The organism is Lactobacillus sp. CBA3605 (genome assembly GCF_002970915.1).
GTDB lineage: Bacteria > Bacillota > Bacilli > Lactobacillales > Lactobacillaceae > Lactiplantibacillus.
Genome location: NZ_CP027190.1, coordinates 634,388 through 749,730, shown reverse-complemented (window position 1 = coordinate 749,730; position 115,343 = coordinate 634,388). Strand labels below are relative to the sequence as shown.

The 115,343-nt window shown below is 43.8% G+C and carries 110 protein-coding genes, 2 tRNA genes, 1 other RNA gene and 1 other annotated feature (1 of these 114 cut by a window edge); of the genes, 78 read left to right on the top strand and 35 right to left on the bottom strand.

The annotated features are described in order from the left end of the window. A protein-coding gene (locus tag C5Z25_RS03755) for a helix-turn-helix domain-containing protein (protein WP_105451400.1) crosses the window boundary here: on the bottom strand, positions 1-339 show its 5' portion. The gene continues 78 nt to the left of window position 1, outside the view; only the first 339 of its 417 coding nucleotides appear in the window; it begins with the start codon at positions 337-339; the stop codon falls past the left edge of the window. An 18-nt stretch (positions 340-357) separates the two neighbouring features. Then, the gene (locus C5Z25_RS03750) at positions 358-2,160 is read right to left on the bottom strand and encodes a M3 family oligoendopeptidase (protein WP_105451399.1); all 1,803 of its coding nucleotides are present in this window, start codon (positions 2,158-2,160) and stop codon (positions 358-360) included. 102 nt (positions 2,161-2,262) lie between these two features. On the opposite strand from C5Z25_RS03750, the gene C5Z25_RS03745 reads away from it, so the two are divergent. From C5Z25_RS03745 to C5Z25_RS03720, 6 genes are all read left to right on the top strand, one after another. Continuing rightward, the gene (locus tag C5Z25_RS03745) at positions 2,263-3,186 is read left to right on the top strand and encodes an alpha/beta hydrolase (RefSeq protein ID WP_105451398.1); all 924 of its coding nucleotides are present in this window, start codon (positions 2,263-2,265) and stop codon (positions 3,184-3,186) included. A gap of 255 nt (positions 3,187-3,441) precedes the next feature. Next, positions 3,442-4,296, top strand: coding sequence for a GRP family sugar transporter (locus tag C5Z25_RS03740; RefSeq protein ID WP_105451397.1), 855 nt, complete (start codon positions 3,442-3,444; stop codon positions 4,294-4,296). 16 nt (positions 4,297-4,312) lie between these two features. Then, positions 4,313-5,098, top strand: a complete 786-nt coding sequence (locus C5Z25_RS03735; protein ID WP_105451396.1) for a glucose-1-dehydrogenase — start codon at positions 4,313-4,315, stop codon at positions 5,096-5,098. Between the two features lie 142 nt (positions 5,099-5,240). Next, positions 5,241-5,615 (top strand): GntR family transcriptional regulator, encoded by a 375-nt coding sequence (locus tag C5Z25_RS03730; protein WP_105448906.1) that lies wholly within the window; start codon positions 5,241-5,243, stop codon positions 5,613-5,615. Then, on the top strand, positions 5,608-6,318 hold the full coding sequence (locus C5Z25_RS03725) for an ATP-binding cassette domain-containing protein (protein ID WP_105451395.1): 711 nt from the start codon (positions 5,608-5,610) through the stop codon (positions 6,316-6,318). The genes C5Z25_RS03730 and C5Z25_RS03725 overlap by 8 nt, the downstream gene beginning before the upstream one ends. Beyond that, positions 6,311-7,075: an ABC transporter permease gene (locus tag C5Z25_RS03720; RefSeq protein WP_105448904.1), complete on the top strand. Its 765-nt coding sequence runs from the start codon at positions 6,311-6,313 to the stop codon at positions 7,073-7,075. The genes C5Z25_RS03725 and C5Z25_RS03720 overlap by 8 nt, the downstream gene beginning before the upstream one ends. A 136-nt stretch (positions 7,076-7,211) precedes the next feature. Here the strand turns inward: C5Z25_RS03720 and C5Z25_RS03715 are convergent, their stop codons facing one another. Together C5Z25_RS03715 and C5Z25_RS03710 are read right to left on the bottom strand one after the other, a co-directional pair. Continuing rightward, complete coding sequence (locus C5Z25_RS03715; RefSeq protein WP_105451394.1) at positions 7,212-7,766, bottom strand: cysteine hydrolase family protein; 555 nt, start codon at positions 7,764-7,766, stop codon at positions 7,212-7,214. A gap of 70 nt (positions 7,767-7,836) precedes the next feature. Continuing rightward, entirely contained in the window at positions 7,837-9,840 is a 2,004-nt protein-coding gene (locus C5Z25_RS03710) for a cation:proton antiporter (protein ID WP_105451393.1), read from the bottom strand. Positions 9,841-10,054: 214 nt separating this feature from the next. Between C5Z25_RS03710 and C5Z25_RS03705 the strand changes: the two genes are divergently transcribed. The 3 genes from C5Z25_RS03705 to C5Z25_RS03695 all read left to right on the top strand — a co-directional run bounded on the left by C5Z25_RS03705 (position 10,055) and on the right by C5Z25_RS03695 (position 12,912). Continuing rightward, entirely contained in the window at positions 10,055-11,077 is a 1,023-nt protein-coding gene (locus C5Z25_RS03705; protein ID WP_105451392.1) for a Gfo/Idh/MocA family oxidoreductase, read from the top strand. 11 nt (positions 11,078-11,088) lie between these two features. Then, positions 11,089-12,066, top strand: a complete 978-nt coding sequence (locus tag C5Z25_RS03700; RefSeq protein ID WP_105451391.1) for a Gfo/Idh/MocA family protein — start codon at positions 11,089-11,091, stop codon at positions 12,064-12,066. Positions 12,067-12,264: 198 nt separating this feature from the next. Then, positions 12,265-12,912 carry a FusB/FusC family EF-G-binding protein gene (locus C5Z25_RS03695; RefSeq protein ID WP_105451390.1) on the top strand — a complete coding sequence of 216 codons (648 nt, stop codon included), beginning with the start codon at positions 12,265-12,267 and terminating at the stop codon, positions 12,910-12,912. 73 nt (positions 12,913-12,985) lie between these two features. Here the strand turns inward: C5Z25_RS03695 and C5Z25_RS03690 are convergent, their stop codons facing one another. Then, on the bottom strand, positions 12,986-13,843 hold the full coding sequence (locus C5Z25_RS03690) for a MurR/RpiR family transcriptional regulator (protein ID WP_105451389.1): 858 nt from the start codon (positions 13,841-13,843) through the stop codon (positions 12,986-12,988). A 195-nt stretch (positions 13,844-14,038) separates the two neighbouring features. Between C5Z25_RS03690 and C5Z25_RS03685 the strand changes: the two genes are divergently transcribed. Both C5Z25_RS03685 and C5Z25_RS03680 read left to right on the top strand, forming a co-directional pair. After that, positions 14,039-14,977 (top strand): LacI family DNA-binding transcriptional regulator, encoded by a 939-nt coding sequence (locus C5Z25_RS03685; RefSeq protein WP_105451388.1) that lies wholly within the window; start codon positions 14,039-14,041, stop codon positions 14,975-14,977. A 17-nt stretch (positions 14,978-14,994) separates the two neighbouring features. Beyond that, positions 14,995-15,765: an HAD family hydrolase gene (locus C5Z25_RS03680; protein WP_105451387.1), complete on the top strand. Its 771-nt coding sequence runs from the start codon at positions 14,995-14,997 to the stop codon at positions 15,763-15,765. 125 nt (positions 15,766-15,890) lie between these two features. On the opposite strand, the gene C5Z25_RS03675 is transcribed toward C5Z25_RS03680, so the two are convergent. The 5 genes from C5Z25_RS03675 to C5Z25_RS03655 are packed head-to-tail and all read right to left on the bottom strand — an operon-like array spanning position 15,891 to position 19,162. After that, complete coding sequence (locus C5Z25_RS03675; RefSeq protein ID WP_105451386.1) at positions 15,891-16,355, bottom strand: hypothetical protein; 465 nt, start codon at positions 16,353-16,355, stop codon at positions 15,891-15,893. Further along, complete coding sequence (locus C5Z25_RS03670) at positions 16,352-17,002, bottom strand: ATP-binding cassette domain-containing protein (protein ID WP_105451385.1); 651 nt, start codon at positions 17,000-17,002, stop codon at positions 16,352-16,354. Before C5Z25_RS03670 ends, C5Z25_RS03675 begins: the two co-directional genes overlap by 4 nt. 24 nt (positions 17,003-17,026) lie before the next feature. Continuing rightward, a complete protein-coding gene (locus C5Z25_RS03665) occupies positions 17,027-17,668 on the bottom strand; it encodes a hypothetical protein (RefSeq protein ID WP_105451384.1) in 642 nt (213 codons plus the stop codon). Beyond that, complete coding sequence (locus C5Z25_RS03660; protein WP_105451383.1) at positions 17,665-18,378, bottom strand: hypothetical protein; 714 nt, start codon at positions 18,376-18,378, stop codon at positions 17,665-17,667. The genes C5Z25_RS03665 and C5Z25_RS03660 overlap by 4 nt, the downstream gene beginning before the upstream one ends. After that, on the bottom strand, positions 18,365-19,162 hold the full coding sequence (locus C5Z25_RS03655) for a hypothetical protein (RefSeq protein ID WP_105451382.1): 798 nt from the start codon (positions 19,160-19,162) through the stop codon (positions 18,365-18,367). The genes C5Z25_RS03660 and C5Z25_RS03655 overlap by 14 nt, the downstream gene beginning before the upstream one ends. 421 nt (positions 19,163-19,583) lie before the next feature. On the opposite strand from C5Z25_RS03655, the gene C5Z25_RS03650 reads away from it, so the two are divergent. Then, entirely contained in the window at positions 19,584-20,825 is a 1,242-nt protein-coding gene (locus C5Z25_RS03650; RefSeq protein ID WP_105451381.1) for an MFS transporter, read from the top strand. Positions 20,826-21,040: 215 nt separating this feature from the next. On the opposite strand, the gene C5Z25_RS03645 is transcribed toward C5Z25_RS03650, so the two are convergent. Beyond that, positions 21,041-22,000: a nucleoside hydrolase gene (locus C5Z25_RS03645; protein ID WP_105451380.1), complete on the bottom strand. Its 960-nt coding sequence runs from the start codon at positions 21,998-22,000 to the stop codon at positions 21,041-21,043. A gap of 261 nt (positions 22,001-22,261) precedes the next feature. On the opposite strand from C5Z25_RS03645, the gene C5Z25_RS03640 reads away from it, so the two are divergent. Next, positions 22,262-23,146, top strand: coding sequence for a polyphosphate kinase 2 family protein (locus C5Z25_RS03640; protein WP_105451379.1), 885 nt, complete (start codon positions 22,262-22,264; stop codon positions 23,144-23,146). 132 nt (positions 23,147-23,278) lie between these two features. On the opposite strand, the gene C5Z25_RS12755 is transcribed toward C5Z25_RS03640, so the two are convergent. Beyond that, positions 23,279-24,637, bottom strand: a complete 1,359-nt coding sequence (locus C5Z25_RS12755) for an Ig-like domain-containing protein (RefSeq protein WP_105451378.1) — start codon at positions 24,635-24,637, stop codon at positions 23,279-23,281. Positions 24,638-24,854: 217 nt separating this feature from the next. On the opposite strand from C5Z25_RS12755, the gene C5Z25_RS03630 reads away from it, so the two are divergent. Both C5Z25_RS03630 and C5Z25_RS03625 read left to right on the top strand, forming a co-directional pair. Beyond that, positions 24,855-25,607: a hypothetical protein gene (locus C5Z25_RS03630; protein ID WP_105451377.1), complete on the top strand. Its 753-nt coding sequence runs from the start codon at positions 24,855-24,857 to the stop codon at positions 25,605-25,607. Then, a complete protein-coding gene (locus tag C5Z25_RS03625) occupies positions 25,608-26,285 on the top strand; it encodes an ATP-binding cassette domain-containing protein (protein WP_105451376.1) in 678 nt (225 codons plus the stop codon). It abuts the gene before it with no gap. A 22-nt stretch (positions 26,286-26,307) separates the two neighbouring features. On the opposite strand, the gene C5Z25_RS03620 is transcribed toward C5Z25_RS03625, so the two are convergent. Next, complete coding sequence (locus C5Z25_RS03620; RefSeq protein ID WP_105451375.1) at positions 26,308-27,066, bottom strand: alpha/beta hydrolase; 759 nt, start codon at positions 27,064-27,066, stop codon at positions 26,308-26,310. A gap of 130 nt (positions 27,067-27,196) precedes the next feature. On the opposite strand from C5Z25_RS03620, the gene C5Z25_RS03615 reads away from it, so the two are divergent. Continuing rightward, a complete protein-coding gene (locus C5Z25_RS03615) occupies positions 27,197-28,198 on the top strand; it encodes an NAD(P)/FAD-dependent oxidoreductase (RefSeq protein ID WP_105451374.1) in 1,002 nt (333 codons plus the stop codon). A 36-nt stretch (positions 28,199-28,234) separates the two neighbouring features. After that, on the top strand, positions 28,235-29,176 hold the full coding sequence (locus C5Z25_RS03610; RefSeq protein WP_105451373.1) for an FAD:protein FMN transferase: 942 nt from the start codon (positions 28,235-28,237) through the stop codon (positions 29,174-29,176). Positions 29,177-29,203: 27 nt separating this feature from the next. Here C5Z25_RS03610 and C5Z25_RS03605 read toward each other — a convergent pair whose 3' ends face one another. After that, positions 29,204-30,142 carry a LysR family transcriptional regulator gene (locus C5Z25_RS03605; RefSeq protein ID WP_105451372.1) on the bottom strand — a complete coding sequence of 313 codons (939 nt, stop codon included), beginning with the start codon at positions 30,140-30,142 and terminating at the stop codon, positions 29,204-29,206. A 289-nt stretch (positions 30,143-30,431) separates the two neighbouring features. On the opposite strand from C5Z25_RS03605, the gene C5Z25_RS03600 reads away from it, so the two are divergent. Genes C5Z25_RS03600 through C5Z25_RS03590 form a run of 3 tightly spaced genes read left to right on the top strand, consistent with a single transcriptional unit; the run spans position 30,432 to position 34,727 of the window. Then, on the top strand, positions 30,432-31,052 hold the full coding sequence (locus C5Z25_RS03600; protein ID WP_105451371.1) for an NADPH-dependent FMN reductase: 621 nt from the start codon (positions 30,432-30,434) through the stop codon (positions 31,050-31,052). Continuing rightward, the gene (locus tag C5Z25_RS03595; RefSeq protein ID WP_105451370.1) at positions 31,052-33,469 is read left to right on the top strand and encodes a flavocytochrome c; all 2,418 of its coding nucleotides are present in this window, start codon (positions 31,052-31,054) and stop codon (positions 33,467-33,469) included. The genes C5Z25_RS03600 and C5Z25_RS03595 overlap by 1 nt, the downstream gene beginning before the upstream one ends. 28 nt (positions 33,470-33,497) lie before the next feature. Then, complete coding sequence (locus tag C5Z25_RS03590) at positions 33,498-34,727, top strand: L-lactate MFS transporter (protein ID WP_105451369.1); 1,230 nt, start codon at positions 33,498-33,500, stop codon at positions 34,725-34,727. Positions 34,728-34,891: 164 nt separating this feature from the next. Here C5Z25_RS03590 and C5Z25_RS03585 read toward each other — a convergent pair whose 3' ends face one another. Then, on the bottom strand, positions 34,892-37,048 hold the full coding sequence (locus C5Z25_RS03585) for an LTA synthase family protein (protein ID WP_105451368.1): 2,157 nt from the start codon (positions 37,046-37,048) through the stop codon (positions 34,892-34,894). A gap of 191 nt (positions 37,049-37,239) precedes the next feature. On the opposite strand from C5Z25_RS03585, the gene C5Z25_RS03580 reads away from it, so the two are divergent. Together C5Z25_RS03580 and C5Z25_RS03575 are read left to right on the top strand one after the other, a co-directional pair. Continuing rightward, positions 37,240-37,674, top strand: a complete 435-nt coding sequence (locus C5Z25_RS03580) for a GNAT family N-acetyltransferase (protein ID WP_105451367.1) — start codon at positions 37,240-37,242, stop codon at positions 37,672-37,674. 278 nt (positions 37,675-37,952) lie between these two features. Further along, positions 37,953-39,878, top strand: a complete 1,926-nt coding sequence (locus tag C5Z25_RS03575) for a SpaA isopeptide-forming pilin-related protein (protein ID WP_105451366.1) — start codon at positions 37,953-37,955, stop codon at positions 39,876-39,878. A 71-nt stretch (positions 39,879-39,949) separates the two neighbouring features. Here C5Z25_RS03575 and C5Z25_RS03570 read toward each other — a convergent pair whose 3' ends face one another. After that, the gene (locus C5Z25_RS03570) at positions 39,950-42,580 is read right to left on the bottom strand and encodes an MMPL family transporter (RefSeq protein WP_105451365.1); all 2,631 of its coding nucleotides are present in this window, start codon (positions 42,578-42,580) and stop codon (positions 39,950-39,952) included. A 203-nt stretch (positions 42,581-42,783) separates the two neighbouring features. Here C5Z25_RS03570 and C5Z25_RS03565 point away from each other — a divergent pair, with 203 nt between their 5' ends. Next, the gene (locus tag C5Z25_RS03565) at positions 42,784-43,005 is read left to right on the top strand and encodes a hypothetical protein (RefSeq protein ID WP_105451364.1); all 222 of its coding nucleotides are present in this window, start codon (positions 42,784-42,786) and stop codon (positions 43,003-43,005) included. A gap of 59 nt (positions 43,006-43,064) precedes the next feature. Here the strand turns inward: C5Z25_RS03565 and C5Z25_RS03560 are convergent, their stop codons facing one another. Beyond that, positions 43,065-44,018, bottom strand: coding sequence for a linear amide C-N hydrolase (locus tag C5Z25_RS03560; RefSeq protein ID WP_105451363.1), 954 nt, complete (start codon positions 44,016-44,018; stop codon positions 43,065-43,067). 153 nt (positions 44,019-44,171) lie between these two features. Between C5Z25_RS03560 and C5Z25_RS03555 the strand changes: the two genes are divergently transcribed. Continuing rightward, positions 44,172-45,233, top strand: coding sequence for an aspartate-semialdehyde dehydrogenase (locus C5Z25_RS03555; protein ID WP_105451362.1), 1,062 nt, complete (start codon positions 44,172-44,174; stop codon positions 45,231-45,233). A 181-nt stretch (positions 45,234-45,414) separates the two neighbouring features. After that, complete coding sequence (locus C5Z25_RS03550; RefSeq protein WP_105451361.1) at positions 45,415-46,410, top strand: linear amide C-N hydrolase; 996 nt, start codon at positions 45,415-45,417, stop codon at positions 46,408-46,410. A 41-nt stretch (positions 46,411-46,451) separates the two neighbouring features. Here the strand turns inward: C5Z25_RS03550 and C5Z25_RS03545 are convergent, their stop codons facing one another. From C5Z25_RS03545 to C5Z25_RS03535, 3 genes are all read right to left on the bottom strand, one after another. Continuing rightward, positions 46,452-46,799, bottom strand: coding sequence for a DUF1801 domain-containing protein (locus C5Z25_RS03545; RefSeq protein WP_105451360.1), 348 nt, complete (start codon positions 46,797-46,799; stop codon positions 46,452-46,454). Between the two features lie 29 nt (positions 46,800-46,828). Then, positions 46,829-47,737 carry a magnesium transporter CorA family protein gene (locus C5Z25_RS03540; RefSeq protein WP_105451359.1) on the bottom strand — a complete coding sequence of 303 codons (909 nt, stop codon included), beginning with the start codon at positions 47,735-47,737 and terminating at the stop codon, positions 46,829-46,831. A 68-nt stretch (positions 47,738-47,805) separates the two neighbouring features. Next, positions 47,806-48,969 carry a VanZ family protein gene (locus C5Z25_RS03535; protein WP_105451358.1) on the bottom strand — a complete coding sequence of 388 codons (1,164 nt, stop codon included), beginning with the start codon at positions 48,967-48,969 and terminating at the stop codon, positions 47,806-47,808. Between the two features lie 240 nt (positions 48,970-49,209). On the opposite strand from C5Z25_RS03535, the gene hisJ reads away from it, so the two are divergent. From hisJ to C5Z25_RS03470, 13 genes are all read left to right on the top strand, one after another. Beyond that, complete coding sequence (gene hisJ / locus C5Z25_RS03530; RefSeq protein ID WP_105451357.1) at positions 49,210-50,046, top strand: histidinol-phosphatase HisJ; 837 nt, start codon at positions 49,210-49,212, stop codon at positions 50,044-50,046. Positions 50,047-50,103: 57 nt separating this feature from the next. After that, positions 50,104-50,337, top strand: a binding site (T-box leader). Between the two features lie 71 nt (positions 50,338-50,408). After that, on the top strand, positions 50,409-51,551 hold the full coding sequence (locus C5Z25_RS03525; protein WP_105451356.1) for an ATP phosphoribosyltransferase regulatory subunit: 1,143 nt from the start codon (positions 50,409-50,411) through the stop codon (positions 51,549-51,551). 2 nt (positions 51,552-51,553) lie between these two features. Next, positions 51,554-52,207, top strand: a complete 654-nt coding sequence (hisG, locus tag C5Z25_RS03520; protein WP_105451355.1) for an ATP phosphoribosyltransferase — start codon at positions 51,554-51,556, stop codon at positions 52,205-52,207. After that, on the top strand, positions 52,204-53,490 hold the full coding sequence (gene hisD / locus C5Z25_RS03515; RefSeq protein WP_105451354.1) for a histidinol dehydrogenase: 1,287 nt from the start codon (positions 52,204-52,206) through the stop codon (positions 53,488-53,490). Before hisG ends, hisD begins: the two co-directional genes overlap by 4 nt. 12 nt (positions 53,491-53,502) lie before the next feature. Next, positions 53,503-54,087: an imidazoleglycerol-phosphate dehydratase HisB gene (gene hisB / locus C5Z25_RS03510; RefSeq protein WP_105451353.1), complete on the top strand. Its 585-nt coding sequence runs from the start codon at positions 53,503-53,505 to the stop codon at positions 54,085-54,087. Beyond that, positions 54,088-54,714 carry an imidazole glycerol phosphate synthase subunit HisH gene (gene hisH / locus C5Z25_RS03505; protein ID WP_105451352.1) on the top strand — a complete coding sequence of 209 codons (627 nt, stop codon included), beginning with the start codon at positions 54,088-54,090 and terminating at the stop codon, positions 54,712-54,714. Beyond that, positions 54,695-55,426 (top strand): 1-(5-phosphoribosyl)-5-[(5-phosphoribosylamino)methylideneamino]imidazole-4-carboxamide isomerase, encoded by a 732-nt coding sequence (gene hisA, locus C5Z25_RS03500; RefSeq protein WP_105451351.1) that lies wholly within the window; start codon positions 54,695-54,697, stop codon positions 55,424-55,426. Before hisH ends, hisA begins: the two co-directional genes overlap by 20 nt. Further along, positions 55,408-56,166 (top strand): imidazole glycerol phosphate synthase subunit HisF, encoded by a 759-nt coding sequence (gene hisF / locus C5Z25_RS03495; RefSeq protein ID WP_105451350.1) that lies wholly within the window; start codon positions 55,408-55,410, stop codon positions 56,164-56,166. Before hisA ends, hisF begins: the two co-directional genes overlap by 19 nt. Then, the gene (gene hisI / locus C5Z25_RS03490; protein WP_105451349.1) at positions 56,163-56,492 is read left to right on the top strand and encodes a phosphoribosyl-AMP cyclohydrolase; all 330 of its coding nucleotides are present in this window, start codon (positions 56,163-56,165) and stop codon (positions 56,490-56,492) included. Before hisF ends, hisI begins: the two co-directional genes overlap by 4 nt. Before the next feature lie 5 nt (positions 56,493-56,497). Further along, entirely contained in the window at positions 56,498-56,818 is a 321-nt protein-coding gene (gene hisE / locus C5Z25_RS03485; RefSeq protein ID WP_105452838.1) for a phosphoribosyl-ATP diphosphatase, read from the top strand. A 14-nt stretch (positions 56,819-56,832) separates the two neighbouring features. Then, positions 56,833-57,906 (top strand): histidinol-phosphate transaminase, encoded by a 1,074-nt coding sequence (gene hisC / locus C5Z25_RS03480; protein WP_105451348.1) that lies wholly within the window; start codon positions 56,833-56,835, stop codon positions 57,904-57,906. A 158-nt stretch (positions 57,907-58,064) separates the two neighbouring features. Next, the gene (locus C5Z25_RS03475; RefSeq protein ID WP_105451347.1) at positions 58,065-58,808 is read left to right on the top strand and encodes a TerC family protein; all 744 of its coding nucleotides are present in this window, start codon (positions 58,065-58,067) and stop codon (positions 58,806-58,808) included. Positions 58,809-58,825: 17 nt separating this feature from the next. Then, complete coding sequence (locus tag C5Z25_RS03470) at positions 58,826-59,686, top strand: NAD(P)-dependent oxidoreductase (protein WP_105451346.1); 861 nt, start codon at positions 58,826-58,828, stop codon at positions 59,684-59,686. Between the two features lie 119 nt (positions 59,687-59,805). Here C5Z25_RS03470 and C5Z25_RS03465 read toward each other — a convergent pair whose 3' ends face one another. From C5Z25_RS03465 to trpX, 4 genes are all read right to left on the bottom strand, one after another. After that, positions 59,806-61,161 carry an FAD-dependent oxidoreductase gene (locus tag C5Z25_RS03465; RefSeq protein ID WP_105451345.1) on the bottom strand — a complete coding sequence of 452 codons (1,356 nt, stop codon included), beginning with the start codon at positions 61,159-61,161 and terminating at the stop codon, positions 59,806-59,808. Between the two features lie 192 nt (positions 61,162-61,353). Beyond that, positions 61,354-62,133 (bottom strand): ABC transporter ATP-binding protein, encoded by a 780-nt coding sequence (locus tag C5Z25_RS03460; protein ID WP_105451344.1) that lies wholly within the window; start codon positions 62,131-62,133, stop codon positions 61,354-61,356. Further along, entirely contained in the window at positions 62,120-63,025 is a 906-nt protein-coding gene (locus tag C5Z25_RS03455; protein WP_105451343.1) for an ABC transporter permease, read from the bottom strand. The genes C5Z25_RS03460 and C5Z25_RS03455 overlap by 14 nt, the downstream gene beginning before the upstream one ends. Beyond that, entirely contained in the window at positions 63,022-64,017 is a 996-nt protein-coding gene (trpX, locus tag C5Z25_RS03450) for a tryptophan ABC transporter substrate-binding protein (RefSeq protein WP_105452837.1), read from the bottom strand. The genes C5Z25_RS03455 and trpX overlap by 4 nt, the downstream gene beginning before the upstream one ends. Before the next feature lie 836 nt (positions 64,018-64,853). On the opposite strand from trpX, the gene C5Z25_RS03440 reads away from it, so the two are divergent. The 7 genes from C5Z25_RS03440 to C5Z25_RS03410 all read left to right on the top strand — a co-directional run bounded on the left by C5Z25_RS03440 (position 64,854) and on the right by C5Z25_RS03410 (position 73,484). Beyond that, positions 64,854-65,720, top strand: coding sequence for a homoserine O-acetyltransferase/O-succinyltransferase family protein (locus tag C5Z25_RS03440; protein WP_234002794.1), 867 nt, complete (start codon positions 64,854-64,856; stop codon positions 65,718-65,720). Beyond that, positions 65,717-66,997, top strand: coding sequence for an O-acetylhomoserine aminocarboxypropyltransferase/cysteine synthase family protein (locus tag C5Z25_RS03435; protein ID WP_105451341.1), 1,281 nt, complete (start codon positions 65,717-65,719; stop codon positions 66,995-66,997). Before C5Z25_RS03440 ends, C5Z25_RS03435 begins: the two co-directional genes overlap by 4 nt. A gap of 19 nt (positions 66,998-67,016) precedes the next feature. Continuing rightward, on the top strand, positions 67,017-68,294 hold the full coding sequence (locus C5Z25_RS03430; RefSeq protein ID WP_105451340.1) for a homoserine dehydrogenase: 1,278 nt from the start codon (positions 67,017-67,019) through the stop codon (positions 68,292-68,294). Between the two features lie 166 nt (positions 68,295-68,460). Further along, positions 68,461-69,384 carry a DegV family protein gene (locus C5Z25_RS03425; RefSeq protein WP_105451339.1) on the top strand — a complete coding sequence of 308 codons (924 nt, stop codon included), beginning with the start codon at positions 68,461-68,463 and terminating at the stop codon, positions 69,382-69,384. Between the two features lie 435 nt (positions 69,385-69,819). Next, a complete protein-coding gene (locus tag C5Z25_RS03420; protein ID WP_105451338.1) occupies positions 69,820-70,773 on the top strand; it encodes a ketopantoate reductase family protein in 954 nt (317 codons plus the stop codon). Between the two features lie 273 nt (positions 70,774-71,046). Beyond that, entirely contained in the window at positions 71,047-73,032 is a 1,986-nt protein-coding gene (gene nagE, locus C5Z25_RS03415; protein ID WP_105451337.1) for an N-acetylglucosamine-specific PTS transporter subunit IIBC, read from the top strand. Positions 73,033-73,205: 173 nt separating this feature from the next. Then, a complete protein-coding gene (locus C5Z25_RS03410) occupies positions 73,206-73,484 on the top strand; it encodes a hypothetical protein (RefSeq protein ID WP_105451336.1) in 279 nt (92 codons plus the stop codon). A 154-nt stretch (positions 73,485-73,638) separates the two neighbouring features. Here C5Z25_RS03410 and C5Z25_RS03405 read toward each other — a convergent pair whose 3' ends face one another. After that, entirely contained in the window at positions 73,639-74,076 is a 438-nt protein-coding gene (locus C5Z25_RS03405; RefSeq protein WP_105448848.1) for a VOC family protein, read from the bottom strand. A 58-nt stretch (positions 74,077-74,134) separates the two neighbouring features. Between C5Z25_RS03405 and C5Z25_RS03400 the strand changes: the two genes are divergently transcribed. The 3 genes from C5Z25_RS03400 (at position 74,135) to C5Z25_RS03390 (ending at position 76,778) form a co-directional block, all read left to right on the top strand. Then, a complete protein-coding gene (locus C5Z25_RS03400) occupies positions 74,135-74,722 on the top strand; it encodes a GNAT family N-acetyltransferase (RefSeq protein WP_105451335.1) in 588 nt (195 codons plus the stop codon). 87 nt (positions 74,723-74,809) lie between these two features. Then, complete coding sequence (locus tag C5Z25_RS03395; protein ID WP_105451334.1) at positions 74,810-76,363, top strand: ABC-F family ATP-binding cassette domain-containing protein; 1,554 nt, start codon at positions 74,810-74,812, stop codon at positions 76,361-76,363. 172 nt (positions 76,364-76,535) lie between these two features. Then, positions 76,536-76,778 carry a hypothetical protein gene (locus C5Z25_RS03390; protein ID WP_105451333.1) on the top strand — a complete coding sequence of 81 codons (243 nt, stop codon included), beginning with the start codon at positions 76,536-76,538 and terminating at the stop codon, positions 76,776-76,778. Between the two features lie 85 nt (positions 76,779-76,863). On the opposite strand, the gene C5Z25_RS03385 is transcribed toward C5Z25_RS03390, so the two are convergent. Continuing rightward, entirely contained in the window at positions 76,864-77,328 is a 465-nt protein-coding gene (locus C5Z25_RS03385; protein ID WP_105451332.1) for an Lrp/AsnC family transcriptional regulator, read from the bottom strand. A 164-nt stretch (positions 77,329-77,492) separates the two neighbouring features. On the opposite strand from C5Z25_RS03385, the gene C5Z25_RS03380 reads away from it, so the two are divergent. From C5Z25_RS03380 to C5Z25_RS03335, 10 genes are all read left to right on the top strand, one after another. Then, positions 77,493-78,395: a C40 family peptidase gene (locus C5Z25_RS03380; protein ID WP_105451331.1), complete on the top strand. Its 903-nt coding sequence runs from the start codon at positions 77,493-77,495 to the stop codon at positions 78,393-78,395. An 8-nt stretch (positions 78,396-78,403) separates the two neighbouring features. Then, positions 78,404-79,279, top strand: coding sequence for an alpha/beta hydrolase (locus C5Z25_RS03375; RefSeq protein WP_105451330.1), 876 nt, complete (start codon positions 78,404-78,406; stop codon positions 79,277-79,279). A gap of 480 nt (positions 79,280-79,759) precedes the next feature. Then, positions 79,760-79,924 (top strand): hypothetical protein, encoded by a 165-nt coding sequence (locus tag C5Z25_RS03370; RefSeq protein WP_105448841.1) that lies wholly within the window; start codon positions 79,760-79,762, stop codon positions 79,922-79,924. Between the two features lie 60 nt (positions 79,925-79,984). Beyond that, positions 79,985-80,758 (top strand): NrtR DNA-binding winged helix domain-containing protein, encoded by a 774-nt coding sequence (locus C5Z25_RS03365; protein WP_105451329.1) that lies wholly within the window; start codon positions 79,985-79,987, stop codon positions 80,756-80,758. A gap of 94 nt (positions 80,759-80,852) precedes the next feature. Then, a complete protein-coding gene (locus C5Z25_RS03360; protein WP_105451328.1) occupies positions 80,853-82,022 on the top strand; it encodes an MFS transporter in 1,170 nt (389 codons plus the stop codon). A 176-nt stretch (positions 82,023-82,198) separates the two neighbouring features. Then, a complete protein-coding gene (locus C5Z25_RS03355) occupies positions 82,199-83,380 on the top strand; it encodes a hypothetical protein (protein WP_105451327.1) in 1,182 nt (393 codons plus the stop codon). A 232-nt stretch (positions 83,381-83,612) separates the two neighbouring features. Next, complete coding sequence (locus C5Z25_RS03350; protein WP_105451326.1) at positions 83,613-83,903, top strand: hypothetical protein; 291 nt, start codon at positions 83,613-83,615, stop codon at positions 83,901-83,903. 49 nt (positions 83,904-83,952) lie between these two features. Continuing rightward, entirely contained in the window at positions 83,953-84,507 is a 555-nt protein-coding gene (locus C5Z25_RS03345) for an ECF transporter S component (RefSeq protein WP_105451325.1), read from the top strand. A gap of 176 nt (positions 84,508-84,683) precedes the next feature. Continuing rightward, positions 84,684-86,159, top strand: coding sequence for a WxL domain-containing protein (locus C5Z25_RS03340; RefSeq protein WP_105451324.1), 1,476 nt, complete (start codon positions 84,684-84,686; stop codon positions 86,157-86,159). Positions 86,160-86,286: 127 nt separating this feature from the next. Beyond that, on the top strand, positions 86,287-87,450 hold the full coding sequence (locus C5Z25_RS03335; protein WP_105451323.1) for a DUF998 domain-containing protein: 1,164 nt from the start codon (positions 86,287-86,289) through the stop codon (positions 87,448-87,450). 315 nt (positions 87,451-87,765) lie between these two features. Here the strand turns inward: C5Z25_RS03335 and ssrA are convergent. Further along, positions 87,766-88,137: a transfer-messenger RNA gene (gene ssrA, locus C5Z25_RS03330) on the bottom strand. Between the two features lie 55 nt (positions 88,138-88,192). Further along, on the bottom strand, positions 88,193-89,119 hold the full coding sequence (locus C5Z25_RS03325) for a DMT family transporter (RefSeq protein WP_105451322.1): 927 nt from the start codon (positions 89,117-89,119) through the stop codon (positions 88,193-88,195). Positions 89,120-89,543: 424 nt separating this feature from the next. On the opposite strand from C5Z25_RS03325, the gene C5Z25_RS03320 reads away from it, so the two are divergent. The 6 genes from C5Z25_RS03320 to C5Z25_RS03295 all read left to right on the top strand — a co-directional run bounded on the left by C5Z25_RS03320 (position 89,544) and on the right by C5Z25_RS03295 (position 96,115). Beyond that, positions 89,544-90,272 (top strand): response regulator transcription factor, encoded by a 729-nt coding sequence (locus C5Z25_RS03320; protein ID WP_105451321.1) that lies wholly within the window; start codon positions 89,544-89,546, stop codon positions 90,270-90,272. Next, a complete protein-coding gene (locus C5Z25_RS03315; protein WP_105451320.1) occupies positions 90,269-91,786 on the top strand; it encodes a sensor histidine kinase in 1,518 nt (505 codons plus the stop codon). Before C5Z25_RS03320 ends, C5Z25_RS03315 begins: the two co-directional genes overlap by 4 nt. 168 nt (positions 91,787-91,954) lie before the next feature. After that, the gene (locus tag C5Z25_RS03310; protein WP_105451319.1) at positions 91,955-93,136 is read left to right on the top strand and encodes a class I SAM-dependent methyltransferase; all 1,182 of its coding nucleotides are present in this window, start codon (positions 91,955-91,957) and stop codon (positions 93,134-93,136) included. A gap of 225 nt (positions 93,137-93,361) precedes the next feature. Further along, a complete protein-coding gene (locus C5Z25_RS03305; RefSeq protein WP_105451318.1) occupies positions 93,362-94,219 on the top strand; it encodes a GRP family sugar transporter in 858 nt (285 codons plus the stop codon). 209 nt (positions 94,220-94,428) lie between these two features. After that, on the top strand, positions 94,429-95,778 hold the full coding sequence (locus C5Z25_RS03300; RefSeq protein WP_105448828.1) for a glucose-6-phosphate isomerase: 1,350 nt from the start codon (positions 94,429-94,431) through the stop codon (positions 95,776-95,778). A gap of 145 nt (positions 95,779-95,923) precedes the next feature. Further along, positions 95,924-96,115 carry a hypothetical protein gene (locus C5Z25_RS03295; RefSeq protein WP_105451317.1) on the top strand — a complete coding sequence of 64 codons (192 nt, stop codon included), beginning with the start codon at positions 95,924-95,926 and terminating at the stop codon, positions 96,113-96,115. Between the two features lie 140 nt (positions 96,116-96,255). Here the strand turns inward: C5Z25_RS03295 and C5Z25_RS03290 are convergent, their stop codons facing one another. The 4 genes from C5Z25_RS03290 to C5Z25_RS03275 all read right to left on the bottom strand — a co-directional run bounded on the left by C5Z25_RS03290 (position 96,256) and on the right by C5Z25_RS03275 (position 97,435). Then, positions 96,256-96,522: a hypothetical protein gene (locus tag C5Z25_RS03290; RefSeq protein ID WP_105451316.1), complete on the bottom strand. Its 267-nt coding sequence runs from the start codon at positions 96,520-96,522 to the stop codon at positions 96,256-96,258. A gap of 23 nt (positions 96,523-96,545) precedes the next feature. After that, the gene (locus C5Z25_RS03285; RefSeq protein WP_105448825.1) at positions 96,546-96,773 is read right to left on the bottom strand and encodes a hypothetical protein; all 228 of its coding nucleotides are present in this window, start codon (positions 96,771-96,773) and stop codon (positions 96,546-96,548) included. Between the two features lie 337 nt (positions 96,774-97,110). After that, positions 97,111-97,183 (bottom strand) — tRNA-Glu (locus C5Z25_RS03280). Positions 97,184-97,228: 45 nt separating this feature from the next. Continuing rightward, positions 97,229-97,435: a hypothetical protein gene (locus C5Z25_RS03275; RefSeq protein WP_105451315.1), complete on the bottom strand. Its 207-nt coding sequence runs from the start codon at positions 97,433-97,435 to the stop codon at positions 97,229-97,231. A 161-nt stretch (positions 97,436-97,596) separates the two neighbouring features. Between C5Z25_RS03275 and C5Z25_RS03270 the strand changes: the two genes are divergently transcribed. The 5 genes from C5Z25_RS03270 to C5Z25_RS03250 all read left to right on the top strand — a co-directional run bounded on the left by C5Z25_RS03270 (position 97,597) and on the right by C5Z25_RS03250 (position 103,241). After that, a tRNA-Gln gene (locus C5Z25_RS03270) sits at positions 97,597-97,668 on the top strand. 208 nt (positions 97,669-97,876) lie between these two features. After that, a complete protein-coding gene (locus C5Z25_RS03265; protein ID WP_105451314.1) occupies positions 97,877-98,269 on the top strand; it encodes a YxeA family protein in 393 nt (130 codons plus the stop codon). A gap of 369 nt (positions 98,270-98,638) precedes the next feature. After that, on the top strand, positions 98,639-100,369 hold the full coding sequence (locus C5Z25_RS03260) for an ABC transporter ATP-binding protein (protein WP_105451313.1): 1,731 nt from the start codon (positions 98,639-98,641) through the stop codon (positions 100,367-100,369). After that, positions 100,369-102,258, top strand: a complete 1,890-nt coding sequence (locus C5Z25_RS03255) for an ABC transporter ATP-binding protein (protein ID WP_105451312.1) — start codon at positions 100,369-100,371, stop codon at positions 102,256-102,258. Before C5Z25_RS03260 ends, C5Z25_RS03255 begins: the two co-directional genes overlap by 1 nt. A 56-nt stretch (positions 102,259-102,314) precedes the next feature. Then, on the top strand, positions 102,315-103,241 hold the full coding sequence (locus C5Z25_RS03250) for a hypothetical protein (protein ID WP_370447220.1): 927 nt from the start codon (positions 102,315-102,317) through the stop codon (positions 103,239-103,241). A gap of 60 nt (positions 103,242-103,301) precedes the next feature. Here the strand turns inward: C5Z25_RS03250 and C5Z25_RS03245 are convergent, their stop codons facing one another. After that, a complete protein-coding gene (locus C5Z25_RS03245; RefSeq protein WP_105451310.1) occupies positions 103,302-103,631 on the bottom strand; it encodes a hypothetical protein in 330 nt (109 codons plus the stop codon). Between the two features lie 167 nt (positions 103,632-103,798). On the opposite strand from C5Z25_RS03245, the gene C5Z25_RS03240 reads away from it, so the two are divergent. From C5Z25_RS03240 to manA, 3 genes are all read left to right on the top strand, one after another. Beyond that, complete coding sequence (locus tag C5Z25_RS03240; protein ID WP_105451309.1) at positions 103,799-104,827, top strand: branched-chain amino acid aminotransferase; 1,029 nt, start codon at positions 103,799-103,801, stop codon at positions 104,825-104,827. A gap of 128 nt (positions 104,828-104,955) precedes the next feature. Beyond that, positions 104,956-105,972, top strand: coding sequence for a serine hydrolase domain-containing protein (locus tag C5Z25_RS03235; protein WP_105451308.1), 1,017 nt, complete (start codon positions 104,956-104,958; stop codon positions 105,970-105,972). 76 nt (positions 105,973-106,048) lie between these two features. Continuing rightward, the gene (gene manA / locus C5Z25_RS03230; protein ID WP_105451307.1) at positions 106,049-107,014 is read left to right on the top strand and encodes a mannose-6-phosphate isomerase, class I; all 966 of its coding nucleotides are present in this window, start codon (positions 106,049-106,051) and stop codon (positions 107,012-107,014) included. Positions 107,015-107,230: 216 nt separating this feature from the next. Here the strand turns inward: manA and C5Z25_RS03225 are convergent, their stop codons facing one another. Together C5Z25_RS03225 and C5Z25_RS03220 are read right to left on the bottom strand one after the other, a co-directional pair. Then, complete coding sequence (locus C5Z25_RS03225; RefSeq protein WP_105451306.1) at positions 107,231-107,953, bottom strand: type 1 glutamine amidotransferase; 723 nt, start codon at positions 107,951-107,953, stop codon at positions 107,231-107,233. Between the two features lie 2 nt (positions 107,954-107,955). Beyond that, on the bottom strand, positions 107,956-109,302 hold the full coding sequence (locus C5Z25_RS03220; RefSeq protein WP_105451305.1) for a Mur ligase family protein: 1,347 nt from the start codon (positions 109,300-109,302) through the stop codon (positions 107,956-107,958). Positions 109,303-109,516: 214 nt separating this feature from the next. Here C5Z25_RS03220 and C5Z25_RS03215 point away from each other — a divergent pair, with 214 nt between their 5' ends. The 6 genes from C5Z25_RS03215 to upp all read left to right on the top strand — a co-directional run bounded on the left by C5Z25_RS03215 (position 109,517) and on the right by upp (position 115,092). Further along, positions 109,517-110,095, top strand: coding sequence for a thymidine kinase (locus tag C5Z25_RS03215; RefSeq protein WP_105451304.1), 579 nt, complete (start codon positions 109,517-109,519; stop codon positions 110,093-110,095). 14 nt (positions 110,096-110,109) lie between these two features. Continuing rightward, the gene (prfA, locus tag C5Z25_RS03210) at positions 110,110-111,192 is read left to right on the top strand and encodes a peptide chain release factor 1 (RefSeq protein WP_105451303.1); all 1,083 of its coding nucleotides are present in this window, start codon (positions 110,110-110,112) and stop codon (positions 111,190-111,192) included. After that, the gene (gene prmC / locus C5Z25_RS03205) at positions 111,185-112,045 is read left to right on the top strand and encodes a peptide chain release factor N(5)-glutamine methyltransferase (RefSeq protein ID WP_105451302.1); all 861 of its coding nucleotides are present in this window, start codon (positions 111,185-111,187) and stop codon (positions 112,043-112,045) included. The genes prfA and prmC overlap by 8 nt, the downstream gene beginning before the upstream one ends. Positions 112,046-112,069: 24 nt before the next feature. After that, the gene (locus tag C5Z25_RS03200; protein ID WP_105451301.1) at positions 112,070-113,089 is read left to right on the top strand and encodes an L-threonylcarbamoyladenylate synthase; all 1,020 of its coding nucleotides are present in this window, start codon (positions 112,070-112,072) and stop codon (positions 113,087-113,089) included. A gap of 55 nt (positions 113,090-113,144) precedes the next feature. Beyond that, positions 113,145-114,383: a serine hydroxymethyltransferase gene (gene glyA / locus C5Z25_RS03195; RefSeq protein WP_105451300.1), complete on the top strand. Its 1,239-nt coding sequence runs from the start codon at positions 113,145-113,147 to the stop codon at positions 114,381-114,383. Between the two features lie 79 nt (positions 114,384-114,462). Continuing rightward, complete coding sequence (gene upp / locus C5Z25_RS03190) at positions 114,463-115,092, top strand: uracil phosphoribosyltransferase (RefSeq protein WP_105448809.1); 630 nt, start codon at positions 114,463-114,465, stop codon at positions 115,090-115,092. Positions 115,093-115,343 lie beyond the last annotated feature (251 nt).

Here is a 115,343-nt window from a genome sequence, read left to right as displayed (position 1 = left end):
GCCATTCATCAATTGAAATAATTCGTAGCGATCTTCGCTGGAAAGATGTTCTTGATTAAAGGTGAGCGGCTTGCCAGATAAGAAAATCCGGCCCAAATCATATTCTTCTTGGTCAGCCCGTCCCGATAAATAATCGGTTGTGACGTTGAAAAATTCAGCTAGTTTACGGACTTCTAAATAAGAAGGGGTCCGTAAGTTGCGTTCCCAATTTCCAATTTGGGCCGCGGTGTTTTGGCGATTAGTTAAATCAGCATCAGCTAAGTTATTTAAGGCTGTGGCAAGTTCACCGAGGGTCATTTTTTGACCACGACGTAAAGCTCTTAAGCGTTCTGGAAACATGTTGTCACTTCCATTTCGTTATAGTAGGGGTTCCGAAAGCGTCATAAATTCATCAATATCTTGTTTGATTAAAGCGACGCCGGCTTGCCAGAAATCTGGCTTAGTGAGATCAACATCGAGGTGTTTTTTGGCTAAAGCTTCCGTCGACATGGCCGCAGTATCGCGCAAAAGTGCGATATAGCGGTCTTCGAAGTGGTCACTCGTTTGGGCTTGCGCATAAATCCCCAGACTGAATAGATAGCCAAAAGTATACGGAAAATTATAAAAGGGCACATCTGCAATGTAGAAATGCAATTTACTAGCCCAAAAAGTAGGATGGTAAGTTGTTAAGGCCTGACCGTAAGCTTCTTTTTGAGCGGCTAGCATTAAGCTGGATAGTTCATCAGGCGTCACAATATGCTGTTGCCGGGCCTGATAGAAGCTGGTCTCGAATAAATAACGAGCCCGAATATCTAAGAACATGGCTAACGGATTTTGCATTTTGGCATCCAATAGATTCAGCTTGGTTTTGGGATCCGTGGCTGCTTTGACACTGGCATCCGCAACAATTAGTTCCGCAAAAGTTGAAGCAGTCTCGGCCACATTCATGGCATAGTCTTGCCGCCAAAGGGGTAAGTCCTTGATGACGTCAGCATGAAAGGCATGGCCCAGTTCGTGGGCTAAGGTGGCGGTATCATTGGGTGACCCAGTGAAAGTCATAAAAATTCGCGATTCTTGGGTTTCAGGCAGGTTATCCATGTAACCACCGGGCCGTTTATTCGGGCGATTTTCGGCTTCAATCCAGCGATTTTCAAAGGCATGCTGGGCTAATTTAGCCATTTTAGGACTGAACTTTTGAAAGTTGGCGGTGACAAAAGCTGCCGCCTGATCGTAAGTTTGACTGTTGGTAGCGTGCCCCAGCGTTAAGGGTGCTTCGACGTCTTGCCAATCAAGTTGGGTTTTACCCATGAGGGCAATTTTGCGATTTAAATAATTTAGTAATAATGATTGGTTGTCAGCGACCACCTGATACATGGTGTCCAAGGTTGCACGACTCATCCGATTAAGCGCTAATGGTTTACGCAAAAAATCGGTAGTCCCATGCGCTTGGTAGTTCTGTAAGCGAAAGCCGGCCAGATGATTGAGTGTATCTGCAAAGGGCGCTGCTTGTGATTGCCAAGCTTGTTCCCAGCTAGCCATTAATGCCGTGCGTTGCGCATTTGGCATGGCGGCGGCTAATTTGTTTTGAGCTTGACCGGCTGATAACGTCTGCTGCTGACCGTGTTCGTCGGTATACTTGATTTTAAGCTGGCTCACTAAGGTGTCGTAATGATCACTCCAACCCTGAAAGCCGTCAATGGCAAGATTATTAATCAAAGCCTCAGTTCGGTCGTCCAGTAAAGCCAAGCCTTGTTGGCGAAATTCTGTTAAATTAAAGGCTAATGGTTGTAATTCTGGCTGGGCCAATAGTTGATTAAAGGTCGTCGTCGATAGTTGTACTAACCGCTTTTTGAATTGCGTCATTAAATTTTCGAATTGATTATCTAATTGATACAGTTGGTTAAGCCGCGTGCCCGCCTTAGTATCACTAGCATCCGCCGACTGGATTGCCACAACGAAGACTTGGCTTTGCGCGATGCCAGCTTGAATGGTTTGCAAGTCACTGACTAATTGTTGAAACCAATCATAAGCGGGGGTATCAGCGTCGATTCGCCAGTTCGTTAAAGCCGTTTGTGTCGTTGGGAGTTGCTGTTTAATGGTGGCTAACTTAGTGGTTAAAGCTGGTGAATCAATGCCACCGGGAAAAATCCGATCGAGGTCCCAAGTTTTTGAATAGTGCATCACATACCCTCCAAATATAGTCTAGTTATCTTTAATTATAAACGTTATGATGGTGGTAGTGGCGAAAATTCACCCAATATTTAAGTAAGGTTGGCGGAATGGATGAAAAAGTGGTTAATTACAGTCGGGGTCATCGTTGTTTTGTTAGCGGGGGCTTTGATTGGAGCGGGAACGTACTTCTATCAAGTCGCGATTGCGCGGGGCGATAAAGCGTTTGTGACCCAGAGTACGAAACTATCAAAAAAGAGTGCGGTGTATCGTGAAAAAAAGTGGTATTTAACTGCTAAGAAGCAAACTTGGACGATGACGTCTAAGGATCACTTAAAATTGGTTGCTTGGTATTTACCGAAGAATCAGTCAAAGAAAACGGTTGTGTTAGCCCATGGTTTTGCCGGTAATAAAGCTTTGATGGGCGCTTGGGCTGGCATGTATCATGAACTTGGGTATAACGTGTTGATCCCGGACTCTCGGGCAGCCGGTGCTAGCCAAGGGCAAGCGGTCGGTTATGGCTGGCTGGAACGTAAAGACGATTTGCAGTGGGCGCAGGCTGTGGTTAAGCGAACTGCAACCACCCAAATTGTAATGAGTGGGATTAGTATGGGTGCTGCAGGGATGACCATGGCGAGTGGCGAAGCTCAGATTCCTGAAATTAAGGCCTATGTGGTGGACAGCCCATTTACAAGTGCCAAAGCAATTATTAGTTATCAAGCCGGGCAGTTGTATCATTTACCTGCCTTTCCGTTAGTCGATGTGACGAGTGCGATTACAAAACTACGTGCGGGGTATACATTTGGTGAGGCGGATGCGGTTAAACAAATCAAAAAAAATCGGTTACCCATCATGATTATTAGTGGCACTAAAGATGATTTTGTCCCGACTAAAATGGGAAAAACGTTGTATCAACAAGCTCACCACCCTAAAAAGTTATGGTTGGTCAAAGGGGCCGGTCATACGACGGCGATTACGCAAGATTATGCGGCGTATAAGCAGCAAGTTGCTACCTTTTTAGCACAATATGTGCAGTAAAGGTGATTGTGGCACTGTCGTTGAGGGTGAAAAGTAAGCCTAGTTTGTTTACTGGTATCAGTTAAAATTAATTGGTAGTTATTTACGGCCTAGTCCACGTTTATTAGGGACTAGGCATTTTTTGTGTGGAGATTCAACTAATTACGGTTGTAAAAATGTAAGTGGTTTTAGCTGTTGTTTGAGTAGTCGCATCGGTTATATTTAACTTGTGCAAAAGGTATTGCATGAAAAAAAGATGGAAGGAAGCCAAGTTAAATGAAATTAATCCTAACTTTGGTTCCCGCAATCGCCTGGGGAGCCTTACCATTGGCAGTTTCACGGATTAAAAGTAATCCGCGTAATCAAATCTTTGGGACTGCGGTGGGAGCCTTGTTAGTTGGCCTATTGACTGTGCTGGTGATTCGGCCGGCAGTCACCACGACTGATTTTATGTTAGGAATGGTTGCTGGTGCTTTCTGGGTCCTAGGCCAAGTTGGTCAATATAATGCCTATCAAGCAATCGGGGTCGCCCGGACAATGCCACTTTCAACGGGGCTGCAATTAATTGGGACGACTTTGATTGGCGTTATTATTTTTGGTGAATGGCATAGTGCAGCTGCTAAGTTACTGGGATTCATTGGTATTTTGTTACTCGTGCTCGGAATTGTATTAACGTCGGTGCATCAGCCGACGCAAACAACGGGGCGTAGCCATCAAGCTTTGGTGACCTTGGTGTTCACGACAATTGGGTATTGGGTGTACAGTGCCATTCCCAAGGTTGCCAGCACATCTGGGATTGCGTTATTTTTACCAGAAGCCGTGGGCATGGTCTTGGCTGTGCTGATTTATTTGCTAGTGACACATGATTTTAGAGTGATTAAGGAACCAGCTAGTTGGCAAACGATGATTGCTGGGGTGTTTTTCTCAATTGGGGCGATTGCTTATATCTATTCAGTTAGCCTAAATGGGGTAAATATTGCCTTTGTTGTTTCACAATTGTCTGTGGTTATTTCGACACTCGGTGGGTTATTGTTTTTACATGAGGCTCGCCATGGTCGGGCCTTAGTGCTAACGTTGTTAGGTTTAGGCTTGATTGTGGTTGGTGCGGTACTAACGACCGTAATCAAATAAATGGAGGGATGCTAAGATGTATCAAGATTTAAAAGGTAAGGTTGCCGTCGTTACAGGTGGTTCCAAAGGAATCGGGAATGCGATTGCAGAACGGTTTGGTGCTGAAAAGATGAATGTGGTCATTAATTATCATCGTGATCGGGCTGGCGCCGAAACTGCCGCTGCCGCTGTGGTTAAAAGTGGCGGTCAAGCTGAAATTGTCCAAGCCGATATCAGTACGGAAGCCGGCGCTGAAAAGTTGTGTCAAACGGCACTGGATCATTTTGGCAAACTCGATATTTGGGTGAATAATGCCGGGATGGAAATTAAGGCGGCAACCCATGAATTATCCTTAGCGGATTGGAATAAAGTGACCGCAGTTGACCAAACGGGGGTCTTTTTGGGCGCACGAATGGCGTTGAAGTATTTCAAAGCTAATCATGTTAAGGGGACTATTATTAATATGTCTTCGGTTCATGAACAGATTCCGTGGCCGACCTTTGCTAGTTACGCAGCGGCTAAGGGCAGCGTTAAGCTATTTACGAAAACAATTGCGATGGAATATGCGAAAGATGGGATTCGCGTGAACGCCATTGGTCCGGGCGCCATTAATACACCGATTAATGCGAAAAAGTTTGCGGATCAAGCGCAATATGACCAAACAGTTTCGATGGTGCCAATGAATCGGATTGGCACTCCCGCCGAAGTCGCCGCTGGGGCAGCTTGGTTAGCATCATCGGAGTCGAGCTATGTGACTGGAACAACGCTATTTATTGATGGTGGGATGACGCTATATCCTGCTTTCAAGGATGGTCAAGGTTAGATTTAGATTAAAGGACACCTTAAAATGATCCGCTTGTAATGGTTTAACCCTACAAGCGGATCATTTTAGTGTCAACTTGTGGTTTAAAAATAGTTGTGTTATAGTGTTCTAGACAAATAGAACACTAGGGAGGCGTTACAAAGTGCAATTTGACGACAAGATCCCAATTTATAAACAGATTAAAACGCATATTTACCATGAAATAATGATGAATCAACTAAAACCAGGTGACCAGTTACCGGCAGTACGGCAGTTAGCTGTGGATTTGACGGTTAATGTGAACACGGTGCAACGGGCTTTGAGTGAGATGATTGCGGAGGGTACCTTGACGTCGCAACGGGGAAAAGGTAACTTTGTTACGACGGATACCGCACGAATTGCTCAATTAAAAGAGCAGTTAGTCATGGCCCAGTTGGCGACTGTTTATGAACAACTCCATGCGCTAAATTTAGATGATTCAGAAATTATGGCTAGTTTACAACGGTATATTGAGCAGAGAGGGGCACAACATGAGTAATGTATTAGCAGTTAAAGATTTAAATTATCGTCATAATCGTAAAACAATTCTATCAACGGTTAACTTAACGATTCAGGCCGGCAAAATCGTCGGTTTATTAGGTGAGAACGGTGCCGGCAAAACGACATTGATGCGGTTAATCACGGGTAGCGCTAAAGGCAGTGGCACGATTACCGTCAGTGATGAAACCGATGAGTCGAAGCGGAAGAGTCATTTGAGTTTTTCTGAACAACTCCATGGTTTTTCCAGTGCTGTTAAAGTTGATCGGGTCGTTAGTTATTACGAGACGGTTTATCCAGATTTTGACCAAGCTCGTTACCAAGAAATTGCCGGGTTCCTTGAAATTGACGGCACTAAGAAATTAAGTGCCTTGTCAAAAGGGATGAAAGAAAAAGTCGTGATTGCCTTAACGCTGGCCCGACAAGTTGACTTGTATTTACTTGATGAACCTTTCAGCGGGATTGATAGTATGAGTCGTAAACGCATCATTAGCAGTATTCTAAAGTGGAAACCTGCCACGGCGACGATTCTAATTAGTGATCATTATGTCGCAGAGATTGCCGCTATTTTAGATGAAGTTGTGATTGTGAAGGATCAAGGGATTGCGGTGCATAAGCGTGCGGACGAAATTCGTAACGATGCGGGCATGGATATTGAGACTTACTATGAAAGCTTATATGAAGGAGGCGTCAGTGATGACTAGTTTTTGGGCGATTTTTAAAGAAATGAGTCGGACTAAATTCCGAGGCATGAATCAATTACTGTTACTAGAACTGGCCGCCACTGCGGTCTCAGCAATTTGGATTGCGATTAAAGGTAACTTTACGAGTGCGACTTTATTTTATTCGGTTGCCGGTTGGTCGGTATTACCTTATTTCATTGCATTCGTGATGTTGTCAGTTAGTAATGAACGGGCGTTTCGACAAGATACGTTCCGCTTAGTGCCAATCAGTAATCTTAAGTTTTACGCGGTTAATATTTTATCGACGCTAGCTAATTTTATCTACCTTTTACTAGCGCAAGTCGTTTTAAGCGTTGTAACGGCGTTAATTGGCTGGTCACATTTATCAACGTATTATGATACGCTCTTAGTTTATCAAAGTGCAGCTAATCTACTTTGGTATGGCTTGGGGACGCTGGTCACGGTGCTGGTATTGTACTTGTTAGCTTGGAGTACGATTAGTTTAGTTCATCTGATTACGAGTGCTGCTAGCAACTTCTTGCCAAGTGCACGGCAACGGTTAGTGAATGTGATTGTGTACATCGTGGTCATCTTCCTAACATTCCGCATTGTCAGTTTCGTGATGCATCAAGTTGCGACCGTGTCACAGACGTTGTTAGGCTCAAGTGGTAGTAGTCAGTGGTTGGTGGGACTATTAGTGATGGTCATTATTATCGCACTAGAAACGGCCGCTAACATTTTCTTATTACACAAATGGGTTGAAACGGCCGCTAATTAAGCAATGATAGTGTTCAACCGGATAATTAAATGACGTAGTAGCAACTTGATTGATGAGTTGCTACTACGTCATTTTTTTGGTATCAAAATAGGTATTTTTTTGAAGCTATTTAATTTGATTGAGCTAACTTGTGAGTTTAAACAAGCGTCGCACCTAAGCTATTTTTAAAATGGTCCAAGGCCCAAGCGTGACCGGTGGGATTAAAGCTAGCAACGCCAGCCTGATGAATCACTAATTGGTACCCGAGGTTATAGGCATCAATCGCAGTATGCAAGATACAAATGTCGGTACAGACGCCCACTAAATGAAGGGTATCTACATGACGTTCTCGTAACCGTAAATCAAGGTCGGTACCCGCAAAAGCGCTGTAGCGAGTTTTGTCGAACAACCAAACTTGGTCTTCTTGTTGATGCTTGGCATACCAAGTCTTCAAAGGCCCATATAACTCGCGCCCCCAAGTTCCACGGACATTATGGGGTGGAAATAGCTTACTTTCTGGATGATAAGGGTCATTCGGCGTATGCACATCGGTAGGTAACAGAATCCAATCGCCCTGCGCAGCCATCTGATCAGCTAGGGCAACAATCGTTGGCGCTAAGGCCTGTCCCGGTTGTCCACAGGTTAAGGCACCATTGTCTGCGACAAAGTCATTCGTATAATCAATGATTAGTAATGCTTGTTTCGTTGCCATAAAAAGCCTCCTTAAACTAACTTGGTTCCAGTATGTCGAGTGGGGCGATGACTGGCAACTGATTGCAAAGTTAATCGGTATTGACGGATTGAAGATAGACTAATTGATCGGTCGAAATTTGTTCATATAATTCATTACTTAACGCCTTAGAATATTTTTTAGCGGCCGTTTGTGCTTGAATAAAGTTATATTCTTGTTGAAAGGCTTCAATTAATAACTCATTTTGGACTGCACGGAAATCACGTTGACCAGAAAAACGGCGATGGCGTTCATCATAAGCCCGCCGGACTAGTTCGGTTTCTTGGCGATTGTCAGCGGTGAGTTGGTCATCGAGATAAGCGATAATGGCGGTATAAGGTTGCTTTTCCACCGCCCGCATTTGTGCCCAAAATTCTTGTCCTTGAGCGATGACTTGTTCACGGGTCAGGTGGGCTCTTTTGATCTGACGGAAGTATTGCCGGCGCCGACGAGCCCCTTTACCAAAGGATAGCTTTTTTATGAACAAGAATTTGATAAAGATTAGCACTCGCCGACCGGCACTTTGCTGATATTGTAAGCGGGTCTGCGCCGCTACCCGAATGTAGCGTTCGGCAGTCTCAACGTCCGTATCGCCATTAGCAACCATCGTTTCAATTGTTTGGCGTTCAAGCATAAAGACTTTATCGAAGAGGGCAGCTAGCTTTGCACGATTCGGACGACCATCAACGGCCCGTTGGCCTTCTAAAGTCATGGTGACTTGACTGGCATTCGGTGTATCACCGTAGCGAGATTGAATCATGTGAATTGCATCCGCCACCATTTCTGACTTGGCATTTGCAAGTTCGGCGGCCGTAATCTTGGTTTTCTTTTGCGGCAAGATTAAGGGCAATAAGAGCGTCGGCACTAGTAAACTGGTTAGAATGACCACGGCTGCAATAAAGATAATATCGTTACGATAGGTGAAAGCGTGATTGCCTAAGGTTAATGGCAACGAGAAAGCCATGGCTAATGTAATCGTCCCATGCACGCCACTCAGGGCTAAGACGAGACTATTGATGTTTTTGCCATGGGTATCCCACGCCCGAATCTTAGCGAAGTCGAGCCGGGTCCATAAGAAGCGAATCAGAGTCATGACAACATAGAGGACGAGACCAATACCGACCAGAATCGTGACCGAGCGGGTATCACGTTGTTGCAGATGGACGATTACTTCAGGCAGTGAGACCCCTAATAAGACAAAGACAATCCCGTTTAAAATACTGGCGACAATCGACCAAGTCGTGGACATGACAATTTGTAATCGCGAGGTGGTGAGGCGCAAGTGTTCTTGCTGGACCCCGTGCATTAAGCCGGTGGTAACGACAGCTAGAATCCCTGAAACCCCAACCGCTTCGGCTAATAAATAAACGATGAATGGAGTGAGTAAGGTATAAGGGACAATGACCGACGGGGTATCAACATGAATACGGATGAGCATTAGGCGGCCAGCCACAATGATGTAGCCTAGGACTAACCCGACGATAATTCCGCCGACAAAGACGTAGAGAAAGTTACCGATACCGTGCCAGATTGAAAATTCTCCGGTGACTAAGGCTGCAATGGCTAAGTTGAAGGCCACAATTCCGGAGGCATCATTGAATAAGGATTCATTTTCCAGGGTATCCATAACTTCACCGGGGACGGAAACCTTCGTCGTGATTGACGAAACGGCGACCGCATCGGTTGGCGTGATAATGGCCCCTAGCGCAAAAGCCAAAGCTAATGAAAATGCTGGGACGAGTAAGTGGGTCACGACCCCCACGACTAAGATGGTGATGATGGCTAAGACGACCGCTAATGAGAGTGTCGTCCCTAGTCGATGGGTCAACTTGCGAATACTTGTATTCTGACCGTCATTGAACATGAGAACGGAAATGATGACCAATAAGAAGAGTTCTGGTTCCAATTCAAAATGTCGATATAATGGAATAAACGACAAAATGAGCCCGGCAGCAATTTGTAAAAAAGCTACGGGAATATGATTAAAGCGTGCATAGACCGCGTTGGCTGCGACGACAGCCGCGACTAATAAGAGCACTAAGAAGACAGTTTGCACCTGGTGTTCCCCCTTAAGTTAGTTAATTGGCTTAATTTTAACGCAAGTTAACTCATGATTGAAAGTAAGTCCCAATGGATTGAACCTAACGTTTAAACTGGCGCAGTTAAAGGCATGAACTTTGAACATGGTGACCAGTTTAAGTGAAAACGCTTGGATACCCGGCATAACCCGGTATAATGAAAGCATCAAATCAACTTGGAGGTACTTAGTCATGTTAACAATTGCGTATATCGGTAATGGGAAGAGTACGAATCGCTATCACTTACCCTTTGCTTTGAAACTCGATCAGCAAATTAAAGTAAAAACAATCTATTCACGGTCTGGTCATTCAGACTGGGCCCCAATTGCCGGCATTCATTATACCACGGACCTCAACGATATTTACGGTGACCCTGAAATTCAATTAGTTGTGGTCGCCACGCCGAGTCAGTCGCATTATTCGATGGCGAAAGATGTCTTAATGCACGGTAAAAATGCGTTAGTTGAAAAGCCTTTTACAGAAACGTCGGCAGAAGCACGAGCGTTGTTTGCACTAGCAAAACAAAAGAACTTACTGATTCAATGTTATCAAAATCGTCGCTATGATTCCGATTTTTTGACCGTCCAAAAGGTGATTGAAAGTGGTCGTTTAGGGGACTTGCTAGAAGTTGAAATGCATTTTGATTATTTTCGACCAGAAGTACCGGCTAGTGTTACGCACTTTTCCATTGGGACGAGCTATTTATACGGGCATGCTTGTCATACCTTAGATCAAGTCATTTCCTATTTTGGTCGTCCGGATAAAGTTCATTATGATGTACGGCAATTGCTTGGAACCGACCGGATGAATGATTATTTTGATTTAGATCTGTATTATGGCACTTTAAAAGTTTCCGTTAAATCCAGTTATTTCCGGATTAAGCCGCGGCCAAGTTTCGTGGTGTATGGGAAGCAAGGCATGTTCTTAAAAGCAGGTAAAGACCGGCAAGAAACGGATTTAAAACATTTTTATTTACCAGATCATCCGGACTTTGGGTTGGACCAACCAGCTGATTATGGCACGTTAACGTATATGGACGATGCGGCTCAGTATCATGAAGAAAAAGTAGTCTCAGCGGTGGGCGATTATAGTCGGGTCTATGCTGGCCTGTACGAGGCCATTATTGATGGGCAACCTAAGACGGTTAAAGATGAAGAAACTATTTTACAGATTGAATTATTAGAAGGTGGCATTCAAGCCATGCAAAACGCATAGGAGGTGGCAACATGCACTTAGGATTAATTGGAACCGGTATGATTGTTCAAGATATGTTAACCATGGTCGGCGACTTGCCAGCGATTAAGTTGGAAGGTATCTTGAGTACGCCACACAGTGTAGACCGAGCGCAAAAGTTACAAGGCACTTATGGCATTAAACACGTGTATACGGATTATGATGAGTTATTAGCCAATCCGGCAATTGATACCGTCTATGTGGCCTTACCCAACGTATTGCATTATCAATTCACGAAACAGGCATTGCAACAAGGAAAAAATGTCATCTGTGAGAAGCCGTTTACTTTGGCCGCTAGTCAATTAGATGAGTTAGTAGCGTTAGCGCAATCACGGGATTTAGTGTTAGTTGAGGCCATTACGAATCAGTATTTAGCCAACTATCAAGGCATTAAGGCTAACTTAGCTAAGCTTGGTGATTTAAAAGTGATCGAATGTAATTATTCTCAGTATTCATCACGATATGATCGGTTTAAAGCGGGCATCGTTTTACCAGCATTTGATCCTAAAATGGGTGGTGGGGCGTTGATGGATTTGAATATTTACAATATTCACTTTGTCGTCGGCTTATTAGGAGCGCCTACTGCGGTTAAGTATCTGGCTAATCTCGACCGCGGCATTGATACTTCGGGCATGCTAATCTTAACTTATCCAACGACCAAGGTTGTTTGCATCGGTGCTAAGGATTGTACGGCGCCAATCCAGTCAACAATTCAGGGGACTGATGGTTCTATTGTCGTGGCTGGTCCCACTAATACGGTGGCGAGTTACACGACGACGTTACGTGAGACCGCTGCGACGACCGTCAATCAAAATCAACACGCCCATCGGATGTTCGCTGAGTTTGCTGAGTTTGATCGGATGATTACGACCCATGATATGCCGCGCGTGCGACAACAGTTGGCGCATTCGCAACAAGTCATGGCGGTGGTAGACCAGGCTTTGGCTTCTGCGCAATTAACTTTAGGGTAAGCCAGTGGTTCAGTGAATTGCCAAGTCGTGGAAATTTTTATATACTATTACTTATCGCCACCAAGCAGGTGAGTGATAAGGAGATGATCAACGATGATGGCATCGTTATTGGTACGGAAAAGTGCTGCTAGTTAGCGACATTTTTCTGCAAAACCTTTCAGAGAAGTGTCTGGTTTGAATCTGAAAGGAAACCAACTTATGAGACCGACAATCACCACTTACGAGTATAGTTATATTACCCAGCAAATCAATCACTTAGTGAGCACCTATCTGGCCGTTAATGATTGGCAAATTAGAGCCACTGTCCGAGCGATGACGGTGGAACGAGTTGCCGCCATTCTGCCTAGTGGGGATCCTATCACGCAAGCTTTTTTGACACAATTGGCACCCGATCGGCTTTCACGAGCCACGGCGACGCAGATGTTAACCCAATTGATTCCGTTAGTCGTCCCGTTTCCGCAGCTGTCAGCGAAACAATTAACAAAGCTATTTCGCAAAGTGAAGAAGCTCAAACAGCCTACTTGGGCCGACTTGAATTTGCATGAGTTGACCTATCTAGGCTGGAACGATGGTGGCAATCAAAAGAAATATTTGGTAATGCCAGATAGTGACCGCTTAATTGGAATTCAGGGGTCATTAGCGCCGACGACTGTTAAAGGCGTTTGTGCGATTTGTCAGACGATTGGCAACGTGGCTGTATTCATGGCAACGACTAAGCGTTCTGGTTTGGGAACTTATACGCGTAAGGGTAACTATATCTGTCGGGATAGTGCTCAGTGTAATCGGCAATTAACCGATCCACAAGCACTGACCGCCTTTTTAGCGGTGGTACGACCACAACGTTAACTGATAACTTAAATTAAAACGACCACTGGTAACGTCATTACGACGATTACTAGTGGTCATTTTTGGGTTGGTCTTATTTGGTGGTTAAAGGGCCGGCTTGCATGAGTCCTTGAGCCTGCTGCAACCGGGTTAGATGTTGATGGAAATTTTGCGCATACATCTTTGCAAATAAGGTATCCAATAGATACTCAAAGGCCGCTTGGGAGGCAAAAGTCCCTACTTTAGCAAAATCAGTTTCATTTTGGGCGGTAATTAAATGATGGGTTGTTAATGGAATCAGGGGGGAATGCTGATTACCAGTTAAGACAACACTTGGAATCTGTTGGGCCTGGAAGTAACGGGCAAATTGGCACTGTGTTTTAATGGTGCCCGCATAAGAAATGAAAAAGGCCCAATCATGAGTCGTCAGGTTGGCGGCATTCCAGGCTTCATCGTGGTATTCATCGGCGATGATGGCAAATTTATTAATTTTCACTAGCTTATTTTGAAAACTACGGGCGCGTAATTGGGAATCACCCTCGGCAAATAGAAAGATTCGCTCCGCCGTATTTAATTGTTGTGCAAGGGTTGTTAGGGTCGTCACATCAATCTGCGCTAAAGTAGATTGGATAGCGGTAATCGTCAAGGTCGCCATCTTTTGGGCAATTGCTTTGGTGGAATCGGTAGCATCAAACGGGAAGTTCGCGTCGACCGGGGCGTGAGTTTGGGCCGCTGCTGCTGTGGTTAAGGCGCGTTGAAAGTCCCGAAAACCACGGTATCCCAGCTTTTGTGCTAGGCGAATAATAGCTGAATGTGATGTATAGGTGGCGGTGGCTAGGTCTTTAATGAACCCAGTCGTCACCGTCGTTAAATTTTGAAGAATATAATCGGCAATGCGTTTTTCGGTTGTGGTAAAGTCGGCCTGCTTAGTGAGTGCCGTTAGAATTAACATAGAAGCCACCTCTTAAATCCTAGTTTACCATGAGTTCAGGCCGGTGACGACCAACTTACGCCTTGACCTGGGACCGGTTTCATAAATTAGGCTAGACCTACTGACTAATTTTAAGGTCAGTGAGCGCCGTTAAGAATTAATCGTGCATTGAAAGCGGTTAAACGGTAAAATGGAACTGATAGGAGTTGAAGACCGATGACAAATATTCATGATATTGCGCGCCTTTCCGGATATTCCGTTTCAACGGTCTCACGTGTTATTAATCATCAAAAATATGTTGCCGATGACAAACGTGCCAAGGTTGAAGCCATTATGCAACAACTGGATTACGCGCCGAATCGAGTAGCTCGAGATTTAAGTAGTGGCCGAACGAAGACGATTGGGGTGGTGTTGCCTTATGCGAACCATCCATATTTTGCGCGGATTATTGATGGCATTGTCAGGGCGGCTTTTGCGGCTGGTTATAAGATTACGTTACTGCCGACAAATTATGATCGGACGGTTGAACAAGCTTACTTAGATCAGTTACGCAGTAAAGCGTATGATGCGTTAATTTTTACATCACGAAGTAGCTCACTGGCAGTATTGACGCAGTATCGCAAGTACGGTCAGATTGTCTGTTGCGAAGACCCCGGTGATGAAGAACCACTGGCAGCGGCTTATACGGACCGCATGGCTTCTTATGTGCGCGCCTTGACTTGGGCCCAAACGACTGGTTATCAGAAAATGGGTGTTGTGCTTAGTCGTAGTAGTGAAATTAGTGCGAGTACCCGGGTGACCCGGCGTGCCTATGAACAAGTTTATGGGCCTTTGTTAGCCCGTAATTTATTTGTCGGGGCCGTGACTTATGACGATGGTTACCGTGCCGGGGCATACTTTGCAAAGCTGACGCCAACGGTCGATGCCATTTTCGCTAACGGGGATGATATTGGGGCGGGAGTCCATCAGTATTTTGTCGACCAGGGGTTACCACCGATACCGGTGATTGGACAAGAAAACCTGTTATCAAGTCGATTATTAAAATTTTCAACAATTGATCATCATTTAGAAGCCTTGGGACAAGCGGCGTTCCAATTGGCGATTAGTACCACTACGCAACATGAGTTAATAAAATCAGAATTTATTAGACGGTAGGCTGGAGGCCTGGAGAAATGGTAGCGAGATTAGCAGTTTTTGATATTGATGATACGTTGTTGGCTCGGAATAAAAAATTATTACCTAGTACCATTAAGAGTATTGAAAAATTAAAGCAACAAAACATTAACGTGGCAATTGCTACGGGTCGGAACTTAGCGATGGCTAAAAAGGTGATTTCAGCGCTAGATTTAAGAGATTTCGTCTTGTGCAATGGGTCCGCAGCATTTGCGAACCATCAACAAGTCCATCAGCAGACTCTATCAACAGCGAATATGGCAACTTTAGTAAAAGCGGCGGATGAACAGCATGTGGACATTGTCTTCGAATCTTTGGATGGCTTGCATGCCCATACGCATCCGTCAGCGGCGACGCAAGCGGTCTTATCAACGTTTCATGCGCCTGAAATGACTTATGATCCGGATTATTATTTAACGCATGATACTTATCAAGCCATGATGTTTTATGACCATGCGATGCATCAACGGTTACCACATGCCACTGAATTCTCATTCGTGCGTTTTCACGAGTTCGGCGTGGATGTTATTCCAAAAGTGGGTTCTAAGGCAGCAGGGATTGCGAAGTTGGCGGCGGCTTTAAATGTAGCACCGGCGGATGTCGTTGCTTTTGGCGATAATCAAAATGATCGTGAAATGTTGAAGCACGCTGGCATCGGCATTGCAATGGGCAATGCGACGCCTGAGATTAAAGCTTATGCAGATTTAACGACAACGGATTGTGATCACGATGGGATTGCAAATGGTTTGAAGTCGATTGGGTGGATTTAAATCGTTGTCAAAGCAGTATCTAGATGGCACTCGTCTAGATACTTTTTTTGTTGTTGCGAGGTAAGGAAAATAAAAAAGCGTTTGGTTTTTATCCCAAGCGCTGCAAAAATAGTTAGATTTAAAAGTTAGTTCAAAGTCTTGAATACTAGTTTTCGATAGTGGCCTTTAGCGGGATTAGTCACGATAACCAGATTAGGTTGAACCTGTGGATCAACTTGAGTATTGACTTTGATGACATTAGTTCCCTGACTTAAGCTAGTTGATGGCGTGCCATTAATTGTTAAATCATCTGTCAAAAATTGATTTGGTTGGATAGCCGTTCCTTCCATAAGGTACCAATGGTCTAAAGTGAAGGGCATTTTTTTAGTTGCTGTGACGGTTAATTTTGCATAATAGTGATTTTTTTTACGATACTGGCTAAAGCTTTTAAGTGTTACATTAGGTGTTAATTGATTAGCTACTGGTGAAACGTGGACAGTGTTAATTGAAAAATTGTGATAGCGTTGATCAACGTTAGCTTTGTGTACAATTAATAAAGCCACAATAGCGATTATTGGCAGTAATAAAAGCGATAGTTTTTTACCTCTCATGAAATGGCTTCCTCCCGCGTAATACAACCTTCGTTGAGAAAATAAATATAATCAGACACTGAACGCAGGAAGCTCGCATCATGACTAGAAACTAAGATTGTCTTCCCTTTTTGACGTAGGTCTCGGATTAAGGCTTGTAAAAAATGTTGACCATCCTCATCTAAAGCATTAGTAGGTTCATCCAAAATAATGATTGCTTGATTGCCAATCAGCGCTGTTGCAATTGATAGTCGCTGTTGCATGCCCAATGAATAAGCTGAAACTTTACGATTGTCGGTCGGGTCTAAACCAACGTATTTTAGTAATACTGGAATTTCGTTAACTGGATACTTAGCTAGGATACAAAGCAGTTCTAAATTAGCAGGACCGCTTTTGCTGGGTAAGACGCCATACTCGGCCATTGAGAAGCCGATGTTATTTGCAAAGAGGGTGTCCTTGCGAATAATAGCGCCATTGACTAATACCGTACCGGTAGTTGGTCGGATAAAGCCCAGAATTGTTTTAAAGGTCATTGATTTTCCAGAACCATTAGGACCGCTAAAACCATAAACGCCGGGATGTTTAATTTCTAAATTGATATTTTTTAAGGCAAAATTGTGTTTATATTTTTTTGAAACTTGGGTTAATTTAATTAATGGTAAGGTCATAATGAGCACTCCTTAAATAACTAGTTAATTGAAATCAATTTTTTTTAATAAGGTTGGTAACATTAAGATTAGCCCAATGATTGGCAATAAGGCACTTAAATACCAGCCTAATTGGTTGGCTGAAAAATGAATGAACATTAGTGGCGCCAGAATTGGGATGTAAATACTACCGGTGGTGACTAGTAAAGCAACAATAAAGATAATCAAGCTGTAGATACTGCCAATCAAAATTGATAGCATACTATAAAATAAAGTGAGTACATTTAGCGTAATTAATAGGTAAAGGCAAAAAACAAAATTAAAAGGTGTAGGGGCGATTAATACCCAACTAAGTACGAGCCCCGAAGTTAACCCAACAAGTTGTAAAACGAGACTACTAAGATAGAGGGTTAGCTTGGTCGTACTGACAAGAAGATAGTCAGTCTTAACAACTTGTTCACTGTAATTACCTACTATTAATAGTGGTGATAAGACTAGGAAAAACCAATTGATTGGGATGGCAGGGGTGGTAATCGAGATGACAGCGCCAGTTAGTGCATTGGTGATGGAGCCGGTTCTAAAGATTATCAGACCATCAATTAGTATAATTATGAGGCCTCTAACATGACCATTTTGCCACATGAGTTGATTATTTCTTTGTAAGATTAAACGTAAGGTAGCAATCATAGTCGTAACCCCCGCGATAATAAAGGCTGACTGTATTTTGTCAGTATAATGAAATATAGTGCAGCTAGACTTAAGTCTTTGAGCGCTATGATCAAATCAAAGGTATCAACCGACATCGTTAAGCCATTGCCAATAATTAAGGACACATTGAAGTGTGTGAATAAGCTGGCATCTAAATACAGCAATAATAGAAATAAAAGATAGGCGATTATTTTTTTAAAGAAAATCAACAGCAACATTAGGATATAACTGCTAAGTAAGAAGCAAACGAAGTGTAAGCTTAAAAAGCCCAGTCCTAAAAGAACATTGGTGAATGAAAACAATGCGAATTGATGATAAATCAGCCCAAAAGCAGTGGTGCCAAGCAAAAGACAACCCATGTATATTAATAATACTTTTATGATTTGGGTAAGACAAAAGGATTTCAGTGTGTTATTGAGGGTAAGCCAATATAGTTCTATTGGCGTTGCTTTTTGCAAGGCCAAGACGATTAAGGCACTCGTTATTGGCAAGAGATAGACTGTCTGATTGTGAAAGCTTTGAATGGTCATGACAAGTAAGGGTATTAAGTCTAAGTGCGCTGGTGCCATGGCACTAGTGGTGTTAACCAGTAGTGCAAAAGTAAATATACTTAAGATGAGCATGAAAAATACAACCAGCAATTTATTTTGAAAGGTCGTGCGTTTTCTAAGGTAACTAAACATAAGCATGTTTGCGCACTCCCCAAATGAAAAATAATAGCATAATTATTAGGCTTATCAAATAAACCAATAGATAGGTTAAAAGTGAAGGAACATAGCCAAAACCAACGCCAGCAACTAGTAGAATCGGTGAAAATATCTTTTGCGGAAAAATTGTTGCTGATATTGTTAGGAGTAAGGTGATTAAAAAGCCAGCGGTTAGATTAGCAAATTGGTTGTTAATGAAGAAAGCTAAAGTAGCTGAAAACAATGCAAAACCACCGCCCAATAAGGCAGGTAATAGCAAATATAGTAGGACTAAATGTGCTGGATTAGTATAGTATTCAGAAGCTAAAAAAGTAGATTGTGGTAAAATTGCGGCATTAGCATTTAGAATTAAATCAGGTTTAAGCGTTGGAAATAAGCTCCAAGCAAAGAAAAGATTGACTAGCAGTGGGATTAAGACAGTCAATAAACCACTGAAAAAGCTAATCGGAAAGGTGTAGCAAAAATACTTGATGATGCCTTGTTTACTAATTTGTTGCCAGAAGAAACCGCTCTTGATATCATCACTTACGATCTGACTAGCGCTTAAGGCACTGATAATTGGAATGACCCAGAAGAAAGCAATGGTCCAGCTACTACTGTCAAAGCTGATCCAGCGGTTATAAGTTGAAAACCAAAAGTTATTACCATCAAGTTGTGATAGTAATGGTAACATAGTCGCGATAACGTGGATTAGCGCAATTAGTAGACCAATCCATAAGCCGATAAAGTATTTAGGAACTAAACTTCTTTTTATTGTGAAAGCCATGATTTCCCCCATAGTGTCATCATTAATGACTTTATTTATACTTCCCCATATTTACATATAATAATTAAATTAAGGTGTGTGTAGGCAAACTTGTCCTGAACTAGTATTAATCGTTCCTAAAATGACAAAAGCGAGTTAAATAATGTATGACAAAAAAGATGAGGCCAGTAAGTCTATTAATTGCTAGCTTCATCTTTTTTGTACAGATTCACTTGGTAAGTGCATGTCTGTCCAACTATGCTAATGCTGAAGTAAATTTGTAGGTTTTAAAATTTGAGGCAAATAAAGTAAGAAACTCGCATTGACTTGCCAACCATAAGATATGTAGAGCGATTTTTAGCGAAAAAATCTAATTAACAATACCATTATGTAAAAATTTGTTTGCAGGCACATTTTAAAATGATAAAATGGTGGCATACTGATGAGAGAAGGTGGTGTGTTGGACAAAAAAAGGATTCTTATTTCAACAACCTTTTTCTCCGATTTTTCGAATGCTGCTATTATATATGTTTTTACACTTTCGATGAAAGGTGAAAAAGCAATTTGGTTTAGCTTGCTTTGGGGAATGTATTATTTTGGTAGCTTTTTATCGCATCTGTTAATGGGGTTATTTATAGATCGCATTATTCCAAAAAAGGCGATGTTTTTTTCTGAAATTATACGTTTGATTTTAGTTGGTGTTACTCTCATCTTGCTGGTTGGAAACGCAATGTCAGGAGTAATCTATGTTGCTATTATGACTCTTATAGGGCTAGCAGAACCAATCTTTCATCCAGCCGAGATTCGATTAATTTATCATTATTTTTCCAAAAGTGAACTTACTAAAGTGAATTCAGTACTTGAGCTTTCAGATCAACTAATGTCTGTCATTGCACCAATTGTTTTATTGTTTCTTTCGTATTCGTTATTTCACGTCTATGCTTATGGTTTGATTATAGTTGTATTGCTGATTTCACTAGTGTTTATCAGTCTTTTACCAGACTATGGTAAAGGGCGATTAGGTTCGTCAAGGTCAGGCATTAAAGCCAAGTGCGATGAAATGTTAAGTGGTTATCAATATATCTTAAAGAATAATCAGCTGTTAGTTGCAAGTGTGACTTTGTTAATTACGAATTTGGCGTTCGGGATAGTTAGTCCGCTATTGTTGCCTTTAATACAGCAAGGATTCAGTATGAATATCACTACAATTTATACAGCCGTTAGCGCATTTGAATCAGTCGGGTTACTAGTTAGTGCTTATTTATTTCTGAGACTAAAGAAAATGATTTTGTTAGAAAAGAAAATGGAAGTGGTTAGCTATATCAGTACTGGCATTATTGGTCTATGTTTGCTTCTCATTGGTAGTTCATATCATAATGTCTATCTGATTGCTGCATCGTACTTTTCTCTCGGCCTAGTTACTGCAATATTTAATATTTTAAATAATTTAAACTTTCAATTTGCTGCTAATGATAAGGTTGTCGGCAAGGTTTATGCTTTTAAGGGCCTTATTACAGTATTAGGATTTGTGCTCGGGACGATTATAGGTGGCCTGTTATCAGAAAAATTGGCGATTAATGATGTATTTAGAAGTACAGGTTTAATGTTGTTAGTGCCCATAGTGCTCTTTTTTACGGCAAGTGGGTTTGAAAAATGGCATACAAAAATTAATACTGAAAAGTGAAAAATTATGAACCAGTTAGAACGTGAGGCGAAAAAACTAAATGGAAGAAAACCATTTGGCTGGGAAGTAGTATTGACGACTTATTTGACTGAGGGGTTCTATTTCAATTGTAAATTTGGCCTATAAAAAACGCCCTTCTAGATAAACAAGCTTTTGTTAGTTGCTTGTCTATTTAGAGGAGCGTCTATAAGTAAATCTGCAATGTCTTAAGCCGATTAGTTGGCTTTAAATAATGTGGTTAAGTAAGTCATGAAAGTCTTCAAATAGCGATCTTTGTCAACAGTTAGGGCCACGGTCACGTTCGTCTTAGGATCATCCAAGCGAGCGGGGTCCCCGATGGTGCGGCCATAATCTTCACCGGTTGTTTCAACATACATGTTGAGGCCTAACGTGGTAACGAAAGTAGGGTCTAAGGCGACGCCTACAGCCAAAGGATCATGTAGGGCACAACCGTGGAGGTCAGGACTGGTAATATCATAAGCGGCAATATAATAGTCAACAATGTCGGCGAATTTCTCACCAGCCGTTGTCTTTAAAGCACGCCATTGACTAGTTTCTGTCTTAGTTAGTAGGGTCCGCAAAGTCACGTCTAAGCCGACCATCGTTAAGTCGAGGTCACTAGTGAAAACGGCATTAGCGGCTTCGGCATCTTGATTGATATTCGCTTCGGCATAGTGACTAACGTTACCGGGAACGGTTAAGGCACCACCCATAAGCGTGACATTGCCAATTAAGTGAGCAATATCAGGTGATTTTTCCAGGGCTGCCGCTAAGTTAGTTAAGGGTCCCGTAGGAATCAAGGTTAAGTCGGCGCCGTATTGATGGGCGGCCTCAATTAAGAAGTCAACGCCTGATTGGGTTTCTGGTTGCCGAGTTGGTGTTGGTAAGTCCACTTCACCAATGCCGTTTTTGCCGTGGATTTGTTCGGAGATTGCCATGACGTCAAAATGTTCAGTGGTGCTCGCATGTGGTTCACCGACAAAGACGGGCACGTCGGTCGCACCTAATAAGGCTAAAATTTGGAGACTGTTATATGCAGCTTGGTCAACGACCACATTACCATATGAACTGATAATGCCAATTAAATCAACATCTGGGGCGCCAACCGCATAGGCGATAGCCATTGCATCGTCGATCCCGGTATCCAAATCTAAAATCATTTTACGTTTTGCCATGTGCAAATTCCTCCCTAGTTTTCAGGTGTTGCGAATCCCCAATTGCAGTCAATTGGCCGACAACTGGGACCTTTACCAAATAACGATTAATACTAGCTTAATTGTAAACGTTTCAACAGAGTGTGACAACGCCGACTAGCAAATTTTACCGGAAACTGGATTAAATCAAGCTGACTGGTCAAAATGTAACCGCTGACTTATACTTTAGCTTAAGCGGCTAATTACGATTGAATGGCAGCTGGCTATGAGGAGGTCATCAGGATGAATTTTGAAAAGCAATATCGGTATACTGGCAAACAAACATTAGGGCTGACAGAATTAGCAACAGGTCCAGATGAAAAGTATGATGATGAGAAGCTAATTAAATCTCAAATCGAAAAAAACATTAAACAATTAAAGGAGTTGCAAGGCAAACTCTACGCGCAAAATAGACATGGTGTCTTAATCATTTTTCAGGCGATGGATGCGGCGGGCAAAGATAGCATGATTGCTCATATTATGAGTGGCGTGAATCCGCAGGGATGTGTAGTCACGTCATTTAAGCAACCAACCAGTACAGAATTGGATCATGATTACTTATGGCGGATTCATAATGCGGTGCCTAAGCGTGGCATGATTGGTATTTTTAATCGCTCTTATTATGAGGATGTCTTAGTTAGCCGAGTGCATCCGGAAATCATCGTGAATGCCCATGTTGGTGATACAACTGAGCGTAAGCAAGTTGATGATGACTTCTTTACCCAACGCTTCCAGGACATGCGCTTTTTTGAAGATTACTTACAACATAATGGCTTTACTGTGTTGAAATTCTTCTTGCATATGTCCAAAGCCGAACAAAAGCAACGTTTTATTCGCCGGATTGAAATTCCTAGTCATAATTGGAAATTCTCAGCGGCTGATATTCGGGAACGTAACTATTGGGATGATTATCAACGTGTTTACGATGATGCCATCACTCATACTGCAACTAAAGCGAACCCATGGTATGTTATTCCGGCGGATAGTAAATGGTATTCACGGTTATGCGTGTCCGAGATTATTAATCAGCGGTTGAGCGAGTTACCGTTGGCGTACCCATCATTAGATGCCGCTGACCAAGCGCAATTAAAAACAGCCTTAGATCAATTGGATCAAGAAGCTGATTAAAAAAACACCCTAACTCATCAGTTTTGTAAGAACCAATGGGTTAGGGTGCCAAGTAATCAAGAATATAGCCACTTATTCTAGCAATTAAAAAAGGTAACTAAGAATTAATGTCATGAATTTTTTTCATTGAGATTAATTCTTTTTTTGACGTCGAAAACCAAAGAATCCAACCATCAAAAGTAGACCTAATCCTAACAAGCCAATTAAAAAGGCACGATTGCTAGTCCGTTCCCCAGTTTGAGGTAACTGCTGGTTGTTGGGCTTAGCGTTGGCGGTATCAAGGGTTGGTTTGAGCAAAGCTTGATTGTTATTAGTTTTAGACGCTTTTCCTTGATTAGCAGGTGTCGTAACTAACGCCGGTGTTGTATCAAGATTTGGCTGTTTAGGTGTTACTGGTTTAGGTTGATTAACGACCGGTTGTTTAGCATTTGGTACCTCGGTGCTAGGCTTTTCAGTGTTAGGTTCTTCTTTCCCGGGTACTTCGGTTCCAGGTTTTTCGGTATTGGGTTCTTCAGTTCCAGGTTTCTCAGTGCTGGGTTCTTCGGTGCTGGGTTCCTCAGTATTAGGTTCTTCAGTTCCAGGTTTCTCAGTGCTAGGTTCCTCAGTTCCAGGTTTCTCAGTCCCAGGTTCCTCAGTATTAGGTTCTTCAGTTCCAGGCTCCTCAGTGCTAGGTTGTTCAGTCCCAGGTTCTTCGGTATTAGGTTCTTCAGTTCCAGGTTTCTCAGTGCTAGGTTCTTCGGTGTTAGGTTCTTCAGTTCCAGGTTGTTCAGTCCCAGGTTCTTCGGTATTAGGTTCTTCAGTTCCAGGCTCCTCAGTGCTAGGTTGTTCAGTCCCAGGTTCTTCGGTATTAGGTTCTTCAGTTCCAGGTTCTTCAGTCCCAGGTTCTTCGGTGCTAGGTTCTTCGGTATTAGGTTCCTCAGTTCCAGGTTCCTCGGTTCCTGGTTCAGTTACGCCCGGAGTCTCTTCACCAGGGTCTTCTTCATCGGGCTCTTCCGGTCCTGGATTGGAAACACTGGGAGCCTCACCATCCTCATCGTCAGGAATAGTACCATAGACGTTTAAATTAATGTAACCGTTACGATTAAGCGTATTGTACTGTAGGTTACTGTTAAGCGTAATGGTACCGGTATGGGACCCCTTGGCAATGAAGAAAGAGCCAATCGTTAATAAACCAGAGGTACTCTTCATTGGAAAACTCGCATCGGCTGGAATCCGGACATTATCAGGAACAGTCACAGTCATTGTGTCACCCGCTTTAATGATTGCGGTGTTTGGAATCCGCCACTTGTAACTGACCGTGTACTTATTTTGCTCTGGTAATTCTGCGTCATGGCTATAGACTTGTCCACTTGTATCTTTAATAATGGCACTATCAGCATCTAGCCCGGTTACCGTGGTAATGACTTGAGCATGTCCTATTATCGCGGGACTCAGCACAATTAACCCCACACCAACTACGACTAGTAGAATCTGCCGCCAAAATTTTTGCATCTATCATCAGTCCTTTATACTTTTATTTGCTAAGTCAAATTTACTTACCTAGCACCCATAAAATACCACGTTTGTACATAAGAGTATGATTGATAAGGTTTATTCGTAAGCCTGACTAATTTAACCGATTGACAGGTTCGATAATAGCTCGTATCATTATAGAATGATTAGAAAACTAATTTTAATCACATATTTTGACTGAAAAGGGGACGGTCACATGCGGAAATACGGCATACAGGTTTTACTTTATAGCCAATATTTTCTGAAAGTCATGCTAGCTAATTTGACGGTTCTAACGTATACCGTGCTAGTACCGATTATTTTGTTTGCCTTGAATACACGAGGAGAGTGGTTTAAGGCATTGACATTAGCACAATTTACGACAACCGTGATGCCTTTTGTGGCGTGGATGATTTTTTCGAATACCCTAATTGTGATTGCGGATATCGCAATGTTGCGTGAGCAAGGGTACTTGAAGCAATATCAAGCATTAGTCGTGAAGCCATCCGTTTTTATTGTGAGTAAGGCGTTAATTAATTTGTTGCTTTTAGGTGTTGTGTTAACGCTAGTGGGGCTTGGTGGTGGCTTATTTTTCAAGCTGGCGCCGTTTACTATTATCTGGCGACTGTGGGTGGTGTTGTTAATCGTGTACTTGCCCATTGTTAGTGGCTGCTTACCGTTGTTAAGCTGGGCATTACGCTATAAAACTATCAATGCTATTATGAATCTCGTGATGTTAGGGTTGGCGATTGGTTCAGCTTGGCTTGTGGCGACTTTTAGTATCAGTTTAAACAATATTTGGATGAATTTGGTGAACCCGATTTTCTTTGTGACAAATAGCTTTTCAGTGCTGGTAAGTGGACATTGGATGCAATTTTTACCGACTTATGTCAGTGTTTTAGTGGTGAGTCTCTTGATCGGTCACTTCAGTTATCGCCGGTTTAAGTTATTACCAACGGAGGCCCTTTAAATGCAAATTCAGCAAGTTAGTTATACTTTTCCACATGCCAAACAGCCCTTTTTTGACCAGCTGAATTTTGAGCTGCCGGAACGGCAAGTCAATTTTCTGATTGGGCAAAATGGGAGTGGCAAAACGACGCTCGCTGATATTCTGGTGGGATTACGACCGTGTCAAGGAACGCTCACCCCTAAATTAACGGCCATTTATTTAAGCCAGCAGTTACCGATGTTAACGGCGATTCGAGTGAGCGATGCTGCGCAGCTTATTTTAGGCATTGAATATGGACAGGTTAAGGTAACGTTAGCTCAGCTAACCAGTCGACTAGATGCCCCAACCTTAGCCTTTTTAACCCCACTTTGGCATTACCGGTATCATGACTTATCTGGTGGGCAACAGAAGTTAGTCCAGCTATTGCTTTTTTTGCAATTAGACCGCGAGCTGGTCGTGCTAGATGAACCAACGGCTTTTATTGATCGTGAGCATGTGGGGGTATTAGTCAAGGTGATCCAAGCGCATCCAGAGCGTACTTATCTGATGATTACGCATGATGTTCGTGATGTGCGGGCTTTTTCAAAGTATCAAGTTCTTTGGTTAGCTGATCACAAAATCAAAGCCAGTCTAACGCGCGCTGATTTTGAAGCGCAAGCTGTGACCGCGCCATTTTTACAAGCGTTTCAGCATGATTAGGCGGGGGACCAGTTCTTGATTATTAGTAGCCGTATAAGAAAGTAATGACCGCACGATCCACGGTCGGGTTGATATGCAACATAGAATGGGCGGCGGTTAACGGACTTCCCTGGATTAACTTGGTTTTGGGATGACGACCTTGGCGCCGTAACGCCGTATTGAATGCGAGTACTGCTTTCAGCTGGACAGTCCCGTCGCCATTACTTTGCCAAACGTGCCCAGCAATGGTTAAAATAGGCAACTTGGCTGGCAGCCGTTTGATGGCCGCGGTGGCCTGTGGATAAGTTGACGCAATGGTCACAAACTTATTGATTTTAGGAGATTGATTGGACTGATGCGTTAAATAATCAAAGATAATATTACCCCCAGATGAATGGCCCACAGCATTGTATCGGCGAACATGGTAGCGTTGATTTAGCAGCCGCATCACGGTGACTAATTGGTGGGCCTGCCGTGTGGGATGATGATTATCAGCAAAGACAACTTGAATCGTCGGATTATGTCGTAATGGGGCGAATTGATGAACGTGCACTTGCCCGTGTTGCCCGACATTAACGACGAGGGCCTTAGTTGCAAGGTGAGCGGCGCTTAAGCGATGGACGAAACCGTCTGTTGAGAAAGCCCGCGCATAATCACCAGCAATAAAGATCGTGGGAATGTTGGTTGTTTGAACTTTGGCTGACCGCAGTGGCGCTAACCGGTAATGCCAATAAGCACCACTACCCGTGACGATTAAACTACTCATCATAGCCATTATCAAAATGATTTTTTGCCGTGTCATGTTGTCGGTAAGCCTCCTCAACTAAGTTAAGACTATTATAGTTGAAAGTCGTGGCAATGTTTTTGCAAATGGTCGCAGAATCCACTAAACTGAGGACAGTTAATGATTAATTGAGAAAGTTGGTTGACGAATGACTGCAAAGTACGATTTAACCATTATTGGTGGGGGCCCCGTGGGAATGTTTGCGGCTTTTTATGCCGGCATGCGTAATGCCCGGGTCCAATTGTTGGAAAGCTTGCCAGAATTGGGTGGCCAAGTTCAGGCACTTTATCCTGAAAAAATGATTCACGATATTGCAGGGTATCCGGCCATTCGCGGGCGGGACCTCGTGCAACAACTGGCGACCCAAATGCAGCAGTTTCCGATTGCGGTGCAGTTGAATAGCGCAGTCACTAATATTACAGGTCAACTAGGTGATTTTACGATTACGACCAAGACGGGAGCTGTTTCACATAGCCAAGCGGTGATTGTGGCTACCGGGAGTGGGGCATTTCAACCCCGGAAGCTCGCCGTTGACAATGCAGCGCAGTTTGAAGGGCAACAATTATTTTATCACTTGCCTAGCCGTGACCAATTTCAAAATCAAACAGTGTTGGTGGCTGGTGGTGGCGATTCAGCGATTGATATGGCGCTTATGTTAGCGCCAGTGGCGAAGCAAGTTTATATCATGCACCGGCGTGATCAGTTTCGTGGCATGGAGCATAATGTTGATTTATTAAAAGCATCGCCAGTTCAGATTAAAACCCCGTTTTTGATTAAGGCGTTGACGCCGTTGGCTCATGGTCAAGTTCAATTGACCATGAAGGAAGTTCGGGGGACAGCGGAAGAAACTTTAGCGGTGGATAAATTGGTCGTTAATTATGGCTTTATTGCCGATAATAAGCTCTTGCAAGCGTGGCAAGTCACGCCGACTTTGGCACACCGGTTAATTACGGTGGATACGCAAATGAACACCGATGTGCCTGGAATGGCGGCCATTGGGGATATTGTCACGTATGCCGGTAAGCTGGGGCTAATTGCGAGTGGTTTTGGCGAGGCGCCGAATGCGGTCAATCAATTAATGATGCAACTCTATCCAGAACGCCGTAGCCCATTACACAGTACAACGTTGTTTGAAAAACGCGCGCATTAGCTTAATGTCCATAGTTAAGCATTAGGGGGGAATGGCATGCAGACGGGGACTAGAACCTTACATTTAATGGGTACCGTGATTACGATTTGGGTGGCTCATCCGCAACCAGCATCCTTATTGGCGGATGCTGAGCGGCGCTTGATTGACTATGAACAGCGGTTTAGTGCTAATGATGAGCAGTCGCAATTGAGTCGGCTTAATCAACAGGCAGGACTTAAACCGATGACGGTTGATGCAGATTTATTTGAGCTGATTCAAATTGGGACGGCGCAAAGCTTAGTGCCAGGGACAGCTTTAAACATTGCGATTGGTCCGCTCATCAAAGCGTGGCGGATTGGCTTTGATGATGCCCATTATCCGACCCCCGCCAAGCTTAAAACAGTGCTTAAGCTAATTGATCCTCATGAGATTAGTTTAGATGCCAGTAAACAGACCGTGTTACTCAAAAAGGTCGGCATGCAGCTGGATTTAGGGGCGTTAGCGAAAGGCTACTTTGCGGATAAAATAATTGCGCTATTTAAGGCACAAGGAGCAACGGCCGCATTTATCAACTTGGGTGGTAATGTGTTAACTTACGGCAAGCCACCACAGCGAGCCGTCGATTACTGGCGCGTTGGGATTCAAAATCCGTTCTTAGCGCGAGGTAACGATGCGGCGGCGGTTCAGATTAAGGATAAATCAGTGGTGACTTCGGGAATTTATGAACGTCAATTGACGTGGCATGGTCAGACTTATCATCACATTTTTGATGACCAGACCGGCTATCCAATTAAGACGGATTTAGAAAGCTTGACGATTGTCTCAGCGCAATCTTTAGCGGGTGAGATTTGGACGACCCGTTTGTTCAATCAAACGCCCCGGGCGATTATCACGCAATTAAATCAAGTTCCGGGAATCGAAGGCTTGGTCATTACTAAGCAAGGTGAACTGGCTTATACGACCCAATTAGCTGATCGAATCAAAATAGCTGGTCAATAATCAACCGATTATTGACCAGCTATTTTTTTAGTTTAGCGCAGCTGTCAGTTGTTCTAAAAAAGTTTGAATCAGTTCCTTTTCAGCCGGGCGCAGTGTTTTGTCGGCCGGATGGGCAATAAAATAATTCAAAGAGAGGAGGTCCAAAGGCAATGGGTAGATATTGAAATTAGGTGCAATACCTGGTTGTGGTGTAATCTGGACGCTTTCTGGCAAAAAAGTAAGACCTAAGCCACGTTTAGCTAAATTAACAATAGTAAAAATGTTATTGCTCTCCAACGTAATGGTCGGTTGGATCTTATATTTGTGAGCGAGATAATCAACTTGACGTCGAATCGCAGAGCCACGCGTGGTTAAGATGAGCTTTTCTTGTAATAAGGTCTTAATGGGGACCGTATTAGGTTCTAAAAGTAGCCGATCTGGTTGATACAAGTGCGAGAATGCTGGAATAATAGCGTTATAACCGTGAGGACCGCGATGATAGCTGGTTAACTTTGGCGAAATGGTTTCGGGATTTTGACCGATTAATAAGTCTAAATCACCGGCTAAAATTTTTTGTTCATTATTAGTTGGGATATCCTCGTACAATTCAACCTTAATTTGTGGATGAGCGGTAAGGTATTGCGGTAGGAATAAGGGTAACAAGTAGGTTCCTAGACTGGATAAGACGCCAATCCGAATAACAGTCTGTTTAACTGCCGAGTACTTTGCAATTGTTTTACGGAAAGTGGCTTGCTCAGTTTCTAGGGAACTCAAATATTGATAATATAATTGGCCCGCTTCGGTGAGCTGTAAGGGGCTATTTTGGCGGTTAATAATTTCAATGGCGAGTTCTTTCTCAGTTCTTTGAATTAGCTGAGTGAGATAAGGTTGCGAAATATACAGACTTTTCGCAGCTTTGGTGTAATTACCGTACTTTAGTAGCGTATCCAGATAGTGCAACATGTTGGGTGAATTGAATTGGGTCATGTGACGCTCCCTTCAGTTAAAAACTAATGCTATTATACCGCGTAAAGACCGAAATTTAATAGCAAATAGCCTATGACGTGATAACTAAACGAATATTTCACAAACTAACCGAATTAAATTAGACTGTAAGGGTAAGTAAAACGCTAACAAAAAGTTGGTTGATTTTAATTATAGCCGATTAAATAAGAGTTTTGCACAATTCAATTAACGCCGATTCAAGGTTAGAAGTTGCCGTATTTTTTTGTAAAAGTTTGTGAAAATCAGAACAGCTCGTGAAAGGAAGGCTAACATGAAATTTATTGGAATCGTTGGGACGAATGCTGTCAAATCAGCTAATCGAAAGTTATTACAGTTTATGAAAACTCAATTTAATGCCCAAGTGGAAATTGAGGTTTGTGAAATTCGGGGATTACCGGCATTCAATCAACCTGAAAATCGGGTGGCACCAGCGGGGATTACAACCTTGGCTGCTAAAATTCAAGCCGCCGATGGGGTGATAATTGCCACGCCAGAATACGATCACACGATTCCGGCACCTTTGAAAAGTGTTCTGGAATGGTTGTCTTACACGACACGACCATTAATTGATAAGCCGGTTATGATTGTCGGCGCATCATACGGGGCTTTAGGGTCATCACGCGCACAAGCGCACTTACGCCAAATTTTAGATGCACCAGAATTAAAAGCGCGCGTCATGCCAAGTGAAGAATTCTTATTAGGGCATGCATTGGAAGCTTTTGATGATGCGGGTAATTTGATTGATCAAGCTAAAGTCACGGAACTCACAGCTTGTTTTAAGCAGTTTTGTTTATTTGTTGATATTACCGCGCAATTGGTAGCCAGTCAGCCATTTCAAGCGGAAAAAAATCAACGGTTTACGTGGGAACCAACTAATGGAGGGCAACACTAATGAAATTTATTGGAATTGTTGGGACAAATGCGAGCAAATCATATAATCGCCAGTTATTGCAATTTATGCAAACTCATTTTGCAGCTAAAGCCACCATTGAAATTCTGGAATTAACAGATGTGCCGCTATTTGATGAATCGGACGATCAATCAGATAGTGCAGTCATTCAAAACTTTAATACTAAAATTCAAACCGCCGATGGGGTCATTATTGCCACCCCTGAACATAATCACTCGATACCGTCAGCTCTAAATAGTATCTTAGAATGGCTATCATTCAAATTGCATTCGCTTGATGGTAAGCCAGTGATGATTGTGGGGGCTTCTGTTCAAAGTCAAGGATCGTCACGGGCGCAGCTTCATTTGCGCCAAGTGTTAGATGCACCGGGGGTCAATGCTTCTGTCATGCCTGGGTTTGAATTCTTATTGGGTAATGCGCAGACGGCTTTTGATGACGCCGGTAATTTAAAGGCCAGCGGGACGGTGGCCTTTCTGGAAACTTGTTTTAATCGGTTTATGCATTTTACTGAAATTGCTAACTTATTAAATGTTCCCGAAGACCTCGAGTTTAAGCCTGGTACTTTTGAGGTCACAGCTAAAGGCCATAATGGGGAACTACCAATGGCAGTGACGTTATCTAAAGATCGGATTGAAGATATCAAAATTGATACTACGGGCGAGACGGCCGGTATCGCAGATGTCGTCTTTACAAAAATCCCGCAAGAAATTATTGATGGTCAAACGCTGAATGTGGACATCCTTTCAGGCGCTTCAATTACCAGTCATGGGGTTCTTGATGGTGTCGCTCAAGCAGTCAAAATGGCGGGTGGTAATCCCGACATTTTAAAGAAACGTCCTAAGCCGGCGATGGTCACTAAAGTTAAAGCGGCTGAGTATCATACTGATTTGGTCGTTGTTGGTGGCGGTGGGGCCGGTTTAACAGCCGCAGCCAGTGCACTGATGGCACACAAAAAGGTCATTCTAGTCGAGAAGTTTCCAGCTTTGGGTGGTAATACCGTTCGAGCAGGGGGCCCAATGAATGCCGCTGATCCAACTTGGCAAAATCAGTTTGAATCGATTGCAGGCGAAAGTCACACCTTAGCGACACTAGCTAAGATGGATGAAAGCCAGATTGACGCTGACTATTTAGCTGATTTTAGAGAATTAAAGCGCCAAATCAACACTTATTTAGCAAAGGGTGATGACTATCTTTTTGATTCTAAACTCTTACACCGGATTCAAACGTATCTCGGGGGTAAGCGGACTGATTTAAATGGAACTAAGATCTATGGGCAATATGACTTAGTTAAAATTCTAACCGACCATGCACTAGAATCAGTTAAATGGCTCGAAAAGATTGGGGTTAAATTTGATCAAACGGATGTGACGATGCCGGTTGGGGCATTGTGGCGGCGTGGACACAAGCCTTTAGGCAGTGAGGGGTTTGCTTATATTTCTGCTTTGAAGCAATTTGTGGAAGCTCATGATGGTCAGATTATGTTGGAAACACCAGTCCAAAAATTAATCATTGAAGATGGTCAAGTTCGTGGTGTGAGTTGCAAAGGTGCCAACGGTCAAGAAGTAATCATTCACGCACAAGCAGTCGTGCTTGCTTCGGGTGGTTTTGGTGCCAATACCCAAATGCTGAAAAAATATAACACGTATTGGACCGAAATTGACGATGATATTCAAACGTCGAATTCACCAGCCATCACAGGGGACGGCATTAAGCTTGGTCAAAGTGCCGGCGCTGATTTAGTCGGTATGGGCTTTTCACAGATGATGCCGGTGTCTGATCCTGATACAGGTGAGCTGTTTACCGGTTTACAAGTGCCACCACAGAATTTTGTGATGGTTAACCAACAGGGAAAACGTTTTGTTAATGAGTATGGGAGTCGAGATGAGTTGACCCAAGCAGCGATTGATAACGGTAGCTTATTCTATCTAATCGCTGATGATGAAATTAAAAAAACGGCTTACAATACATCGCAAGCTAAACTCGATCAACAGGTTAAAGCCGGTACTTTATATCGCGATGACACCTTGGCAGGCTTAGCCCAACAATTACAGATGGATCCAGCAATCTTTACACAAACGATTAAGGCATACAATTCGTACGTTGAGACCGGCAAGGATCTTGAGTTTGGTAAGAGTGCCTTTGATTTGAAAGTTGAAAAAGCACCGTTCTATGCGACGCCAAGAAAACCAGCGATTCATCATACGATGGGTGGCTTAAAGATTGATACGCAAACGCACGTTTTGACTAAAAAAGGTCAAGTTATTAATGGTCTGTATGCTGCTGGAGAAGTTGCTGGCGGCCTACATGCTGGTAATCGTTTAGGTGGAAATTCATTATCGGATATCTTCACGTTTGGTCGGGTTGCTGGTAAAACAGCGGTCGACGAAATGACTAAGTAGGCTGACGCAACTTTAGGGAGGCAATATCATGGTTAAGAAAATAAATCGTTGGCAAGTATTAATTGCTTCAACTGCCATTTTGCTTTGTACCGGTGCTGTATATGCATTCAGTGTATTTGCCGGACCATTAAGTGCTTCAAAAGGCTGGTCAATGAGTGAAATTATGTTAGCTTTCACTATTAATTCAGCGATTAGCCCGATTCCAATGATTCTAGGTGGTTTTTTAACCGATAAAGGGTTAGCTAAGTGGACCATTGTTGTCGGGGGTGTCATGTTTGGTTTGGGATTCTTCTTAACGGGTCTCGCCACTAGTCCTGGGATGTTATATCTCACTTATGGATTGATTGGTGGCCTCGGTCAAGGGCTCGCTTATTCAGGATGCTTGAGTAATACCATTAAGCTCTTTCCAGATAAGAAGGGGTTGGCTGCCGGCATTATTACGGCTGGAATGGGCGGTGCTGCGATTATTGCTGCGCCAATTGCGAATAGTTTAATTCAAAGCCATGATGCTAGTTATGCGTTTAAAGTTTTAGGAGTTGCTTACCTAATTGTTGTGTTGATTGCGAGTTGTTTTATTAAGAATACCCCAGTGAATTATCAACCAGCTGGATGGACGCCGACTGGTCATCAGCGTGTCGCGGTTAATCAAAATTGGGTGGCGATGTTGAAAAGTCCGTACTTCTATCTAATTTTCTTGATGATGTTCACTGGCGCTTTTTCTGGGTTGATGATTGCTTCAAATGCCGCTGTAATTGGACAGCAAATGTTTAAATTAACTGCTGGTACTGCCGCGTTGTATGTCAGTCTATACTCGCTAAGTAATTGTGCAGGTCGCGTTGTTTGGGGGACTATTTCTGATAAGTTTGGTCGGAATCATACGCTAACGATCATTTTGGGGGCAGTTATTGTTGCTTTCGTTATCTTAATAAGTTGGGTTTCTCAATTTGGATTTGCCTTAGGGATCATTGTTTTAGGGCTTTGCTTTGGTGGTGTGATGGGTGTTTTCCCACCGATGGTGATGGAAAATTATGGTCCTGCCAATCAAGGGGTTAATTATGGGATTATCTTCTGTGGTTACTCAGCAGCGGCTTTCTTTGGGCCTAAAGTTGCAGCCAACATGGCGACTAGTAATGGTGGCGATTTTTCCAAAGCCTTCTATGTAGCAATTGCAGTTGCGGTTGTTGGGCTGGTGCTTAACTTAATCTACATGCGGTTAAAAAAAGTATCGGTTGAAGGAAAACCAGTCGGTAACAAATAAATCAGTGTTAAGGCAATAACCACCGGTTAAGTGTGACTGGTAGTTGGACAATCAATTTTTTAGAGCTCGGGCTTAAAACCCGAGTTCTTTTTTATTATCGTGAAAAAAATCCGCTAGCCATAATCAAGTTTTTGTCTTGATTAGGCTAGCGGAAATGAAAGTGATTATTTGGAACTGCTGCTGGAAGTGCTGGTGTTACTGTCAGTGTCATCCGGATTGGTAATCTGGATTCGAGTCGAATCAGTCTTCTTATGCGTTGCTTCAGGTGCATCTGTTTCATAGAACTCGGTAGTTGATTTATCACCATTCTTGGAATACAGACTAGTTGAGGCATTCTTCAACGCATTTTCAATCTTGATTTCTTTTTGAAGACCGTCCGCATAATTATAGTTTGAAGCGGTAATCTTCTTAAAGCCTTTCGGTGTATAGAAACGTAACAGGTTTTTAGAGTTTAAGGAATCTGACAAGCTTAATTCCTTATTGACCTTGGTTTGATCCTTGGCGACGGCTTTTTTGACTGCGTCCGTGGCCGTTAGCTCTTCACCGGTGGCATTACTATAGATTTTCCCACTAAGGACAGTATACTTCGGGGTCACGAAATCACGATTCCGAAAGGCGACGACCTGATCATGGTCTTTTGAGAATAAGTCGGTCCCAAACTGGATATAACGTTTGCTGGAGATGCCTAATAAATGTAGGATCGTCGGCAAGACGTCTATTTCACCACCGTAAGTGGACTCAATCTTACCACCAGTGGTGCCCGGAATATTGACCATGAATGGCACTCGCTGAAGCTGAGCATTGTCATAGGACGTCCAATCTTTAGCTGATTTACCTAGAATGGGTGCCAATGTCGTATTCTCACTATTAGAGAGCCCATAATGGTCGCCATACAAGACAATCATTGAATTCTTAAGGAGTCCGGCCTTTTTGAGATAGGCGTAGAATTCTTTAACGGATTGATCCAGATAATGGGCGGTTTGGAAGTACCCATTAATGGCTGAATCACTCGTGTCAGTCGTTTTAAAGTCGGTATCTTCAGAATCCATACTGAATGGAAAGTGATTCGTGACGGTAATGTATTTGACGTAAAACGGTTGTTGTAACCGTTCCAGATATTGAACCGAATTCTTAAATAACAGCTTATCTTTTAAGCCGTAGCCGGTTGACTTATCACCGGTCGTGTCAAAGTAACTGGCATCAAAGAAATATTGATAGCCCATATTTTTATAAGTGTTGTTGCGGTTCCAGAAGCTGGCCACGTTGCCATGGAAGACCGCCGAAGAATACTTCGCACGTTGATTTAGAATCGCAGGAGCAGCTTGGAACGTATTATCAGAACCTAATTGGGCAAACAAGGAACCAGTTGCTAGGCCATAAGTACTGGTCTCTAGCATGTTCTCAGCATCACTGGTCTTGCCTTGGCCCACTTGATGGAAGAAGTTTTTGAACGAATAAGTTGAATTACTATGGTAGAGCTTATTCAAAAACGGTGTCACTTCTTGGCCATTGATTTTCTTATCAATTAGGAATTGCTGGAAACTTTCCAAGTGAATGACAATCACATTCTTCCCCTTGGCAATGCCGTACATTTTGGCATTCGGGGCGGCGTAATGCGACTGCGTGAAAGCTTTAACCGTATCGAGTTCCGATTTTTTGGCACTGGCGCGCTGATGATTTGTTTGTTCATCTTTAATACCGTCATAAACGGTAAATGCATCTAAGCCAAGATATTTGACGATATAAGTGCGATCAAAAGTCCGGGTCAACAGTTGAGGCCGATTCGATTCGGCTAAGGTTAAGTTCAACGCAAAGCCAGCAATTGCCACAGAAGTATACGCAAAGGCCGTCCGTTTTTTGATGGGGCGGTCATCGTGTTTGATCCGGTGAAAAATGAATAAGACGAGTAAAACAATAATATCAATCCAATAAATAAAGTCGTACCAATTGGTTAACGCTAATGAAGAGCCGGTTAACCCTTGATTAACCTTGGAATAACCCGTAATGGTACTGACGGTCATAAAATCAGTAAATTCGCGGTAATAAATTACGTTGGCATACATCAGGACCGTATTAAGCGCATCAATTAATAATAAGATGTAGTAATAAAAGCCAGTTTTGCGAATGTATAACGCTAAGCTAAATAAAAATACAGTCGTTGCTAACGGATTAACAAGCATTAGCAAGACTTGTAGAATGTCCGAAACACCTAGGGAGAATTCTACAAAGTAGGCGAAGAGGGTCTTGGCCCAAAATAGGAAAATGAGTAACCAAAAGAACCCAATCCGCGTGTCGACGTGTCGGCGGAGTTTCGTAAACATGTTTATAAGACCTCATTTGTGACAAATTTGGAGATGACTGAAAATCAGTCATCATGTCATTCTACCATACCTCATGTGGGCGTAATCGTTAACATTCGGTTAAATGGTGTCGGTTGGCTGTCTAGCAGGGTTTGACGATAGGGGGTGGAACGTGTATTCTCAAAAGGGTATTATTAAGGTAGGGTGAGAAAATGGAAATTAAAATGAGTAATCAGACGACGTCACAAGTTTATGCAGATGCGCTGATGATTCGACGAGCGGTGTTTATTGCGGAGCAAAAGATTACGCCAGCCTTGGAATTAGACACCGTTACGCCGGCTACTTGGCACTACGTCTTATATAATGATGCTGGCCAGGCGGTGGCAACCGCCCGGATGACGCCGGTCACTGACCAACAGTTACATATACAACGGGTTGCAACTTTGAAAGCTGCCCGTGGTCACGGTTATGCGCAAGCCATCTTGCAACGAATGATGATGGATGGCCGCCAACAAGGGGCACAGCGCTTAGTCTTAGGTGCCCAAGTTTCGGCGCAAAGTTTTTATGCGCAACTCGGATTTGAACCGCAAGGCGCCCCTTTTGTTGAGGCTGGATTGGCACATCAAACGATGATATTAGCCTTGTAAGTGGTGAAATAGTGTGACCTCAAAGGTGTTTGGATTTTAGTCCAAACGCTTTTTTAGTCATCACTCAATTAGTTTGTTTAATAACCAATTAAAACTTTTAACTATAACTTAACTAGTTGATTACGGTATTGTACAGGCAACGTTAAGCGTAGCGGCTGACGTGCTTTTGGAATGGGATATGAGCAGTGAGCGGTTACTGTTGATGAAAGCTATCGGTTAGGAGTGAGGCGCTAAAAATTTAAGTTAGTGAGGGGTAATTAGCGAGGAGGCAATTGGTTATGCGAACGAAGGTTTATTTAGCTTTATTGGGATTATTAACAGTCATGTTAGTCGTTTTAGCAACAGGCCAGGTTGCAAAAGCGGCCTCCATCACGACGACTGGTTTGGCTGGCACGGACGCACAAGTCACGGACCGTTATGGCACAGTTGTGAAAGATCCCAGTACGTTAAGCAAATGGGAAAACTATAGTATTCAGTATCAATGGGCGATTCCGGATGGAGAGTCGCTAGCAGCTGGTGATACGGCGCCAGTCACGTTACCTAACGGGGCAGTCGCCGCATCTGATTTGAATTTTCCATTGACAGATGCCGATGGCACGACGATTGGGACGTTTGTCATTAAGGCCGGTGAAACGACTGGGACCATCACATTTAATGATGAGTTAGCTACGAAAACGATTGATCGGCACGGTACTTTAAACTTTTATGCGAAAGGAACAGCTGCTGGTGATACTCATTTTGGTTGGCAGCTTAACAAAATCGGTTGGATTGGCAGTTATGATGAACAAGGCAAGCCATCACAACTGACTTGGAATGTCGCATTCAATCCCACCGGAGCTAACTTGGGGACGGTTGTGGTAACAGATACATTAGGACCCAATCAGACCTTTTTGCCGACAACTGTTTCAGCAATGGCTGGTCAATATGATTCAGCCGGCTCATTTATTAGTAGTGGTGAGCCGTTGACGCCCCAAGTGATTTATCAAGGGAATCAAGTGAAATTTATTTTTAGTAATGTCACGACGGCGGTCAATATGGTTTATAATACGCAGCTGGAAAATGTCACGACTAATAGTAATTCATGGACCAATACCGCTAGCATGCAAGGGACAACTGTCAGCGGTCATGTCAGTTGGGGCGGTGCTGGAACTGGGTCCGGTCAAGGCGATGGTGACGATGACGAAGATGCAACTGGGTCAGTTGTTTTGAATAAAAAAGATGCGACAACTGGCGCAGTACTTCCTGGCGCAAGCTATGACTTGCGTGCCAGTGATGGGACCGTAATTGCTAGCGATATTCAGACGAACGCTAAAGGAAAGGTGTTTGTTGATGATCTGAATCCTGGTACCTATAGCTTTGTTGAGACCAAAGCGCCGACTGGTTATGATTTAAATCAGACGCCGATTAGGTTTGAAATTACAGCAGGTGACTTGAGTACGCCAGTCCAAGTCACACAAAAAGATGTTGAACGTCCGACGACAGGAGCGGTTATTTTAACTAAAACTGATGCCACTTCAGGTGAAAAGTTAGCTGGGGCGACTTATGACCTTCAAAATCAAGCCGGTACTGTGCTTAAAAGTGGTTTGACAACGGATGCGCAAGGCCAACTTGAAATTACGGGGCTTAGTCCAGCTGACTACATGTTAGTTGAGACCCAAGCGCCAATTGGTTATGACTTAAGTACAACACCACTTGTGTTTAAGATTGTAGCGGGTCAAACGGCGGCCGTGACGGTAACGGCTAAGGATGTTAAGCAATTGACAGAACCAAGCAAACCGGAAGTACCAGGTGAACCTGAGGAACCTGGCACACCGCTTGAGCCTGGCGAACCGGCACTTCCAGTCGTACCAGGCGAACCAAGTGAACCAGAAGCGCCGATTAAACCGGGAGAATCTGAAACTCCGGTAGAACCAGGATTGCCAATGGTACCCAAAGAGCCAGTCGTACCAGGTGAACCGGTAACCCCAAAGGAACCAAGCTTACCTGGGACAACGACGCCTAAGCCGACGGTTCCAAGTGTGACATTGCCGGGGCAACCAAGTACCACGGTAACAGTGCAAGACAATACGCCGGTAACAACTAAGCCGGTCAAATTACCACAAACGGCTGAAGCAAGTCACCAAGTTGTTTGGGTTATGGCAATCGGATTACTGTTATTGTTTAGCTTGATTGGATTTGGTCGTTGGTTGGTACGTCGTTATTGATCAAATCAATTTTCAGTTGGAAAAACTAAAAACGATCAGTACTGAATTAATCAGTGCTGGTCGTTTTGAGGTTAAGCGTTAGTTGAATGGAACCAAGTTTTAGGATTGAGTTGCGGCGGCTGAACGGTCCAAGTCAGTAGTCCCGGTAGGATTAACGGCAGACCTAACTGGATTAGGCCAATCCCTAAGGTGGTCATTAGCCCAGTTGCCGCTAGGGTTGTATCCGATAGAATAAGCATTGGTAAAAGGCCACTTAATTCCAAAAGTGTTAACGGCCAGACACGATGACTACAACGATAAAAGTGTTGCGGCCAAGTGCGTTCAGTCGCTATCCGCCGCCAACTACGACGGTCAATCAGGGTGAGACTGACTAAAATCCAATGCAGACTCAGCCAGAGACTACTCCACCCAAGGGCTAACCAAGGGAGTGACATTGTCGGTAGCCAATGCGCGTAAATAAATTGCGTCACGCCCAGGCTAGCAGCAATGATGAGGACTAATCCAGTCGTCAAATAACCGCTAATGACTAATGAACGGCATCCTAGCCAAAGACAAATAGCCATGATGAGTAATGTGATTAAGGCCCATTCCCAAGCGTGAGTAGTTAACTGTTGATAGTTAGTGGCTTGCTGTTCAGGTTCGCCGCTATAAGTGGCGGTTGCATGAGCTAATGGCGATGCTAATTGTGCGGCTTGAACAGTTTGTTGAACTTGCTTAAGCGCCGCAAAGCTGGCCGGATCAGTAGCAGCAGTTTTAAACGTGATGACTAGTTGGGTTATTTTAGCACCTTGACTCATATTGGTTGCTAAGCTGGTTTTTAAAATAGGATCCTGCCGAGCTGGCTGGGTTAAATAGAATAGTTTACCAACTTGACTTGCTTTTAAGGCTGTCAGATAGGCATTAGTCGCAGTAATTGAATTAGTGACCGTTTTTAATTGGTCGGTAGTATGGGTGAGACTTTGTTGAATTATTGTGAGTTGCTGGGCCGTCGCATCAAGCGTCGCCAGCAATGTCGTTTGATCGGCTTGAATCGTGGTGGTTAAGTCGGTAATGGTCGTGATTAAATCCGTTGCCATCGTCAGTTGTTCAGTTAAAGTTGGTTGCGTCATCGGATCGACTTCATCAGCGGTCAGGCGCGTTAAATGACGGGCAATGGCATCGTTTAAAGTGGCTAATTGGGCCAATTTGGCCTGTAAGGTTTGCAAATCAGTTAATTGAGTGTCAATGGCAGTTGCGGTGATAGCTGCTTGATTGGTAGTTAAGTCCTTTTGCAACTCCTTCAAAGTTTGCCGATTAGCATCCAAGTTAGTATTGATTAACTTGAGTTGGGTCTCAACATAATATCCCGTCAGCCGTTTACCGGTGGGTTGGGTCACCGACGTCACAGTCGCAACCCCTGGAATCTGTTGTAATTTAGTCGTTAAAGTATCAATAGCTTGTAAGCTAGTTTGACTCGTCAGCTTAGTGGGCGTCGCTAAATAGAGCGTCGTTTTGGTAGCGGCGCCGGGCCCAAAGTGAGCAGTTACTAAGCGGGTCCCCGTTGTCGGGGTGATTTGATTGGTGTCAGTCAAAGGGTGCCCTAAGCTTACCCCAAAAATTAGCAAGAGGAGGGTCACTAAAATACCACTTAGCGGCCAACGTTGTCCGTAGCGACTTAATTGTCCCCAAGCATTTTTGGGCCAATGCGGCCAAGCGTGCGTTCCTGGCCAATGGAGTTCCGCGGGTAATAATAAAGTCGCAAATCCTTCATTTAGGGTCAGTGCCACCAAGGTCATAATCACGATGGTCAAGGTAATCAGCCAAGCAGAAGCGAGCGCTAAGAAGGGAGTCCAACTAAGCCCAAGTGTCATGGCTGCCAAGGTAACTAATGGCAGCCCCCAGATTTGATGTGTTTGGCGTAAAGGCATGGTAGCTAAGCGTCCCGTCGTTAAATAAACCTGCATATAGGTCCAAGTTAGCCCGGTACTCAGGAGTAATCCGGTTAAACCGACGAGCAAGATGCTATTACTTGTGATTGGCAAGTGCCAGTGTTGACTAGCATTGGTGGCCATACTAGTGGTGACGACTAAGCCAACTGTCTGAATTAAAAGGTTAATCAGGGGTATCAGTACAGAACGAAAAATTAGTGCCAGTAATAAAAAGGCACTTCCAAAAACTAGCCCTAGAATCAGTCGGATTTGGTGTTGTTGGGTGCGATGCTGATTAAGCGTGTCTAGTTCCGGACTGGTGACGGCTGTTTTTAGTCCCGCTACCTGAATTGCAGCCGCTAATTGTTTAGCGACAATGGGTAAGTCTGTTTGGCGCGTATCGATTGCGGCGACCGCGAGTATAGTTGAGCCGTCTTTAGCGGTCAATAACTGGCGATCGTTAGACGAAGTGGTGCTGGTGCGTAGCTGTTTTACGCTGTAGTAATCAGCTTTTTGTTCAATAGCGGCTAAGCGTCGTTGAATGCTAGCTTGTTGACGCTGCGATAAAGTAGCATTTGGATTGTTAAAAACCATCGTTACCGGCTTTGTACTTGACAAATGACGGCCCCAATTATTTTGTAACTGAACTAACTTAGTGGTGTGAGTCTGATTGCGGGTAGTGGCTTGATGTGAGTCCAAAAAAGTGGCCATGTTTGGTAATACGGCGATGCTGGTCAAACTAATTAAAAGCCAAAAGCCTAAGTATAAAAACTTCATTTTGAAAAATTTTCCCATGTTAATATGACGTCCCCTCGTCGTTGATTTTAATATCATACCATATAATTAATATAGGTAGTGGCCTATTTTAAAACCGGTTAAAGGGTGCAAAAGTTAATTCCGACATTGCGAGTCGGTTTGTGCTATTCTTGGATGATTGTGAAAACTTTTACTGATGATTTTTGTCTGAAAGCAACTTGACTTATCGAAAGGAGCTCATCATGCCTAATTATGCTGCTTTATTGGGCCCGGACCGTTATGATTTAGCGGTCAAAATTGCCCAACAGTACCATCTTGATCCTAGCCAAGTTTTATTTGGTTATTTGCAAGTTGTGAGTGACGTGACTAGTGGCAAGCAAGCCACACAAGCCGATCTCCATGATCCGATTGTTCTACAAAAAATTGCCGATCAATTTGACCGGTTTTTAAAGCAACGCCATTAGTATTAAGGCGGTTCAAAAGCGTTTGACTCGCATGCCAAACGCTTTTTTCGTAGGCTGATTTAATCGGCTGAATAGACTTTAGGCTGGGTCCAGTGTGCGATCATGGTCGACGTTAGCGCAATTGTTTGTAGCCGTTGTGTGGTACGTGGTCGGAAGTAGTAAGTTTGCGTCGTTAAGTTAATGAGCCCCTGGTAATGCGTATAATTGTGACTAACTTGATTGCGACGAGCAGGGTCGTAAGGGAGACTGACAGCGGTTAGCCAAGTCAAAATGGTTGGCACCGTGGCTGCTGCGGATAAAGTCGGGGTGCCCCAACGACGAATTGCCATCTGAACAAAACGTTCCGTGGGGATGCTACCGGTGGGCAGGGGGTGGTTTGTTACCAACCAGTTTTTGGCTGCTGCCTGGGTCTGGGCATTAAAAGTAGTTCCGGCAACGTGTAAAGTCTGATTCAGGCGACTCAAGTGCGTGGCTAAAATAGGTGTGTTCGTGAGAATGCCACTGGGATTAACTTGGGCGGTTAGCGGGCCACCCGTGGGTTCAATCACTAAAGTCTGCCCACTTTGGTCACTTAAGACCCAATGGAAAGGGTAAACATAGGGCGCATCGCCCCAATTTTGACCAACAAGATTAACGTGAGGCAAGTCTGCCACAATGGCAGCCAATGTCGTGTGTTCGCCTAAAGCCCACAAGATGAAGTCTTGCGGCGTCAAATTGACTTGGTCTGGACGAATCTGCGCAGCATAATGGACGGCATGTGGGAGATAGAGCTCAGCACACGTGATGCCGCTTTCATTTAAGCCGTCAGCCATTAATGGGGTGGAAAAGTGAGCGGGTAACCGGCCACCACCTAGGATGGCGAGCTGAGTCGTCCGTTGAGTTGCTAGCCCGGTCTGCCAAGCATAGTGACGTGGCAAAAAGATGGGTCGCCACGGGGTCGTTGTTGGGAAATCCATGGTACGGGCAAAAAAATGCTGGTGGTCCAGATTGGTATAAGTTAAGCTAGTGCACATTTTTGAGGTCACCTTTCGGTTGATTAGATAAGGTTAGTATACGCCAAATTACGACTAGTTGACCGATAGTAACTGAAATGGTCTCATAAGTTTCTAACGATTGAAATTGTGCTATAATAAAGTTTCAATAACTATCAAAGCGAGGTCTTCATTGTGAGTGGATATAACGTCGCGATTGTCGGTGCTACTGGCGCAGTTGGTGCCCGGATGATCAAAATGGTTGAACAAACGAGTTTGCCGGTTAATTCGGTTAAACTTTTAGCATCAAGTCGGTCAGCGGGGAAGCAACTCAAATTCAATGGTCAAGACTTGACGGTTGAAGAAACGGTTCCAGAATCATTTGAAGGCGTGGATTTAGCGCTCTTTTCAGCTGGTGGATCAGTTTCAAAGAAGTTTGCTCCCGAAGCAGTTAAACGTGGAGCCGTAGTTGTTGATAACACGAGTGCTTTTCGGATGGACCCGAACGTGCCATTGGTGGTTCCAGAAGTTAACGAAGATGCCTTGTATCAACATCATGGGATTATTGCGAATCCAAACTGCTCAACAATCCAAATGGTGGTCGCCTTGGAACCAATCCGTAAAGCATATGGCTTGAAGCGTGTGATCGTTTCAACGTATCAAGCGGTTAGCGGTGCTGGTAATCGGGCCCTCCAAGAATTACGAGATGAGACGCAAGCTTATCTTGATGGCAAGGATATGGAAGCCCATATCTTGCCCGTAGCTGGTGAAAAGAAACATTATCCAATTGCTTTCAATGCGTTGCCACAGATTGATGTCTTTGAAGAAGACGGTTATACGCATGAAGAATGGAAAATGATTCATGAAACCAAGAAAATTATGTGTGGCGGCGATATGGATAGTAAGGCGATTAAAGTCACCGCAACCTGTGTTCGGATTCCGGTCCCAGTCAGTCATTCAGAAGAAGTTTACTTTGAGGTTGAAGACGATCAAGCTAATGTCAAAGGAATCCAAGCTGCTTTAGATGCGGCACCTGGTATTGTATTACAAGATGATCCAGCCAATCAGATTTATCCATTGGCCCATAATGCCGAAGGATCAAAGGAGACTTTTGTTGGCCGCGTGCGTCCAGACCAAGAAACGCCGAAAGCATTCCATTTATGGGATGTTTCAGATAACTTACTAAAAGGTGCCGCTTGGAATTCAGTTCAGATTGCGGAACATTTAGATAAGTTAGGCTTATTACACATGCAATAAGCGCATTAACTGATTAAATAGCCTATTATGAATTAACGTTGTAAAACCAATGCGGTTTTACAACGTTTTTTTTGCTATCGGTGCATCTGCGTGACTAAAAGTGGTTATAAAGGTGTATCTTTGAAGCCCAACGTGAATTCGGTTACACTAACGGTAATCAGTCATTTAGGGGGGCATTGTAATGTGTACTGGCATCAGTTATTCATCAACGGATCAGCAAGAATTCTTTGGTCGGACGCAGGAATATAATTTAGATTATGATTATGTGGTGGCTCAATTTCCAAGTGAGTTTCACGTGCAGCTGGGGATTAGTGATTGGCAGACGCGGTATTCGGTTTTAGGGATGGGAACACGACTGAAAAATGAGCTCATGCCAATGGTTTTAGATGGGGTGAACGGCAGTGGTCTAGCCGGGTCGACACAATATTTTGCGGTGGATGATTTATATCAACCTTTGAAAAATGTTATCACGGCTGGCAAAAAGCCCATTTATGCGGAACAATTTATTTTTTACTTGTTGTCAATGTGTCAAAATATTACTGAAGTCAAAGCAGTTCTTAAAAAAGTTGCGATTCCAGATCAATCAATCGTGCAAGCAACGGGCTTGCCGCAACATTTTTTTATCAAAGATGCGACGGGGGCTAGCATTGTCATCGAACCAGATGCAACCGTTGGGTTTAAGGTCTATGATAATTCGATTGGTGTGATGACGAATGCGCCAGCTTTTGATTGGCAAGTCACTAATTTACGCCAGTACGCTGGTCTGACGGCAGCGCTACAACCGGATTTACCTTTGCGGCAGATGAACCTGACTGCAGCTGGTAAAGGGGCTGGGTTACTCGGTTTACCGGGTGATTTCACCTCAACTTCACGGTTTGTGAAAGCCAGTCTGTTATTAAATCTCATGCAACTACCGACAGCTACCACAGCTGTGGAGACTGGATTCCATCTGTTAAGTTTATCGGACATTCCCAAGGGGACTATGCTGTGTGCCGATGGCTCGGTAGAATACACGCAATATACGGTCATTTATAATCAAACTAAGCGTGAGCTGTACCTTAAGTTATATGAAAATCTAGCCATTCAAAAAGTCACCTACCAGGACAATGATGCCCAAGTAAGTGACCCACGAGTTTATGAATTAAATAAAACAGCTAGCTATCAAGTGTTGAACTAGCCCAAACGTGGTCGTCGACGAAATCCGTTGCTGATCACGTTTTATTTTAATAAATTTAAGATGGCTTTGACTAAAGCAACTGGTAGTGGTTGATCAAAAGCAATGTTTAAGCGTTTTTGACCAGTTGCATAGCCAGCCGCTTTGGCAGTTGTTATGATTGCTGGCGATAAATCTGTGGAAATACTGAGGCTGACGTGTGCCTTATAAGCGGCGATACTGACATATTTTTTGTCCATGTCATAAAATGGCAAGTTCCATTTGATTTTTGGCGTGGCTTGGGGTAACTCAGTGGTAATGAGTTGTTGCAAGGCTTGGAGCAGCGGCTGGGCAATCGGTACTGCTTTACTAATATAATCAGCAGTATCAGTAACTGGAATTCGACTAGGCATTTAAAAAGACCTCCTAATGGTCAAACGTGTTATTTATGAAACGAGTTGCGGCGTAACAGCCAAATTGTTAGGACACAAAGTCCAATTGTGATTAAGACGGTAATTTCCCAGCCAAAAGGATTCTTCATGAATGGGAGATCGACATTTTGCCCGAAAAAGCCAAAAACAATATTTGGAATGGTTAAAACGATTGAAAAAATGGTTAATAACCACATGGTGTTGTTCAGGCTGTTATCTAAAATATTCGAGTAGGCATTTGAAACGCGGCCAATAATATCAGAGGCAATGTTGGCCATCTCTAACCCTTGTTGTGCTTCGACGATGATGTCATCAAGCCGTTCTTTTTGAGCTGTTGAGAATTTAATGGGGGCAAACCGTTTGAGGGATTGCAACAAGTCATTATTCGTTTTTAAAGAGGTCAAAAAGTAGACTAAGGTTGTTTCTAATTCCATTAATTGTAGAATAACTGATCGTTGAATTTGTTTTTGCATTTTTGACTGGATGTTTTGGCGCTCTCTATTGATGGTATTGATGGCTTGAAAATACTGCCGTGACAGTTGATATAAGACATCGAAAATATAATCAAATGGATGTTTCACTTTTTCCCAGTCAGCATCAATGATATCTGCTAACAAATCGTCGACATATGCCGTGTGATCGGTAGTAAAGGTTAAGAGTGTGTGATCGACCAACATAAAGCTAACTTGGGCGGTATGGGTGCCCTCATCAGCATTCTTAGTGACGACATCAAAAATAATAGTCGTGATGGCACTCTTGTCATCATATTCTAATCGGCCCCGTTCGTTACGGTCGGTGGCATAACCTAACATTTCATCGGTGACGTGTTCTTCATTAACCAGTTGTTGATAATCGTTATCAGTATAGTTATTAACTGCGACCCAGCGAAAATCGTCGCTTAGTGCTTGTACTTTTATCATTTGCTTACTTCCAGAAGTTTGATTTACTCTAAATTTAACATGTTTTACGGGTCAACGTAAAGCGCTATTTAGACAACCGTAGTGCGACTAAGCCGTTCACACCAGAGCTGGTGCTTGCGACTAAAGAAAGCCAGTAAAAGATCATAACTAATAATCAACAGTATCAGCGAGACGATGACCAGGTAAATATCGAGTCGGTTCAAGGCAGCGCTAGGAACATTACCCAGACGGTTGAATAGCCACAAATCTAGGAATAGTAAGGGTAAACTGACCAGGTAGAGGCCGGCATAGTGGATCAATAACTGCCAACCACGGGCTGGTTGCCCATCACTAGCGACTAGGCGACTATGCATGAGCCAGCCACCGAGGGTTTTACCACCGCTAAAGGTTGCTGGTAGCCAGAAGAATAGGACAATGTCAGCTAGATATAACCAACGGAAGTCATGGGGTAACGGCCAAGCAAAGTGTTTAACGAGGACGAAATAGATGACATCAAAGCCGGCGATAGCGAGCCAATCAATCACCAGTGCTAAAATGCGGCGCCAATTAATGGGATGAGTCTGCGGATCTAACCGCGTTGAGTGATCAGTTTCACGCCAACGATGAGGAATGAAACTTAAGGCAACAGCGCCAGCCCAACCGCCGAACGTGTTAGTCATCAAGTCATCAACATCAAACATCCGATAAGCACGGGTGTAGTACCCGTATAGGCCGGTGAGTTGGGTCGTTTCAAAGAATAATGAAATGGCAAAGCTGGTTAATGTAATTAACCAGAGTGGCCAATGATGGCGCCATTTTAAGTAAGCGCCGATGGGCATGAAAAAGATGATGTTAAAAAAGGGTTGGAAGAAAGTTGAAGATTTGAACGCTGCCAGCCAAGTGCTGGGATCGCTAAATTGAAAGGCAGTTAAAAGCTTTAATTGACTTAAAAAGAAAAACGGTTGTAAGTTGTATTCGGCTGTAGTTAAGCTGGCGACCGAACTACGTGAAGGCAACGGCAAGATAATCAATAAATAGGCCGCTGATAAGTACCAAATGAAAGAATACGTGCTGATAATATTGCGTTCAGTTAACGTATCTTTTGTGTGTAATTGGAAACTTAAAATGACCATGGCAATTAATAATGTGATAAAAGGTAAGCCGAGAATAATAATATGGACGGGTTCCAATAAAGTTTTGACAATCTGGCTTGATAAGCCAAGTTGATAGAGTTTAGTGATTATATCTTGCATGTGATATCCCCCCGATGATTGGTTAGTCTTATTGTAACGGAGAAGTGTGACTGAATGATGGTTAATAAGGCTTTTTTTCTCATAATATAACTAAATTAGTGAAAATTTAGTGATTTATTTGAGGTCAAAACCGGTAAAAGTGGGGCTGATACTTTTGAAACCGATTGCTATTTTTAAGCAGGTGTGTTTGAATTATGGGCAATTAGGGCCATAGGCTAACTTTAAAAGGAGCTGAGCAAAATGTTAATGGATGGTCATACGCATACTGAACTATGTCCACATGGGAGTGGTGAAGCCACTGAAAAAATGATTCAACGCGCGATTCAATTAGGGATGCAGAAGTATTGCATTACGGAACATGCCCCGTTGCCGCCAGAGTTCAAGCAGCAATATGCAGGGCGGCTAACTGGTTTTACCACGGCCTCGCTAACGTTGGCGATGGTACCGGATTACCTAAAGCTGGCGCGGGCGTTACAAAAAAAGTATGCCAGTAAGTTAGAAATTTCTGTTGGTTTTGAAGTGGACTTTTTGCCAGATCAGGTGGCGTGGACGCGGGCCTTTCTAAATGAATATGGCCCACAAACGCAAGAAAATATTTTGTCAGTACACTTTATGCAGGGAAAGGACCAAAAGTTTTGGTGCTTAGATGATACCTTGACGGATTTTAAAGCGGGGTTTAAGGCGTGGCTCAAGCAGCCACAGATGCTGTTCAATCAGTATTATCAAACTGTTTTGGCTTCAGTACTCGCTGATTTAGGTCCGACTACGCCGCAACGCATCGGCCATATGAGCTTAATCCGCAAGTTTCAAGACCGTTTTAACTTAACTGCGCCCTTAGATGCGATTAATCTTGCGTTGGTTGATGAAATTTTAGATCAGATAAAATGGCAAAATCGTGAAATTGATTTAAATTTAGCTGGTTTATTCAAACCATTTTGTAATGACTTTTATCCAGGAAACCAAATCTTAGCACGGGCTAAAAAACGTGACATTCCGCTAATATATGGTTCTGATGCCCATGATATTCAAAGTGTTGGTCAAGGGCAACATTTAGCAACTGCTTTAATTAATGGTTGACAAAGGCGCTTCTGACTACTAAAATGAATTTTAAATTAAACGACTAATTAAATTTTAATAAAAGTTCTGATTAGAAAAAGTAACTGATAAATTTATCATCCAGAGAGTCCGGGTAGCTGAGAACCGGGCAGATATTATCGGCGAACCCACATCTATGAACTGCTAAGGTGAACCTGCGTCATTAGCCTTAGCCGAATGGTCTCGTTAGCCAAGTTGACAGTCAGTCAACGTGAGGCTACCAGTGTGAGCTGGTAACGAATTAAGGTGGAACCACGGTTAAACGTCCTTTTAGCAATTTTGCTAATGGGACGTTTTTTTATTTGAATTAAGTCGGTCGAACGAAAGCTAAGGAGGCATTGACAATGTTAAGTAATCTTTTACCACTCGGTACCCGTGATGAATTTGGTCGTCGGGCAGCTACGAAACAGCAATTAATCGCGGTGATTCAGGCCCATTTTAGACAACGGGGCTTAGCGGCCATCGCCACGCCATTATTAGAGCATCAAGCCGTCTTTGATCCTTACCAAATGGGCAGTTACCAACTGTATCGGTTATTAGATGCGGAGGGGCAGACCTTGGTGTTGCGCCCAGATCTAACGTTGCCAATTGCGCGATTTTTGAGTGCAACTAAGATTCCGTTACCCCAAAAGTTTGGCTATGTTGGCGACATTTTCCGAGTGAGTCGGCGGTTATCAGGGTCTTATAACCAAATCACGCAAGCGGGGGTCGAGCTAATTGGGTATGCCTCGATTAAGGCCGAGTTGGAATGCCTCGCAATTGCCAATCAACTTAGTACGGCATTAATTGCGGATGCCGTTGAAATCGAACTTGGTGATGCCCAGTTTGCACAACAGGTTGTGGCAAGCTTAACGCCGGATGTGACGCAGCAAGCCGCCATCAAGCAAGCCTTGTTCAATAAGCAGATTCCACAATATGACGCTTTAATTGCCACTTATCGGGCCGAACCGTTATATGATTTTTTGCAAAAATGGCCGCGGCTATTTGGTAAGCCGGACCTGATTTTAGCGCAATTGACGGCCGCACCATTACCAGCCAGCGTTAAGCCAAGTATCGAACGGTTACGAGCGGTGGTTGCGTGGCTGCAACGGACCATGCCGAATCAAGCAGTATCGCTGGATTTGAGTAGTCAAGCCCCTCAAAAGTATTATACCGGGTTGACCTTTCGGGGCTATTCGCAGGCCGGGGCCGGTTACTTATTCAGTGGCGGTCGGTATGATCAATTACTGGCAAACTTCCAAGCACAAAGTGAACCGGCCGTTGGGATGGGCATAGATGTTGATTTATTAACTGAATTGGCTCTTGATACAGCGACGCCACCGACTAAACAATTACTTTACTTTGAACCGGCTCAATGGTCGCAAGCTGAAAAAATGCTAGCCACTCAGCCGAATGCAACTTTGAGCTTGGCGCCGACGTTGGCACTGGCGCAAGTGGAAGCCCAACAAATGGGTGCAACGTTGGTTGATTTGACAGAAAGGGCTTAATTATGACAGCAGAACGTTTGAAGATTGCATTGACTAAAGGGCGCGTTGAGCAACAAGTGTTGCCGTTGCTAGAACAAGCCGGAATTGACTGCTCGTTGGTCCGTAACAAACAACGGCGCTTGATCTTTGATTCAGCGACGCAACCCTATGAATTTATTTTAGCAAAGGGCCCAGATGTGACCACATTTTTAGAACGCGGGGCCGCCGATATCGGGATTGTCGGTAGTGATATTTTGATTGAACATCAGAGTACGCAATATGAATTATTGGACTTAGGGGTCGGTCAATGCCAGTTCGTCCTAGCGTCCACGGCGGATTTTGAGCCGCAAGCGCCCAAGCGGAAAATTATTGGCACAAAATATCCGTTAATTACGAAGCGTTATTTTGATCAATTAGGGCAAGATGTAGAGATTATTAAAATCGAAGGCTCAGTGGAATTGGCCCCGCTAACCGGGTTAGCTGATGCCATTGTGGATATTACGGAGACTGGGACGACTATCCGTGAGAACCACTTACAGATTTATGATTATTTACAGACGGTCTCGACGCGCTTAGTCGTGAATCGTCTGGCGTTGAAACAACATCAAAGCGCTATTTATGAGTTAGTTGACCGCTTAGCGACAGTCGTGGCGCAACCAAAGGAGTGTTTGTCATGAAAATTATTAATGAAGATTTAGCGACCTTAAAAAAATTGATCCAAACTAAAACACAACAATTAACAGACGAAAAAGTAGGCTTAGTCGTTCAAAAAATTATTGCCCGGGTGATTAAAGAAGGCGATACAGCTTTAAAAGCTTATGAAAAGCAATTTGATCAAATTGATATTGAGGCGTTTAAATTATCAGCAGCGACCATTGATGCAGCATATGAGCAATTAGACCCCCAAGTGAAGGCAGCATTAATGTTAGCCAAGCGTAACATTACGAGCTTTCATGAAAAGGAAAAGACGACTGGCTTTATGGATACTGAGCAACCAGGTGTTTTACGAGGGCAGAAGCTATTACCATTGAATCGGGTTGGACTCTATGTGCCAGGTGGTACTGCCGCTTATCCCTCCACTATTTTGATGAGTGCCTTACCGGCTAAGATTGCTGGCGTCAATGAAATTATCATGGTCACCCCACCACAAAAAGATGGGATTAATCCCGCAGTATTAGCGGCGGCCAAAATTGCGGGGGTGGATGCCATTTATCAAGTTGGCGGTGCCCAAGCGATTGCGGCCTTAGCTTATGGGACTGAATCAATTCCACAAGTTGATAAGATTATCGGTCCGGGGAATGTCTTCGTTGCAACGGCGAAAAAGCAAGTCTTTGGTCAGGTTGCGATTGATATGGTGGCTGGCCCATCGGAAATTGGCATTATTGCGGATGATAGTGCCAAGCCACGTGAATTAGCGGCTGATTTACTCAGCCAAGCGGAACATGATCCGTTGGCGCGACCCATTTTAATTACGGATAGTCCTAAATTAGCTCAAGCCGTTAGTGATAACGTGACGCGGCAATTGAAAGTTTTACCACGAACTGAAATCGCGACGGCGGCGGTTAATAATAAAGGGTTCATTGCAGTGGTGGATCAAGTAACTGCGATGTTTGACCTGATGAACACAGTGGCGCCAGAACATTTGGAGATTCAATTGGAAAATCCAACGCAATATTTGAGCTTGATTAAGAATGCTGGTTCAGTCTTCTTAGGCCGTTACGCCTCGGAACCGCTTGGAGATTATGTGGCGGGGCCCAACCATATCTTACCAACCAGTGGGACGGCGCGATTTTCCTCACCACTCGGGGTCTACGACTTTGTCAAGCGTACCTCATTCGTACAATATACGCGTGCGGCGTTAGCCAAAGAAGCAGATGCGATTACGACATTAGCGCGGGTTGAAGGTTTAGAGGGTCATGCGCGTGCGATTGAAGCTCGCTTTGACACGTATTACGACTAGGAGGTCAAGCAGATGCGACAAGCAACAATTAAACGTGAAACTAAAGAAACGCAAATTGAAATTAGCTTAAATTTGGACGAACAAAGTGGGATTCAGATTGATACCGGGATTGGCTTTTTGAATCACATGCTGACTTTATTTGCAAAACATGGTCGCTTTGGTCTGGTTGTCAAAGCGCATGGGGACTTGGCTGTCGATCCGCATCATACGACCGAAGATACCGGCATTGTCTTAGGTGAATGCTTCAAGCAAGCGTTGGGTAATAAAGTTGGCATTGAACGCTACGGGACTGAATTTGTCCCAATGGATGAAACGCTGGGACAAGTGAGTGTAGATTTAAGTGGCCGGTCATATCTGGTGTTTGATGCGGAACTAACTAATCCCCGCTTAGGTGGTCTCGATACGGAAACGATTGAAGATTTCTTTCAAGCCGTCGCATTTGCAACCGAAATGAATTTACATGCGCGGATTTTATATGGCCGCAATACCCATCACAAAATTGAAAGCTTGTTTAAAGCTTTCGGTCGCGCGATGCGGACAGCCGTCACGGTTAATCCAGATATTATTGGGGTCAATTCTACCAAGGGTGTGATTTAGATGTTTGCAATTGTAGATTATGATACGGGCAATACCCGTAATCTTCAAAAAGCCTTGACGTATTTAAAGGTGCCGACGGTTCTAACCGCTGATCCAGCCGTTTTAACCCAAGCTGAGGCCATTATTTTACCCGGTGTGGGGGCCTTTGCAGCTGCGATGCAGGCTTTGGCTAATCGACAACTTGTCCCGGTATTACAACGTTTGGGCCGCAACGGTAAACCGATGCTCGGGATTTGTTTGGGCATGCAGTTATTATTTGAGAGCAGCACTGAATATGGGGTGCATCCCGGTCTGGGTTTGTTAACCGGGAACGTGGCCGCTTTGCCGACCGATTTAGGAGTGAAAGTGCCACAAATGGGCTGGAATGAGAACCATGTGCAACAGCCGATAACGCCTTTTGTTGGGATTGACGGTGCGTATACTTATTTTGTGCATTCGTATTATGCCGTTAGTCCAGCTAATCAGATTGTTGCCAGTGTTCAACATGGCGTGACTGTGCCAAGTATCGTGCAAAAAGAAAACGTGATTGGGATGCAATTTCATCCTGAAAAGAGTGGTCAAGTTGGCTTAGACCAGTTAGCAACTTTTAAGAAAATGGTGAGTGCAAATGATTTTTCCAGCAATTGATTTAAAAGCCGGCCAAAGTGTCCGCCTGTATCAAGGTGATTTTACCCAGAAGACCCTCATTAATGCCGACCCAGTGAAACAAGCGCAGCAAATCCAAGTCGCACGATTAGGACAATTACACTTAGTTGATTTAGATGGGGCCAAGTCGGGGCAACCAGAAAATTTAGCGACCGTTACGGCGATTCGGCAAGCTTTTACCGGAACCTTAGAACTGGGTGGCGGGATTCGTCGTTATGACTTAGCTGCCCGTTACTTAAAGTTAGGGGTTGACCGTTTAATTATCGGATCGGCAGCATTAACTCAGCCAGCCTTGGTGCAACGGTTGCTGGCTGATTTTGGGGCTGACCGCATTGTGATTGGCGTGGATGGAAATCACGGTCAAGTTGCAATCAATGGTTGGTTAGAACAATCCGAAACGAAGATGAGCACCTTGATGGCAACGATGATGGCGAGTGGCGCCAAGCAGTTTGTTGTGACGGACGTGGCGCGCGATGGCACGATGCAGGGGCCTAATGTCACCTTATTAGCTGCACTTAAAGCCAAGTTACCACAAGCAACGCTCATTGCCAGTGGCGGGATTCGTGATATTGCCGATATACAAACACTGCAGGCAATGGGAATTCAAGACGCCATTATTGGGAAGGCCTTGTATGAAGGAACCGTTACGTTAGCGGCCCTAGCGGAGGTTGACAAATGCTCGCAAAACGATTAATTCCGTGTTTAGATGTGGCAGCTGGTCGGGTAAAAAAAGGGGTTAATTTTGTTAATCTAACGGATGTGGGCGATCCAGTAGCGATTGCAGCAGCCTATCAACAACAAGGGGCCGATGAATTGGTCTTTTTAGATATTTCCGCAACGAATGAACACCGTAAAACGATGGTTGATTTAGTTGAACAGGTTTCAGCCCAAGTCTTTATGCCGTTAACAATCGGTGGGGGCATTGGCAGTGTCACCGATATGCAGCGATTGTTACGCGCGGGGGCGGATAAGATTGCCATTAATTCGGCGGCCGTGGCTGACCCACAACTTATTGCCGCCGGGGCCAAAAAATTTGGTAATCAGTGTATTGTCGTAGCAATTGATGTAGCTTGGGACGATCAAGCACAGGATTATCGTGTCTATACTCATGGTGGGCAACAGAAAACGGCATTGTCAGCAGTAGCGTGGGCTAAGCAAGCGGTTGCCTTAGGTGCTGGCGAATTACTCGTTACCAGCATGGATTGTGATGGCACTAAGGCTGGCTTTGATCTGCGGTTGTATCAGCAATTAGGCGGCGCCGTTGCCGTTCCCATCATTGCTTCAGGCGGTGCAGGTCAATTGGCTGATTTTGTGACAGTTTTTCAACAGGCATCAGTCGATGGGGCTTTAGCAGCATCAGTCTTTCACTATGGTGAATTGACAATTGGTCAAGTGAAACAAGTGTTAAAAACGAAAGGCGTGGTGGTCCGATGACAGCAAAACCAGATTTTGAAAAAGGCCAAGGGCTTGTCACAACCGTCATAACGGATGCGCGGACTAAGGCGGTCTTGATGGTGGCTTGGATGAACGCTGAAAGTTACCAGCAGACGCTTACTTCGGGCGAAACGTGGTTCTGGTCCCGGTCGCGGCAAGCGTTGTGGCATAAGGGAGCCACGAGTGGCAATCGCCAAACCGTCGTCAGCATCAAGTTGGATTGTGACAATGATACGTTACTCATTGCCGTTAATCCTGCTGGTCCAGCTTGTCACACCGGGCATACCAGTTGCTTTTTTCAAACGATTCAAGATAAGAGAGGATAATAATGATGCAAGATATGGAAGCTTTATATCAATTAATCGCTAATCGCCAAAAAACACCTAAAAAAGGGTCATATACCGACTATCTGTTTACCGAAGGATTGGATAAAATCTTGAAAAAAGTGGGCGAAGAAGCAACTGAAGTTGTGGTTGCCGCGAAGAATCCTGATGATGATGCCTTAGTTTATGAAACCGCTGATTTGTTTTATCACGTGTTAGTGTTACTCGTGCAACGGGGCGTGAGCTTTGACCAAATCAAAGTTGAACTCGCCAAACGTGAAGGCGAAATGAGCGACTTTAAAGATCGGCCTGAAATCAAGAATCGTTAGGAGGGGGTTATTATATGAAGGAAAGTGTTCGAAAACTCCAACCGTATATCCCAGAAAAGCCATTAGCAACTTTACAAGCTGAGCTGGGGCTATCACGATTGGTCCGGCTATCCGCTAATGAGAATCCGTATGGGACTTCCCCGCAAGTTGCAACGGCGATTAAAAATTGGGATTGGACGATGAGCAACCGTTATCCTGATGGGAATGCGACTGCTTTAAGACAGGTTTTAGCAAGTCAATTAGCGGTCGATCCGGCCCAACTGGTCTTTAGTGTGGGACTTGATGAAATGATTGCGATGGTCTCACGAACCTTTTTAGCACCAGGTGACCAGGTCTTAGTTTCGGCACCGACTTTTTCAGAATATGCGTTACATGCTGAAATCGAAGGCGCTAGTTTGGTCAGCGTGCCCACCTTGGCCACGGGACAGGTTGATTTTGACGCCTTAGTTGCCGCTGTGACGCCACAAGTAAAGTCAGTTTGGCTATGTAATCCCAATAATCCGACGGGGACGGTTGAGAGCTTAGCGGCGATTGAGGCTTTTGTGCAACAAGTGCCATCGACCACCATGGTCCTGATTGATGAAGCCTATTTGGATTTTGCCACGGATGCGGCTGCCATTACGGCGTTACATTTGCCAGAAAAATGGCCGAATGTGGTTGTGATGCGCACTTTCTCAAAAGCGTATGGCTTAGCGAATTTTCGGGTGGGCTATGCTGTCTTTTCAACGCAATTAGCGCCAACCATGCAGGCAGTGCGGTTACCATATAATTTAAATACCCTAACGCAAGTGGCGGCCATAGCTGCGGCAAAAGATCAGAGCTTCTTGCAAGCGACGGTCGCTAAGAATGCCGCTGAACGGCAATTATGGCAACAATTTTTTGACCAACAACAGATTCATTATGATCAGAGTGCTGCCAACTTTATTTTCTTCGAGTATCCGCAAGCTGCCCAACTAGCAGCTTACTTGTTGCACCAAGGCTACAGCCTCCGCACCGGTTTACAGCCAAATTGGTTACGAATGACTTTTGGTACGGCGGCCGATGGACAAAAGTTACGTCAGTTGATTGCGCGCTATGCCGACAAATAAAAGCGTTAATTTAAATAGCTGCGCTAAATTGCAATCTTCGCAATTTGGCGCAGCTATTTAAATTAGATTATTTATAAAATTAACTATCTGTATTATGATGTTAATAATAACCGGTATACTAGATTGGTGCGTTACTATATTTGAAAAGAGGTCACGACGTGCTACACTTTGTTGAACAGTTATACGGCCCGTTTTTTAGCGGTGCTAATTGGAGCCAGGTGATCACTTCACCCAATGATTGGTTAGTGATTTTATCATTGGCAATTATTGAATGTTTATTGTCGGTTGATAATGCCGTGGTGCTGGCAGCCCAAACGCAACGCCTGGATAATTTGCAGGAACGTGAAAAGTCATTGTTTTATGGCTTGTGGGGCGCCTATATCTTCCGCTTTTTAATTATTGGTATTGGCACGTATTTAATTAGCTTTTGGGAAATCAAGGTGCTCGGGGCGGCGTATTTAATTTATTTGGTCTACCGTTTCTTCACCCAGCACCAAAGTAAACCTGAACGGGCCCCGCGTGGTCGTCGTTTTTTTGGTCTCAGTCAGTTTTGGTCAGTTGTGATTCAGATTGAAATGATGGATATTATTTTTTCAATTGATTCAGTGTTGGCTTCGTTAGCAATTTCTGATAATCCAGTAATCGTGTTGATTGGTGGCATGATTGGGATTGCGTGCATGCGGGGCATTGCTGAGATTATTATGCGATTAATGCGTAAGATTCCAGAACTAGAACCAATGGCGTATGGGCTGATTGTCATTATTGCGTTTAAGCTGTTTGTTTCGATTCCAGCGATTGGTTGGGATATTCCTGCCGCCGCATTTGGAATCATTGTCTTAGCTGCCTTTGTCATGACGATGGTGATTCATTTTATTCGGCAACGGCATCAAAAAGCAGATTAAGAAAGGGGATTAAAATAATGCAACTTGGATGGATTGGAACGGGTGTGATGGGCGCAGCTATCGTCAAGAATTTGATGGCAGCTGGGCATACATTGACGGTGTATAATCGTACTAAAAGTAAGACGGATGCTTTGGTGGCACAAGGGGCCACTTGGGCAGAGACGCCGGCTGCCGTCGCAGCTGCCAGTGATGTCGTCTTTACAATGGTTGGTTTTCCGAAAGATGTTGAACAAGTTTATTTCGGTGAGCAAGGTATTTTTAGTCAGCTAGCTGCTGGTAAAACGGTCATTGATATGACGACTAGTCAGCCGAAGTTAGCGGTAAAAATTGCAGCTTATGCGCAAAAGCATGGCATTCAAGCCTTGGATGCCCCGGTTTCAGGTGGTGACATTGGTGCCCAAAAGGCTACTTTAACGGTGATGGTTGGTGGCGATGAGGCGACTTATACTGCTATGCTACCGCTGTTTCAGATATTAGGGCATAAAGTTAATTACTTTGGTGCGGCTGGTACGGGGCAGCATGCTAAAATGGCGAATCAAATCATGATTGCTGGTACCATGACGGGCTTGACGGAGATGCTACTTTATACGGAAGCGGCCGGATTAGATCCAGAAAAAGTGTTGGCTACCTTATCTAGTGGGGGCGCTGATAACTGGAGTATGGAAAACTATGTGCCAAGAATTTTGAAAGCTGATTATACACCCGGATTTTTTGCTCGGCATTTCTTAAAAGATTTGCGGATTGCGTTAACCGAAGCGGATGCCATGGGCTTGGACTTAGTTGCAACTGCGCAGGCAAAACGGTTATATGAAGTCATGGTTGACGTTAAAGGGCTAGGTTCCCAAGGGACCCAAGGGCTGATTAACAGTTATCGTTAAAAGGTTAATCAAGCCTTATGCATAGTGGGGTATGCAAACACAAAAAAGTGGTTGCTATAGGAAGTTGTAAATTCCTGTAGCAACCGCTTTTTGTGTGTTTAGCTTTGATGAAGTGAAGTCTATTGCAACGCTTTAACCGCTGCTTGGGCGGCCACATTCATGATATTCCAAGGTCGGTCGAAACCTGGCTGGAAGAAGAAATCAGTATAAGCTAAATCATAAACAGTGAGCTTAGCCTGAATGGCGAGTGCAATCGTATTGATATTAGCAGTTACATTGGCTTTGGACATGATTTGGGCGCCTAAAATACGACCGGTGGCGGCATCAAATGTTAATTTGAACCACACCTTAGCATTGCCAGCTGCGGTTGGGACGAACTTTGGTTGCGCCGTATCTGTGATCAGGACTGACTTGGTCTGCAAGTCAAAGTTTTTAGCTGTCCCAGCTTTGATACCCGTCGAAGCAAAATGGTAATCAAAGACAGACAGGGCGGATGAACCTGAAACAGCGGGCATGGCAATTTTAGTGCCCAACAGATTCTTAGCGGCAAAGCGCCCTTGCCGCCGAGCATTGGTTGCCAAAGCAATCCGATTAGCCTGACCAGTTGGGGCGAATGGCACTAAGGTCGCATCGCCGACGGCAAAAATATCAGGGTCACTGGTTTGTAAATAATCGTTAATCGTAATGAGGCCATGGGCATCTAGGTCGATGGTATCTTTTAACCACGCTGTGTTGGCTCGAATCCCAGCGGCTGAGACAACTAGGTCAGCCGGATACTCGCCCTGATCGGTGACGACCTTGGTCACTTTACCGGCCGCACCCGCAAAGGACTTGACGCTTTGACCAGTTGCGGCTTGAATCCCGTGTTCAGCCATTTCAGTGGTTAACACTTCAGTAAATTCAGTATCGAGATATAAACTCAATAGGCGTGGTAATAAGTCAATGACAGTAACGTGTTTCCCAGCTTTTGCAAATACTTCAGCGGCTTCGATACCGATATAACCGGAGCCAATGATTACCACGTTTTTAATATCTGGATCGACGGTCTTAGCCTTTAACTTGATGGCCCAATCTCGACCGCGCATCGCATAGATGTTCTTTAAATCGTGACCGGGAACCGGTAATTCAAAAGGGACGGCCCCGACACTGAGGACTAATTTGTCATAAGTTTCATCACGTTCAGCACCAGTTACGTGGTTGACCACGTGGACGGTATGCGCTACTGGGTCAACTTTGGTAATCTCTTGTTCCACAAAGACATGCACGCCTTGGGCCGTCATGTCTTTAGGCGTTGCATAGCGCACGCTGTTAACGTCTTTGACGGTACCTTCAAGGTATAACTGCATCCCACAAGATAGGAATGAGAGGAAGTCGCCTTTTTCGTACCATTGAATTTCGGTATCAGGCTGTTCAGCTAAAATGCCGCGGACCGTTTCATAACCACCATGGGAAGAACCAACTACGATAACTTTCATGATAAAACCTCCAAATATTTAGTTTATAATTGTTCTAATTCACCGTAACATTAATTGTGCACAATTGAAAGCGAAACCAATTACTATTTTTATACTGGCTTTACTTAATGGGAGCAAAGGCGACTAAAAAAGCTGTTTTCAAAGTTTGGTAGGTCACTACCAAATCTGAAAACAGCTTTTCAGTTGAACCTGTTAGTCGATGGTGTCAAAGAAGGTTAACAGTTTTTCTTTGGTGAGCTGGGCTTTTTCGGCGCCCTGGACATCAAATTTGATTTTTCCTTGGTCAAGGACAATTAAGCGATTTCCATATTTGAGGGCGTCATCTAAATGATGGGTAATCATTAAACAAGTCAGCTTTTCTTGCGTGACCCGTTCATTGGTTTGCCGCATCAATTCGGCACTCGTTTTAGGGTCTAAGGCGGCGGTATGTTCATCTAATAAGAGTAAGTCGGGGCGTTGGGCAGTTGCCATTAAGAAGCTTAACGCTTGCCGTTGTCCACCGGATAAATTTTCGGTCGCCGTATTCAAGCGATCCGATAAGCCATTATTCATGGTCGCCGTTAAGTCCTTGAAATGCGGGAGTTGTTGCTTTAAGCGTCTTAAGCGCAACGTCCGATGTTGCCCACGTTGACTCGCCAACAGCAAGTTTTCAGCCACCGTCATCCGCGGGGCCGTGCCCATTTTAGGATCTTGGAAGACACGCGCTAAAAAGGCGGTTCGTTTTTCAACGGAGAGGGACGTAATATCGTGTTCATTTAAATAGATTGACCCACTGTTAACTGGTAATTCACCACTAATCGTATTGAAAAGGGTGGATTTGCCGGCCCCATTGGACCCGAGGACGGTTACGAAGTCGCCATTATAAATGTCTAAGTTTAAATGCCGGAGAATCATCACTTCATTGGGAGTGCCCACGTTCACCCTAGTCACGATATCTTTTAATGCCAGCAATGGTGTCTTAGTTTTCGTCATATTTAGCGACCCCTTTCTTTAATAAATGATTGAGATGGAGCTTTTTGCTAGCCTGTGGCAACATCAGGCAAACGGCCAAGATGATGGCGGATAGCAAGTTCAAATCGTTGGTACTGAAACCGAGTTGTAACACGATTAATAAGACGAACCGATATAAGATACTGCCAAGTGTGACGGCAATTAAACGTTGATTTAAGGTTAAGTCACCGAAGACAACTTCCCCAATAATGATGGAGGCTAGAGCAATCACGATAATCCCAATCCCCATGTTGACGTCAGCATAGCCATTGTTTTGTGCGATTAAAGCACCGCCCATCCCAATCATGCCGTTAGAGACCATTAGTCCCATTATCGTCATGTTGTCGGTATTAATGCCAATTGAACGCGCCATCATCCGGTTATCACCGGTGACGATGAAGGCCTGACCGAGATTAGTTTGTAAGAACAGGATGAGTAATACAGTGACCACTGCAATGACGACCAACCCGACGAAGACGCTGTCAAAGTATTTTGGTAAGCTGGCTAAAAAGTGGTTGGCAAAGATGGTCTGTTTGCCTAATAGCGAGACGTTGGCGCTACCCATAATCCGGAGATTGACGGATAAGCATGCGGTCATCACCAAAATCCCGGCTAATAAAATCGGAATCTTCCCTTTAGTGTATAAGAGTCCAGTGATTAAACCGGCGGCGGCACCCGTGACAAAAGCTAAGAGTGTGGCGGTATATGGGTCCATGCCATGGGCAATTGCGGTTACGGCGGTCGCTGCGCCTAATGGAAAAGTGCCTTCAACGGTCATATCTGGGAAATCTAAAATTCGGAAAGTTAAAAAGAGTGCAATGCCTAAGATGGCCCATAAGAGGCCCTGCCCAATACTTGATACAATCATACTCATTTGTAAATGACCCCTTTCTGTTTGGCTTCTTTCAAGACGCTAGCTGGGAATTTAAGTCCTAATAGTTTGGCTTCACTCAAGTTAAGTGTCATTTTCCCTTTAGTAATGAGTTCAACTGGATAGGTCGCTGTAGCTTTTCCTTTCAAGACCCGGGCTGCCATTTCACCAGATAATTTCCCTAATTGATATTGATCAACGGAGAGCGTGGCGAGCCCGCCATCTTGAACCATGGTATCAACGGCAGGAATAACGGGGATGTTAGCCTTGTTAGTGACTGAAACCAAGGTCTTCATTGCGCTGGCAACTCCGTTATCTTGAGGGGCATAGACGGCGTCAACTTGTGACGCCATCGTTTCAGCAACTTGTTGCATATCGTTAGTGCTAGAGATGGTATATAACTTGTATGCAATCCCAGCTTGGTGACAAATTTTGGCGAATTTCTTAGCGTTATATTCGCCACCATGATCAGAAGTCGTATAGATAATGCCAATCTTTTTAGCTTTAGGGACGAGTTTTCGTAATAAAGCTAAATGGGACTTTAATGGTGATTCACCGGAAGTCCCCGTGATGTTAGCGCCGGGTTTAGTATTACTTTTAATCAGACCGCCGCCAACTGGATCAGTAATCCCTGCGAGAATTACCGGCGTTTGTTTTCCAGCCGCATTGGCTAAAGCTTGGGCAGCGGGAGTCGCAATAGCGATGGTTTCATCCGCATTTTCATTGATGAATTTTTGGCTCATTGTTTTCAGATTACTCTGATCACCTTGTGCATTTTGATAATCAATCTTAACGGTTTTACCGGGCACATAACCGTATTCTTTTAATCCAGCTAGAATCCCGCGATGAATGGCGTCTAAGGCAGGGTGGGTTTCCAATTGTAAAATCCCGACTGTAGGGACTTTCTTTGAACTAGTAGTTTTTTTGGCTGTTTGGTTCGTCAGGACAAAAGCGACACCTAAGAAGACGACCAAAGCGCTAATAAATGCAAGCATACGTTTCAATGTGGTTCACCTCAACTTAATTATTTCAAACTCTTTTTTTCGGGCAGCTAGTTAGGCTAACTTAGCTTGCTTGGTGCGGGGATGATGTCAGTCATGATGGTCATCCTCATCACCATGACTGTAACTGCATGTCAGCGTGACTAAATTGGACCAATAAAAAAAGGGCAAACCAGTAAGCTCTGGTTTGCCCTTTACGGAACCGAAGCCTGCTGTGTTAAAACCCATGCAGACTTCTTTGGATAACAAAGTGAGTCGGCACAGATACAAACTGTTTGCCAGATTGTATCCGTGTTGACGGAATTACAATCTGAATTGCCGGCTTTGCCATGAACGATTCAAGTTGACTTGTCCTAACTTTGTCATTTCCAGTTCCTCGCTTTCATTTATCGAATGAACTCAGTATAGCCACAGTTAAAAATACTGTCAAGCTAAAATTTTAAAATGCAGGTTGTTTTATTATGAGTTGACAATTAAAAACAATCGTGGTAGATTAATTCTAAATTAAGAACAAATTAGACGTTGAAGAGAAGAGTAGCGATAATGATGATTTTTCAGAGAGCTTCGAAGTGGTGTGAGGAGCAAATCAATCATTAGGTGAAGATGAGCTTGGAGTCATCGTACGGGTCGCAAGGCTACGTACGCGGTCGCAACCGATAACTTGCGGAGTATCCTGCATAATAGGGCACTTGTCGAGATTGGTATTGTGAAATGCCAATAAATAACGGTGGTAACGCGAAAGTTTTCGTCCGTTAATTTCTATTTTAGAAATTAACGGACGAAAACTTTTTTGTGTTTAAAGTGAATGAAAGGTGGTTAGTAAGTTGACGGTGATTGCACGTAATGGTCTGTCAAAGACCCAAGGACAGTGGCGGCGACCAAAATTAGCGACGGCGGCCACTCAATTATTAATTTTGAATTTAATGCCAACTAAACAAGCGACGGAGCAACAATTCTTACAACGGTTAGCAATGGGACCCACCGATGTGGCGGTGACCTTCATGTATCCAGCTAGCCATCATTTTAAAGGTATCGATCAAGCGACGATTGCGGCTAATTATGTGACGTTAGCACAAATTCAAGCTGAACATTTTGATGGCTTGATTGTCACTGGCGCCCCCGTAGAACAGCTGCCCTTTACAGCAGTCGATTATTGGTCAGAATTACAGACGATTATCACGTGGGCACAAACGCATGTTAGTCAGACGTTATTTGAATGCTGGGCGGCTCAAGCTGGGCTATATCTTCAGTTTGGAATCGATAAACAGCTGGTTGCTCATAAGATTTTTGGCGTTTATACCGCAACTACGGTGGACCGGGCCTCGCCCTTAATGGCTGGATTAACTCAGCCAGCAAGTTTGAAGATGCCGCAATCACGACAGTCACAATTGGTATTGCCAGCTAAATTACCGGCCGAGCTACAACTAGTTGCGACCAATGCACAAGTGGGGCCGCTAGTCTTAGCAGCCCCGGCCCAACATGCGGTGTATGTAACGGGGCATCCGGAATATGCGGCTGAAACGTTGGCATTGGAGTATCGGCGTGATCGGCAACAACACCGACCGATTCAGCAACCACAGCATTATTTTAGCGATTCACATGGGACAATTGATTATAGCTGGCAACAGGCCAGTTGCCAATTTTATCAGAATTGGGTGGCAACCCTTAAATTAATGAAAGCGGGTTTAGAAAAATGACAACTAAAAAGAATTTACACTTTGAAACTTTACAAGTCCATGCTGGTCAGACAGTTGATGAAACGGGCGCTCGAGCGGTACCAATCTATCAAACAACATCGTATGTATTTAAAGATGCAAAGCAAGCAGCTGGGCGGTTTGCGCTGACGGATGCTGGGAATATCTATACCCGGTTGACGAATCCCACAACTGCGGTCGTAGATAAGCGGGTGGCCGCATTGGAACATGGGACTGCCGGGGTTACACTGGCAACGGGCGCTGCGGCCATTACCGCCGCCATCCTCACGATTGCCGAACAGGGTGATGAAATTGTTGCAGCGAAGACACTTTACGGCGGAACGTATGACTTATTAAGTGTGACCTTGAAAAAGTTAGGCATTACGACGCACTTTGTTGATCCTGATGATCCTAATAATTTTGAAGCTAAAATTAATGCACATACCAAAGCCTTATATGTAGAAAGTATTGGGAATCCAGGTATTAATCTAGTTGATTTTGAAGCGCTTGGTGCGATTGCACATCGACATCACATTATTTTAATTGTGGATAATACATTTGGGACCCCGTACCTTGTTCGACCGTTGGAACATGGCGCAGATATTGTAATTCATTCAGCCACTAAATTTATCGGTGGTCATGGGACGACCATGGGTGGCGTCATCGTTGAAGGCGGCGATTTTGATTGGCAAGCTAGCGGGAAGTATCCAGGATTTACGACCCCCAGTCCGCAGTACAATGGCTTAGTCTTTGCTGATTTAGGTGAGAGTGCTTTTACGACAAAAGTGCGGGCGGAAGCATTGCGAGATACTGGGGCAGCAATTAGTCCCTTTAATTCTTTCTTACTGTTGCAAGGACTAGAATCATTGTCATTACGAGTTGAGCGGCACGTTGCGAATACTCGTAAAATCGTGGCGTTCTTGAATAATCATCCCAAAGTAGCTTGGATTAATTATCCGGAATTACCGGATAGCCCCTACCATGCACTTGCCACTAAGTATTTTCCCAATGGGGTAGGATCCATCTTTACCATTGGCCTTACGGGCGGTGAGACTGCTGGCAAGGCCTTAATTGAACACCTAAAGTTATTCTCGTTATTAGCCAATGTGGCAGATGCGAAATCGTTAATCATTCACCCGGCCTCCACGACGCACGCCCAGTTATCACATGATGAATTACTGGCTGCCGGGGTGACGCCCGACTTAATTCGGTTATCCGTGGGGATTGAAAATGTCACCGATTTGATTGCCGATTTAGATCAGGCGTTAGCCCAAGTTTAAGATGATTGGAGTGGTGCAAATGGCAACGACCATTGAAGTTGGCCTGTTAGGGCTCGGAACCGTTGGTAGTGGAGTGGTCACGCGCTTGACGCAGGCCATGACGAGGATTGAACAACAACAGGGGGTTCATTTTCACTTGGCAATGGTGGCGGTGCACCATTTTAAGCAGGCACGGTCTGTAACCTTGCCCGTGGGGACCCGGTTAACCACCGCGCTGCAGGCGGTCGTGACGGCACCAGAAATTCAAATTGTGATTGAAGTGATGGGCACGATTACCACTGCTAAAGCGGCTATTATTTCAGCGTTTCAACATGGTAAGTCGGTGGTGACGGCTAATAAGGATTTGATGGCCCTTGCCGGCCCGGAGTTAGTCGCATTAGCGCAGTATTATCAGGTGGATCTGTTTTATGAAGCCAGTGTCGCCGGTGGCATTCCGATTTTGAGGACTTTAGCAGATAGTTATGCGACGGATGAGATTCAGCAAGTTGTGGGAATTATTAATGGGACGGCTAATTATATCTTAAGTGCGATGACGGCTGGACAGCCTTATGATCAGGCGTTAGCGTCCGCCCAGGCGGCAGGGTATGCCGAGGCTAATCCGACTAATGATGTTCTGGGACTTGATGCCACTTACAAATTAATGATTTTGAGTCAATTTGCGTTTGGACAGGCATTAACCGTGGCTGAAATTCAACCTGTGGGGATTGATACCTTAACAGCGGCGCAATGTCAGCAGGCGGCTAGTGCTGGTTGGCAACTCAAATTATTGGCGCAGGCACAACAACGCCAAGGTCGACTTTATTGTCGGGTGGCGCCAGTAGCAGTTGCGCAGACGGTGCCGATAAGTCAAGTTGCCGGTGTTCAAAATGGCATTGCCGTTACTAGCGAAGCCCTAGGAGCGACGCTATATACCGGACCAGGGGCTGGGGGTGCTGCAACTGCGAATAGTGTCCTGAACGATTTATTGGTTGCTGCTAGTCATTTGATTCAGCACACTAGTGGGCGGGCGTTTAATGCTAATCAGGCCACGTTACCAGTGACCAATTTACGAACGGTCCCACAAGCCTATTTGGTATTTACCACCGTGGCGATTGGACGGCCAGTAGCTGCTAACATCCAGCAACGAACTGCTAATTGTTACCAGACCATTGTTGTAACGCCCAGTCAGTTAGCGACTATCGTGTGGCAACTGGTTCGACAGGGGGCGGGGCCGGTCACGACGGTCCCAATTGCTTTTTCCACAAGCTGGGCAAGTACGTCCACGGTTCAACCGGTTAGGCCATCCGTAAACATTTGAAAAAGGACGCTTGGGTACAGTATACTGTACGTAAGTGTCCTTTTTTACGGCACTGATAAAGGAAAACCTGAAGCAGCCGGGTTTTGAAACGTGTTCGTCAAGTTTGCCAGTCAGTGCACTTAATGCTAGCTGGCCTTGATTCACACTCTGAATTGGAGTGAACAATATGAAAATTGCGGTAGTAACCGATAGTTCGGCTAATTTAAGTGCCCAGACGGCCGCCGATTATAAAATCACGGTGGTGAATGATCCGATTATGTTTGGCAACCATGTCTATCATGAAAATGTCGATATTAATGCGGATCAATTTTATCGCTTATTAAAAGTTGAAAAAGATATTCCGACGATTTCACAGATTTCGATGTCTGAAATGCAAGTGGTTTTTGATACGTTAAAAGCCGCTGGCTATGACCAAGTCTTGGTGATCGGGTTGAGCAGTGGTATCAGTGGCTATGTGAATAATCTCAAAACATACGCCCCCTCTGTTAAGGGGATGCAAGTTAATGTTTTTGATTCACGGACGGCCTGTGCTGGCACTGGTAACATGGTTAAGTTGGCGGCGGCCATGGCTTTAGCTGGCTATGGTATGACGGAAATTTTAACGCAATTAACCCAATTACGAACGATGACTAAAACGGTCTTTATTGTGAACAGTATGCGTCATTTAGTGAAGAACGGGCGGATATACAATAATAGTAGCTTGGCCGGGACGATGGTCTTACGTAATAAACCAATTATTACGTTCAATGACCACGGTAAGATTCAATTATTAGGTAAAGAGCGAACCTTGAAAAATGCCCAACAAGCGGTGCAAGAGGAATTCGATCGCTTTGTCATTAAAACGCAATTACCGGTACGGTTGGATATTATTAGCGCCAATGATACGGATATTGTTGAGGATTGGGCGAGTGAGTTGCGTTATCAATTCCCAGCTGTGCGGGTTAAAACTGGTGAAATCGGTCCTTTGATGGGGGTCTTAACGGGCGAACATGCCTTGGGAATGATTTGGTCATTAGACTGGCAACCTTTGTTGGCTAGCTTGCCAGCGCCGCGGTCAGTAGTTGATCAAGTTCCTACGTCTGAAAACTAATTTAATTAGTTCTTAATCAGGGTTGACAATCTTAATTAATAATATTAAGATTAGAACATTAAAACTTGATGAAAAGCTGATTTGGTTAGAAGAAGTCGTTAAATTGACATGCTGAGAGAGCGCCAGCCGCTGTAAAGGTGCCATGGCAATTTAATTAAAGTTCAACCTTGGCGTAGACTTTACGAGGTCTGCAGGGTGGCACCCGGTAACGTGCTAGCGTTGACTGTGAGTTAACGTACTGAGTTGGAACGTGTGAGCGTTCCTTAAATTAAGGTGGTCACCCGTGTAAACGGCCTTTGGATGCAAATCCAGAGGCCGTTTTTCTATCAAGTGCAAAACACATAAGTCCCATTTTTGGCCCATTCATAGAAAATCCACATAGTTTTAGAACCAACCGTCGGACACATAACCATCGTTGAAAGGAAGTTTTAGCTTATGAAGTATGGCATTATTGGCGCTGGCGCCATGGGATATCGGTACGGGATTATGTTACAACAAAACGCAAATGTGCAAGTTGATTTTATTGAGACTTGGCAGCCTAACGTTGAAAAAGTTCGTGCGCAAGGTGGCGTACAGGTCGCTCGTGACCACGAAAATCGGCAGTTAGTGCCCATCAATATTTATTACCCTGAAGACTATCAGGGCCATCCGGATGTTTGGATTATCTTCAAAAAGCAGATGCAACTAGCGGATGAGCTTAAACGCGATGCACCACTGTTTCATGATGATCAGTATGTCTTTTCAGCGATGAATGGGATGGGGCACTTTGAAAAAATTGCACAGTACTTTGCGGCTGATCACATTATCGGCGGTACTGCCATGATTGCGACGGTCTTAAATGGCCCCGGCAAGGTTGATTTCATGGGAGCTGTCGGGAGTGAAGCAATGCATATGAGCAAGTACGCGGGGCCAATTGATGCAACGACCAAAGCGGTGATGGCTGATTTCAAAGCAGCTGACTTGAACCCTATCTGGTCGGATAATTTTATGGGGATGTGTCTTTCAAAAGTAGTTTTTAACGCCGTGACAAATAGCCTATGTACGATGTTCGAACTACAAATGGGGCAGTTCATTGAATATCCAGGCGTCAAGGATATGGCAACGCAACTATTTAATGAAGCTTACGATGCATGTGAACGGGCGGGCATCAAGTTAATTGAGAGCCGGCAAGCAGCCGTCGATTCAGTGGCGACGGTTAGTCGAGCTTATAAATATCACTATCCTTCCATGTATCAAGATTTCGCCAACGGCCGGCCAACCGAAGTCGATTATATTAATGGCTATATTGCAAAATTAGGTCGGGAACATGATTATGTTTGTCGGGTGCATGAGTTTGTGACACATGAAGTTCACTTAGCCGAAATGATGCGCCAATACAAAACCGTTTAATGCGGGTGTTAGATCTGAAATTATTCAGATCTTTTTTTGGGTTAGTTATGACACTATGTTTAAACGTAAAATGATGAATTTGAAGAAACTGTATGAAAATGGAATGAAATATTTCATAACTTTTTTCAAATCAATCAAAACTTAATATTATAAGGTTGGAACCGTTATCTTTTGGATTGGTCTATACATAACTTGTGTCACTCAACTGTTATCTTATGTCATGCTGTGATAGTATTTACAACGTGTTAAAAAAGATGACAGGGAGAAATTGGTATGAAGACATATTTTCAAAGGATGGGGCAATCACTAATGTTGCCGATCGCCACATTACCGGCGGCCGCAATCTTAGTGGGGCTCGGTAACTATTTACCGAAGACTTGGCTATTATCACGGTTCATGATTAATGGTGGCGATGTCGTTTTAAATAACTTAGCACTATTATTTGCCGTTGGTTTGTCAGTCGGCATGTCTAAAAATAAAGATGGCTCTGCGGCAATCGCTGGGGTGGTCGCTTACTTAGTGCCGACAACGATGCTACAGCCAGGTGGTACGATTGGATTAGCGAATTTATTGGGTATCAAAGTCGGGGCCGTGCGTTCGGCTTTTAGTTATGTGAATCAAAATGTGCTGATTGGGATTTGTGCCGGCTTGATTGCGGCCGCGCTCTATAATCGGTTACATGAAGTCAAGTTACCGATGGCGTTATCCTTCTTTAGTGGGAAACGATTAGTGCCAATTGCGGCGGCGTTTGTCATGCTATTTTTCACGGCTGGGATGTACTTTGTTTGGCCAGCCGTTTATGATGCCATGGTTTTATTTGCCACGAGTATTTCGAAGTTAGGCTTTGTCGGGGCCGCATTGTATGGATTCTTCAACCGGTTGTTAATTCCAACTGGCTTGCATCATGCGTTGAATTCGGTGTTTTGGTTTAATGTGGCCGGCATTAACGATATTGGTAATTTCTGGGCTAGCAAAGGGGTTAAAGGCGTTACCGGGATGTATGAAGCTGGTTTCTTCCCAGTGATGATGTTTGGATTACCAGCTGGGGCGTATGCGATTTATCGTAATGCGTTACCAGAACGTAAAAAAGAGACCGGGTCGTTAATGTTGGCTGGGGCGTTTGCTTCCTTCTTTACTGGGGTAACGGAACCGTTGGAATTTTCATTTATGTTTGTGGCTTGGCCATTATACGTATTACATGCTATTTTTATGGGATTATCCTTAGGTTTTGCGGCGTTAATGCATTGGACCGCTAGTTTTTCATTTAGTGGTGGCCTAGTCGATTACTTATTGAGTTTTCGGATGCCACTGGCTAATCAACCATACATGTTATTAGTCCAAGGGGCTGTGATGGCAGCCATTTATTATTTTGGGTTTAATTTTGCAATTCAAAAATTTGATTTAAAGACCCCCGGGCGCGAACCCGTGGTTGCAGCAGATACCACTACGGCGGTTGTCGATAGTGATCCGAATGATGATAAATTTATGAAACAGGCGAAACAAATTTATGCCGCAATTGGTGGGCGTGACAATATTAGTGTGATTAATAATTGTACGACCCGGTTACGGTTACAGTTAAATGATACTGGTAAAGTGGATCAACCGGCAGTTAAAGCCGCTGGCGTCCCAGGCTTAAACGTGTTGGATGTGCACAATATTCATATCGTGATTGGGACAGAAGTGCAGTTCGTTGCCGAAGCCTTACAGGATTTGTTCGATGGTAAAGTGAGTGCCACGCAAACGCAGTCTACTGATACCACAACCGCGGTCGCCGCAACAACAACGACTGATACGCCAAGTGGACCGGTCACGACGGTGTTGCAAGCGCCGGCGACTGGGGCCTTAATGCCAATCAGTGCGGTCTCAGATGCCACCTTCTCACAAAAGCTATTGGGGGATGGCTATGCGGTGGAACCAACGACGAATGAAGTCGTTTCACCAGTTAGTGGCGAAGTGACCAGTATCTTTCCGACCAAGCACGCTTTAGGTCTAAAAACAGCCTCAGGGTTAGAAATTTTGTTACACATGGGGATTAATACCGTTGAAATGAATGGGACGCCATTTGACTTACACGTGGCAGCTGGTGATCAGATTGCAGCCGGAACCGCAGTGGCAACGGTTGATTTGGCTGCTATCAAAGCTGCTGGTAAAGCGACGACGATGATGGTCGTTATCACGAATATGGATCAAGTTACCAAGTTAACTTTAAATACAACGAAGACAGTCATGGCTGGTGATATCATTGGCGCAGCCGAATAAGGTTGCTTAAGTGGATTAAAAAATAAGCTGGGTCAACCTAGTTTAAGGTCGTCTAACGCTAAAACAGTTGCGTTAGACGATTTTTTTGTGCCGTGCGAATAGCATCACGTGTCGCTTAAGTTGCTAAATTATTAGGGGCTGATATGCTGGAGGAGTCAAAGGGGGAGTTCAAGATGTTCAAACGAGTTGGTTCTGCAGTATTGGCATTGACGGCTATCATGGGGTTAGGGACGCTACTGGTCACTGGCTTTGAGGGCAAGAATTTTGATAGTCGGACAATGGACCAAGCAGTTGCGGTGGCCGCTAACAAGCCAGCACCAGTTTGCACCACGGCCCAACGGTTAGATAATCAGCAAATTCTAAAACAGACGACGGCGATTAATCAAAAGGCCGACACGAGTGTCGACACTGCGAATAATCAAGCTAGCGTGATTTTACGTGAAAATAGCTAGGCCAAGTAGGTTGACCTTGATAGGGCCACTTAGGTTGATGAGCGTATCAACTTAAGTGGCTTTTAGATTAAAGTCTGGCGTTAGCGCAAAAAAGCTGTCACTAGTCATCAATTTTTGATGACTAGTGACAGCTTTTTACCGGATTGCAAGTTGCTTAATGATAATTACTGATTTCAATCAGGTTATTATCAGGATCGCGAACATATAATGATGTTAATTGCCCATGGGCACCGGTTCGTTCAACGGGACCGGCGACAATTGGAACGAAATAACTATTTAAATGGTGTTCGATATCAGCAATTTTATCACGGGCAATCAAACAAAGATCGGCACTACCAGGGGTTGGGGTGCCCGCCAAAGGTTCATGGGGAGCGTCAACGGTTTGGAAGTTGATCTTTTGTTTGCCGACTAACACCGCTTGGCGGTCGCCATCAAATGTCACGATGGGCAAATCGAAAACTTCATGGTAAAAACGGAGTGACCGGGAGAGGTCGGTGACGGTTAAAACGAGATGATCAATGTCACGAATATTCACAGGCTCAAATCCTTTCAAAATGAATTCGCTTCCTAGTATACCACGGGATGCCCTCATTTTTGACAACCTTAACAATTCATAGTAAGGTAATAACTACTAAGAAGGAGGACTATTTGTGATAACGATTCGACCAGCTGATCAAGATGACGCGGGCCAGATAGCACCGCTAATTAATATGATCTTTGATGAAATGCAACTTGAGGAACTAGACGACATTCCCGAACCTGACTTAGAGCAGGCCATTATTGCCGCGTATCAGACACCTGCGTATTTGTCTGAAAAAGCGACGACGGTAGTGGCCGAGGCCGATGGTCAAGTGGTTGGGGTGGCATTTGGTTACCCCGACAAGAATGAAGATGCCGTCGATGACGTGCTTGCACAAGTCACGGCGGCTAACGATGCGTTTGGTTCCGCATTTGAAGCTGAAACTGAAAGTTATGAACATGAATGGTACTTGGACTCGATTGCGGTTGATCCCAATTATCAAGGGCATGGCATTGGGGGGCGTTTGTTAGCAGCCTTACCCAAGTATGCACGGCAAGCCGGCCAGCAACGGATTGGCTTGAACGTTGATATGGCTAACCCGGGTGCAAAAAAGCTTTATGATCGTCACGATTATGAAACTGTCGGGATTAAGCCAATTGGTGATCATATGTATTTTCATATGCAGTATGAGTTAAATAAGGATTTAGTCATGGCATAGCGCCGCTAATCCTTGATTGGCAGGCCTCGTTAGACAACGGGGCCTGTTTTGCAGGGGCAATAAATGAAAGTGTAGGATGAAAACAAAATGGCTTTATTAGAAGTAACTGATTTGTCGCAAAGCTTCGCTGACCGTAAATTATACGAAGGTGCTAGCTTTACGTTAGAACGAGCTGATCACCTGGGAATTGTTGGTCAAAATGGGGCGGGTAAAAGTACCTTAATTAAGATTTTGACTGGTCAGATTCTACCATTAGAAGGTGAGATTAAATGGCAACGTCATATTCGGACGGGTTATTTGGATCAGTATGCGGATATTCCAGCGGGGATGACGTTATACGCCTTTTTAAAGACCGCTTTTCAGTGGTTGTTTGACTTAGATGAAAAGATGCAACAATATTATGCCGATTATGCTGAAAATATGGACGACGTGCTCCTAGAACGTGCTGGTCGGATTCAAGAAACCTTGGAAGCTAATAATTTTTATGATATTGAAACTGAAATGGAACGAGTAATTACCGGGTTAGGCTTAGATGAGATTGGCCGCGACCATGTCATTAGTGAGATGTCTGGTGGCCAACGGTCCAAGATTATTTTGGCCAAACTATTGTTGGAAAATCCAGATGTGATTATTTTAGATGAACCAACTAACTATTTGGATACCGCACATATTACGTGGTTGGAAGATTACCTGAATAGTTTTGCGGGAGCCGTTATGGTTATCTCGCATGATTATGACTTTTTACAGCGGGTCACGAACTGTATCTGTGATGTGGCGTTTGGCAAAATCATCAAGTATCGGGGTGATTTTAAGTCAGCGATGCGGCAAAAAGAAGCACGGAAACAAGCTCAATTAAAGGCCTTTGAAAAGCAACAAGTTGTGATTGATAAGGCTGAAAAGTTCATTCGTAAGAACAAGGCCGGGTCGAAATCAACGATGGCTAAATCACGAGAGAAGATGCTATCGCATTTGGATCGTGTTGATCCACCGAGTGAAAATGCCCATGCGAAATTCTCATTTCCGTACCTGGATACTGGCTCACAGAATGCGTTAAGTGTGATGAAGCTGTCCGTGGGTTATGGGAAGCCGTTGCTAGCCCCCGTCACGTTTACCATGACTAATGGTGAAAAACTAGCTTTTAAAGGGTTTAATGGGGTTGGTAAGTCAACTTTGATTAAATCCATTCTAGGGGTTATTCCGGCGCTAGGCGGTAAGTCCGACTTTTCACCTTCAGCTAAGATTAATTATTTCAATCAAGACTTAGAGTGGGACCATCCAGAATGGACGCCGTTACAGACGATTCAAAATGATTATCCGACAATGCTCCCAAAGACGATTCGCACGAAGCTTGCCAAGTGTGGAATTAATGCGGCGAATGCCATGAAACCAATGCACTTATTGAGTGGTGGGGAACAGACCAAGGTTAAGTTGGCGTTATTGGAACTCATTCCATGTAATTTCTTAATTATGGATGAACCAACCAATCATTTGGACGATGAAACTAAAGCTGGTTTGAAACGCGCGTTACAAGTCTTTGCGGGTAACTTGATTCTGGTTAGTCATGAAAGTAGTTTCGTGGATGACTGGGTTGATAAAGAATTAAACGTTGAAAAGCTGAGTTTGAAAGATCGTCAAGCTTAGTCAGCTGTTAAGGGACCGTGAACAGTGACGTTCACGGTTCTTTTTTAGATCGCAATAATTATTTACACAAAACATACAAAAAAATTACTAAAAATTGATAGCTACGGAATCTATAATCCGTAAAAATAAAAGATGGCAATGGGGGTCAAATTAATTTTTGCAAGGAGTTAGGATGTTAACACAGGGGCAGGGATTGTTCTACAGTAGTATGCTGGTCATTTTTTTATTAGGGATGGTCGCACAATGGTATTACCGCACTTATTTTGAGTTTTTGATGTTAGTCCACACGGTTGAGATTCTTTTCATGGGAGTCATTGGCTGGTATCGGTTAGGACCGGTTATCTGGTTGCCACTATTGGGGTTGTGGCTACTAGGAGCAGTGGCTATTTGTGTCATGCATCAATTTGCCAAATGAGGCTATTTTAGAGGTAATCAAAAGAAAAACAGTCGCCGCAAGCGTTCTTAACTTGCAGCGACTGTTCTTTGTTAGTGGTTGTCACTTATTCAACGATTTGACTAAGATCGTGGTCGTCCGGTAAGGTTAACCCCCGATTAGTCACACTAGTTGAGAAGACAATTTGAGTACTTGTTTTGCCGAAAGTTTGAATTTTATTGACAAATTCATCTAAGGCTTGGGTCGATTCAAAGACGACCTTTAAGATTTGAGAATATTCACCGGTGACACAATCACATTCGAGAATATTAGGGACACTAGCGACGAACGGGTAAAACCGTTCTTTTTGCGTTGGTTCTAATTGCAATTGAATGTAGGCCTTAATGCGATAATTTAACTTTTCGTAGTTCAAGTTAGCTTGATAGTCACGAATAATACCACTTTTCTTAAGCCGGGCAATGCGAGCAGAAATCGCTGGTGATGAGATGAAGCATTGATCTGCTAAGGATTTGAGTGAGATTCGCGCGTCTAATTGTAAGGCGTTCAAAATCTTTAAATCGGTTTTATCCATATATAAAACGCCTCCCTGAGTCTTTAATAGTATCATAGCATACTTTCACAGCAGGTTTTAATTTTGTCATTCAAATGAGCTAAAATTAGGGTTATTAGTGATTATTTAATATTAACCACTAAAACTGGTATGATAGATTTTAACATAACAAGTGGGGTGGTTAGATGCGAACAGCACGAGTACAAGCAGCGGTTGCAACCGTTTGGCGACAGCCAAAAGTTGCGTCAACTGACTTGGCGGCCTTGGCTAATCAAGGCCTGCAGGGTTGGCTAACGAAATTGTCAGATGCCGATACACTGCGGTTAGAGCGGGATAATATTTTAGTCACACAGGCCCTGTTTAATGACTTGATCCTAGTTGAACGGTTGGTGGATGGCTGGGCGTATGGCTACGTGGTGAGTCAAGCTGATGAGCGGCATCCGCAAGGCTATCCGGGTTGGATTTGGGCGGCACAATTATCGTTAGTTGAACTTCCCATCCAAACCGGGCCCTTGGTAACCGTTCGGCGAGCGATTACACCGTTATTGCGGTCAGACGGCACAACCTTGCGTCAATTAAGATTGGGAACGCAATTACCGGTGATCACTAGTCAAGACGGGCACTATGATGTCGTCCAAACACCGTTAGGCCCCGGACGCCTGGCGAAGCGAGCGACCCAGTTTGACTTTGCAACGGCGGGATTGACGCCAGGGGGCACGATGATCAAGCTGGGACAACGCTTTTTAGATGATCGTTATTTATGGGGTGGTATTAGCGCTGATGGCTTTGATTGTTCTGGTTTTGCCTGGGCGTTACATCGTTGCATCGGGGTTAATTTAGCTCGTGATGTGAGTGAGCAAGTGTTAAGTGGGGTCACAGTCACTTTGGCGACGGCCCAACCTGGCGATTTATGTTTCTTTGCGCATGATCATGGTCGTGGTCGTTTACATCATGTGGCCTTGTACGCCGGTGATGGCTGGTTATTACATGCCCCGACCCCTGGCAAGCACGTGACTTATCTACAATTGTCAGCAACTTACTTGCAGGATGAATTGGTTCAAATTAAACGTAATTGGGAAAATGAATGAGGCGGATGATGTTACGAAAATTAAAGTTTCTTAAATGGCTTGTCTTGGCGCTAGTGTTGGTTGTTGGGTTAAGCGGTTGTACTAAAAAGCCAACAACAACGTCGACGACTGCTAGTCATGTGAGTAAAAAAAAGCAGTCACCCTATCTTAAAAGTACGCGGCCTACGTTTTATGTGCACGGCTTTCAAGGCAGTGCTAAGTCAACTAATACATTGATTAAGCATGCCGTTAAAACGGCGCATGCCGATAAGGTGCTCGTTGCCACGGTTAGTACCACCGGGACAGTGACGTTAACGGGGCACTGGTCCGCGCAAGCGCGCAATCCAATTATTCAAGTCGTTTTTAAGAATAATTTAGCGCAATACGAGCAACAAAGTGCGTGGTTGGCAAAAGTCATTACGACCGTTCAATCACAGCATGCATTTAAAACGTATAATATTGTGGCGCATTCTGCGGGGTGTGTGGCGAGTGTTAATATGGCAATGACGACCCAGGCCAGCGGTTTTCCGAAGCTGAAAAAGTTAGTCACCATTGCAGGGCCCTTTGATGGGGTCGTGGGTGAAGATGATGTTGCTAATCAAAATTCGTTTCTGTCATCTGGTGCCCCCAAATATTTACATGCAGCTTATGACTTGTTAGCTGCTAAACGCACGAACTTTCCTCGTGGAGTGCAGCTGTTAAATGTGGTGGGTAATTTAGATGACGGCACGAACTCTGACAGCTTAGTGACCAATGTTTCAGCGCGGTCAATCAAGTATCTGTTACGGGGCCGTGACGTGCATTACACTGAAGCTGACTTCCATGGTAAAAAGGCGCAACATATGCAGTTACATGAAAATGCTAAGGTTGCTTTGACCGTGAATCGCTATCTATGGCATCGTTAAAGAATCACCGACTAAAGCTGAGCTTGGGGCAAACGCCCAGGCTCAGCTTTTTTGGCGCATGGATTTAATTAAGCCAAAAACAAAAAATAAGCCAGTCGTAGCATTTCATATAGGGCGTATAAGGCCACCAGATAAACGGCGGAAATGCCGCCATAGACTAAATAGTGATAATAGCGCATGTTAAAGCCTCCTCGAGATTGTTTAACTGTAGTGTAAAACGTTTTCATTGACGAAACAATCGAAACGCACTCGGTTTAAGCGGAAAGTTTAAAAATAACCTAACTTAAAGTCAAAGCATTAGCTAAAAGCTTTTGGGTGTGGTATGGTTGATACTTAGTTTGGGACATGTGGAGTAACCAAACGTAACTGAAGAATCTCAGATTTTGATTAAAGTAATTTTAGTATGAAGTACGATGCCCTAGTATCAGTACCCAGAATTATTTACAAAATTTCCTGAGCATTAGGAAAGGACGTAATAAAGTGCGTGTAACAATTAATAAAGGCCAAGTGGTCTATCAAGACATTCCACTCATGACCGCTAGACAACGTTATATTAAAGCGGATGTCTGGGAAATTAAAAAAGCTATCATTGAAAAATCAGCGATTAACGGCTGGACAGTGGAAGCTTTACAACAATTTAATTAAGCTATTAATGGTAGGCCACGACGCAAATTGTCGTGGCCTTTTTGTGGGAGTGAAGTTACGATGAATGTATCACAAGTGGTCAATCGACCTTTAATTAGTATTACCAATGTTATTTGGAGTTTTGATCCGGTAACACAACAGTTATTAGTCTTATTATTGCAACGGTCAACGGCGCCGTTTAAGGACACATGGGGCCTACCGACGACTTATTTGCGGGCGGATGAAAGTGCGGATGCGGCGGCGCTACGCTTAGTACGCGAAAAATTAGACGTCACGTTACCAAGTTTGCATACAGAACAACTGGCGACATTTACGAATGTCCATCGGGGCAGTGGTGAACGTGAATTAGCATTGACCTATATGGTTTATTTGCCAGTTAAGCCAACTTTAATACCAGGCTATGGCGCTAAAGCGGTCCAATGGTTTACGGTAACCCCAGCCGGTGATCGCGATGATTTAGTCACAGCGAATTTGGCGTTTAAAGGCTTACCCGATTCAGTGAGTCGGGCGGTTTACTATGCCAATCCGGATCGGTATGCGACGACGGCTGGATTGACCGCGGATCATACGTTGATTTTACGAACAGCCTTTACACGAGTTCGGAATCGTTTAGCGTATGCACCGACAATTTTGTTGGTTTTGGGCGACCGATTTACCCTGAAGCAAGCGCGTGAATTATATGCGATTATGCAACGGAAATCCGTTACAGCCATTGATAACTCCAATTTCCGCAAAACTCACGTCCATTTATTTGATGAAATTGGTCTAACTAAAAAGCAAGGTTCTGGACGACCGGCTAAAGTCTATCGATTGAAAACAGTAGTTGACAGTTAAATTTTGGCATGGTAATCTGATGGCACCTTAAAGGTAAAAAAGACCTAAAATATAACAGCGCTGTTATTTAGGACAATCATGGGGGATTGAAACGATGGAAGTAAAGGGCAATCGGCTCTTGTTACTAATCGGAACTGCGTGGCTTTTTGATGCATTGGATGTGGCCTTATTATCATTTATTATGCCGGTCATTAAGGAAAGCTGGCAGTTGTCAGCGGGTCAATTGGGGGCCGTGGGGGCGGTAACCTCGTTAGGAATGATTATTGGGGCACTCGGCTGTGGTTATTTAGCCGATAAGTTTGGGCGTAAGCCAGTGTTAATTGCAACCTTGTTATTATTTTCAACTGGTAATTTATTATTAACATTAACACCAAATGTTGGCTGGTTTTTAGTGGTCCGCTTGATTACGGGGATTGGTCTTGGTGGTGAGCTACCAGTGGCTGCGGCCGTAATTGCGGATAATTTTACTGGGACTAAACGAGCGCGAATGCTAGTGTTAGTCGATAGTTTTTGGGCTTTCGGTTGGATTCTAGCGTCAATTTTGGCGTTCTTGGTCATGCCACGGTTTGGCTGGCGGGTGACGGTCTTAATCACAGCCTTAATGGGTGTATATGCTCTATTAATGCGCCGTCACTTACCAGATCCGAAACCAATTACTAGTCATAAGTTAGGTTTTGGCCCAGCTTTGAAGCGAATTTGGTCAACGGAATATCGGCAAACAACGATTTGCATGAGTATTTTATGGTTTGTCATCATGTTTGTTTATTATGGGCTATTTTTATGGTTGCCAAGTGTCTTGGTGTTGCGGGGATTTTCAATCGTGCATAGCTTTGGTTATACGATTTTAATGAGTTTAGCGCAATTACCTGGCTATTACTTGGCCGCCTGGTTGATTGGTAAGTTACCACGGAAGCTTGTTTTAGCGATTTACATGCTCGGAACCATGATTAGTGCCGCCGTTTTTGGGGTCGCTACCTCGGAAACGATGCTTTTAATCAGTGGGGCGTGGTTATCGTTCTTCACGTTAGGCGCATGGGGCATTATGATTGCGTTCACGCCAGGTCAATTTGAGGCAAGTATTCGTGGGATGGGCATGGGATTTGCACAGTCAATTGGTCGAATTGGTGCGACTATTGGTCCTTATTTGATTGGGGTGCTAATTGCCGTAGGATTCAAGATTCCCGCTATTTTCGCCATTTTTGTTGGCGCCTTATTAATCGGTATTTTAGTGGTCCTCTTAGGTTTACGTGATGCGGATCGTTAATTAAATAAGACCTGTTGAGGGTGGTCAAAAATCGAATAGTTACAAGCAAGCGGCGGTCATTCTGGTTTTGAGAATGATTGCCGCTTTCGGTGCACTTGATGAACGATGCAAACACGTATTTCATGCTTTAAATGGTATGATAGGACATATCAAAAATACGAAAGTGAGGCTTAACAATGGCCGTTGGTTTAATCATTATTGCTAGTCTAGCCGTTCTGGGTTCAGGCTATAATTTTATACGATTACAACTTGATTGCCGCCAACTTATTGATTACCAATTAAGTTATCATAAAACGATGACACCAACTCAAATTCGGCATAGTCGGCGTTTCTTCTTTAAGAGTGAAATTCAAAAGTCGTCAGCTTATCGAAAGTTAAAGGGCTGGAACCGGCTTGGTAGGGGCTTAGGGATTATTGGTCTAGTTCTAATTGGCTTACAATTGCTTGATGTAATGACTTTTTTTGACAATCAGCAGGCTTGGTTCACTGCTGGTTGGGCAATGATGTTAGTTGGATTTAGTCTAGCTTGGGTGGTTAATTGGCGGTTGCGGCAGCAGTTATTGCAAGTATTGACACCAGCTACGGCCAGCAAATCGGTGGACTTGATGATGACGCCCGCACCACTTGGTCAACAAGCATTACGACATCGACTAGGCTTGGGCGTCAGTGTGAGTGTCTTTTTAGTGGTGACGACCCTGGCTAGTGCGTTGTCAATCTTACCGGCTGAAGGAGTTGTCACTAAAGTGGACCAATTATTGGCTAGTCGTCCGGCAGGTATTTCAATGACAGAATCACAAGCGACATCGGCCACGGTGTCAAGTAAGTCGCAAGGTTCAGCGACTAAGACGAGTAATGACACCACGACTACCACTAGTAGTAGTCGTGCGGAAAGTCAATCAGCGGGGGTTGATCGGGCTGAGCAGGATGCAGCCTATGTGCGAACTTTGACGCCCAAGCACGAAGCCTATTTGACGACGCAAGAAAAAGTTGGCCTGATTTCGATGTATTATTTAGCGATAACACATGGATCACCAGCGGGGATGGAAGATGATCCGAGTGTGACGTATACCTATCACTTGATTAGGAACTATCAACCGTTAACGATTGTGCTGAAAGCGACTGGTACCAAAAATGAGTTCTTTTATCTAGCGCAAATAGATAAGCAAAATCATGTTCGGTTGTATCATTTTACCAGTCAGACGCCAACTGAGTTGCATGGATTGGTACCGGCTTATCAAGAATATCCGCAGTCTAAAGTTAAGCTTGGTCAATTGATTGCGGGCTATTATTCGGAAGCGGATGGGGCATATCATCGAACAATGTGGGCGATGCAGGCCGGCGATGCTTGGCAGTATTAAGCGGTGGTTAATATAAATTTAATCGTGGTTTTGATTACGTTAATGAACTAATTAATTGGATTTGATGGCTAAAATTGTTGACGGTGCGATGATCTAGTTTCAAAATGACCCATAATATTTTTTGTTACCGAGTAAGAAAGCCGTCAGACCAGCTTTTTTTGAGGTGTTTTAAGTTGCGAACGAAGCGTTTAGATTCTATGATAAAGCCGATAAAAAGATTGGAGTGGCGTAGATGACGACGGCAAATGTGCGGCTAAAATATCAAGCAGGTGACCGACTCAAAATGCAATTAATGCTAGCTGATGCGAATTTAGAAATTCAAACAGATCAAGTTTTACAACGCCTAGTTAGGCGAGCTAGCCGGCGTCTAAACTTAACGGGTGCTAGTCAGACGGTTGCTCATCAAATTGCAGTTGATCTGGGGTATTACTTGTTTTGCCATCAGTATCAAATGCCACGGGCTGCCTATGATTTATTGGCGGTTGCGGAACAGACCTTAACCGGATTAGTGCCAACCTATTGAAGCTGGAGAAATTTAAATATATCACAGAGAAGATTGAAAGAGGGATTTTATGGAAAGCACCAAGCGATTAAGAAAACTTGTATTTACTGGCTTATTTGCAGCAATTATATTTATTGGGATTAGTGTGGTTCGGATTCCGTTGCCAGCAATTGTTGGCCGACCTTTTATTCATTTTGGCAATATTCTAACGGTCATTGCGGTAATGTTGTTGGGTTTTGGTTATGGGGCCATCGCTGGGGCAATTGGTTTAGGCCTCTTTGATGTATTGAATGGCTATGCAGCCACAGCCTGGCTAACGATTTTAGAGGCTATTATCCTGGCGGCTGTCGTTAGCTTGGTTTTTCGTGTGGTTGGATATGATGAACATAATTTAGCTAAGTTGTATGTGGTTGCCTTCATGGCCGGTGTGATTAAAGTGGTGACGTCATGGGGGAGTGGCGTGATCATGGCACTGATGGCCGGAACAACCTTGAAAGTAGCAGTAATTGGGGCTTTTACTAGCTTATTGGCAGCGGTGATTAATGCCGTGGCGTGCTTGGTAGTAGTCCCAATTTTATATCGGTTGTTAGTTAGATTAGGGTTTAATCGTCGACGCTTCAATTAAGGGGGCCGATGCGAGCGCATGTGCTTCATTAAACATGGGCTTTTTTTGTTGCCATTGAGTTAAGCATGGTAAGATGGATGTCATGTGTCATGATAGTTAACAGACTGAATGTTTTTGGTGTAAAATGGACCTATTAGACTAAGCGACCGAGTGAACGATATTAGGAGTGAGTAATTTTGCGACAGAAACGGGGATTATTAAGATTCTGTTTATTTTTATTGGCATTATTTATGGGGTGGCAGTTAACGACGGTTGGTCAGGCAGCCACGTCGTTGACTGCCTTGACGAGTAATTATAATACAATACCTGGTAGAAGACTTACCGGGAGTGGCTATACCATCAGTTCCTATCCGACGCTTAGTGCGGTTAAAGCTAATAATACGAGTGGCGGTCGTGTGACCACTGCGACAACCCAAATCTCCATTCAATTTACCGGTTCGATGACGATGTCTAGCAGTGCTGACGGTGGTTTTGCTTCGGCATACTTTGATGTGATGACTGCGGATGGGACAACGGTTAGTACTGGGGCACCAACTTTAATTAATGGTAAGGGTGCTACGTCGATGTCGCTTGCTAAGACGCAGACCATTACGGTGGATTTAGCGAAATTAAAAGATGATTTACCCTTGTACATTGGATTTACGTTTACGCCTTCAAAAGAAGCGACGACTAAAATTAGTTATGGCTTTGCTCAGATTACGGGGAATACTAATTTGACCCCTAAGATTTCGACCGTACTGTATTCGACTTCAATGAGTATTATTGGGACTGGGACAGTTGTCGGAGATACAATTAGTAGTGATGTTAATAGTGTTTCAACTTCTGTTATAGCTGGTACAGGTTATTTTTTGAATTTAGGAACAACTTTAATTGGGAAAAATAGTGTGACGATTACTGAAAGCAACGAGTTTGGTGATAGTGGAACAGTGACAGCGCCAGTGCAGCGAACGATTACCTTAGCAGCTGATAACAAGGATTTAGCCCTGACCAATGATGAGATTGACTCATTAGCGGGAAAGAGTGATAGTGAGGTGATCCAATGGCTAGCGACTAAGGGCGGCATCACGGCTAAGTATGATGATGACGAGACTAGTGATGGCATTAATATCACATCGAGCGATACCGGGTTAGCTGCTGAGTTAGCCGCCCTGGCTGAAGGGGACAGTACTGACTTGACTTTATCTGCGAGTGATAGTAACAATAACAAAGCTACCGATGACTTGAAGTTGAACGTTACGCGGTCTGTGGGAACATTGAGTTTAGACACGGTATCGGACAAGGTTAGTTTTGGGAGTAATGAGGTCCCGGTGAAAGAAACCTTAATTAATCCAACGAGTAACTGGCAAGTCACCATTAATGATACTCGAGCTAAAGGGGCTAATTGGTATCTATATGCCTCTGCGTCAACGTTGACTTCGGCGAATACAACGTTAAAGGGTAATTTGATTTATCGCGATGGGACTGCTGATAATCAGGTGATAACCAATCAATCGACGCTAGTTGCTTCCGGTGCTCGTGCCAGCGATACGACGAATGCGACGGCGGACTGGTCAGCTAATAAGGGGATCTTTTTAGACGTCCAACCAGGCGTGGTTGCCGGTGCTTATAATGGGACGGTTAACTGGAGTTTACAAGATACCCCTGATAAATGATAAATAGCTTTTTTGTTAGTACCCCCCGTAACGCTCAAGGTTACGGGGGTTTATGTTGCCATTCATGATTATCCGAACAATAAACTTTGGTATAATCAGAGACAGACGACTTATCTTGGAGGCATAAATGAAAGCTAAAGATTTTCAATTAACCATTCCAGCTGATATTGGCGAACGTTTGCAACTGGAAAACAAAACAACTGCGAAGTTAATCGTTAAACGGGGGCGGTTAGTCGTACAATTTGATGAATCTCGCTTAAGTATTTTTCAAAAGCGGGTTTTAGCATGGCCATTGATTCTAGCTTTGATTGCAAGTTGCGGTTATTACTGGTTTTGTGGGTGGCAACAGCACAACTATGTCCGATTAACCGGGAACGATTCACTGGCAACGACGATTATTGTCGTGGGCGTTATTATGGGAACATTGCTATTTGCCATCTTTTTTATTCACGACCGGAATAATCCGAATAATCATTTTGCTAAAAATATTTATTGGCGAAACTTTCCCGTGATTGTCCTATCCTTTGCACTGATTTTAGGGCTGGTGTTAACGGGCAGTATGTGGCTATTAGGCATGTTGTTTAGAGGAGCAACTTTTGATCGGTTTACGGCCAGTATCATTTTATTTGTGTTTGGTATTTTTATTAATTTAGCCATGATTTATTTTGCGTTAATCGTGGATGCGACCATTTTAACGACGGTATTAACTTTAGTGATTATTAGTGGCGTCGTGATTTCGATGGCAGTCAATGATCAACGTTATTGGTGGCATCATAACTTGAGCTTTTTAGGAACGACGGATGCCTCCAGTGGGTGGCAATTTAATGCGACTTTGATTTTGTCAGCGTTATTAATGTTAGCTTTAATTGATTATTTATTTGTCAGTTTACGGCGTACTTTTCCAAAGTCCCGGCAACTCTTTGTTTTAAGAGCCTTGTTGACTTTAACGGCTGTTGATTTAGGCTTAGTGGGCGTTTTTCCCAACAATGTTGCTTACCATGCCTTACATGATCAAGTTGCCATTTTTTTAGTATATTTTATTATTGCGTTAATTGTCGGGATTCGGTGGTTATTGCCACAAATCAGCAAAGACTTTTTGTATTTATCAGATGGGGTTGGTATCGCTTTGGTCGTCGCGGCCGTTCTATTTCAAGTGGTGGGCTATTTTTCATTGACCGTCTTTGAAATGGTAGCTTTTGTGATGGCCTTCGGGTGGTTGCTGATGCTGTTAGATCGGATTGAAGCGTTAATCGACTTAGGGATTGAAAGTAAGATCACACGTGGCAAATAAATCGTGTTAACCGGTTAGGGCGTAAACGTCACAATTCGACTGGAAAACACTCAAAAATCCCCGCAACTATTAGCCGTAGTTGCGGGGATTGGTGTCTCTAAAGTGCAAAGCTAATCGCAATGTCGTTATGCTAATAACCATGCGGATGAGGACAAAATAAAAAGCCATCGGTTAAGATGACTTTACATACAGCTTGCCAGTATTTAATGGTCGTTATGATTAGTACTGAAATTAGCGAACGTCACTTATACTAACAACTGTATAATGGCGATATAACAAGTGTTCTGGAGCTTGTTGTATCGATTTGAAACTCATTAATGGAGATGGCGAGAGTCGAACTCGCGTCCAAGCATATTGCCCTTCGGATATCTACGCTCATATTCATACTATTTAAAGTTCATCACTACAAACGCCGTATGACAGGGCACCCAGTAATGACTAACCTGATTAGTCTCTTCTCGTTACTTCAGGTGGGAGTATTGAGCGTGAGTCCACTAAATTTAAGACCCAGATCCAGAACATGGACGATCCTGGGAGGATCTACGTTAAGCGCTTATTAAGCAGCTAAAGCGTAAGAATTATTATTATTTTTTGCAGTTATAATTTAAACTGAGCGTTTTTACGTAGACGCAACCTACGAAACGCAATCCGAACTCAAACTATACCTGTCGAATCCAGAACATCCCCAAATTCAACACTACCAGTGTAGCATAGCTTGGATTAACTGCCAACTAATAAGTTTTTAGCTCAGTCGTTGATGAAGTTGGTGCAGCATTTTACGAACGTTCAGCGATAAGACCATGACTGCCAGGATAATCAAGAGACCCCCAAATAAATCAAAGCTAGTGAGTTGAATGTGTAAAAACAAGACGGAACAAATGGTCGCTGCCAAGGGTTCAAAGGCATCTAGTAGGCTAGCTGTCGTCGGCAAGATATCACTTAAACTACGGGCAAATAGCCAAAATGGCACGACCGTTCCTAGCACAATAATTAAGCCAATCAGGCTGATCTCACTAATAGTTAAGGTGAGGTGTAACCGCCACATTGGTTGTAAGGCCATCAAGAAAATCCCAGCAATCAGCAGGCCCCAACCGGTAACCGTGGGGGCACCAAATCTTGGCAATAATGAGCGTGGAATTAAGGTATTAGTTGCAACCCCTACGGCTGATAAGCCACCCCAGAATAAAACGGCGGGTGAAATAGCTAGACTATTTAAATGCCCGTGGGTCACAATCAGGAGGGTGCCAATAAAGGCCATTAACATCCCAATTCCTTCGGCCCGGGTCGGCCGCACCTGTTTAAAAATTAAAAAATAAATACTAATAATAAATGGCCCTAAAAATTGAATAATGGTTGCCACTGGCGCATTGCCAACTTTAACGGCTTCAAAATAGCAAAGTTGAACGGGAATGAGTCCGAGTAAGCCGTAACTAACGACTTGCCAACCGTCACGAGCATGGGCCAATAAGCGCAAGGGCTTAGCGCCGCCGAGTTGACTACATAGTAATAAAATTAGGCCAGCGCTGATCATGCGAATCTGGGTGAGCCACATCGCCGTAATTCGGGGATTGTTAAGAAATAAATGGCTAGCAGCGACCCCCGAGACGCCCCATAAAACGCACGCAGTACTAGCTAAAAGGACGCCCCGTAAATGATGTTGACGTGTCATTGGACGGGCCACTTCCGACTAAATGTTGATTTGATAAACATTGATTGCACCCCTTTAATAATGAAAATTAGCAAAGCAAGTTTCATTATAGCAAACGAATGGGCGATAACTGGTGGTGTTAGCGATTATTCACGTAATTATCATGGCCCTATTATTTTTAATGGTTAAGTCGCTAAAATAGCTTAATCGAGTTTGTTTCTACTATATTAAGGGTTTTAATTAGTAGACTGTAATTTGATGACCATAGTTATTTCATAAAACCGGCATATTTTGTTACAAATTTGTTGATATACTAAAACTGAAAATTAGCGTAAAGTGGGGTATGATATTAGTTAGGCCAAGCGTTCGGTAACTAAGATAACCAAGCGAACCTGGCATAAATTTATCGATAATAACCTTACGATAAACTTGGAGGACGATGTTAATGAAATTACTAATGATTGAAGACAATAAATCAGTTTCTGAAATGATGGCCATGTTTTTTAAAAAGGAACAGTGGGATGCCCATTTTGCCTATGAAGGTAATGAGGCAGTCAAGATGTTTAATGAAGATGTCGATGGTTGGGATATGGTGACCCTTGATTTGAACTTGCCTGGTAAAGATGGCATGCAAGTTAGTGCAGATATTCGCAAAGTTTCACCAACTGTACCAATTATTATGTTGACGGCGCGTGACTCAGAGAGTGATCAAGTTTTGGGCTTGGAAATGGGTGCTGATGATTATGTAACCAAACCGTTTTCACCAATTACATTGATTGCCAGGATTAAAGCGTTGCATCGACGTGCTGACTTAGGTAAAACCGTGACGACGGAACCGGCGGAAAATGTTGTCAGTGATTTTGATGTCCAAACCGATCATTTTAAGCTAAATACTAAAACGCGGGAAGCTTACTTGGCAGACCAGCAGATTGCTGATTTGACGCCTAAGGAGTTTGATTTATTGAAGACGCTCGCGCAAAAGCCCCGGCAAGTATTCTCGCGCGAACAACTTTTACAACTGGTTTGGGATTATGAATATTATGGGGATGAACGCACGGTTGATGCCCATATTAAAAAGTTACGGCAAAAAATTGAAAAAGCCGGTCCCCAAATCATTCAGACTGTTTGGGGGGTTGGTTATAAGTTTGACGATAGTGGAGTTGACGCTAAATGAAACTGATCTACCAACAAATGTTGTCCTTTTTTGCCGTCATTATTACCGTCATTGTGGTGCTCGGGTTTGCGTTTATTCGGACCACCAAAACCATGATTTACCAAAATTCATGGCAGCAGCTACAGCAATATGCGACGAGTATTGAAAAGGAAGCCATTCGTTATAATACGAAAACGCATAAGGTGGTTGGTTTTAATCAACAATTTTTAAACGATGGGACCGCCATTTTACGTGACCAGCATATTCATTTTTCGGTTTATGATGCCAATAAAAAGATCGTTTATCCGAATACGTTGGGCATGGGGAGTATGCCAAATGGGGCCTTTTATGCGCCGAGTATTTCGGCTAGTGATTGGAAAAAGTTGAAGCGCAACAAGACGATTACTAAGTCGCCGCACGTCAGCTTTAAGTCACGTAGACACGATCGGCCAGTTAATACACCATCTTTGAAGACGATTGATGTTTTAGTCCCGTTATTTTACAAAAATGGGACTACGAAAAAATTCGTCGGGGCAATTTCGATTGGGTCGTTTGAACAAACGTTACAAGCCAATGAGCAACAGATTGAAAATAATCTGTTCATTGCGTTGCTAGTTTCAGGGATTACGGCTTTATTGTTAAGTTATATTCTTGCACGCTATTCAGTTCGACGGATTAATCGCTTGCGCTACGCAACGCATTCAGTGGCCAACGGTGATTTCGATATTCAAGTTGACAGTAATCACAAAGATGAAATTGATGATTTGGCCGATGATTTTAATGGAATGGTGACGTCTTTACGTGCTTCGGATGATGAAATTAAACGCCAAGAACAACGGCGCCGTGAGTTTATGGCGGATGCAGCCCATGAGATGCGGACACCGCTAACGACGATTAATGGATTGTTGGAGGGGCTCGCGTATGATGCAATTCCAGAAGAGGATAAGGGACATTCAATTGAGTTAATGCAAAATGAAACCAAGCGGTTGATTCGATTAGTCAATGAGAACTTAGACTATGAAAAAATCCGGACTGGTCAGATTGCATTGAACAAGACCAATTTTGATGGCACTGCTGTTTTAAATAATTTAGTTGAACAACTCACAAAGAAATCAGCGGCAGCGGATGATCAATTCAAGCTTACCGCGCCCGCCGAATTACCCGTTTGGGCGGATTATGATCGCTTTGTGCAAGTGCTATTCAACATTATGCAAAATGCGATTCAATTTTCACAAAACAGCATGATTGAGGTTACGGCACACCGCACGGCCCATGCGGCTGTTGTGGCGGTCCAAGATCATGGTATCGGGATGACTCCTGATCAAGTGAAAAATATTTGGGAGCGGTACTACAAGGCCGATCCATCTCGTAAAAATACGAAATATGGTGAATCTGGCTTAGGGTTAGCGATTTCTCATCAATTGGTCCAACAACATGGTGGATCGATTGCGGTTGAAAGTGAAGCTAATCAGGGCACTTGCTTTACCGTGACTTTCCCGGATAAAGGTTTTGATAAGCCAATAATTGAAGATTAAGTGGGTTTAGCTGTCAAAAGGATTGAGATTAACGTCGCAGTCCTTTTTGTTTGGGCAGCAAACCAGTTCACTCTCGCACTCCGGACCCGAATATGTTACTCTTAATAGGGCTGTGAACAGCGATTTACCGCTATTTTAGATAAGAAAAGAACGAATAGGAGCAAACAAATGCAAAGCGTACAAATTACAGGTAATTCTCAACGAAAAGTCAAAGATGGCTATCCGTTATTAGTGGAAGAAGATTTAAAAGATCCCAGCTTACGATTGACAGATGGGTCTTTCGTAAGATTGATGGCAAGTTCGCAATTTATGGGCTATGCCTTGATTGCAAAGCATCGACGTCAATTGGGTTGGGTCTTGAGCTTAGATGAAACGCAAACCCCAACGCCAGATTACTTCCGAAAATTATTCAAGCAAGCCTTGATTCGGCGGGAAACGTCGATTGATGGTCGTTTACCACACCGGGTATTTAATGCAGCTGGTGATGGCTTAGGCGGGGTGACGATTGACCGTTATGGTGACTATTATGTCTTTACTTGGTATGCCGAAGGAGTTTATCAACAACGCGACATGATCTATGCGGCGTTTGAGACGGCAACTGATCATCAATTCAAAGGGATTTATGCAAAGTTACGGTTTAACGTGGAAGAAGCTAACTTAAAGAGCCAGTTAGTGACTGGGACGGAAGCACCGGAACCATTACTGGTTACTGAAGGTGAAGTGACTTATCCGGTTAACTTGAAAGATGATTTAACAACCGGCTTGTTGTTAGATATGCGACCAATCCGGGATTGGATTGCGAGTGCCGAACTTCAAGGCAAAACGGTCTTAAACTTGTTCAGTCAAGAAAATGGGATTACAGCGGCAGCCGCAGTGGCTGGTGCCGCTAAGACCATCTCGATTGAAACCAATAAAAAAGGAGCAACCGCGACTGCTGAGCAATTGGCGATGAACAATATCGATCCCGATAAGCACGAAATTCGGACAATTGAAGCGAACCGTTACTTGGACTATACCGAGAAACATCATTTGAGTTATGACGTTGTTGTTGTCACGGCGCCAACTTTTGCACGAATTAAAAAGCAAAAGTTCCAAGTAGCGACTGATTTGACAGCTTTATTGACGCAAGCCTTGCCAACCGTCCGGCGCGATGGTCAATTAGTGGTTGCAACGACGGCTAACAATTTCTCGATGAATAAGTTTAAGGAAGCTGTTACCGCGGCGTTTGATGAAAGTGATCGGCAGTTTACCATTACCGAAACGTTCCGATTACCAGCTGACTTTGTGACGCGTAAAGCCTATCTGGCTAGCAACTATTTAAAGGTACTTGTGCTAACGCTCGATAAATAAGTTAATTATGGCTAAAATTAAAAAAATTTAGCACTAAATTAAGGGACCGTTTTCATTAATTGAAAACGGTCCCTTATCGATAAGAAAACGAATTCATGAAAATATAAAATGATTTATTTTCATAGTGCAAGCGCATTTTTTAGCTGGTAAAACGGTTACTTTCCTGTTAAAATTGTTTTTTGTCGTTAGGCATGAGAGAAAACATAGAAATGAGGATTTAGATTAATGGGAATTCTAATTGCACTGATTCCTGCGATTGCGTGGGGTAGTATCGGCTTGATTAGTGGTCATATGGGTGGTTCTGCGCGGCAACAGACCCTTGGTATGACAATGGGTGCTTTGGTATTTGGGCTCATTCTTTGGATTGTGGAACAACCAGCTCTAACCGCAGCGGTATGGATTACTGGGATTGTTTCTGGGCTATTTTGGAGCGTTGGTCAAGGCCAACAATTCACGTCAATGAAAGCCATTGGGATTTCACGGACGACGCCAATGTCAACTGGGATGCAGTTAGTGGCGAATGCCTTAGCTGGTGTCTTGCTGTTCAATGAATGGCATGGCCGGATGTATTGGATTGGCTCAATTTCAGTCATCATTTTGATTGCTGGGGCGGTTTTAACGTCGCTAACTGATCGAACTGACCCGAATCGGAAAGCGTCTGAAAGTTGGGGTGTTGGGATTCGAGCGTTGATTATTTCAACAATCGGGTATGCTGGTTATACGATTGTTGTGCATTATGGGAACGTTAATGCGCAAGCAGTTGTCATGCCCCAAGCGGTTGGGATGCTAATTGGCGCCTTAGTTTGGTCCTTTAAAGACAAGCCTTGGTTAGAAAAAGCAACATATCGCAATATCGTCACCGGACTTGTCTGGGGGATTGGGAACTTATTCATGTTCATGGCGATGGCCCAAATCGGTCAAGCAATTGCTTATTCGCTATCACAAATGGGGATTGTTATTTCAACCTTTGGGAGTATTTACTTACTCGGTGAGCGGAAGACGAAGCGTGAGATGGTTTACGTGGTAATCGGTTCGATATTGGTCATTGTTGGTGGGATTGCATTGTCACTAATGAAAGCTTAATAAAATGAATCAATTTATCAATAAAGATGTCAAAAAGTAACGAAGTTCGGTAACGATTAGGTTATCGGCTTCGTTTTTTTAATAAATTTAGTTATTTTTTTACATAAATTGCGAAAATTTACGAAAAAAACGGGTAAGCGCTTTTCATTCGCTTCATTCGTATTGTATAATGTGAGTTGTTAAATATGTATAGAAAGAGGTAATTATAAATGGCACACATTTCATTTGACAGCTCTAATTTGACTAAGTTTGTTCACGACAACGAACTTGGTGAAATGCAAGCAATGGTCACAGCTGCTGACAAGGAGCTGCGTGAAGGTACTGGCGCCGGTAACGATTTTCGTGGCTGGTTAGACTTACCAACGGATTACGATAAGGAAGAATTCGCCCGCATTAAATCAGCGGCTAAAAAAATTCAATCTGATTCAGATGTCTTAGTTGTAATCGGAATTGGTGGCTCATACCTTGGTGCGCGAGCAGCCATTGAATTTTTACATGAAACTTTCTGGTCATCACTTTCACGTGAAGACCGTAAATTCCCACAAGTTGTCTTTGCTGGGAACTCAATCTCATCTTCATACGTTAATGACTTAGTTCATTTAATCGGTGACCGTGACTTTTCTGTTAATATTATTTCGAAGTCTGGGACGACGACTGAACCTTCAATCGCATTCCGGGTCTTCAAAGAAAAATTGGTTGCTAAGTATGGTGCCGAAGCTGCTAAAGGCCGGATTTTTGCAACAACTGACCGTAAGCGCGGTGCATTGAAGCAAGAAGCTGATGCTGAAGGTTACGAATCATTCGTTATCCCTGATGATGTTGGTGGTCGTTTCACTGTCTTAACTCCAGTTGGCTTGTTACCAATTGCAGTTTCTGGCGGCGATATTGATTCATTGATGAAGGGTGCTGCCGATGGGAAAGCCGTTTATTCTGACGCTGACTTAAGCAAGAATGAAGCTTACCAATATGCTGCTTTCCGGAATATCTTATACCGGAAGGGTTATACCACTGAAATTCTTGAAAACTACGAACCAAATATGGCGATGTTCTCAGAATGGTGGAAGCAATTAATGGGTGAATCCGAAGGTAAAGACCAAAAGGGGATTTACCCATCATCTGCTAACTTTACGACTGACTTACATTCATTGGGTCAATATATCCAAGAAGGTCGTCGTAACTTGATGGAAACTGTCGTTAAAGTTGACAATGCAACGAGTGATGTTGCGATTCCTAAGGAAACTGAAAACCTTGATGGTTTGAAGTATCTTGAAGGTAAGACGATGGCTCAAGTTAACACCAAGGCTTTTGAAGGGGTTATTATGGCCCACGTTGATGGCGGTGTTCCTAACATGGTTGTTAACATTCCTAGCCAAGATGCTTATACTTTGGGTTACATGATTTACTTCTTTGAAGCTGCAGTTGCTATTTCTGGTTACTTAAATGGGATTAACCCATTCAACCAACCAGGGGTCGAAGCTTACAAGAATAACATGTTTGCCTTACTTGGCAAGCCTGGCTACGAAGAATTAACTGCAAAGTTAACTTCACGCCTTAAGTAATAAAATTTACTAAAATAATTATAACGAAGGTCCCACAATCGCTAGCTTGCCTAATGATTGTGGGACCTTTTATGAATTTAAGAGCGTTTTGAAGATAAAACTAGTATAATAAATGCAATTAGAAAATTAATGAGGATACCACTAAATGAAAAAACTGAATTTAATTGAAAGTATTTTAATTGTCATTGGATTGATCATGTTCGGCGTTGGTAGCAAAGTTCAATCGGTTAACACCGCTTTACCATGGTTACAGTACGCTGGTTTAGGTCTGGTATTCATTACTGGGTTAGGTGACGCTATTTATCGGGTAGTCACGAAGCATAGCTTTCTCAAGTGATTGTTTTTAGTAATTAAAAGGCAGGCTTGGACAAAAGAAAACAGTCACTGCAAGAAAGTTATGAATTCTTGCAGTGACTGTTTGTCATTAAGCGGGCCGAAACGTGCGCCAAAAGGCAACTTGTCCCAGTCGCTTTTTAATTATAGATTAAGTGCCAACGAATAAATAATGAAGCCCCCAACTAACATGACGAGAATTGCAATGACTAGCCATAAAACGTTGTAAGCAGCCCGGCCAAACCGATACTGTAAGTGTAGCTTGGCTTGAGAATGATCGTGTTGCGCATTAAATAAGGATGCGTTGGCGTTTTTTACCCAGTCAGCGCCATTTTTACCGTAATAAGGGTTAATACTGCGATGGCGGTCGGTTCGACCATCATGCCTGGCTAACGGTTTATAGAGTTGCATCTCAATCCCCTTTTCGATGGTTTTTAGCTCTTTTGAGCCTTGTATGGGACAGCGTAGTTCTTAGGTGCATCACTGGCCTTGGCGTACTTCCAGTGGCCGGACATCTTCTTCTCGAGGGGGGCGTTTTCTTTGATACAAGTGAAGCGCGAGCCAACGGAGTTTTCAATGATAAAAATCCGGTTAAATTCGTGTCGTGTTTGGACGATGTGACAATCTTCGTGTTCAATCCCGAAAACATCTTTATAGACCAAAAAACATTATCTCCTTTATTTTGACAATCTGAAACAGTTAATTTTTACTAAACGTCGATTTAAGAGACGTTCTTTACCAGTAGCAACATCTCTATTATAAACCCCAGACCAACGGCGTAAAGTCTATTTGCTCGATAAGTTAACTTAATTTCAAACGGTTAGGCCGAAAAAACAGTGTTAGTTGTTCATTTTGTTGCCGTATCAGGACCGATTCAGTAAATGGTTGTTTTGGACCGAACTTGGCAAAATAGGTCATTTTAGCGAAAAACAAAAAGGTCTAAAACACTGATATATCAGTGTTTTAGACCTTAACGGTTCTTTCGGATGCTTGAATTAATCGCCCGCACGGGGATCGAACCCGTAACTCCGCCTTGAGAGGGCGACGTCTTAACCAATTTGACCAGCGGGCAAATTCAATTACTATCTTAGCGAAAACTGGTCAGCTTGTCAATCATTCATTTTAAGCGGAGTCGTAAAATCGTGACAATAACTAGGCCGATAAAAAGAATGAGACAGTAGCTGACGCTACACCAGAAGACAAATGTTAGGAGTTGTGGTAATAAAAAAGTTCGCATGACAGCTAGGCCAATAGCGGTGACTGCCCAGACAATTAATTGCTGCCGAAGCTGATTGAATAAATGGGTAAGTTCTTTAAAGGTCAAAAGGGGTTCCTCCTTAGTATTCAGTGTGGCGGTCTGATGACTAAATTACAAGTCAGAATACTGAATTGTATTGAAATTGATCGTTAGTGATTAAGCGGATTAAATTCAGGTTCAGGTCTTGACATGATTTCATCTTACGGTTAATATTAAAGAGTTGTTATTGGGTATTCGCCAAATGGTAAGGCCGCGGACTCTGAATCCGTAATTTACTGGTTCGAGCCCAGTATACCCAATTAGATTGTCGTATAAGCCATCAATGAAGCCGTCCTGCGGTTAGTTGATGGCTTTTTTTGTAAGCTGAAAATTATTAAGAAATAGTTGACTTGGTTAGCAATTTCTAAAAGTGCTTAAGAAAGCCATAGCCCCCCTAGGCAATAGTTGGCTTCCTTGCTAAGCTTAGTCTTATCAACAACTAAATGATAGTTGCAGGGGGACGTCAACATGAAAAAAGGATTAATTGGGTTAGCAGTCGTTGGATTGGTTATTTTAGGTGCGCTATTCGGTTCTAAACAGGTGACAAAAAATCAAGGGACTGAATTGGCGATGGCTTTGGACAATGTGAATCCGCTGGTTAAAGTCAGTACCGTTTATGCGTTAACGAATACCGCCGTTAAAAAAGGCACCGGCCAAATGGGTGAAACAATCTATACGTATCGGATGGAAACCTATGATCAGGCTGGTAATGTGCGTTGGTTAACCTTTACAGCGGATAAGCGGTTACGCTTAAAGAAATATCTGAAAATTGAAACTAAAGGTCAAAATGTGAACAGTTGGACGGCAGTTGAGCAGACCACCGTGCCAGCTGAGGTCGTTCAAAGACTCGTTGAAAGTTAATTCAGGCGAGGGGGTCATGGCCCCTGAATATGCGCTGCCCAATAGTCCCCGCAAGCCACATGCTTGCAGGGGCTATTTTTGGCGCAATTCATTTTGAAGCAAGGACCTGCACAAATTGCCGTTAAACGCACTTTTGGGTGTGTTTTAAGCGGAATGGTGAAAATAATAGTGGTATGCTGAGACTATGTTTATTAATGAAGTCGCAAAAAATCAATGAGTTGCGACTTTTTAACTGTCAAGGTCGCCATAAGTGAGTTACAATGATTTACGTGAGACTTGTAAAGATGGTTGACAAAGTGACTATTTTTCGTTAGATTAGTATGTTGCGTTGTTATAACATAAATTATATTAGTGAAGGGGAGCGTGTTGATGCTTAAAATAGCGAAAGGTCGGATTTCATATATGGCCGTGATTGGTGCGATCTTATTTATGATCGTCCAAGTTATCGCCAGTTTGAATCTACCTAGTTTGACGTCGAATATTGTGAATAACGGGGTCGCTAAAGGTGATATTAGTTATATTTGGAAAATCGGTTTTGAAATGATTGGATTTTCACTACTATCAGTTGTCGCAGCTTTTGGCAATGTTTTCTTAGCGGCACGATCGTCACAACAGTTAGGTAAGAATTTACGTTCAGATATTTATAAGAAAGTCATTAACTTTTCAAATGATGAGTTTGATAAAGTTGAAACCTCTTCATTAATTACACGGACGACTAATGATGTGGTCCAAATTCAAAATGTTGCGATGATGGCATTACGGATGATGATTATGGCACCTATCATGTTGATTGGGGCGAGCTTTTTAGCCTATACCAAAAGTCATGAGCTCACTTGGATTTTTGTGGTCTCCATTCCAGTGCTCATTCTTTTTATCGGCTTAATCATGATGTTTGCAATTCCATTGTTCCGCGCGATGCAAACAAAAACTGATCGGATTAACTTAGTTTTCCGAGAAGGCTTGACGGGGGTCCGGGTAATCCGGGCGTTCCGGCAAGATAAATTTGAACAAAATCGATTTGAAGAAGCTAACCAAGATTATACGCATAATGCGATTAAAGTGAACACAATTGTGGCGCTGGCCCTTCCGGTCATGACGTTGATCATGAGTGGGACTAACGTGGCGATTGTTTGGTTTGGGGGCCAATTGATTGGCAGTCAGACCATGCCAGTTGGGAACATGATTGCTTTCATGACTTATGCGATGCAAGTTTTGATGAGCTTTATGATGTTAGCGATGGTCTTCGCTTTGATTCCACGGGCCGCCGCCTCAGCTTCACGGATTCAAGAAGTGTTAGCTATTAAAACGAAGATTACAGATCCTGAAAATCCAGTTGCGTTATCAGATACGACTGAACACGCTTTGGCCTTTGAACACGTTGATTACCGTTACCAAAGTGCGGAAGAACTTGCATTAACGGATATTGATTTCGAAGCGCATTCTGGGCAAACGGTGGCCATTATCGGTGGGACTGGGTCTGGTAAGACGACGTTAGTTAACTTAATTCCACGTTTCTATGATATTGATAAAGGGCATGTTCGGGTTGATGGTCAAGATGTTCGGGATATCCGGACGCAAGATTTACATCAAGCTGTTTCATTTGTGCCACAAACGGCGACATTATTTACCGGTACTATTCGCGATAATATGAAATTTGGGAAACCAGATGCGACTGATGATGATATTTGGCATGCGTTAGAAATTGCGCGTTCGACTGACTTCGTTAAAGAAGAAGGCGGGTTAGAGGCGCACGTTGAACAAGGTGGGGGTAACTTCTCCGGTGGACAGCGACAACGATTAGCGATTGCACGTGCTTTAGTTAAGCAGGCTTCCGTTTATGTCTTTGACGATTCATTTTCAGCTTTGGATTTCAAGACAGATGCGCAATTACGGGCTGAACTACGTCAAGATAAGTTAATCCAACAAAGTGTTGTCGTCATCGTTGCGCAACGAATTGCAACAGTTGCTGATGCTGACCTAATTATTGTCTTAGACAATGGTAAAGTGGTTGGTCAAGGGACTCATGCGGAATTGAAAGCAACTAATGACGTGTATCAAGAAATTATGAACTCACAATTACGAGAGGAGGATCAACTGTAATGAGTGAAAAGAAATCAACAAATGAAGCTCAGCCTCGTCCAGCCGGCCCACAACACGGCCCTGGTTCGCATCAGACATTTGAGAAGCCCAAGAGCTTTTGGAAAACCACGATGCGGCTAATGCGGTACATGTCGGACCGTTGGGTTGGTCTAGTGGTTGTCATGATTTTTGCGATTGCATCCGTGATCTTCCAAATTCGGACGCCTAAGATTTTAGGGCAAGCCACGACTGAAATCTATAAAGGAATTATGAAGGGGAATGCCCAGCAGCAAGCCGGTATTCACCAGACTGGGTTTCCAATAAACTTTGAAAAAATTGGACAAATTATCCTCGTTGTTATTTTGATGTACTTGGCTTCGGCGATCTTTAGCTTTATTCAACAATTCATTATGACGCGCATTTCACAAGGAACCGTTTATAAGTTGCGGCGCTCTTTCAAAGGTAAGATGAAAGATGTGCCAATCTCATACTATGATACCCATTCCAATGGGGATATTATGAGTCGAGCCGTTAACGATATGGATAATATCGCCAATACCTTGCAACAAAACTTAACGCAAGCGGTCACGAGTACAGTGACCTTTATTGGGACGTTGTGGATGATGCTTTCAATTAGTTGGAAGTTGACATTAATTGCCTTAGTGACCATTCCATTGAGTGTCGTCGTGGTTGGCGTGATTGCACCTAAGTCACAAAAGTTCTTTGGCACACAACAAAAGAGTTTGGGGTTATTGAATAACCAAGTTGAAGAAAACTATGCTGGTCATGTGGTTATCAAGAGTTTTAATAAAGAACAAGATGCCATTGATGACTTTGAAATCCAAAATGATAATTACTATCGATCAGCCTGGAAAGCCCAATTTATTTCTGGGATTATCATGCCATTGATGATTTTCTTGAATAACATTGGCTACGTTTTCGTTGCGATTATTGGTGGGATTGATGTTGCCAACGGGAAAGTCTCCCTAGGGAACATTCAAGCGTTCTTACAATATACCCAACAATTCTCACAACCAATTTCACAAATGGCAAACTTGTTGAACACGATTCAATCAACGATTGCGTCTGCTGAACGGGTTTTCGAAGTATTAGATGAAGAAGACATGCAACAAACTAAGTCGGCGCTACCAGCGAAGACGGATGATGATAACTTGATTAGTTTGGATCACGTGCAGTTTGGTTATAACAATGGTGACTTATTGTTAACCGACTATAACTTGGATGTCAAACGGGGTCAGCAAGTTGCTATTGTCGGACCAACTGGGGCCGGAAAGACGACCATCATTAACTTGTTGGAACGTTTCTACGATATTAGTGGGGGTTCCATTCGCTTGAACGGGGTCGATACGCGCGATATTTCACGTGAAGACTTACGGTCACACTTTGCGATGGTTTTACAAGACACTTGGTTGTTCACTGGGACGATCTTCGATAACTTGAAGTATGGTCGTGAAACTGCGACGGATGATGAAATCTATGCGGCGGCTAAAGCAGCGCACGTTGACGAATTCGTGCGGAAGTTACCAGATGGCTACCAAACGATTCTGAATGAAGAAGCCTCAAATATTTCACAAGGTCAACGACAATTATTGACGATTGCCCGGGCCTTTGTTGCTGATCCAGAAATCTTGATTTTAGATGAAGCAACAAGTTCAGTTGATACCCGGACGGAAGTGCATATTCAGCACGCAATGGAACGGTTGTTACAAAATCGGACCAGCTTCGTGGTGGCACACCGTTTGTCAACGATTCAAGGTGCCGACAATATTATTGTGATGAACCATGGTTCCGTTGTTGAAACTGGAACACATGAAGGATTGATGGCCCAAAATGGCTTCTATGCCGATTTATATAACAGTCAATTTACCGGTAATATTAGTCTCGACTAAAGGAGGGGTGTCAATTGTTTCGAAAAAAATATGTAATTGCGACCGTGACCGGTCTGATGGCACTAGTCTTAGCGGGCTGTGGTCAGTCAAAATTAACGACGACCAAGTCAACCTATACGCGTAACGGCTTAGTGGCAGCGGTTAAGGGCCAGGCTAGCACGAAAAAGGTCAGTTATCAGATTGATGGTCAAGCGACTAAAAAGCAGACGGTCCACAATGGAACTTTTATTATCCAAGTCCCGACTAAGACGAAACGCCAAGCGGTTAAGTTAACCGCTGGTAGTCGTCAAAAAACGGTCTATGTGAAGGGTGCTAAGCGGATTGCCAGTTACCAGACGTTAGCAACGGCGTATAACCAAGCTTTGATTGCGTCGAAGATGACCAAGTCACAACAAGCGGCGGCTAAAAAGTTACAAACGCAAGCCGCAGCGCTGAAACAACAACAGGCACAGATTCAAGCCGCAGTCAAAAAGGCGAAGGCCCAAGTGGCGCAAGGTGGTACAGCCGCAGTGACTGGTGCACAAACGTTGCAAACGCAACAAACAGCGGCCACTAAGCTCCAAACGCAAGCTGCCAGTTTGCAAGCCAGTCAAAAGACTGTTGCAGCGGCAATGAAGACGGCTAAAAGCCAAGTTAAGGGTGAGCTGTTACCAACCAAGACCCCAACTGGCGTTACTAACGTGGTCACAACTAAAGACTACAAGATTCGAATGAATGTTCAGTCTGGTGACGTCATGGGAACGGCCATGATTGTCCCAACCAAAGCCTTTAAAGATAAGACCCGTCAGAAGAAGTTCGGCGTGTCATTTGCATTAATGACCAGCATGTCTGGGGCGAATGCGAAACAAGTTATGAAAAAGTTTAATAAAGAAACTAAAAATAATAGTAGTAGTACGACGACGATTGATCCGATTACCTCGAAAGGGGTCCGGTTCACCATCGGTATCTCAACGACCAATCTTTATATCTTTATGGCTAAGTAATCACTATGTAAACGTCAAATGCGCCCAGGGGCTAAGCTCCTAAGCGCATTTGACGTTTTTTTATTCGAATGAAAGTTCTAAGAAATAGAGTTGTTTGTTGGGGAGATGCGCAGTTGAAACCCAGACTTCATGGTAATTTGGAACTTTCTTTTCAGTGTAATCGAAGAAGAAGTCCAGTAAATTACCATTTTTAGCGACAAAGTCATCCTGAAAACGATTGACGAGTAGCTTATTATCAGGAAAATAAATTTCTGGATTAGCGACTTTTAGGTGGTCTGGAATGCCCATTCGAATGACATTGGTATACTCCGGCATGGTGAACGAAATTTCTGCTGGATGATGGACGATGTAGAACATAATGTTATAGATTGAGTCAGAATTACTTGCCACGACGAACCAGTCCCTTGCTGAATTTAAACCTATTATACCAAAGTATTGGCGAAAGACAGTAATTGTTTCCAGTCGATGCTTGACAAATCTCTCATAAACAATTAATCTTTTAACTAAATTCCAATTAACCAATTGGGGTAAATGACTCACGAAGGAAGTTGAAAGTTATGGCAACAGTAGCATTGGATTGGAACAACTTAGGGTTCAACTATCGGAATCTTCCATACCGTTATCGCGCTTATTGGAAAGATGGCAGCTGGTATAAAACGGAACTAACCGGTGATGCAACTTTACATATTAGTGAAGGGTCGACGGCCTTACACTACGGGCAACAAGATTTTGAAGGCTTAAAAGCTTATCGGACTAAGGCTGGCGACGTGCAATTGTTCCGGCCGGACCGGAATGCCGCGCGGATGCAAACGAGCTGTGAACGCTTGTTAATGCCACAAATGCCAACTGATATGTTTGTTGACGCGGTTAAATCAGTGGTCAAAGCTAATCAAGATTACATTCCACCATATGGCACCGGCGCAACGTTATATTTGCGGCCACTCATGATTGGGGTCGGTGGTAATATTGGGGTTCACCCAGCTGAAGAATATATCTTCACAGTCTTTGCGATGCCAGTCGGTAGTTACTTTAAAGGCGGGATGACGCCAACTAACTTTACGACCTCTAATTATGATCGGGCCGCCCATAAAGGAACTGGGGCCTATAAGGTCGGTGGTAATTATGCGGCTAGTCTTTTCCCTGGACAAGAAGCCCATCAAAATGGCTATTCTGACTGTGTTTATTTGGACCCCGTTGAGCATCAAAAGATTGAAGAAGTGGGATCGGCTAATTTCTTCGGGATTACTAAGGATAATAAGTTTGTGACGCCAAAGTCGCCATCAATCTTGCCGTCTGTTACGAAGTATTCGTTACTTTATTTAGCGGAACATAAATTTGGTATGGCAGTTGAAGAAGGCGATGTGTATATCAACGACCTAGACCGATTTGCTGAAGCCGGCGCTTGTGGGACCGCGGCCGTTATTTCGCCAATTGGCGGGCTCGAACATCAAGGTAAGCTGCACGTTTTTTATAGCGAAACGGAAGTCGGCCCGGTAACTAAAAAGCTATACGATGAATTAACTGGTATTCAATTTGGTGATCGACCAGCTCCAGCTGGTTGGATTCAAAAAGTACCTTTAGATTAAGGTAGTGATTAAGCAGGAACGACGTCAAGTGACGTTATTCCTGCTTTTTTTATGAAGAAAAGAGTGGTGGTTCACGGTTAGGACGGTTACACTAGGTGTAAAACTTAGAGAGAATAGGACGCTTATAAATGATGTTTACCCAAACCAAACTTGAAATTGATCGTCTAGTTAATCAGCACCTAGTGCCAGGCGTTAGCTATGCATTGCTGCAAGGGTCACAAGTTGATACCGGTCAAGTCGGTGTTGCTCAGATTCAACCAGCAGTCAAACCCTTATGGTCGGATGCCTTGTATGATTTGGCTTCGTTGACGAAGGTCATTGGGACGACGACCTTAGCATTACAATTGCGCGCACAAGACGCATTGGACTTTAACCGGCCCATTCATGATTATTTACCAGCATTTAAAAATCAACAGGTCACAATTCGCCACCTGATGACGCATACGAGTGGGATTAGTGGCTATATTCCGCAGCGAAATACGTTAAGCGCCACTGAATTATTGGCGGCGATTCAACAGTTGCCCATTAGTCAGGCTAACTTGAATCACCGCGTGGTTTATACGGATTTAGTGCCACTTCTAACTGGTTTAATTATTGAAAAAATCTTAGGTCAGGCTATTCAACCAGCTATTATGACCCATGTCATCCAGCCGCTCGGGTTGCCACATGCCACTTTTACCCCGCAACCGGCTAACTGTATCCCAACGGTCTATTCAGCCAAGACTGGTTTGCTTCAAGGCGTGGCGCATGACCCCAAAGCTCGGATTTTGGGCGCGCATTGTGGTTCGGCCGGTTTATTTGCAAGCGTCACTGATTTAGTTCGGTTTGCCCGATTCATGTTAGGTCAATGGCAATTACCAGCGGTACTCACGCCAGCGGTGATTACCAGCTTGTACCAAGATTGGACACCTAATCAGCGGTTGCGGCGAAGCTTTGGCTGGAATTTGTGGCAAGCAGGGCCTCACCGAGCACCAATTATTTTTCATACGGGTTATACGGGGACGTTACTGATGTTGGATCAAACGACGCAATCGGCGTTGATTTTCTTAGCTAATCGGGTCCATCCGACTGCCCCCAACAATGCCTTCCTACCAGCACGACGGCGATTAATTGGCACCTGGGTGGCTGAGACGCTTGAAAATTAATGCTAAGCGGTTTCACAACCGCTTACAACTATGCTAAACTTTAATTACAAATCAAGTAAATGGAGTGAGTGACGTCATGAGTGAACCTTATTTCTTAGCACCAGTTTTTCATGAAAAAATCTGGGGTGGGCAACGATTAAAGACCGACTTCGGTTATGATATTCCAAGCGACCATACCGGTGAATGTTGGGCAATTTCGGCGCATCCCCATGGTCCAGCAACCGTTGAAAATGGGCCTTATCAAGGGATGACCTTGGACCAAGTATGGGCCCAACATCGCGACGTCTTTGGTAATGCTAAGGGTGATGTGTTCCCACTATTAACTAAAATTTTAGATGCTAATGAAGATTTATCCGTTCAAGTGCATCCAGACGATGCTTATGCGGAAAAGCATGAACATGAATTAGGTAAAACGGAATGCTGGTATGTTATTGCCGCTGAACCTGGTGCGACAATGGTCTACGGACATTATGCCAAGACCCGCGAACAATTAGCAGACTGGATTCATAATGGTGAATGGGACAAATTGTTCCGGCGGGTTCCGGTTAAGGCAGGGGACTTCTTGTACGTGCCATCTGGGACGATTCATGCCGTGGGTAAGGGCATCATGGTCTTAGAAACGCAGCAAAGTTCAGATACAACGTATCGGCTTTATGATTGGGATCGGGTGGATCAAACGACTGGTCAAAAGCGGGAGCTACACTTGCAACAATCGATTGATACGACGAACGTGCCGCATCATGATCCTGATTTGGCAATTACCACTACTCAAGTTGGCGATGCGACGGTCACGAAATACGTTGAATCACCATTCTTCGGCGTTTGGCAATGGCGGTTGACGGATGGTCAAGCGACCTTTAATCGTGGTCAAGCCCCATATACGTTAGTTTCAGTCTTAGCAGGTGCTGGGAGTATTACCGTCGACGGTCAGGACTATCCTTTGAAGAAGGGTGTCCACTTTATCTTGCCATTTGATGTTAAACAATGGACTATCAAGGGTGATTTACAATTGATTGCTTCTGAACCAGGGAAACAAGCTTAATTAGTTAACCCCCTTAAACCATAAAAAAGATTGATACTCGTCGATTACGAGTGTCAATCTTTTTTTGCACCACAGCTGATATTATCAGAATAGCTGAAACACTTTCTAAAAGTGCATAAATAAAATTTATCTATTAAGGGGGTGTATTAAAAGGTGTAAAAAAAGCACTGCCGCAGATGTGTCACACAGGCTACGGCAGTGCTTGGTTGAAGCTAATTAAGGTTTAATGATGACATTTTTGGTGAGATCTTCAGTCAACGTATCCAAAGCGCTAAAATCAGCGGCCGGATATTTACGTTGTAGGGTTAATTTTAAAATCCGTTTCGCGAGGGCTTCATTCCGCGCCAAGATAGGGCCATGGAAATAAGAACCGAAAGTGTTTTTGTAAATGACGCCTTCGGATTGATCTTGTCCGTTATTACCATTACCTTGTAAGACTTGACCTAAAGGCCGTTCACCTTGACCTAAAAAGGTAGTCCCGTTATGGTTTTCAAAGCCATAGTAAGTTTGTCCGGTTTCGGTATTTTTAATGGTGATATTGCCAATGAACCGATTGTTATCTTGGCTGAGCGTGTAATGATCTAAGGCACCAATACCAGCAATTTTTTCACCATGGGCGCCAATATAATAATGGCCTAACATTTGGAACCCACCACAAATGGCTAGACAAGGCCCATCGTTTTCAATATAGGCTGTTAAGGCAGCTTTTTTTGTTTGTAAATCTTTAGAAACAATGGTCTGTTCATAGTCTTGACCACCACCAAATAACACAAAGTCATAAGTGTCTTCAGGAAAGGGGTCATCTAAACTAATTAAGTCCACATCGATGGTTGCGTCGACGGCCTTGGCATAGTAGCGCATCGCTAAGAGGTTGCCAATATCGCCATACGTGTTCATGAGGTCGCCATATAGATGGGCCGCTTTTAAAGTATACGTCATAATTACACCATCCCTCCATCGATAATCCCTTGGCTTGCCAGTTGTTTACGTAGTTGTAACATCGCAGTGTAAGTTGCGACGACGTAGACTTGTTGCGTGGGTAATTTTTTGATTTCAGCGGTCATCTTGGTTAAGTCTGGGATAATCGTCAGCTTTTCAGGTGCTACCCCGGCGACTTTCAAACGGAACGTAATATCACGGTAGCGTTCACCACCGCTGATATAAGCGGGGACGTGCATGGATGGTAACTTTTCAAAGTCACCATCCCAAATCCAGCTTGTATCAATCCCGTCAGCGTAATTTGCATTTAACAGGGCCGCAAATGAGAAGGGCCGATCATCAGTGCTAATCATTTGGATAACTTGGTTTAAGCCAACCGGATTCTTTACCAAGATTAACGTGACGTCTTTATCACCAACGTGGAAAATTTCTTGCCGGCCAAAGACTTGTTCATCGTTTTCGCTTAAAGCATGCGCAATCTTAGCGGGGGCAACTGCCATAAAACGGCCGATTGCAAAGGCCGCCAAGGCGTTATAAATGTTGTATTGGCCGCCGATGTTTAAATGCATGGCTTGACCGTTGATTTCAAAGTCGGAAGATGTTGGCGTCATCGCAGTTAAAGCATTGAGCCGATAAGTTAAACGTGGTCGTTCAAAGCCACAATGCGGGCAGAAATACTTCCCCATATTACTGTAAGTTCGGGTATGGTAATGTAAAATATGCTGACAACGCGGACATAGTAAACCATCCGTATTGGCTGGCGCCTTAGTGTCGGTATCGGGCTGATAGTCAAAGCCATAGTAAAGAACCGGGTTAGGCAATTTTTTAGAGTTAAATAAGGGCAAATCACCATTGGCAATAATCGTTGCCGTTGGGGCCAAGGCAATGCCGTCTAAAATCTTTTGATAAGTGGTGTAGATTTCACCATAACGATCCATTTGATCACGGAAGATATTCGTCAAAACGATTGCTTTTGGCGTAATATACTTAGTGACCATAATCACGTTAGCTTCATCAACCTCTAAGACTGCTAGCGGTTTTTGGTGGGCATGTGGTGCAGTTAAAAACGTTGTGACAATCCCTTGTTTCATGTTTGACCCACTCGGATTAGTTAAAATGTCAGGATATTGTTCCCGCAAAACTTTTACCGTCAGTGCCGTTGTCAAAGTTTTGCCATTTGTACCAGTGATGACAATGACGTCGTAATCTTTTGCTAGTTGTTTTAGAATAGTTGGATCTAGTTTTAAGGCTAATTTGCCAGGCAGTGAACTACCACCGCCGCGGAAAGTGTGCAGGAACCAGTAAGCAGACTTACCGGTCCAAGTTGCCAGTGTACTATTAATTGACATCGTATATGGGCCCCTAACTATTTAATAAAATCAGTGGAACTGTGTGTCCTACTCTCAAGTATTTTATACTGAACGCGCCTAAAAGAAAAGCGATACTGTTGGGATTGGCCCGCATTTATGAAATCATTAATGGCTTTTCGCTACTGATTGCTGAAATTCAACCTTAAATCAGCTATAATTAATTAGAAATGTGTAAAAAAGGGGACTGAGTAGCTTGGCACAGTTATTTTTTCGATATGGTGCGATGAATAGCGGTAAAACAATTGAAATCTTGAAAGTTGCCCATAACTATGAAGAACAAAATAAGTCAGTCATTATTATGACGAGTGGTTTGGACAATCGGGATGGCGTGGGCTACGTCGCTAGTCGGATTGGCTTGAAACGACAAGCTATTCCGATTTTTGATGAGACGAACTTATTTGAAAAGGTTGAACAGACTAACCCGGAAGCTGCTTGTGTCCTCATTGATGAGTCGCAATTTTTAAAAAAGCATCACATCATTGAACTGGCACATGTCGTTGATCAGTTACAGATTCCGGTCATGACCTTTGGCCTCAAAAATGATTTTCGAAATGAATTATTTGAAGGTAGTAAATACCTGTTGTTGTATGCGGATAAGATTGAAGAGATGAAGACGATTTGTTGGTTCTGTCGTAAAAAGGCGATTATGAATTTGCGCTTCCACGATGGTCAACCAGTTTACGAGGGCGAACAGGTCCAAATTGGTGGTAATGAAGCCTATTATCCCGTTTGTCGTCGTCATTATTTCTGTCCGCCGAAATTAACGAAGTGAGGAATTAACCAAGCATGGATAAATTTTTTGATAAATTACAAGCCGTTGCCGATCGGTATGAAGAACTCGGTGAATTGTTAAGTGATCCAGAAGTCATTGCCGATAGCCAACGTTTCATGAAGCTGTCAAAAGAAATGGGTAATATTCGTGAAACGGTTGAAAAATACAACCAGTACAAAGATGTGACGAGTCAAATTAAAGAAAATGACGAATTGTTACGTGAAAAGTTGGACGATGACATGAATACGCTGGTCAAAGACGACTTGAAGAGCTTGAATGCCGAAAAAGATCAATTGGAACATGCGATTACCCTCTTAATGTTGCCAACCGACCCGAATGATGATAAGAATATTATCATGGAAATTCATGGGGCTGCTGGTGGTGATGAAGCGAGTTTGTTTGCGGCGGATTTATTTAATATGTACTCTAAATACGCCGAACGTCAGGGTTGGAGTGTTGAAGTCGCTGATCGTAACGAAACCGAAGTGGGTGGTTTTAAAGAAATCGTCTTAATTATTTCCGGGAAGAAAGTTTATTCGAAACTGAAGTATGAAAGTGGTGCGCATCGAGTCCAACGGGTCCCAGTGACAGAATCGGCTGGTCGGGTCCATACCTCAACGGCGACAGTCGGCGTGATGCCGGAAGCTAAAGATGTGGATATTAAGCTCGAACAAAAAGATATTCGAGTGGATGTGTTCCGGTCATCAGGTGCCGGTGGTCAGCATATCAATAAGACCTCTTCAGCAGTCCGGATGACGCATTTACCTACGGGTATCGTAGTTTCAATGCAAGATCAACGGTCGCAACAACAAAATCGGGCGAAAGCAATCGAAATTTTGCGGGCTCGGGTCTATGATTATTATCAATCTAGAGAACAGAACCAATACGATGCAGAACGGAAGTCCGCCGTGGGTTCCGGGGATCGATCTGAACGGATTCGAACTTATAACTTCCCTCAAAACCGCGTGACTGATCATCGCATTGGCTTAACTTTAAATAAACTTGATCGGGTCATGAATGGTGAATTGGATGAAGTGGTCGACGCATTAATCTTAGCCGATCAAACGGAAAAGATGGAGCAATTAACTAATGACTAAAGCCCCCAGTCAACCAACGTACTTTGAAGCCCAGCAATGGGCTTCTTTTTGTCTAAAAACGGCCCAGTTGCCCACTGATAATGCCCGGTTTTTACTGTTAGGATTGACCCATTTAGATCAGACGCAACTGTTGGTTCATTACCGTGACCAGATACCCTTAGCTGACTGGCAGGCATTTCAAGCTGCGGTTCAACGGGTGATTGCTGGTGAACCGGCCCAATACGTACTCGGCCGGGCGCCTTTTTATGGCTTAGAATTGGCTGTTACGCCAGCAGTTTTAATTCCACGCGTTGAAACTGAAGAATTGGTAGATTGGATTTTAACCGATCAGGCGGCTCAGTCGGATTTAACACTTTTGGATGTTGGGACTGGTTCTGGTGCTATTGCCTTGGCTTTAAAGCAATCACAGCCGGATTGGCAAGTGACGGCGAGCGATATTTCGGCGGCCGCTTTAACGGTAGCTAAAACCAATGCTGCCCACTTGAAACTCGCGATTAACTTGGTTGAAAGTGATTTGTTCGCGTCATTACCACCCATTCAATATGATGTGATTGTGAGCAATCCGCCATATATTGCGACGACAGAGCAGTCGGTTATGGATGCTAGTGTCTTAAATTACGAACCCCAGCAAGCGTTATTTGCGGCCCACGCCGGGTTAGCGATTTACGAACGGTTAGCCCAAACGGTGGCCCAACACTTGGCACCACAGGGACGGTTGTATTTAGAATTCGGTTATCAACAAGGCCCGGCAGTACAAGCGTTATTTGAACGGGCCTTGCCCACCGCAGCGATCACGCTACGACAAGATTTAGCCGGTCATGACCGGATGTTGCGTGTAATGATGCAAGCTTAATGAGAGAAAAGGACGGCATATATTATGGAAACAAAAATTTTTAAGCCTACCGACGTGGCCCAAGCAGCCCAGTTAATTCAAGCCGGGCAATTGGTGGCTTTCCCAACGGAAACCGTGTACGGCTTAGGTGCAGATGCCACCAATGTCACGGCAGTTAAACAAGTGTACCAGGCGAAAGGCCGGCCGAGTGATAATCCGTTGATTGTCCATGTGGCGGATGTGGCAACAGTGGAACGGTTTACTCAACCGTTATCGTTGGCGGCAAAAAAGTTGATTAAGGCTTTTTGGCCTGGTCCATTGACCATGATCTTCAAGCTGAAGCCTGCTGCCTTGGCACCGGAAGTCACCGGTGGTTTAATGACAGCCGCTTTTAGAAATCCGAATAATGCGGCAACATTGGCCTTGATTCGCACGGCACAGACCCCCATCGTCGGGCCATCGGCAAATACTTCTGGTAAGCCGAGTCCCACGACTGCCCAACATGTGTATCATGATTTAGCTGGCAAAATCGCCGGTATCTTAGATGATGGTGCGACTAAAGTCGGCGTTGAATCTACGGTATTGGATTTATCCGGTACGCAACCGGCCATTTTACGGCCTGGGGCGGTTACTGCAGCTGAGATTGAAGCCATCATTGGGTCACCCGTCTTAACGGAACAACAGCATGTTGGCGTGACAGAAGTGCCAAAAGCACCAGGAATGAAATATAAACATTATGCGCCGGATGCCCAAGTCTATATTGTGGATCAGGTTACTGACTGGCCGCAAGCCTTAACTTGGGCGCAGCGGCAATCATCATCAGTTGGGGTGATGGCAACCAATGTTATCTTAACTAACAATCAGATTCCAGCAAATTGCGAACAATTTTCGTTAGGAAATGATATTCAATCGGCAAGCCGTGAGCTGTTCGCCGGCTTACGACACTTCGATACTGAAACTGATATTAAGATTATTCTGTGCCAAGCCTTTGAAAATAAGGGGTTAGGGGCAGCGTATATGAATCGGCTAAATAAATCTGCCGGCCAGACCCATTTTAGTGTATAATAACGTCAGTTAGTAAAACACGAAGATTGTCACTTGCGAAACGGAGGAAATAGTCATGAATTACCAAGAACAAGATCCAGCAGTTTGGACGGCAATTAAGCAGGAACAAGCACGGCAGCAACATAATATTGAGTTGATTGCTTCAGAAAACATCGTCTCCAAAGGTGTGCGGGCTGCTCAAGGCAGTGTTTTGACGAATAAGTATTCAGAAGGTTATCCTGGGCATCGGTTTTATGGGGGCAATGAGTTTATTGACCAAGTTGAAACCTTAGCCATTGAACGCGCCAAGCAGTTATTTGGGGCTGAATATGCTAATGTTCAACCGCACTCCGGTTCGCAAGCGAATGCAGCTGCTTACATGGCCTTAATTCAACCTGGTGATCGCGTCATGGGGATGTCTCTAGATGCTGGTGGTCATTTAACCCACGGGTCAAGTGTCAACTTCTCCGGTAAACTCTATGACTTCGAAGGCTATGGGCTAGATCCTGAAACTGAGGAATTGAACTATGACGCAATTTTGGCTCAAGCCAAGGAATTTCAACCAAAATTAATCGTCGCCGGGGCCTCGGCTTATAGTCGTTTGATTGATTTCGAAAAGTTCCGTGAAATTGCGGATGCTGTTGGGGCATTGTTGATGGTTGATATGGCCCATATTGCTGGTTTGGTGGCAGCTGGATTACATCCAAGTCCATTCCCATATGCCGATGTTGTTACAACCACGACGCATAAAACCTTACGTGGCCCACGTGGCGGCATGATTCTAGCTAAAGCTGAATATGGTAAAAAGATTAATTCAGCCGTTTTCCCTGGTAATCAAGGGGGCCCATTGGACCACGTGATTGCGGGTAAAGCCGTGGCATTTGGTGAAGATTTACAACCAGAATTTAAAATCTATGCTCAGCAGATTATTAAGAATGCGCAAGCAATGGCGGCTGTCTTTAACCAATCTGATTTAGTAAGGGTCATTTCTGGTGGGACTGATAATCATTTAATGACGTTAGATATTACAAAATCTGGCTTAAATGGGCGTCAAGTTCAAGATCTGTTGGACACTGTTTATATTACGGTTAATAAGGAAGCCATTCCAAATGAAACTTTAGGGGCCTTTAAGACTTCTGGCATTCGGTTGGGAACACCTGCGATTACGACGCGTGGCTTCAATGAAGATGAGGCAGCTCAAGTGGCCCAGTTAATTCTACAAGTGTTGCAAGCACCTGAAGATGAGACCAATTTAGCGGCAGTTAAGCAACAAGCAGTCGCATTAACCGCTAAGCATCCAATTGATGTTGACTAAGTAATTCCGTTCAGGTCTGGTTTTTTTCCGTCAAGTTAGCTACAATAGAAAGAAATCACTAAGGAGCGTGTAACGTCACATGGGTAAGTTTGAGGTTTTGAATCATCCGCTCATTCAACATAAGTTAACAATTATTCGGGAAAAAGAATGCGGGACTAAAGTATTTCGGGAAATGGTCAATGAAATATCGACATTGATGGCCTATGAAGTTTCACGCGATATGCCATTGAAGGACATTGAAATTGAAACCCCAATTGTCAAGACGACGCAAAAAACTTTGGCTGGTAAGAAAGTTGCAATTGTACCAATCTTACGAGCTGGGTTAGGCATGGTTGATGGGGTCCTAAATATGATTCCAGCAGCCAAGGTTGGTCACGTCGGCATGTATCGCGACGAAAAGACACTTAAGCCAGTAGAATACTTTGTTAAGTTGCCAACTGATATTTCGCAACGTCAATTATTTGTCGTTGACCCAATGTTAGCTACTGGTGGTTCAGCCATCATGGCGATGGACATGTTGAAGAAGCGTGGCGCTAGCAACATTAAGTTTATGTGTTTAGTTGCAGCACCAGAAGGGGTTAAAGCCCTTCAAGAAGCTCACCCAGATATTGATATTTATACGGCAGCTTTAGACGATCATTTGAACGAAGATGGTTACATTGTCCCTGGTTTGGGCGATGCTGGCGATCGGTTATTTGGTACGAAGTAAATTTAATTAAATTGATTGAGGAGATCCCGCTGGCTATAATGGCTGGGGGGTCTTTTTAGTAGAGTGAGAAGCAACCCTCAGGTTTGGTGAACACGTTTCGGCAAATTTAGTCCAATCGCGCTTAACCTTGCCAGTCGAAACGTGTTCGGGACCCCAGCTTTTTCCGCTGGCTACGTCCTAGCACCATTCGGAAGAACGCCGAATAGTGCTAGGGCTAGGCAATGCTCAAAAGCTATCCGGGGATCTCACAC

Coding starts and splice junctions, on each gene's coding strand:
- C5Z25_RS03470 (WP_105451346.1), top strand. CDS start 58,826: ATGCAACTTGGATGGATTGGAACGGGTGTGATGGGCGCAGCTATCGTC.
- C5Z25_RS03325 (WP_105451322.1), bottom strand. CDS start 89,119: ATGACACGTCAACATCATTTACGGGGCGTCCTTTTAGCTAGTACTGCG.
- C5Z25_RS03235 (WP_105451308.1), top strand. CDS start 104,956: ATGATGTTTACCCAAACCAAACTTGAAATTGATCGTCTAGTTAATCAG.
- C5Z25_RS03600 (WP_105451371.1), top strand. CDS start 30,432: ATGAAATTTATTGGAATCGTTGGGACGAATGCTGTCAAATCAGCTAAT.
- C5Z25_RS12755 (WP_105451378.1), bottom strand. CDS start 24,637: ATGCAAAAATTTTGGCGGCAGATTCTACTAGTCGTAGTTGGTGTGGGG.
- C5Z25_RS03605 (WP_105451372.1), bottom strand. CDS start 30,142: ATGACCCAATTCAATTCACCCAACATGTTGCACTATCTGGATACGCTA.
- C5Z25_RS03355 (WP_105451327.1), top strand. CDS start 82,199: ATGGCCGTTGGTTTAATCATTATTGCTAGTCTAGCCGTTCTGGGTTCA.
- C5Z25_RS03630 (WP_105451377.1), top strand. CDS start 24,855: ATGCGGAAATACGGCATACAGGTTTTACTTTATAGCCAATATTTTCTG.
- C5Z25_RS03375 (WP_105451330.1), top strand. CDS start 78,404: ATGTTACGAAAATTAAAGTTTCTTAAATGGCTTGTCTTGGCGCTAGTG.
- C5Z25_RS03590 (WP_105451369.1), top strand. CDS start 33,498: ATGGTTAAGAAAATAAATCGTTGGCAAGTATTAATTGCTTCAACTGCC.
- prfA (WP_105451303.1), top strand. CDS start 110,110: ATGGATAAATTTTTTGATAAATTACAAGCCGTTGCCGATCGGTATGAA.
- C5Z25_RS03640 (WP_105451379.1), top strand. CDS start 22,262: ATGAATTTTGAAAAGCAATATCGGTATACTGGCAAACAAACATTAGGG.
- C5Z25_RS03295 (WP_105451317.1), top strand. CDS start 95,924: ATGAAAAAACTGAATTTAATTGAAAGTATTTTAATTGTCATTGGATTG.
- C5Z25_RS03655 (WP_105451382.1), bottom strand. CDS start 19,162: ATGGCTTTCACAATAAAAAGAAGTTTAGTTCCTAAATACTTTATCGGC.
- C5Z25_RS03750 (WP_105451399.1), bottom strand. CDS start 2,160: ATGCACTATTCAAAAACTTGGGACCTCGATCGGATTTTTCCCGGTGGC.
- C5Z25_RS03455 (WP_105451343.1), bottom strand. CDS start 63,025: ATGAGTATGATTGTATCAAGTATTGGGCAGGGCCTCTTATGGGCCATC.
- C5Z25_RS03265 (WP_105451314.1), top strand. CDS start 97,877: ATGAAAAAAGGATTAATTGGGTTAGCAGTCGTTGGATTGGTTATTTTA.
- C5Z25_RS03335 (WP_105451323.1), top strand. CDS start 86,287: ATGAAAGCTAAAGATTTTCAATTAACCATTCCAGCTGATATTGGCGAA.
- C5Z25_RS03420 (WP_105451338.1), top strand. CDS start 69,820: ATGAAGTATGGCATTATTGGCGCTGGCGCCATGGGATATCGGTACGGG.
- C5Z25_RS03225 (WP_105451306.1), bottom strand. CDS start 107,953: ATGACGTATACTTTAAAAGCGGCCCATCTATATGGCGACCTCATGAAC.
- C5Z25_RS03525 (WP_105451356.1), top strand. CDS start 50,409: ATGTTAAGTAATCTTTTACCACTCGGTACCCGTGATGAATTTGGTCGT.
- C5Z25_RS03350 (WP_105451326.1), top strand. CDS start 83,613: ATGACGACGGCAAATGTGCGGCTAAAATATCAAGCAGGTGACCGACTC.
- C5Z25_RS03360 (WP_105451328.1), top strand. CDS start 80,853: ATGGAAGTAAAGGGCAATCGGCTCTTGTTACTAATCGGAACTGCGTGG.
- C5Z25_RS03660 (WP_105451383.1), bottom strand. CDS start 18,378: ATGCTTATGTTTAGTTACCTTAGAAAACGCACGACCTTTCAAAATAAA.
- hisA (WP_105451351.1), top strand. CDS start 54,695: ATGATTTTTCCAGCAATTGATTTAAAAGCCGGCCAAAGTGTCCGCCTG.
- C5Z25_RS03405 (WP_105448848.1), bottom strand. CDS start 74,076: ATGAGGGCATCCCGTGGTATACTAGGAAGCGAATTCATTTTGAAAGGA.
- C5Z25_RS03720 (WP_105448904.1), top strand. CDS start 6,311: ATGACTAGTTTTTGGGCGATTTTTAAAGAAATGAGTCGGACTAAATTC.
- C5Z25_RS03305 (WP_105451318.1), top strand. CDS start 93,362: ATGGGAATTCTAATTGCACTGATTCCTGCGATTGCGTGGGGTAGTATC.
- C5Z25_RS03625 (WP_105451376.1), top strand. CDS start 25,608: ATGCAAATTCAGCAAGTTAGTTATACTTTTCCACATGCCAAACAGCCC.
- C5Z25_RS03645 (WP_105451380.1), bottom strand. CDS start 22,000: ATGGCAAAACGTAAAATGATTTTAGATTTGGATACCGGGATCGACGAT.
- C5Z25_RS03565 (WP_105451364.1), top strand. CDS start 42,784: ATGCCTAATTATGCTGCTTTATTGGGCCCGGACCGTTATGATTTAGCG.
- C5Z25_RS03220 (WP_105451305.1), bottom strand. CDS start 109,302: ATGTCAATTAATAGTACACTGGCAACTTGGACCGGTAAGTCTGCTTAC.
- C5Z25_RS03345 (WP_105451325.1), top strand. CDS start 83,953: ATGGAAAGCACCAAGCGATTAAGAAAACTTGTATTTACTGGCTTATTT.
- hisD (WP_105451354.1), top strand. CDS start 52,204: ATGAAAATTATTAATGAAGATTTAGCGACCTTAAAAAAATTGATCCAA.
- C5Z25_RS03320 (WP_105451321.1), top strand. CDS start 89,544: ATGAAATTACTAATGATTGAAGACAATAAATCAGTTTCTGAAATGATG.
- prmC (WP_105451302.1), top strand. CDS start 111,185: ATGACTAAAGCCCCCAGTCAACCAACGTACTTTGAAGCCCAGCAATGG.
- C5Z25_RS03675 (WP_105451386.1), bottom strand. CDS start 16,355: ATGAGAGGTAAAAAACTATCGCTTTTATTACTGCCAATAATCGCTATT.
- C5Z25_RS03200 (WP_105451301.1), top strand. CDS start 112,070: ATGGAAACAAAAATTTTTAAGCCTACCGACGTGGCCCAAGCAGCCCAG.
- C5Z25_RS03745 (WP_105451398.1), top strand. CDS start 2,263: ATGAAAAAGTGGTTAATTACAGTCGGGGTCATCGTTGTTTTGTTAGCG.
- hisC (WP_105451348.1), top strand. CDS start 56,833: ATGAAGGAAAGTGTTCGAAAACTCCAACCGTATATCCCAGAAAAGCCA.
- manA (WP_105451307.1), top strand. CDS start 106,049: ATGAGTGAACCTTATTTCTTAGCACCAGTTTTTCATGAAAAAATCTGG.
- hisJ (WP_105451357.1), top strand. CDS start 49,210: ATGTTAATGGATGGTCATACGCATACTGAACTATGTCCACATGGGAGT.
- C5Z25_RS03240 (WP_105451309.1), top strand. CDS start 103,799: ATGGCAACAGTAGCATTGGATTGGAACAACTTAGGGTTCAACTATCGG.
- C5Z25_RS03250 (WP_370447220.1), top strand. CDS start 102,315: ATGGCACTAGTCTTAGCGGGCTGTGGTCAGTCAAAATTAACGACGACC.
- C5Z25_RS03700 (WP_105451391.1), top strand. CDS start 11,089: ATGCACTTAGGATTAATTGGAACCGGTATGATTGTTCAAGATATGTTA.
- C5Z25_RS03680 (WP_105451387.1), top strand. CDS start 14,995: ATGGTAGCGAGATTAGCAGTTTTTGATATTGATGATACGTTGTTGGCT.
- C5Z25_RS03550 (WP_105451361.1), top strand. CDS start 45,415: ATGTGTACTGGCATCAGTTATTCATCAACGGATCAGCAAGAATTCTTT.
- C5Z25_RS03540 (WP_105451359.1), bottom strand. CDS start 47,737: ATGATAAAAGTACAAGCACTAAGCGACGATTTTCGCTGGGTCGCAGTT.
- C5Z25_RS03665 (WP_105451384.1), bottom strand. CDS start 17,668: ATGATTGCTACCTTACGTTTAATCTTACAAAGAAATAATCAACTCATG.
- C5Z25_RS03690 (WP_105451389.1), bottom strand. CDS start 13,843: ATGTTAATTCTAACGGCACTCACTAAGCAGGCCGACTTTACCACAACC.
- C5Z25_RS03715 (WP_105451394.1), bottom strand. CDS start 7,766: ATGGCAACGAAACAAGCATTACTAATCATTGATTATACGAATGACTTT.
- C5Z25_RS03725 (WP_105451395.1), top strand. CDS start 5,608: ATGAGTAATGTATTAGCAGTTAAAGATTTAAATTATCGTCATAATCGT.
- hisF (WP_105451350.1), top strand. CDS start 55,408: ATGCTCGCAAAACGATTAATTCCGTGTTTAGATGTGGCAGCTGGTCGG.
- C5Z25_RS03560 (WP_105451363.1), bottom strand. CDS start 44,018: ATGTGCACTAGCTTAACTTATACCAATCTGGACCACCAGCATTTTTTT.
- C5Z25_RS03735 (WP_105451396.1), top strand. CDS start 4,313: ATGTATCAAGATTTAAAAGGTAAGGTTGCCGTCGTTACAGGTGGTTCC.
- C5Z25_RS03620 (WP_105451375.1), bottom strand. CDS start 27,066: ATGACACGGCAAAAAATCATTTTGATAATGGCTATGATGAGTAGTTTA.
- C5Z25_RS03585 (WP_105451368.1), bottom strand. CDS start 37,048: ATGTTTACGAAACTCCGCCGACACGTCGACACGCGGATTGGGTTCTTT.
- hisB (WP_105451353.1), top strand. CDS start 53,503: ATGCGACAAGCAACAATTAAACGTGAAACTAAAGAAACGCAAATTGAA.
- C5Z25_RS03425 (WP_105451339.1), top strand. CDS start 68,461: ATGAAAATTGCGGTAGTAACCGATAGTTCGGCTAATTTAAGTGCCCAG.
- C5Z25_RS03365 (WP_105451329.1), top strand. CDS start 79,985: ATGAATGTATCACAAGTGGTCAATCGACCTTTAATTAGTATTACCAAT.
- C5Z25_RS03650 (WP_105451381.1), top strand. CDS start 19,584: ATGAGAGAAGGTGGTGTGTTGGACAAAAAAAGGATTCTTATTTCAACA.
- C5Z25_RS03310 (WP_105451319.1), top strand. CDS start 91,955: ATGCAAAGCGTACAAATTACAGGTAATTCTCAACGAAAAGTCAAAGAT.
- C5Z25_RS03740 (WP_105451397.1), top strand. CDS start 3,442: ATGAAATTAATCCTAACTTTGGTTCCCGCAATCGCCTGGGGAGCCTTA.
- C5Z25_RS03430 (WP_105451340.1), top strand. CDS start 67,017: ATGGCAACGACCATTGAAGTTGGCCTGTTAGGGCTCGGAACCGTTGGT.
- C5Z25_RS03300 (WP_105448828.1), top strand. CDS start 94,429: ATGGCACACATTTCATTTGACAGCTCTAATTTGACTAAGTTTGTTCAC.
- C5Z25_RS03575 (WP_105451366.1), top strand. CDS start 37,953: ATGCGAACGAAGGTTTATTTAGCTTTATTGGGATTATTAACAGTCATG.
- C5Z25_RS03670 (WP_105451385.1), bottom strand. CDS start 17,002: ATGACCTTACCATTAATTAAATTAACCCAAGTTTCAAAAAAATATAAA.
- hisH (WP_105451352.1), top strand. CDS start 54,088: ATGTTTGCAATTGTAGATTATGATACGGGCAATACCCGTAATCTTCAA.
- C5Z25_RS03615 (WP_105451374.1), top strand. CDS start 27,197: ATGACTGCAAAGTACGATTTAACCATTATTGGTGGGGGCCCCGTGGGA.
- C5Z25_RS03570 (WP_105451365.1), bottom strand. CDS start 42,580: ATGGGAAAATTTTTCAAAATGAAGTTTTTATACTTAGGCTTTTGGCTT.
- C5Z25_RS03685 (WP_105451388.1), top strand. CDS start 14,039: ATGACAAATATTCATGATATTGCGCGCCTTTCCGGATATTCCGTTTCA.
- C5Z25_RS03390 (WP_105451333.1), top strand. CDS start 76,536: ATGTTAACACAGGGGCAGGGATTGTTCTACAGTAGTATGCTGGTCATT.
- C5Z25_RS03435 (WP_105451341.1), top strand. CDS start 65,717: ATGACAACTAAAAAGAATTTACACTTTGAAACTTTACAAGTCCATGCT.
- upp (WP_105448809.1), top strand. CDS start 114,463: ATGGGTAAGTTTGAGGTTTTGAATCATCCGCTCATTCAACATAAGTTA.
- nagE (WP_105451337.1), top strand. CDS start 71,047: ATGAAGACATATTTTCAAAGGATGGGGCAATCACTAATGTTGCCGATC.
- trpX (WP_105452837.1), bottom strand. CDS start 64,017: ATGCTTGCATTTATTAGCGCTTTGGTCGTCTTCTTAGGTGTCGCTTTT.
- C5Z25_RS03695 (WP_105451390.1), top strand. CDS start 12,265: ATGAGACCGACAATCACCACTTACGAGTATAGTTATATTACCCAGCAA.
- C5Z25_RS03380 (WP_105451331.1), top strand. CDS start 77,493: ATGCGAACAGCACGAGTACAAGCAGCGGTTGCAACCGTTTGGCGACAG.
- C5Z25_RS03395 (WP_105451334.1), top strand. CDS start 74,810: ATGGCTTTATTAGAAGTAACTGATTTGTCGCAAAGCTTCGCTGACCGT.
- C5Z25_RS03535 (WP_105451358.1), bottom strand. CDS start 48,969: ATGCAAGATATAATCACTAAACTCTATCAACTTGGCTTATCAAGCCAG.
- C5Z25_RS03465 (WP_105451345.1), bottom strand. CDS start 61,161: ATGAAAGTTATCGTAGTTGGTTCTTCCCATGGTGGTTATGAAACGGTC.
- C5Z25_RS03315 (WP_105451320.1), top strand. CDS start 90,269: ATGAAACTGATCTACCAACAAATGTTGTCCTTTTTTGCCGTCATTATT.
- C5Z25_RS03705 (WP_105451392.1), top strand. CDS start 10,055: ATGTTAACAATTGCGTATATCGGTAATGGGAAGAGTACGAATCGCTAT.
- C5Z25_RS03460 (WP_105451344.1), bottom strand. CDS start 62,133: ATGACGAAAACTAAGACACCATTGCTGGCATTAAAAGATATCGTGACT.
- hisE (WP_105452838.1), top strand. CDS start 56,498: ATGCAAGATATGGAAGCTTTATATCAATTAATCGCTAATCGCCAAAAA.
- C5Z25_RS03255 (WP_105451312.1), top strand. CDS start 100,369: ATGAGTGAAAAGAAATCAACAAATGAAGCTCAGCCTCGTCCAGCCGGC.
- hisG (WP_105451355.1), top strand. CDS start 51,554: ATGACAGCAGAACGTTTGAAGATTGCATTGACTAAAGGGCGCGTTGAG.
- C5Z25_RS03545 (WP_105451360.1), bottom strand. CDS start 46,799: ATGCCTAGTCGAATTCCAGTTACTGATACTGCTGATTATATTAGTAAA.
- C5Z25_RS03610 (WP_105451373.1), top strand. CDS start 28,235: ATGCAGACGGGGACTAGAACCTTACATTTAATGGGTACCGTGATTACG.
- hisI (WP_105451349.1), top strand. CDS start 56,163: ATGACAGCAAAACCAGATTTTGAAAAAGGCCAAGGGCTTGTCACAACC.
- C5Z25_RS03410 (WP_105451336.1), top strand. CDS start 73,206: ATGTTCAAACGAGTTGGTTCTGCAGTATTGGCATTGACGGCTATCATG.
- glyA (WP_105451300.1), top strand. CDS start 113,145: ATGAATTACCAAGAACAAGATCCAGCAGTTTGGACGGCAATTAAGCAG.
- C5Z25_RS03385 (WP_105451332.1), bottom strand. CDS start 77,328: ATGGATAAAACCGATTTAAAGATTTTGAACGCCTTACAATTAGACGCG.
- C5Z25_RS03290 (WP_105451316.1), bottom strand. CDS start 96,522: ATGCAACTCTATAAACCGTTAGCCAGGCATGATGGTCGAACCGACCGC.
- C5Z25_RS03580 (WP_105451367.1), top strand. CDS start 37,240: ATGGAAATTAAAATGAGTAATCAGACGACGTCACAAGTTTATGCAGAT.
- C5Z25_RS03595 (WP_105451370.1), top strand. CDS start 31,052: ATGAAATTTATTGGAATTGTTGGGACAAATGCGAGCAAATCATATAAT.
- C5Z25_RS03260 (WP_105451313.1), top strand. CDS start 98,639: ATGCTTAAAATAGCGAAAGGTCGGATTTCATATATGGCCGTGATTGGT.